We start from the raw sequence: 115,343 nt of genomic DNA on the forward strand, positions 1-115,343 counted from the left end.
TCTTGCAGGGCCCACTGGAGGGCGGCGAAGGCGTCGAGGTTCCAGCCGTCGATGGTCAGGGCTGTCACGGCGCTGCGGTCGACGGCGCTGCTCGCTGCTTGCGCGGCGAGCTGGAGCTCCAGGCTCGGGTGCAGCTTGAGGGCGCTGCCGAGCTGGAGGGCGACGACGTCCCGGAAACCACGGTGCAGGATCAGGCGATCGGCAGTGAAGCGGTCGGCGAGCCGGAGCTGGACACCGCTGAAGCGCACATCGAGCCGCGTGTGGCGTCCCCACCGCGTCCAGCGGACGAGGGCCTCGAGCGCCACGCGGGTCGTTGCCCGCCAGCGCGCCCCGACGCTAAGGATGTCCGGCAGGCGGAAGTTGATCACGCTGCGCCCGCGCAGGATCGGGGTCGTCTCGGCGTTCAAGCCGAGGGCCTCGCGGACGCCGTCGCGGACGGCCGATGCCGGATAGAGGGTGGCGTCGCCGGTGGCGCGAAGATCGTTGCTCCCCGGATTTCCCACCGCGCTGACATAGGCGATGCCCGCGTCGAGATCGGCGCGCAGGCGTCCCACCAGCCCGATCGCCGCGCCGAGGGCGTCAGTGCTGCCGGAGACGTGGATCCCCTCGGCGGCGAGCGGCGCCTCAAAATCGCAGCGCGGCGCGTCGGCGCCCGCGCCGCAAGCGTCGAGGGCCAGCGGCTCGTCACCCTCGCGTTGGCCTCCGCCGATCAACGCGGCGTCGCGGACGAGACCGAGGTCGACGCTGCTGCGGATGTAGCTCACCGAGAGCCCGAGCCACCAGCCGCGGAAGAGGCGGACGGCTGCCGCCGGGGTGATGTGCAGCTGGGTGAGGGAGAGCGCCGCACCGTGGTAGCGGCTGGCGCTCTGGAGCGCGCCGTCGATCACTGCGGGGTCGGCGTCGGTGATGAGGAGCGAGGCCTGGTCGCGCTGCCAGCGGGTCGAGAGCCCGAAGACCACGGAGGACGAGCCCAGGGGGGAGCTGATCGCGGCGAAGAGCTGCGGCGTGAGCCGTCGCCAAGGCTCCGGCGCGAAGCGCAGCGCGCGGTCACCCGCCTGGTCCAGCGCGGCCGGTGTCGCCAGGGCTCGTCCGGAGCTGCGATCGATCGGTGTCCGTTGAGCGCTGCCGAGCTGCAGATCGCCGGTCGCCGAGAAGTAGACCGTGGAGTCGCGCAATAACCCGAGCGCCGCCGGGTTGAGGATCGTCGCCGCGAGGTGATCGGTGGCTGGACCGTCGAGCACCAGGCCGCCGGGACGACCGCCCGACAGCGGCGCGGCGTGGGCCATCGCGGAGGCCGTCAGGGCCAGCGCGAGGGCGAGCAACGCTGGGTGCCGGGTCGGGCGCGGCTTCCAGCGGGAGCTGCAGTGATTTGCACGACGCACCGGCGATCCCTACGACGTCAACCGCGGCGCTGTCCATCGAGGAGGGCGTCGTGGGGCCGCCTTGACTTGGTCAGGGGCGCTCCCTACCATCCCGACACCGTGCACGCTTCTCGCGCAATGTGCCACCGTAGGGCCTTGGCCGCCGGCGCTCTGGTTGCCCTGGGCTGGCTCGGTGTCGGTTGCCGCGTGACGAGCGAGAAGCTCCAGCGCTGGAAAGAGACGGAGCAGGGTCCGAGCAAGCTGGCCGCGGCCGTCGCGGACGTGTCCTTGGCGCTGCCGCTTCGCACCGAGGCGGCGCTGGCGCTGGTCGAGATCCAGGAGGTTCAGCGCCTCGTCGACGCGCTGCGCGCGACGGAGGCCGGGCCGCGCGCTGCCCTGACGACCCCGCTGGCGGAAACCCTGCTGAAGAAGCTCGACGGGGCCCGAGCCCGCGTCGCGCGGCCGACGGCGCTCGAGGCCAAGGACGCGCTCTTTTCGCTGCGCGCCTCGCTGACAGCGCTGACGCGGACGCGCGTGGACACCAAGCTGCTGGCGTGGCTGCTCGACGATTGGGCCGGGCGCGCGGGGGGCGAGCACAGTGGTCCCAAGATCGTGCGCGCGATCGGCGCTGACGCGGGCCCTGCGCTGGCCCGTGGGTTGCGTCGCGCCGACGCTGGCGCCGCGCTGGTGATCGCCGAGCTGCTGCGCGATCTCGGCGGTGAGGCGGACCGCGCGGCGGCGGCGGCGGTGGTGATTGAGCGGTTGCGTGAGCCGAAGGGGATCGCGCGGGAGCCAGCCTACCGGGCGCTCGCGCTGCTCGGCTGCCCCTTGAGCCGCACCTTCCTGCTCGCTGCCGCGCGGGCCGGTGCCGAGGACGGTCGCGTGCTCGCGCTGCTGGCGCTGGCCAAAGACCCGCAGCTTTCGTCCGCGCCCGCGCTGGCTGCGCTGGCGGGCAACGCGCGCGTGCCCGCGGCTGTGCGCGAGGCCGCGTTCACGGCGCTCGAGCCGATCGAGAGCCCCGTCGTCGCCGACCTGCTGGCTGCGATCATCGCGCGCGACGCCGCCGAGAAGGTTCGCTACCGGTCCGTCGAGGCCCTGGTTGCCTGCTGCAAGGTGGCCGGTGTCGCGCGGTTGCTCGGGGCCTTGCCCGCGGGCTATAGTTACCGCCGGCTTGATGTTTCCGACTTCATCGAGCGGGACGTCAGGGCGCTCGGTGCCGCGGTGGTGCCGGTGCTGCGTGGGGCTCTTTCGTCGCCGAGTTGGATCGCGCGGGTGATCGCGGTGCGGCTGCTCGGCGAGCTGGGGGGGCGGGGAGACGTGTTGGCGTTGCGCCCGCTCCTGACCGATGAGACGACCTTGCGCGGTTGGGACGGTGGGAGCGCTCGCGCGAGGCGCGCGACGGTCGCGGCCGAGGCAGAGATCGCGATTCAACGATTGAGCCGGAGCAGGTAGCTCCGGCGGGCGAGAGGCCGACGCGACGCTGGCTGCGGCGGCCTCGGTGAGTCATTGCTCGGTGACGAGAGCGTGCGCCGTGGCGGCGGCCGCGGCGGCGCGCAAGGCAGCACCGAACGCGGCGTGTTCCGCGGCAGGTTCGAGCGGTGCGCTGAGGCAAGGCGGCGTTGCCACGGAGGCGGTCGAGCGCTTCGATGGACCAAAACAAGAAAACGATGCGCCATTTCTACTGCCGGGATGTCCTGTGGGACACCTTCGAGCAGATGGCCAATGACTTCGACTGCTCGATTGACTACCTGGTCAACGAGGCGATGCGCCATTACGCCCGCAGCAAGAACTACGGCGCGTCGGCTCAGCCGCCCGGTGCACAGCCCGGTGCACAGCCCGGTGGACAGCATGGCGGACAGCATGGCGGACAGCATGGCGGACAGCACGCTGGACCGCCCATTGGCCAAGGCGGTGGACACGCCGGTGGACCGCCCGGCGGACCGGGGCTTGCGGGGCAGCCACCGCTGCGGCAGCCGACGATGGGCTCCCGTCGCCCGCCGCCGCCGCCCGCTGGGGGCGCTGCCGCGGTACCGCGGCGACCGACCCAGGCGCCACCGCCTCCCGAGCCGCGACGTCCGCCCTCGGGCGGCGCTCCGGTCGCCGCCGACCTCGGCGATCCGGGTGCCGGAGCCGGATCGATGCTCTACCTGGTCTTCAATGACCAGCGCATCCCGATCGACAAGGACCAGTTCGTGATCGGTCGCGGCTCCAAGACCAGCGACCTCGCCATCAAGGATGGCAATATTTCGCGCAAGCACGCGGCGATCATTCAGCGCAACGGCGCCTTCTATATCAAGGATCTGGGCAGCACCAACGGCATCGACTACAAGGGTATGCGCATCGACAACAAGCGCATCGACGAAGGTGATGTCTTCCACATCTGCGACTATGAGCTGCGCTTCACCTACCGCGGCTGAGTTCGCGAACGCCGCCGCGGCGCGCCGCGCGGCGGCGTAGCTCGCCGCCCACGGGTCGCCACCGCGCGCCGGTGTGCGGCGGTCAGCGCTCGGCAACCGGGCGCGTCGCTGTCGTTCGTGGCCGCCGACCCCCGTGAGAGACCCGGATGGTTGAACGGCGACATAGCCATCTGCGTCGGGCGCTCGCGGCGGGCGCGGTCTTGGGCGTGCTCGGCATGCTGCCGCTGCTGGCCACCGAGCTCGCCTACGTGCTGGTCGTGCGCCGACCGACCTTCGACGACGCGTGGCAGCTCGCGGCCTTCGTCGCCCTCCTGCTGACCCTGCCGCTCGGCTTCGCGGCCCTGACCGGGCCGATCGCCGGGATGCTCCTGCTGGCGATCGGCCAGCTCGCCGAGCGCCTGGCCCCGCGGCGCGTCGGCGTTGCTCGGGTGACCGCGCGCCTGGTCAGTGTGCTCGCCTTGCCCGGCATCGCGGTCATCGTCGCGCAGCTCTTTGCCGGCCGGCGCGCGCAGCAACTCCCGGCCAGGCAGCTCGTGGCGGCGGCGATCGGTCTGCTTGGCGTGGGCCTGACCTACGGCGTGGTCCGTGCGGTCCTCGAGGCCCGTGAGCGTCTCCGGCTCAGGCGCTGGCGCGAGGCGCACGCGCTGCTGCTCGCCAGCAGCCTCCTGCTCGTCGGCGCGGGCTGCTATGTGGCCGATCAGCGGGTGTTGGTCGGGCTCTATCGCTTCTTCCATGCCCTGCTGGCGCTTGCCGCGGTGCTTTGCAGCCAGCTCGCGGTGACCACGCTCTACGCGGCCTGGCGCCCGACCCACCGCCGGCTCGGACGCCTGTTGAAGCCGCGCAACGCGCTGCTGCTCGCGGCCGTGCTGGTGACCGTCAGCTGCTGGGGTCTCTCTCGGCTCCAGCGCTCGGCGCCCCTGCGCCTCCTGCTGCTGCGGCATGCCACGCTGCAGCAGCAGCTGCTGCGCCTGGCGCCCCTGACGCGCCAAGATCCGAGCGGTGCAGCGCGCCTGGTCCCGGCGGGGGTGGCCCAGCCCTCGGCGACGCCGCTGCGCGAAGGTCCGCATCGCGGCGACGCGAGCCTGCTGCTGATCTCAGTCGACGCGCTGCGGGCCGATCATCTCGGGACCTACGGCTATCATCGGCCGACGAGTCCGCACATCGACCAGTGGGCGCGCCAAGCGGTGGTCTTCGAGCGCGGCTACTGCCCTGTGCCGCATACCTCGTTCTCGCTGACCTCGCTCTTGACGGGCAAGCACATGTACAGCGCCACTGAGGCGCGGCAACGGACGCTGGCCGCCGTCCTGCGGCGCTACGGCTACAAGACGGGTGGCTTCTTTCCGCCGGCGGTCTTCTATATCGACGGCGCGCGCTTCAGCGCCTTTGCCGCGACCAAGTTCGATTTCGAGTACCTCAAGTACGAGTTCCTCGCCGCCGAGCCGCGGGTCGATCAGGTGATCGACTTCCTGGGCCGCGAGGGTCAGGGAAAGTTCTTCGTCTGGGTCCACTTCTTCGAGCCGCACGAGCCCTATCAGTCCTGGCCGGGCCTGAGCTTCGGCGCGCGCGCGATCGACCGCTACGACAGCGAGATCGCCTACACCGACCGCGCGATCGGCCGGCTGATCGCGTACGTGAGGCGCGCGCATCCGCGGACCATCGTCGCCCTGACGGGGGATCATGGCGAGGCCTTCGGCGAGCACGGCGCCTACTATCACGGCAACGCGATCTATGAGGAGCAGGTGCGCGTGCCCATGATCATCAGCGTGCCGGAGCTGCCCGCGCGGCGGGTGCCTGGCAGCGTGCAGAGCATCGATCTGGCGCCGACGATGCTGAGTCTGATCGACGTCCCGGTGCCGGCGGCGATGCAGGGCCACGACCTCGGCCCGTGGCTGGTCGGTGAGCCGCCAGCGCACTTGCCGCCGGCTTACTTCACCATCGAGGATAAGAAGGCGGTCGTGGATGGGCAGCGCAAGCTGATTTGGGACAGCGCGTGGGGGGTGACCGAGGTCTACGATCTGCTGGCCGATCCGGCCGAGCGCAGCAACCTCAGCAGCCGCCAGCCCGCTGTCACCGGCGCCTTGCGGGCCCAGCTCGATCGAGCGCTCGGTGAGCAGAGCGCGCGGCGCGCGCGAAGCGACGGCGAAGGCGACGCGCAGCGGCTGCTGGCCCGAGCGCGGCTGCGCGACCTGGCTACCGTGCCCGGCCTGTTGCGGCTCTTCCGGCGCCGCGACTCCGAGCTGCGGCGGCAGGTCGTCACCGCCCTGACCGCGCTCCGCTCGCGCGACGCCTTGCCCGCGCTCCGCGAGGCGCGCAGCGATCCCGATCCAGGTGTCGCCATCCCCGCGCTGATCGGCGCTGCGCTGCTCGGTGATCGAGGGAGCGCCGGGCAGGTCGCCGCCCTGGTTCAAGCGCGCGGGGATCTGCCGCCGGTGCTGCGCCGCGCCGCCCTGCTCGCGCTGGCCGGCAGCGCGGACCGGCGTCACCGCGGCCCGGGCCTGACGCTCGAGCTCGCGCACTTGCTGCAGGGCAGTCGCGACATCTACGACCGCCTCGAGCTGATCGATGCGCTCGGTGCCCTGGGCGACGCGCGCGCCGTCCCCGCGCTGCTGCAGCAGCTTGAAACCGTGCGCACGCACCTCGCCGCGATCGACGCGCTGGGCGCCCTGCGCTCGCCCGCGGCGCTGCCGGAGCTGGTGGCCCTGCTGCGTGCCGATCGCTACACCAACGCGCGGCAGCATGCCGCCTTGGCGCTCGGCCGCATCGGCGACAGCCGGGCGATTGCGCCGCTGCAGGAGGCGGTGCGGCGCGAGCTCGAGGGGCCCGCCGTCGCTGGCGCGTTGGTGGCGCTGCAGACGCTGGGGGCGCTGCCGGTGGCGGGGCTGCGGCCCCTGTCCGGGCGCGACGCATGGGACTGCGGAACGGCGCGCTGTCGGCTGGTCGCTGAGGCGCACTGCGGCCGCCGCGAAGAGCTGCTGCTGCTCGTGGCGCCGACGGCGGCGTCGGCCGGGACGACGGGCTGGGGCGAGGCGGGCGGGGCACTCAGGGTGCTCTGCGGCGATCAGGCGATCGGCCGGATCGAGCTCGGGCGTGTCGCGGAACGCGGGCATGACCGGGCGCTCGAGCTGCCGGCCTTGGTGGCGGCGCTCGGCGGGCAGCGCGGGCGGTTGGTGCTCGAGGCGCCGCGCGGCAGCGGCGGCGCCCCAACCGTAGCCGTGCAGGTATTGGCGCTGCGCCCGACGCCCAAGGCCGCGGTGGCCGTGGCTCCAGCGCAGCGGTAGCTGGCCAGGCCCTCGCCGCAGGGGGCGGGGCCGTTCGCGGGGCGCCGCGCCCTCAGGCCTGGGAAGCCTCAGCGCGGCGGATCGTCGGCCGGGGGCGCATCGGCCAGCCGGAAGCCGTCGTGGAGCACGCGCACGGCCAGCTCGCCGAAACGTCGAGCGACGAGGCAGGAGACTTTGATCTCGCTCGTGCTGATCATCATGATCTCGATCGCTTCCTGGGCCAGCAGCTCGAACATGCGCTGGGCGACGCCGGAGTGGCTGCGCATGCCGACCCCCACGATCGACACCTTGGCGACGTCATCGTCGCTGAGCACGGCTCCGGCGTTGAGGCGCAGAGCCGCGGCATCGACGCGCTCACGCGCGGCGCGCAGGTCGGTCAGCGGCACGGTGAACGACACGCTCGCGCGCCCCTCGACCGGCGGGATCTGGACGATCATGTCGACCACGACGCCTGCCTCACCCAAGGGCCGGAACAACTCGGCCTGAATCCCCGGCCGCGCCGGCAGCCCGGAGACGGTGATGCGGGCCTGATTACTGTCGAGACTGACGCCGGTGACGACGACCTTCTCCATCGCGGAGTCTTCGCTGACGACCATGGTTCCTGCTTCCTCGCTAAAGGTGCTGCAGACGCGGATGGGGACGCGATAGGCGCTCGCTACTTCCACCGACCGGATCTGCAGCACCTTGGCGCCGAGCGAGGCCAGCTCGAGCATCTCCTGGTAGGCCACGCGCGGGATCAGGCGGGCGTTGGGGCAGATGCGCGGGTCCGCGGTATAGACGCCGCTGACGTCGGTGCAGATCTCGCAGAGGTCGGCGTTGATCGCGGCTGCCACCGCGACGCCGGTGGTGTCGGAGCCGCCGCGGCCGAGCGTCGTGATGTTGCCCTCGGCGTCGGTGCCCTGAAAGCCGGCGATCACCGGGATCTGATCGCGTTCTAACGCTCGCGTCAGCGCTGAAGCATCGATTTGCCGGATGCGCGCGCGAGAGAACGCCGAGTCGGTGTGAATGCGGATCTGGTGGCCGAGGAAGGAGAGCGCCTGACCGCCAGCCGCGTTGATCGCCATCGCCAGCAGGGCGGCAGTGGCCTGCTCGCCGGTGGCCAGCAGCACGTCGAGCTCGCGCGGTTGCTCGCCATCGCTGATCGCCCGGGCCAGCTTGATCAAGCGGTCCGTCTCCCCTGCCATCGCCGAAACGGTGACCACGACTTGATTGCCGGCCGCGCGCGCCCGAAGCACGCGCTCGGCGACGTGACGGATGCGCTCGACGCTCCCCATCGAGGTCCCGCCGTACTTCTGAACGATCAGCATGGCTCTCTCACTACCGCTTGCTTGCCGCACGATCGCCCGGCTGGGGCCGCTTCGGCGGAGAACGCTGTGCTACGCTGCAGGGCCGCGCCACGGCCGTGCCAGCGGCTGATGCCACGGGTCATGCCACGGGTCATGCAGCGTTTGCGAGGTGATCGATGCGAGCGCACGAGTACGCAGTCGTCCTGGTAACGGCACCGGCCGCTGAGGCTCAGCGCCTGGCTCGGTGGGTGATTGAGCGCGAATTGGCTGCCTGTGTCAACCTCGTCTCGGGTGTCTGCTCCGTCTATCGTTGGGAGGGCCGTATCTGCGAGGAGCCAGAGGTGCTGCTCGTGATCAAGACGCGGGCGGCGCTGGTGGCGATGCTCTGCGAGCAGCTCGTCGAGACGCACCCCTACGACCTGCCCGAGGTGATCGCGCTGCCAATCGTCGGCGGCCACGCGCCCTATCTCCAGTGGCTTGGCGCGGCTACCGAGGCGAGCGTGGGGCGGCCCTAACAGCCCCCTGATCGGCCCGCCGATGTCGGCAACCGAACACTCCGAACCGCCGATAAGCGCGCCCAGCTCCGAATGAGCGCCGTGGGCCGCAGGTGCTGGTCCGCAGTCGCCGGGCCGCCGGTGCCGGGGACCCGTGCCGGCGACCCGTGCCGGTGACCCGTGCGGAGCTGGAGGTGCGATGGCGCAGCAGGGGTCGACGCTGCAGGTCCTCGTCCTGGGGCTGGTGGTGGCGGCCGTGGCGGCGCCGACCCTGCTTCCGCGCCCCGCCAGGACGCTGGCTCCGCCGCCGGAGCTCGCCGTGGTCTTGCGTGCCGGCGGTGCCGAGGCTGTGGCCGCGCGGGCCACGTTGGTGCTAAGCGCGCGCCAGCGCCTCGCCCTCGGCCTGCCGATTGCGCTCAACGCGGCCTCCAAGGAGGTGCTCGAGTTGTTGCCCGGCGTCGGTCGGACGCTGGCGCGGCGGCTCGCCGCTGCGCGCCTTTCTCGGGGCGGCTGGCGGCGCCTCATAGAGGTGGCCGCGGTGCGCGGGATCAGCGCCCGCCAGCTCCAGCGCTGGCGCGGAATGGTCACCCTTGCCGCCTCAGCGGATCCGCCTGCGAGCCGCCGCGACCTCGTGCCGTAGCGTTATGCCCCGCGGTGGGCTCCAGGGCGCGGTCGGCTGCCGGCTGCCGGCGCTGGATCGTTGACCGGCGTTCTCGGGGCTGGCAGGTTGACGTGGTGGCCCTGGGAAGAGGGGCTCGGCGTGATAGGGCTCGGCGTGATGAAGCTTCCGTGGCGGGGTTTGCGTGGGTGCGGGTCGGCGAGTGCCGAGGGGGGAGGGCGGATGAAGCGTTGGTCTTGCTGCCGGGGCATGCTCGGGATGGGGCTCTTGGCGTCGATCTTGGGGCTGCCGGCGCGGGCGGTCGGCTACAGGGGCCAGGTGCCGACGCCCTCGCTTCGGGGGTCCACAAGCGCAGTAATGGAGCGGTTCAGCCTCCCCTACAGCGGCGCTCGCGGCGCCTTCCGCGCCGACGCGCGGCGGCCAGGCGGCGAGGTCCCCGGTGGCGAGCCGCGCACGGAGGTTGGCCAGCTGCCGGTAGCGCGGGTGCGCGGCGGAGGCGAGCCGCTGACTGTCGATTGGACGCACTTTCGGCGCGCGGGGCGCGGCAGCGGTAGCTCGACGCTGCTGGTCATTTCCTCGGGGGTGCATGGCGTCGAGGGTCCTGCCGGGAGCGCGGTTCAGGCGCAAAAGACGGCGCTTTGGCTTGAGCGACTGCTAGCCGCCGGCATCGACTCGCTCGACCTCCACGCCCTCAACCCCTTCGGTTATGCGACGGGCCGGCGTGTCACCGAGCGCAATGTCGACCTCAATCGCAACTGCGCCGCGCCCGGTGCGGAGCTCTTTCGCGCGAGTAACCCTGGCTATGAGGCCTTGAGGCACGTCCTCGAGCCGAGCGGGCGCGTCCACCATCCGAGCCTCGAGGCCGCGAAGATCGTCGGGGGACTGCTGCTCGAGCTGGCCCGCAGTCGGGACCTGCCTGCCCTGGCCCAGGCGATCGCGGGGGGGCAGCGCGCGTCGCCGGGAGGGGTGTTCCACGGAGGCATCGCACCCGAGCCTCAGGTCGGGCCCCTGGCTGAGCTCTTCGCTGCGCGTACACGGGCGTATGATGGCGTGATCCACCTCGACGTCCATACCGGCTACGGTCCGCAGCAAACGCTCCAGCTGATCACCGAGGATCCGGTCTCGACGGCGGGGGCGGCGGGGCTCCTCGGGGGCGAGCAGGCGCCGCCAGGCCTCGTCTTGGCGCCTGTTGCTGCCCGAGGAGGGGATGTCTACGCTGCTCAGGGCACGCTGACGAGCCTTCTGCGGGCGCAGCTCAGCGAGGCTCAGCAGGCGAAATCAGTCTTCATCGGCGCGGAGCATGGGACCTTGGGCGCGACCATCGCCGCGAAGCTGCGGACGGTCGCCTATATGGTGCTCGAGAACCAAGGGTCGCAGTTTGGCTACGCTAACGGGGACGCCCAGAAGGACGTCGCCCGCTGGTTTCGGCAGCTCTTCAATCCGCAGGATCGTGCCTGGCAGGCGAGCGTGCTCGAGCAAGAAGAGACCCTGCTGGCGGCGATCATCGCGCGCTACGGCGTCTCTGAGGGAGCGCCGGCTGCGCGCTAATCGACCTCGACCAGCGAGAGGTCCGTAAAGCTCAGGCGCGCGGCGTCGCCCTGCCGGTAGTTGAGCAGGATCGCGAGGCGCACATAGGCGGTCGTGGGGCGGAAGACGTTCGGACCGCCGTTGAAGGCCGCGCCCGTCAGCTCGCCCTGATAGAGAGTCCAGGTGTTCGGGACCGTCACGAGCGCCGCGGCCGCGTAGAGGTAGGTGCCGCCGCCGGAGTGATTCATCACGCGCGTGGTGCCGTTGACGACGCGCCCGCTGATCGTCGCGGGCAGCGCGGCGTTGAGGGCGACGGTCTGGTTCTCGGCCGTGCTGAAGGCGCCAAGGGCGGGATCCGTGGAGTAGGGCTCGGTGAGTCCAGCGGGCTGGTTGCCCCAGATCGCGTCCGGGAGGTGATCGATCTCCCCGTCGAAATAGAACCCGAGCTGTCGCGCGTACGCGGGCCCGCCCTTGCTCCAGCCCGTGAGGGTCGCGGCGGTGCTGAGCTCAGTCGCGGTGATGCCTGTCAGCGTGGCCGCTGCGCCGACGCGCTCCGCTTGCTCAACGCGAATGAAGCGCGGCTCCGCGCTGTAGGGGGCGACGCCGAGGTAGAGCTTCGAGGGCTCGCTGCCGCTTGAGCGGAAGCGACCGGAGAGGCGGTAGCGCTTGGCCGGATCCACGGCGACCAACACGCTCGAGAGCAGGTTGGTCTCGCCTGCGGCGGTGAAGACCGCGCTCTTGAGGTCGTCGTCCTGCGCGGTCTGGGCGAAGCCGAGCAGCGAGATGCCTCGGGCGTCCGCGCTCAGCACGATCGGCACCGCGTCTCGCAGGTTCGTGGGGCGTCCCAGGCTATCCACCGGCTCCGGGGGTGCGGCGTCGGCGTGCGTGGCGTCGCGAGGGGCCGTGGCATCGCCCGAGAGGTTCGAGTCGCGGCGGGCCTTCGCCGCGGCGTCGCGCGGGGCGGCGCTACTGCCGTCGCGAAAGTGCAGCAGCGCGCCATCGCTGACCTGCGCATCGGCGGCCCTCTGCTTCGAGCACCCGCTGCCGATGAGCGCCAGGACCACGACGGCCCATGCCGTGCCGCCCCCGAGGCGTGCGAAGCGGGAAGACCTTGGCGTTGCGCACTGGCGCTTCGAGCTGGGCATCGCTCACTCCTGTATTCGAGCCTCGCGACGGCAGCCACGTCCGGCCGCGCGCGCCTCCTCGTCGCCGAAGCTCTAGCCAAGCTGAGAGCGTGGCATAGACGGTGCTCCGCGACTAGGTGCCGCTCGCGGTGGGGAGGTGGGGCGCTCGGCTGTGCCTGCGTTTCGCCTTCGTCCACCGCGGCCCTTTGCGTCGTTCTGCGTTGTGCAGGGGGCAGCGCCGTTCGCTGCGGCGCGTCCCATCGCTGCGTGGCGCTGCGCGTGCGCCCGTGGTGAGGGCGTTTGCCCTGCTTCAGCGCGGCATGACGCGCTCAGCGTCAAGCTGCACGGCGACCAAGAGAAGGGGGGGCGGGGATGCGGCGAAGCAGGCTTCGGGTCGTGGGGCGAGCGATGGTGGTGGTGGCGCTGAGCTTGGCCACCGGCGGGGGCCTGGGTCTAGCAAGGGCGCAGCCGAGCGCCTTCGTCGAGTACGCGGCGCTGGTCGATGAGCACGACACGCCCTTGCCGGCGCCGCTGCCCGAGGGCTGGTACTTCAATGCGATGGGCGGCGATCGCGGCGTGCTCAACGCCGGCGATCTCCGCTACAGCCGGGACGGCGCCTCGGCCTACCGCGCGGACGTGGTCGGCAAGGCCGCGGGCGCGCAGTGGACCTGGGGCGGCATGTGGTACAGCCTGATACGGCAAAACGACGACGACGTTCCGCTCGACTTCCGCGCGATCTTCGGCCCGCACGTGGCGCCTGCCTACCAGGGGCAGGTGGTCGGGCTGAAGGTCGTCGTCAAGGACGTCGCCTCGATCACGGGCAATACGCGGCTGACGCTGCGCCTCGAGGCCAAGAACGCCGCCGGCGCCGTGCGCGCCAGCTGGTCGTTTCCCCTCGCCGGCCAGACCTATCCGCGGGCGCTCAGCGTGACGATCGACCCGGCAGCGGTCGGTCAGGTCGAGCAGCTGCTCTGGGTCGTCGATGGCGCCCAGGTGGGCGACTCCGTCAGCGTCGACGGCGTGCAGCTCCAGCTGCGTGTCCCCGCGCTGCCTCCAGAGGAGCAGGCCTTCCTCTGGAGCTACAGCTGGCTGATGACCAACTACAACGCCAGCACCGGGATGGTGAAGGATAAGAGCCGCGACGGACGCCTGCCCGCCCAGTATGGCGGCGGCGACAGCATGGAGAGCGTGCCGGCGACCGCCAAGGCGGCGAAGATCGTCTACTACGCCTATCGCAAGGGTTACCTCGCGCGCGACCAGGCGCTGGCGATCATCACCAAGATCGCCGACACGCTGATCCGCGTGGTGCCGCGCGGGCCGGCCGGCGCGAACACCATCTGGCCGCATTTCACCGAGAACGGCGGGGCCAACCCCGTGCCGCCGCGCTTCGGCTTCAACGGCACCGAGTGGTCGACCGGCGACACGGCCTACGCCGCCCTCGACCTGATCACGGCGCTGCAGCTGATCGGCGATCCGCAGGGCCAGCTCCCCGCCCTCGAGTCGATGCTGGCGAGCATCGACTGGAGCGTGCTGCTGATCGACGGCGCCGTCTCGCACGGCTATGACGATCGCGGCGTGCGCATCCCCTACACCTGGCGCGGCTTCGGCATGGAGACCCTCGGTGTGAATTGGGTCTATGCCTCGGTCAGCGGCCAGCTCGCCGCGATGCTGCCCACGCCGAGCGATAACGGCTCGGGCTTCATCGACAATGCGCAGTACCCGATGGCCTTCGTCGGCGTCGATCGCTGGGGCAATGACTGGGACGCCTACCGCAATACGATGGCCCAGCGACAGATCGGCTGGTACTGCCAGCCGGAGCACAGCAACGCCTTCCTCTGCGGGGCGCAGCTCTTCGGCCTCTCGGCCGCCGAGACCCCCGAGCCGGCGGGCCTCTATGAGGCCTACGGCATCGGCGGGGCGTTCTCCGGGCCCGTCGACGGCAATGGCGAGGTGGTCGCGCTGCACTACTCGGGGATGATCGCTGACCTGCGCCCGGCGGCCGCGAAGCAGATGTGGAGCACGCTGGTCGAGCGCCCGCAGGCGTTCTGGGGCGGGCGCATCGTGGTTTCGCCGCTGAACAACCTCGAGAGCCTGCGCGTCGACAAGACCACCGGCCAGGTCACCGTCAACCACCTCAAGGGGTCTTGGAACCTCGTGCTCCAGACGGAGGGCTGGGCACTGATCGACCGCGCGCTGCGGGACGAGGTCTTCGCGGCGACGCAGACCAACGCCTTCCTCAAGCGCGGCTTCGATCGCCTCTCTGCCGGCTACACGCTGCACCTTGGGGTCGACAGTGGCAGGGATCGTTTCCCGCGCGAGACGGCCGCCGCGGCGCACCTGAGCGGGGCCGCCGCCGCGCGGATGAACCTGCGCTTTCTCGATCCGAGCTACACGGGCTCGCAGGAGCAGCTCTACGCCACCTACCACCGCGGCGTCGCCGGCGAGGAGCTGAGCGCGCTCGAGCTAGCCGAGGCCCTCAACGCCGAGACGCGGGCGCTGGGGGGCTACCATTTCGAGGCCTCGGGCGATGTCGACCAGCTCGAGGCGATCCGGCGCGTCGTGCATTGGATGGACTACCTGCCGCCGGGCGGCCAGCACGTGCCTGCGCTGGTGCCGACCGGTGGGGGCCTCGCGTGGAAGGTGGTGCGCGGCTTCGTGGTCGACGCCAAGCCCTTCGATGCGAGCGATCCCTTCCGCATTCCGCCGGTGGAGCTGCGCGGTGTTTGGCTCAACGACCCGCGCGTGACCGGGCTCGGCTACAACGTCTTCCAGACCGCGGCGTTCTTCCGCGACGAGTACCGACCGGTCAGTGGCCTCCACTACAGCGTCAACGAGCCGCCGCAGAGTGGCACCGTGTCGGCCAGTACACGCTTCGCGCGGCAGTGGCGGCGCGATCGCCTGCGGATCGCTCACGCCGAGGCGCGTGAGGAGCTGAGCCTGCTGGCCGAGGGTGGCGTCGTCGACGCCGAGCCCGAGGCGCCGGCAAGGTGGGCCGCGCGGGTGGTCTCTCGTGCGCGGCGCTTCCAGGGATTGTTCCACCGGTCGTTGGCGGGGCGCTGGGGTGGCGAGCGCCCCGAGGCGCGGCCTGAGCGCTTCGTGTTGGCGCTGCTGCGCGAGGCGCTGCCGAGCGCGCTGAGCGCGGATCCGGCCTTCATGCAGCGCTTCGATCGCGCGGCGCAGGTGCGCGGCTTCGAGGTCGCGGATGAGGACCAGGGCAGCACCTACGTGCTGCTCGCGCTGGGCGGGCGCGACCGCGCCGGAGAGCCGAGCCGAGCGGAGCTGGTGCTGCAGGCCGACCCGGTCAGCCGCACGCTGTTGCAGGCCACCTGGGCCGATGAGGCGCTCGTCTATCCTGGCGTCACCGCGAACGAAGCCGTGCTTCGCGCCCGCGCTGCGCTGCAGGACCTGGCACCGCGGGGCTTCCGCGGCCTGCTTTGGCGCTGGCGCCTGCGCTTGGCGCACGCGAGCGTCAGTCGCTTCTGGGCTGCACGCCACGGGCAGTCGCGCTTCCACCCCAGCTACCGCGTAGCGCTGGCCGGCCACACCGCCCTCGTGCACGCCGATGGCCACACGGAGCTCGATCCCTGAACGCGGCGCCGGCAGGTCGCCGGCGGCGGCCTCGACTCCTTCGCCTTGGACGCGGCCGGGTCCTCGAAGCAACGCCGGCCAACGCCGACATGACGTAACTCTCTAGGCGGCTCTCTAGGCGGCTCTCTACGTGGGTCTCTACGTGCCTCGTGCTCAGGGCTGGGCCCGCACGACGCCTGCATTGCCGACTGTCGAGTTTGCCCCCCGTGAGCACGTGCTGTAGACACGAGCGCGATGCCGCCCGCCGTGCTCCTCACCTGCCAGGGCCTCACCAAGTCCTTCGGTGATCGGCCGCTCTTCGCGGGGCTCTCCTTCGCGCTACACGAGGGTGAGCACGTCGGTCTGGTGGGCCCCAATGGCGCGGGCAAGTCGACGCTGCTGCGCATCCTCGCTGGGGTCGAGACGCCCGACGAGGGTGCCCGCAGCGCGCGCAAACAGCTGCTCGTGGGCTACGTTCCGCAGCACCCGGTCTTCGCCGCGGGCCTCGAGGTCCAAGAGGCCTTGCGCGGCGCCCTTCCAGCGGCGGCAAGACGCGATCCCGCGGCGAGCGAGCGCAGCATCGCCGCGACGCTGGCGCGCCTGGGCTTCAGCAGCGGAGCGACGCCCGTCGACACGCTCTCGGGCGGGTGGCGCACGCGGCTCGCCATCGCTTGCGCGGTGGCGGCCGAGCCCGAGCTGCTGCTCCTCGACGAGCCCACCAACCACCTCGACGTCGCGTCGCGGCTCTGGCTCGAGGCGTTCCTCAACGAAGAGCGCACGGCCTTCGTGGTCGTGAGCCACGACCGCGTCTTCCTCGAGCGCGTCGGCCGGCGCATGATCGATCTCGATCGCGTCTACGCCGACGGCCTGCTGGTCGTGCAGGGTTCCTACGCCGACCTGCTCGAACGGCGGCAGGCCGTGCTCTCGGCCCAGGCGAGCTACGGCGAAGCGCTCGCCAACCGGGTGCGACAGGAGGTCGCCTGGCTCCGCCGCGGCGCCAAGGCGCGGACGCGCAAGGCCAAGGCCCGCATCGACTCGGCGCAGGAGAGCATCCTCGAGCTCGAGGCGGTCCGTCGGCGCAGCGGGCAGGCGGTCGCGGGCATCGCGCTCACGGGCTCGAACAGGCGAACGAAGCGCCTCTGGAGCGCTGAAGGCCTCTGCAAGCGCTTCGGCGCGACCGTGATCGCGGCGGAGCTCGAGCTGCTGCTCACCCCGGGGATGCGCTTGGGGGTGGTGGGGCCCAATGGCTCGGGAAAGACCACGCTGCTGCGGCTGATCGTCGGCGAGTTGGCCCCGGACGCCGGAACCATCCGCCGAGCCGAGGGCCTGCGCGTGGTGTACTTCGACCAGCAGCGCGCGTCGCTCGAGCCCGGCGCCACCCTGCGGCGTGCCCTGGCGCCCGACGGTGACGCGGTGATCTATCGCGATCAAGAGGTGCACGTGGCGTCCTGGGCCAGCCGCTTTCTCTTTCGCAGCGAACAGCTCGAGACGCCCGTGGCGCGGCTCTCGGGCGGCGAGCGCGCGCGGATCGTGCTCGCCAGGCTGATGCTCCAGCCCGCCGATCTACTGGTCCTGGACGAGCCGACCAACGATCTCGATATCCCGACGCTCGACGTGCTCGAGGAGGCGCTGCAGACCTTCTCGGGGGCGCTGGTCCTCGTCACGCACGACCGCCATCTGATCGACTGTGTCTCGACCGAGGTGCTGGCGCTCGACGGTCGCGGCGGCCATACGCGCCTCGCCAGCTACGACCAATGGGACGAGCGCGGCGCAGCGCCACCCGAGGTCGTGAGGGCAGCGCTGGTGGAGCAGAGCCCCGGCGCGACGGCCGCTCCCGCAGCGACCAGAGCCAAGAAGCTCGGTTACCTCGAGCAGCGCGAGTGGGACGGGATGGAGGCGCGCGTGCTCGAGCACGAAGCGCGGCTGGCACGCGCAGAGGCGGCTGCGCAGGCCCCGGCTGTCGCCAGCGACGCCAAGGCGCTCGAGGAGCGGCTCAGAGCGGTGGCCGCGCTCCAGGGCGAGCTCGATGCGCTCTACAGTCGCTGGGCCGAGCTCGAGGCCAAGCAGCAGCTGCTGCGCGGGGAGGGTTGAGGCGCAGCTCAGAGCCTCGACGACGGGCGTCCTCGGCACCGTGCGGGTCGAGGGCTGTTAGGCCTTGCGGGGACCGATGTACTCCTTGGCGATGACCACGGAGTTCATCTGAAAGTGCATCGTCTTCTGGGTCGGCGAGGTACCCCCGTGGTACCAGTTGAGCCAGAAGCCCTGGATGCCCAGCTCTGGATGCCGCGACCAGCGCAGATCCGTATGCTCCACTGCCAAGACGCCGTCGACCCAAGCGCGGTAAATGCCGTCCTTGTTGGCGCTGCCGTTGCCGTTGGCGTCATAGGGACCGCTGATGCTGTTGACCTTGACGTATTGCTCGATGCAAGCCCAGCGCTCTTTGCCAATCACCGTCCCGGACCAGGTCAGGCCGGAGCCGAAGGCTCCCTCCTGATCGAGGTGGTAGATATAACCGCCGAGCCAGAAGAGCTCGGCGTAGGGATTGGCGTCCGCGGGCGCTTCGCCGCCGTGGCCGCGCAGTGAGTGTCCCTGGTATTCCCAGCGGCTCTGTGCGGCGTTGTAGACCTTCAGCCCAGTGCCGCGAGCGCCACCGTTACCGGTCGTGGATTGCCAGTAGCCCCCCTGGGCCGGGTTCCACCAACCGAGGCGCAGATCGAAGCCCGGCATCTTGTTGGCATCGACCGTAGAGCCCCAGTCCTTATCGAGATAGACATAGTAGCGCGCATAGAGTTCGGTCTCGACGCCCAGCACCGATCCGCTGCTGGCAGGATCGCCTCGCACCACGTTATGCCACATGTGGCACCCGCCCGTTGCGCCCTGGGGAATGGCGCCGCGGATATAGGTCGACTGCGTCTGCGGATCGGCGATCAGCTCTTGTTGCTCGCAGGTGCCAGACCAGATCGGAGCCCCCACGGAGGAGAAGTCGGCGGCGAAGAGCACGCTGGGGTGCGCGTCCAGACCCTTATCCAAGGGGTAGGCGTCCGCGAGGCCGAGCCGCGGCGACTGCACCTTCCCGCCCGCCACCCTGAAGGTCGGCGGGTCCACCTCGAAGACCTTCAGCTTCCCGGGGTACTTCAGCTCGGTGCACACGAGCTTGAGCGTCGCGGCAGTGACGGGGCCCGCGATACCCTTGAGGTCGAACTGGAGGATGGCTCGCGTCAGGCCGCTGTCGCAGGAAAACGCCGCGCGGGTATCGAAGCCCCGGTAGGCGCTGCCCGAGTAGATGGCGTTGCAGAGGCACGGGGCTACCACGGTGCCCGCGGCGGTCTCGACCTCCAGGATGGGTCGCTCTGAGCTGTTGGCGGCGGTGCGGCCGGCGAAGTGGAAGGCGAAGGCCTGGTCGGAGACGAGGTGTGCGCCGCGGTTCTCGCCCGACTGAACCCAGGCGGCAACCAGGGCGCTGAGGTCGAGGCTCACCTCGCCCACCGCCTTGACCTCGGCGACCGCGAAGGCCTTGCTGCCCTGAGCTACTCCATCGGCGTCGCGCCAGTCGCCGGTGTTTGCGTGCTTCCAGGCCAGCTTCAGGTGTTGGCTCCATTGGACGTTGTTGGGTCCCGAGCCGCCGTCCCAGCTGAGAAACTGCTGCGGACCGTCCGGGTCGATCACGATACGTGGGACCCCCCCGCCGTCCGCGGCGGTGGTTGCGTCGGAGCTCGCGTCGCTCGCGGCGTCGCGCGATCCCCGGCCGCCGCCGTCCGCGGCGATCGATCCATCGGAATTGGCGACGTGAGCCTCGCGGCATCCGGTCAGGGCGGCAACGACAATCCCAGAAGTGCATCCCTTGAGGAAATCTCTGCGATCCAAGACCTGCTCCTTCTCCGCGTGGCCTCCACGTGGCCTCCACGTGGCCTCCACGTGGCCTCCACGTGGCCTCCACGTGGCCTCCACGTGGCGTGGTCAACGCATCGCAAGAGCATGCCTGAGATGGTGAGGAAACCGAATAAAGCCACCAGCCGAAAAGCCACCAGCCGCCGGGCCGCTGCACGCCGCGACCAACCCCTCAGGGCGTCGGGGCAGGCCTGGACGCTCCGGGGGCTGGGGGCGGGGGCCCACCTCCTGTCGAGTCCTCCCCCAGATTGATGTGGCACCGAACTTCGCTACCATGCGTGCTGCGGGAAGGCGCGGAGCCCGCGGGGGCGCGGCACTGCGACCCGAGGTCGGCGTCGCGAAAACTACCCATAGCAGCGCGATGGCCACGTTTCCGCTCCTTGCCCTCGGCCCGCGGCTCCATACCTCGCTCGGTCCGCAATAGATCAACGGACTGCCAGGGCACGCGCCGAGGAAGGCGCAGGAGGGGCCCCCGCGAGAGGTCGGGACTCCGGTGGGTGGATTGGAGCCACCACTGGTAGATCTGGTTGATCCTGCTAGTCGTATTGGTGCGGGTGGTGCGCCACCTGGGAGGTGACCATGCTGCCGCTCTTACCGGCCACGATCATTGGTGAGTATCTTCTCGTGAGTCGCCCGCCATGGCTGGTCGGTGGTCCCCCGCCTGTGACGCTGCCCGGTGTTACGCCCCACCGGCTGCCGATTCTCTTTCAGCAGGCCATCGCAGGATGCGGGTCTGCGGTTGGTTCCCGGGTTGAGTGGGTGGCCCGCAGACCTGGGACCTGCGCTGTTCCGACTCAGCATCAGGCTGCGTCCATGGTGGCGGCCGGGGGCGCCCTTGAGGGCTACGCACTGACGGCAACCGCCGCCGTCGCTGCCGACGGATGGCTGCCTTTCGACTGGCGTCCGATCTGGGGCCCGACAACGGAAGCCGCGATCAGCTTTCTTCGGGGCATTGGGACTCGTCTGGTTGCGGGAGCGCCCGCAGCCGGCGCCGTGGCCCTGGCGATATGGCCGTCGTCGATGGGTCGTTCGACCAGCTGGACCGAAGGTGCCTACCGTTATAGCTACACTTCCGATGCCGTAGCCCTTGAGGTCGATGGTCCGAATGGGGAGAGGTGGAACCTCCGCATGGATTCATCGGGGGCGATTCGTGATCGATCGGGATACTTGCTCGCCTACATTGCGGCTGATGGTGTTGTGAGCACAACGCCGCCATTTCCCGCCCAGGCACCGCCACCGGGACTCCCGGGAACCGAGACCAGGCGTCCCGACTACGGCCACGCGACGAGCTTCCCGAGCACGGCACCCTTGCCTTCACACGTTCCCGGCTTCGAGGTCTACCGCGGGGTCACGCTTGCCTTGCCGCATTACGAGGGCGAGGCGCACCGCCAAACCTTGATCTTCGACGACGCCCGAGCGACGGAGGAGATCAGGGATATCGCCGTTAATAAGGCTAAGGCCTATGTGTTCGACCCTAGCAGGGGAGGCATCGCGGTTGGGCACAAGATTCATGTGCAATTGGCGGGGGAAATTGGTGCCTCGAGCGGCGCAGCGGGTTTCCTCGTCAGGAGCCCGACCCAGGAGATACTGGTAATTCCATACAACTCCCCGGTTGATCGGAGCACGCCTGAGATGTTGCAGGCGGTAGTGGCGAAGTTGAGGAACATGGGCCATCGTGCAGCTCTTGGGCCTCGAAGCCTCCTCAACGCCCGGCGTTGACAGCGTCAGGTCCTCAGCGTTGCCCGGGGGGCGGGGGGCGCTTTCGTTGGGCCACGGCGACGACGGTTTGGCTCGGGCATTGGCAGATCGTGTACTCGGCGGGCGGGATCGAGAACCACTTGACCGGCTCGAAGGCGTCGAGTAGGCCGCTGGCGGCGTAGTGGGCCGGGAAGACCGCGAGCCAATCGAGCTGCTCGGCGACCGCCGCGAGGGTGGTGTGGCGCATCGCCAAGGGGGCGTAGTTGAGACCGCCGAGGTCGAGGGTGCGGCGCTGGCCGAAGTAGCGCATCGCCCCGGCGTCATTGACCCCGACGACGGCCTCGGCCGGCACATGGGCCGCGATCCACTGGGCTGGCTCGACGTTGATCTTGCGAATCGCCCGGCTGTCGCTGGCCAGGCGATCGCGGCGTTCGCGGAGGCTTTCGGCCAGGCGCGGCGCGCTGGCGAGCACCAGGACGATGGGCGCGGCCAGGGCCACCAGCGCTGGCCAGCGCGCTGCCGACGTGGGCGCGGCGGCGCGGAGCTGGGTCAGGCCCCAGCGCGCGAGGGCCGCGAGGCCGAGGCCAGCGGCGGCCACCACCACGAGCAGCGGCGGATCGACCCAGCGCGTCCAGTAGTAGCCGTCGAGGCGCAGGTCGCGCGAGCCGACGACGCCTAGCAGGTACGCGCCTGGGGCGGCGCCCAGCGTTGCGGCGATCCAGCCGCGCTCGTGGTGGCGCCTGAGGCCGCGCGCGATCCAGATCGCCAGCGTGCCCAGCCCCGCCGCGCCCGCGATGGTGCCGAGCCAGCCGTGCTGAACCACCAACGCCCAGAGGGTGCGCAAGCTGGAGGCGCCGAGGCTGAAGCTGTGGGCCTTGAGATAGTAGGTATTGGGCAGCCAGCCACCGTTGACGGCGTGGCAGAAGAGCGACCACCCGAGGGTTGGGCCCGCCAGCAGCGCCAGCGCGCCGGCCGTCGCCGCGCGCCGACCGCCGCGCGGGAGCGACCGCCACCAAGGCCGGCGGCCTTGCAGCAGCGCCCAGGCGGGTAGGGCGAGGCCGAGCAGCACGAGGGCCTCTGGGCGGGCCAGCGGCGCGAGGCCGAAGAGCGTGAGGGCCAGCCACCGCCGCTGGCGCAAGACGGCGGCCACCGCGCCGAGCCAGAGCGCGAGCAGCAGCGCCGTCTCCATCCCGGAGAGGGCCGAGAAGATCAGGCGCGGCTCGAGGGCCAGCAGCGAGGCGGCTGCCGCTGCGGCCCAAGCGGCCTGCAGGGCGGTGCCCGCGACGAGAAAGAGGGCGACGATGGCCGCGGCACCGAGGCCGACGCCGAGGAGCTTGGCGCCCCAGGGCACGGCGGCGGGCCCCAGCAGCGCCGCCACGCCATGCACCGGGGCGTTGGCGATTGCCCAGAGCGGGCTGGTCGCGCCGGCCTCCTGCGCGCCCTCGTTGTAGGCGAGGCCCTGGCCTTGCGCGAAGGCGCGCGCGTAGACCTGGTGAATCCAGGCGTCATCGAGCGGGAAGTCGCTGCGCGCAGCGTCGGAGGCCACGAGGAAGGCCGCGCAGGCCGCGGCGTAAAGCAGCAGCGGCACGATCAACCATCCGCGCCTCAGCGGCGGGGGCCGGCGGTCATCAGGCGCCGCGGGCGCGACGGAAGCTGCGGGCGCGCCTTTGCGCTGGCGTTTGCGCTTGGCCACGGTCACCTCTCGGAGAGCGGTCAGCAGGCTCGCATGCCGCGCGGCGCAGCAGCAAGTTGGCGGCTAACCCGTGCAGCGGGTCAGCGTCGCGAGAGGGTCGCGAGAGGGTCGCGAGCGAGCCACGGGTCGCTGGCTGCGAGGCCGTGGGGCGGCGTGGACGCGGCCGGGGAGCTCGGGCTAGGGTGGTACGCTGCGGGCGCATACAGCGGGGGGGCCAGCGTGGTGGCAGGCGGGGCGGACGACGACGACAGGAGAAGCGAGGCGACGGTGGTGCGCCTCGCGGCGGGCGCGGAGGGCGAGCGGACCTCCACCCGTGCGCCCGCGGGCGCTGCCGCGTCGAGGCGCGGAGCGGTGTCCGCGGCGGCGTCGACGGTCGAGCGCGGCTGGGGCGCCATCGAGGCCGAATGGCAGCAGTCGCTGGCGACCACGCCGGCCGAGGCCGTCGAACACCCGGCGCCGCCCTCGCTGCCGCGAACCCTCCCGGTCGACCTCGAGCTGCCGCCGCTCAGCGATCCCTTGGCGGACGGCATGCCGCCGCTGCCGCCCGCGCTGACGACGGTCGTGGTTGCCGACGCGCCTGATTGGAGCGAAGAGCCGACGCCGGGCCCGCCCTTTTTCGCGACGACCACCGCGCGGCTGGCTGCCCTGACCGAGGCCGAGCACGAGCGGGTCGATAGGGCGGTCGGCGACGCGCCAAGCGAAGCGAGCCCGATCCCTTCGCCGGCGGCGCGCGGCGACGCGATGGCCGGGGCGAGGGCGCGCGCGGGGGCCTCGGTGCTCGCCCAGACGGCCGCGCTGTCGCCGAGCGTCCAGGCCGCTGCGCCCTGGGCGCTCGGGGTTCCGGCCGCGTCCCGGCGGCGCTCAGCTTCCGCGCGGGGTTGGGGCTGGTTGATCGCGTCGCTCGCGCTGCTGCTGCTGGCGCTGGTGGGGGCCTGGTGGATCCTCCGGCGCGCGCCGACCGGCTGACGGGGCTGGTCGAGGGAGTGCGGCGCGTGTGGATGGGTTTACATCCCCGCTCGCCGGCGTTATAGCCCTGCGCTGATGGGTCGCGCGCAGACATTGGTGCTCGACGAGCGCCACCCCAATCCTCGCAAGATTCGGCAGGCGGCCGAGCTGCTGGGGCGTGGCGGCGTCATCGCCTACCCGACCGACACCGTCTACGGCATCGGCTGCGACCTGCACGATCGCAAGGCCATCGACCGCGTCTACCTGGTCAAGCGGCTGGACCGCGGCCATCGCCTGAGCTTCATCTGTCAGGATCTCTCCACCGTCGCGACCTACGCCCATGTCAGCGACTTCGCCCACCGCTGGCTGCGGCGGCTCTTGCCGGGTCCCTACACCGTGGTGTTGCCGGCGAGCCGCGAGGTACCGAAGGTGCTGCGCGAGCGGCGGCCCGAGGTCGGCATTCGCGTGCCCGATAACGCGACCTGCATCGAGTTGACGCGGGCGTTGGGGCGCCCCGTGATCTCCACCAGCGCGACCGACCCAGAGAGCGGGGAGATTATGATCGACCCGGAGATCGTGCTGAAGCGCCTCGGACATCAGCTCGATTTGGTCTTGGACGGCGGGCTGCTGACCAACGAACCGTCGACGATCGTCAGCCTGATCCACGATGAGGTCGAGGTCTTGCGGGTGGGCAAGGGTCCGACCGAGCTGCTGACCGGGGGCTAGCGCGCTGCTGGCCGGCTAGCTGCTGGCCGGCTAGGGCTCGGCGGCGGGCCTGCTTGGCGCGGCGGGGCCATCGGCGGCCGGCTGCCGGCGCTCGAGCGCCACGACATAGACCTCGCTCGACTGGCGCCGCGTGGCCTCGGGGCGGACGACCTTGGTGCGCCGATAGGCGCGCTTGACCCCCGCCAGCGCGGCGTCGAAGCCCTCGCCCATCAGGATCTTGGCGACGAAGGCGGTCTGCGCGCAGCCGAGGATCAGCGAGAGGTCGAGCGCGCGCGTGAAGAGCTCGGCGCTGCGGAGCTGGTCGCTCGAGGCGATGCCGCTCGTGTCTGGGGCCAGATCGGAGAGCACGAGCTCGAAGCAGGGCCGCTCCCCGCGCAGCAGGTCGGGGCTGATGGTCAGCACGTCGCCGACGATCAGGCGGACGTGGCTGGGCAGCTCGATTGGCAGCGTTTGGCGGTCCAGACCGACGATGCGACCGCGTGGGCCGACCCGCGTGCTGGCGTACTGGAGCCAGGATCCCGGGCGGCAGCCGAGGTCGAGCACCCGCTGCCCTGTGCGCAGCAGCCCGAAGCGCTTATCGAGTTCTTGCAGCTTGTAGACCGAGCGCGCCGCGTAGCGCTCGCTCTTGGCGCGCCGGTAGTAGGGATCGTGGCGTTCGCGCCGGTCGTCGAGCTTTCCGGTCATCGGGGTGCGCTGGTGCTCCACGCGGCGCGCCGCGCGGCGGCTGCCGAGAGGGTCTGCGTGTCGCGCGCGAGGGCGGGGCGGTAAGCGCGCCGGCTCAGGCGCTCGCGCCCTCGGCGCCTGCAGCGCTGGCTGCCGGCGGCGCCGCCGTCTCGACCGTCCGCAGCTCGAAGGGCATCAGCGGGCGCTTGGTCGCGTGCTTGATCGTGACGTAGCCCCCGGGGGCTCCCGGGACGGCGCCCTTGAGCAGCAGGAGATTTTTATCGGCCACCACCTCTTGGATCCGCACGTTCTGGACGCTGACGCGGCGGTTACCCATCTGGCCGGGCATCTTCATGCCCTTGAACACGCGGCCGGGGGTCAGGCGGCAGCCGATCGATCCGCCGTGGCGGAAGTACTCGTGCGTGCCGTGCGTGGCGCGAAAGCCGGAGAAGTGATGGCGCTTGATGACCCCCTGGAAGCCCTTGCCCTTGGAGGTGCCGATCACGTCGACGGCGTCGCCAGCGCGGAAGACCTCGGCCACCGACAGGGTCTGGCCGATCTTGAACTGGCCCAGCTCCTCCGCCGAGAGGCGCACTTCGCGCACGACGTGCTGCGGGGCGCTCCCGGCCTTGGCGAACATGCCGGCTGCGGGCCGCGAGGTGCGCTGCGGCTTCTGCTCCTCGAAGCCGATCTTGATCGAGGCATAGCCGTTGCGCTCGGGCGTGTTGATGTCGAGGACCACGCAGGGGCCGACCTGGACCACCGCCAACGCCTGCCAGGTGCCAGCGGCGTCGAAGGCCTGGGTCATCCCGACCTTCTTGCCGAGCAAGGCCATGCGGAACCTCAACCGCTGGACCGCCGGCTTGCCGTTCGCTGTCGGGTTGTTCACTTTCCGATCATTGCCTGTCGGAGTGGCCATGTCTTGACTCCTTGGCCTGGAAGCTTGGCCTGGAAGCACGGGGCTCGAAGGGCGCGCGCCGGGACGCGCCTGGATTTGCACGCGCCTAAAGGCGCAAAAACGCGCGCCTTGGGCGCACGGCCGCTGTTGTATAGGAGGCAACGTTCTTGGTGTCAAGGACGCGTTCTTGGCGCCGCTGCCGTCCCGCCTGGCGCTCAGCTCACCTTGGCGCCGGAGGGTAGCGCGCGGTCCACGGTGCAGAGCGCCAGGTCAACGCCGTCGCCGGCCGCCAGAATCATGCCTTCGCTGCGGACGCCACGAATCGTGGTCGCCTTGAGGTTGGCCAGCAGGATCACCCGCTTGCCCACGAGCTGATCGGGTCCATAGGCCCGCGCGATGCCGGAGACCACCTGACGCTCGATGCCGCCCACGTCGAGCGTCAGGCGCAGCAGCCGGTCGGCGCCGTCGATGCGTGCGGCCGCGCGCACCTCGGCGACGCGAAGCTCGCAGCGGGCGAAGTCCTCGATGCCGATAGCCATGCCCTCGGTGGCATCGGTGGCCGGAGCGCCCGTCGCGGCGGCCGGCTTCGGCTGCTTCGGCGGCTTCGGCGGCTTCGGCGGCACGGCGGCGGTCGGCGACGCCGCCGAAGCCGAAGCCGACGGTGCCACCGGGCCGGTGGGCGCGAGCGCCGCACCCGCCGCCGCGCGCGCCGTCCAGCGGGCGACCAGCGCCTCGCGGCGCTCGTCGTCGATGCGCGGAAAGAGCGGCTCGCCGCGTTGCAGAGCCGCCGCCGGCGGGCCATCACCCCAGCGCGTCGGCCACTGGTCGCGCCCGAGCTGCGCTTCCAGCGTGGGTAGGCCGAGATAGCGTCGCATCGTCGCCGCGCTGTCCGGCAGCGCCGGGGCGAGCAAGATCGAGATCCACCGCAGCGCCTCGAGAAAGTGCGCCACGACCTGATCGAGGCGGGGCTGCTGCTCGGCATTGCGGGCCAGTTTGTAGGGCGCCGTGGTGTCGATGTACTTGTTCGTCCCCCGCACCAGCTCCCAGAGGGCCTCGAGCGCGCGGCTCGGCTCCAGCCGCTCGAAGTGCATCGCCACCGCGTCGCGCACGCGCTCGGCCAAGGCGACCAGCGCCTGGTCGGTCGGGTCCATTTCAGCGGCCGCCAGCAGCGCGGGCGTCTTGCCCGCGCAATACTTCCCCGCCATCGCTAGAGAGCGATTGAGCAGGTTGCCCAGGTCGTTGGCCAGGTCGGCGTTGAGCCGCTGGATCAACGCCGGGTGGGCGAAGTCGCCGTCGTTGCCGAGCGGGGTCTCGCGCAGCAGGAAGTAGCGCAGCGCGTCGCGCCCGAGGTCCCCCGCCAGCATCGTGGGGTCGACCGCGTTCATCAACGACTTGGACATCTTCTGGCCGTTGACCGTCCACCAGCCGTGGGCGAAGACCGTGCGGGGCAGGGGCAGTCCGGCCGCCAGCAGCATGCAGGGCCAGTAGACCGCGTGAAAGCGCAGGATGTCCTTGCCGATCAGATGAATCGCCTGAGGCCAGAACTGGCGATAGGCCGGCGCCTCATCGAAGCCGCCGAGCGCGGAGATGTAGTTGGTCAGCGCGTCGATCCAGACGTAGATGACGTGCGAATCATCGCCCGGTACGCGAATGCCCCAGCGCAGCGTGCTGCGCGAGACGCTGAGGTCGCGCAGACCGCCGCGAATGAAGTTGACGATCTCGTTGCGCCGCATCTCCGGCTGCACGAAGTCGGGGTGCCGCTCGAAGTGCTCGAGGAGCGCGTCCTGGTAGCGCGACATGCGGAAGAAGTAGCTCGTCTGCTTGAGGCGGCTGACCTCGCGCGCATGCACGGGGCAGCGCCCATTCACCAGCTGCGTATCGGTGTAGTACTCCTCACAGGCCACGCAATAGGGGCCGTCGTACTCGCCGAGGTAGAGGTCGCCGTGATCGGCGAGCCGCTGCCAGAGGCGCTGCACGACAGCGGCGTGCCGGGGCTCCGTGGTGCGGAGAAAGTCGTCGTGCTCGATTCCGAGCGCCTGCCAGGTCGAGCGGAAGCGCGAGACCACCTCGTCGGCCAGCTCGAGGGGCGTCAGGTTGCGGGCCGCGGCGGCCGCCTCGATCTTCTGCCCGTGCTCGTCGGTGCCGGTCTGGAAGCGCACGGCCTCGCCGCGCGAGCGGTGGTAGCGCGCGAGCGTGTCGCCGACGACCGTGGTGTAGGCGTGCCCCAGATGCGGCACGTCGTTGACGTAGTAGATCGGCGTGGTGAGGTAGAAGGGTGGCGTCACGTCGCGTCCTTAGCTGTCCTGGCGCTCGCCGCTGGCCTCGGGGCCCTCAGGGCCGCGGCCGCTGCGGCTGAGCTCGTGTGCGGCATAGGTCTGCGCCGAGCCGTCGGCGAGCGTCGCGCGCACGCGCAGGCGCGGGAGGTCGAGCTCGTTGACGCGCGCGAGCCCGTCGGGCGTCTGCACCGTCTCGCCGACGCGCGGTAGCCGCCGCCGCGCGTCGCGGTACATGCTCTGCTCGTAGGCGAGGCAGCACTTGAGGCGCCCACACATGCCCGAGATCTTGGCCGGGTTGAGCACCAGGTTCTGATCCTTGGCCATGCGGATGCTGACCGGGGCGAAGTCGTTGATCCAGCTCGAGCAGCAGAGCTCCCGGCCGCAGGGACCGAGACCGCCGGTCAACTTCGACTCATCGCGCACGCCGACCTGGCGCAGCTCGACGCGCAGGTGCAGGTCACGCGAGAGATCGCGCACGAGGTCGCGGAAGTCGATCCGACTCTCGGCGGCGAAGTGGAAGATCGCCTTGCTCCCGTTTTGCAGCACCTCGACGCGCGCGACCTTCATCGGCAGGCCGTATTGCTTGATCCGCTCACGGCAGCAGCGCACGGCCTCGTGCTCGAGCGCGGCCTTGCGGGTCGCCGCGGCGGCGCCTTCGTCGCCGACGACGCGCAGCACGCGCAGCGGCAGGGTCCCGACGAGCGCCCGCCTTGGGGCCCGCACGACCGTCCCGTGCAGCGTGCTCCGATCACCCTCGATCATCACGCGCTGGCCTGGTTCGAGCGTCAGCTCGCCAGCGTCGAGCTCGGAGACGACGCGCGTCACGCCGACCTGCACCGCGACGAGCCGGCAGAGGCGGCCGGGCAAGAGCTCGGCCGTGTCGCCACCGGCCGCCGCGAGCAGGTCGGCGCCCTCATGCTCGCGCGGCGACGCGTAGGCGAAACGACCGCTCTCCTTGACGGCGCTGAGCGGAGTGTCGTCGTCCCCGAGGTCCTGCCTGCGTCCGCTGCCGGCGCCGCTCGCGGCCCCGCGCGGGCTCGCGGCGCCGTCCGTGTCCTCGAGATCCCAGCTTTCGTCGGCTGGAAAGGCCGGCGCCGCGGCCGTCCGTCCCGAGCGTGAGCGCCGTCTCCCAGGGGTGCCACCGGGGCCACCTGGCCCCCGGTCGCGCCCGGGCGTCGGGCGTTGATCGGGCGCCGGTCGGCCCTCGGTGCCGCGCGAGACGGGCGCCGGTCGCTGTCCCTCGCGCTCGGGCGCTGAATCGCGGCGCGCGGGCTGCGGGCGCGCCTGGCGGTTTGCCGCGCGAGGCGCGCCGCGGCGTGCCTCGGGGCGTCCGTCCTGACGCGCCTCCGGACGGGCCTCTCGACGGGGGGCTGGGCGAGGGCCGCGCGGGGCCGTCGGCGGGGGTCTGGCGCCGACCGGCACAGCGCCCGCGGCCTCTGGCTTGTCGTCGCTGGCGCCGCCTGTGGCGGTGCTCAGCTCAGCGGAGCCCGGGACCGCGCCGGCGCGTGAACGGTTTTGGTCGCGCCGATGTCGGCGGCCGTTAGCGCCTCTGCTGCCACCCTCGCCGCCGCCACCGCCGCCACCGCCGCCGCCACCGCTGTCGCCACCACTGCCACCACCACTGCCACCACCACCGCCGCCACCGCTGCCGCTCGCTGAGGCGGGCGGGATCGCGGAACTCGGGCCGCCGCCGGCCTGCCCATCGTGCGCGTCAGCGTTGCTCATCGGAGGGGCTCTGCCTTTCGGCTGCGCAGCGCCACGACCAGCGCCTCGAGGGTGAGGGCCGCGTTGGCGTTGCCCGCCAGCGCGGCCTGCGCCTGGTGGACCGCGCGAAGTTGATGCAGCAGCGTGCGGCAGCCGAGGGCCTTGGCGCGCTCGGCCAGCGTGGCTTCGAGGTTGCCGGCGAGCAGCCGTGACCCGCTAATGCCAGTCGCGAGCAGCAGCAGGTCACGCAGGCGAAGCGCCAGCAGCTCGAGGGCTTGTGGCAGCACGGCGCGCTCGCCGCTGAACTCGGCGACGGTCTGGAAGACCGCGAGCATGCCCTCTGTCTCGGCGACGCGGAGCAGGCTGTCGGCCACCTCCTGTGCCTGGGTCAGGGCGGCGCTGTCGAGCAGCTCGAGCGCGTGGCCGACGCTGCCCTCGGCCAGCCTCGCCACCCGCTGCAAGGCCTCATGGTCGTGTGGCGCGCCGCGCTCGCTCGCGCGTACCGCCGCGACGAGCGCCGCCGCGGCGAGCGGCGTGAAGCGCAGCCGCTGGCTGCGCGAGACGAGGGTCGGTGTCACTCGATGGGCGGCCGCGGTGACGAGGACGAAGACGTTGCGGGGACGTGGCTCCTCTACCGACTTGAGCAGCGCATTGGCGGCGCTCCCATGCAGCGCGTCGGCGCCGTCGACGACGATCACGCGCCAGCGCCCTTCATGCGGCGCGTAGGGCAGCTGCTCCTGCAGCTGTCGCACCTGGTCGACCTTGATGAAGGCCCCGTCGGGGCTGAGGGTGACGACGTCCGGATGGTGGCCTCCGGCGATCTTGCTGCACGCCGCGCAGCCGCCGCAGGCCTCGAGCTCGCGCGGCGCCTCGCAGTTGAGGCGGAGCGCGAGGGCCTTGGCCGTCGTGGCCTTGCCCACACCGCGCGGGCCGCTAAAGAGCAGCGCGTGCGGGAGGCGATCGGCCGCGAGGGCACGGCGCAGCGCTTCGATCGGGCGCTGCTGTCCGACGATCTGGGAAAACGTCAGCGTGCTCACGGCGTCGTGGGTGCTAGCACCGCAACTCCGGGCTGTCAAAAGCGCTGGCCGGTGTGGCGCTGCTCGCCGCCCTCTGCTGGTTGGTTCCGTGCCATCGACCGCTCGAGCAGGCTCGCCCGCGTCGCTTCACCGACCGCGCTGTGCTCGGCCGTCACCTGCTGCGCGCGCGCGAGGGTCGTGACGAAGCCGCGCTGGCGGCGCAGCAGCACGAGGGCCAGCAGTCCGCTGGCCACGATCAGCACAATCGCCACGACGAGCGTGGCGATCAGCGCGCCGCGGGACTCGAGGCCGACGCGAAAGGGCCCGACGGAAGCGAGGGTGCTGCCGGCTGCGGCAGCGCGCGGCGTCGCCGGCGCCCGGTGCAGCACGACACTGACGCGCGCCGGATCGAGCCCATCGATGGCGCCCGCCACCAGGCGCTGGGCCTCGGCCTCATGCAGCGGGCAAGCGGCGGCGACCCGCAGCAGCACCGCGGCTCGGGGTTGCGGTCGCGGCGCATCGGGGAGCGCGAAGGGCGAGGCCTCGGGCAGCACGACATGGACCCGCGCCTGGTGTACGCCCTCGATGCTCTGCAGCGTCCGCGTCAGGTCGCCCGCCAGCGCGTGATGCAGCAGGGCGCGCTCTTGGGTGCTCGTCGGCACCAGGCCGACGTGGCCGAAGACCTCCCCGAGGCCCTGGAGCTTCGGCGCCGGCAGGCTCTGGGTGCGCAGCACGCGCCAGGCGCGGGGAGCGTCGTCGCGCGCGACCGCCACGGTGTAGCTGCTGCTCGTGCCCCGCGTCTCGCGCAGCTTGGTCGCCGCCAGACCCTCGCGCTCCAGCGCGCTGAGCACGGTGTTGGCCTCGCCGTCGTCAAGATCGTGCAGGAGCTCGACGCTGCAGCCGCCGGAGAGCAGCAGCAGGCAGCCGCCGAGGACGAGCGCGCCGAGCCTGCCCCGCAGTCGATCGTGGCGGAATCGCAGCATGCTGACCTCCGTAGCGTGCGCGCCAGGCTGGCGTCAAGGCCCTGTCCACCGCCAGCTGCCGCCGGTGCCGGGGTGGTGGCGGGGGCGCCGGTATGGACGCGCGCAGGTTGGCCCGACGGGCCGGTCGCCCAGCGCCCCTGCCAGGACGCTGCAGCGCGCCCAATGCGGCGATCGAGCTTGGCCGGGCCCTCAGGGGCCGTAGGCGGGGCCGAGCGCCTCCGTGAGCTGGGCGATCGCGCGGGCGTGCAGTCGCGACGCCCAGGACTTGCTGAGCCCGAGCTGTTGCCCGACGGCCTCGAGCGTCAGCCCGCGATAGTAGTGCCCCTCGATCAGGGTGCGCTCACGCTCGGGCAGCCCGGCGATGGCGGCGCGCACGGCGCGGCCGACCTGGGCCTGCTCGCTCGCGAGCGCGGGGTCCGCAGCCCGCGTGTCGGCGAGATCCCCGACCCCGGCATCGCCGAGGGACATGACAAAGATCGTGGCCACCTGGTCGAGCGTTTTAACGACGTCGCCCAGCGCCTGCTCGGTGTCGACCTCCGGTTGGCCAGCGGTCGGTCGCTCGGCCGTGTTCGCCAGCAGCTCGTTGCTCGCGGCCAGGAAGCGCGCGTACTCGCTGCGGCTCAGCCAACCGAGCTGGCGCAGGCCGTCAAAGATCGCGCCGCGAATGCGGTAGTAGCTGAAGGTCGTGAAGGCGATGCCGCGCGTAGCATCGAAGCGGTCGGCCGCCTCGACCAGTCCGCGCATGCCGAAGGCCACGAGCTCGTCATGGTCGAGCGACCCGCCGAGCTCGCGCCGGACCTTCCCGGCGAGGCTGCGGACGTAACCCAGATGCTCGTGGATCAGACGATCGCGTTCAGGCGATCGCTCGCCCGAGGGTGCTGTGGGCCCGTCCGCCGCTGCTGCGCTGCGCTTAGAGGATTCCACCGCAGCTCACTTGCGTGAGGCGCCGGAGGCGAGGCTCGCAGCGCGGCTCAAGGCGAGGGGCCGAGAGGCGAGAGCATCGGCCGCGCGATGATCGCGCGCCGTGCCCGGCCTGTGCGGGGCGCCCAATCCGACGCCCAATCAGAGCGGGCCGCCCTTCTTCGTCGACTGGATGAACCGGCGCAGCACGTCCTTGCGCTCTTCGTCCAGCTCGAGGAAGCGAATGCCCATGTCCATCGGCTCCTCGCGGTTGACCCAGCTGACCTCGCCGCGCGCCGCGATCGTGGTGTTGAGCTCCGGGAAGCTGATCACCACCTCGACGATCGTTCCGAGCTCCTCGACGCTGGCCGTCTGGATCGACATGCCACCGAGACTGATATTCTCGATCCGGTGGTAGAGCAGGACCTCGCTGGTCCCCGTGTAGTCGACGTAGGCCGTAATCTCGTAGCGCGGGTAAGCGCGCCGATTTCGCGGGTCCGTGCCGGCGGCGCCCTGTTCCTCGGCCATGTACGCTCCTCCCGTGGCGGCATGATAGACGGGGCCCCGAGCGATCACAACAGTCCCCGCGAGCCCTGCGCGCCGCGCGGACCGGCGGCGTGCCTGCCCGCGGCGTCCGTCCCCGCGGAGCGGCCTGGACGAGGTGCGGAGCGGCCTGGACGAGGTGCGGAGCGGCCTGGACGAGGTGCGGAGCGGCCTGAGGTGCGGAGCGGCCTGAGGTGCGGAGCGGCCTGAGGTGCGGAGCGGCCTGGACGAGGTAGGGTGGCGCGGGTAGGATGGCGCGCATGAAACGCAAGGTTCAGCCCATCCTCGTGCTCACGACAGGTTTCCTGCGCCGTGCGCTCCCGCTGGCCGCCGTGCTCGTGGTGGTCGGCGCCGGGAGCGGCTGCCGGCATACGCAGTTCATCGCTGAGACCAAGGTCGTCGACACGCCGATCAACCGCGAGATCATCGAGGTCGTGGAGCAATACCGCCGGGCGATGGAGCAGCGGGACCAGGCGCGCGTCTTGACGCTCGTCGACCCGACCTACAGCGACCGCAGCGGTACGCCAGAGGCCGGGGATGACCTCGACTTCGAGGGCCTCAAGCGGGCGCTCCGCGAGCGGCTGGGGCGCTGTGACCGAGTGCGCTATCGCCTCGAGTACCGGGGCGTCGAGGTGCGTGGCCGCGCGGCGACGGTCGACGTGTGGATCGACGCCACCTTCGTCTACCAGCAGCCCAACTCGCCTCCGCTCTTTCGCCGCTTCGCCGACTACCAGCGCTATGAGCTGCTGCACACGGACCGACGCTGGCGCTTCGTCAGCGGGCTCTGAGCGCGGCAGCCGAGCGAGCAGGCTTGCGTCGTCGACTGGCGCTCGGCGCGGCGCTCGCCTTGAGGCCGACGACGTAGGCGACCCACGCCGGGTCGCTGGCCGCCTCTTCGCAGCGGCGATAAATGCCGTTTCCCTGGCCGGTCGCGCGAGCGGTGCCCTCCCAGTAGACCTCGCTGCGCGTGAAGCCGGCCTCGGCGAGCAGCTCGCGTACCTCGGGGACCGTCCACAGACGCCAGTCGTAGCGGAAGGCGTGGCGCAGCCAGCGGCCGTCACGCAAGCGAAAGTGGATCGAGAAGCGGCAGCGATGCGTGATCGGATTGAAGCAATGCTGCTCCCAAACATAGTGAAAGCCCGCCACGCGCCGCGTCTCGCAGTGCCCCTCGCGCAGGAGCTGCGGGCCGCCCATCAGGTCCAGCACCAGCAGCCCCTCCCGGTCGAGCTGCGCATGTGCCCGCGCGAAATAGGCACGGAGCTGGTCGCGCCGGTGAAAGGTGAAGAAGGAGAAGTTCTGCGCGGCGATCACGTCGACGCGCGGGCGGCTGGCGTCGAGGACGTCCTGCTGCAGCAGCACCACGCGGGCCTGCTGCGCGGGGCTCAACGCCGCGACGTTATGCTCTCGACCCCACTGCAGGGGCTCCGGATCGAGGTCGACGCCCCAGGCCCTGCGGTCGCTCCGTGAACGCGCCCAGGCGCAGCAGACCGCGGCTGTTCCGCAGAAATCCTCGCGCAGGCGCAGCGCCGGCCTGGCGAAGGCTCGGCGGAAGGTTCGATCGCAAAAAGCGACCTCATGCTCCGGTTGCTGCACCGCGCGTTGATAGAGCGCGTACTTGTCGGCAGGGCGTAGCTCGGCGCGCGGGCGCGCGCGCTGCGCCATTGGCGCGCTTGGCGCGCTCGGCGCGCTCGATCCCTTCGAAGAGGCCGTCGCCGTGGGCGCGGCAGAGGACTTGGGCGGCGGCTTGCCGCGGGGCGATCGTGGAGTGCTCATGGCGCACCATTTTGGCGCAGATGCGCGCTGCAGCCAACCCATGGGGCCCCGCGCAACGTCCACGGCGCCGCCGAGTCGCTGGCCGTGAGCGCCAGGGGCCTAGGGCCTAGGTGCAGGGGCGGGGTCCTGCAGTCGCGCTGCGGGCCGAGCTGTCGCCAGCCGCGTCCCCCACGCACGGTGCAGCGGGAGGGTCGTCGGCCGCCCAGCGCTGCAGCGCGCGCGTCGGATCGCCGCCGTCGAAGACGATCCGGCCATGGTCGATCACGAGGAAGCGGGTGCAGAGGCTGTCGGCGAGCGGCAGATCGTGGGTCGCTACGAGCATCGCGGCCTCGAGCGCCGCGAGCACCCGGATCAGCGCGCGCTGACTGGGTGGGTCGAGACCGGCCGATGGCTCGTCGAGCAGCAAGAGGGGCGGAGCGCCGACGAGCGCCCCGGCGAGGGCCACGCGTTGCTTCTGGCCGTGCGAGAGCCGATGCACCCCCGCGTCGGCGAGGTCGGCGACGCCGAGCGCGCCGAGCACCGCGAGGGCCCGCGCGCGGGCCGCCCGTGGCTCGACGCCGCTGCGCAGCAGCGCGAAGGCCGTATCCTCGAGCACGGTAGGCCAGAGGAGCTGGTCCTCTGGTACGTTGCCGACGAAACCGAGGCGCTCGCGGATCGGGCCGTGCGTGCGCCGCGTCAGGGTCAAGCCGCCAACGACGATTTCACCTGCGTGCGGGACGAGCCCGACCGCGGCCAGCAGCACGGTGGTCTTGCCCGAGCCGTTGAGTCCCAGCAGGGCCACGCGCTCTCCGGACGCGACACTGAAGCTGACCTCACTCACGCTCGGCGCCTGGTCGGGCGCGTAGCGGACGCTGACCTGTCGGAAGCTCAGCGCGGGCTCGCTCACGTCATGCCCCAAGCGCGCAGGCGCAGCGCCGCGGCGACGACCAAGAGGCTGAGCGCGAGGATCAGGGCTGCGACCTCGCGCGCGACGAACGGCGTCGACCGCGCCGGTTGCAGCGCGGTCCAGCCATAGCTCCGCAGCTCCATCGCATCCGCGATCCGGTCGGCCCGGACGATGACGCGCGGTAACCAGACCTGCGGCAGCGCTCGTAGCAGGCGCCAGCCGCTCTGCGCGCCGCTAAAGGCGCCCCGCAGCGCGAGCGCGGCCCTGACGCGCTGCGTTTCTGCCAGCAGCGAGCCGGTGTGCTGCACGATCTGCAGCAGAATCGCGACCACCAAGCGCGGCAGCGGCAGGCGCAGGAGGGCCTCGCGCAGCCCGCTCGGCGGCAGGCTCGCAACCGCGCCGGTGGCGATCAGGAGCGCGCCGAGGCCGCGCAGGAGCAGGCCGCCGAGGCCCAGCAGGAGCTCCAGCGGCGCGCGGCCTTTCAGCCCCGCCGCGCCCGGCGGGAGCAGCGGTAGCAGGAGCGCGACGGGAAGCCAGAGCAGCAGCGTGAGCGTCACGGCGCGCTGAACAAGCGCCAGCGGCGGTTTACAGGCCAGGAGCCAGCCTGTGGTGGCGAGGGCGATCAGCAGCACGCCGCCAGCGTTGGTGGTGGGCGCGACCATGCAGGCGGCAAAGGTGGCGCCGCTGGCGAGCAGCCGCACCGGCGGCGTCAGGCCCATGATCGGGCCGCGCGCGCAACCCCACAGCTCATGCCAGGGCGTTCGCATCGGCGGTCATGCGGCGGGAGGCTTGACGGCCGTGACCAGATACCCGTCCGCGCTGTCGACGACGGCCGTGGCCGCCAGCCCCGCTGTGCTCAGCAGCGCGGCGGTGTCGCTGGCCGCCAGCAGGACGTCCTGCTGCACGGCAGGGTCGGCCTCAGCGTGGATGGCATTGACGCGCTCGCGCGCCAGCAGATGCCAGACATGCAGAAAGCCCGCCGGTCGCAGCACGCGGGCCAGCTCCGCCGCGACCGCTCGCGGGTCGTCGAAATGCGGCCAGACCGAGCAGCAGATCGCCCGATCGGCGCTTGCGTCCGGCAGCGGAAGCCGCAGGGCGTCGACCGCATGCCAGCTCACCCGCGCATCCGTGATCTTCTTGCGCGCGACCGCGAGCATGCCCGCCGAGCAATCGATCGCATGGACGCGGCCGTCGGCAGAAAGGCGCGCCAGCAGCGCCTGCGTCAGGTTGCCGGTCCCGCAGCCGACGTCGAGTACGCGCTCCGCGGCGCCGACGTCGAGCGCCGCGAGGCCCGCCGCCAGCCGTTGCGCCAGAGCAGCGCGATCGTCCCAGCTATCCCATTGTTCGGCGATGCCGTCGAAGAAGGCGGCGCGGGCAGCGGTAGCCGTGTTCATGTGCCACTCCTCATGTGCCACTCCTCATGTGCGACTCCGAGCGCAGGCGGTGGTGGGCCGCGCGGCCGAGCGCGCGATGCGCGCTACGCCTGGCACCACAAGGGCCATCAAGATAACGCCCGGCCAGCCGCTGAGCCAGGAGAGGCCCGTGAGAAAGCCGGCCGGCAGCGCGATGATGCGCGCGCAGCCGACGGCCAACGCGAACGCCAGCGCCCGTCCCAGCACGAGCACGGGGAGTAAGAGCAGGGCGGCGTGGGCGCGCGGCCAGCGCCCTGCGAGCCGCGCCAGCAGCAGCGCCATCGCGGCCAGCTCGAGGGCCATCAGCAGGGCGATCGGCGGGTACCACGGCGGCATCCCCGTGACGGCCGCCGAGATCAGGGGGGTCAGCCCTGCCGTAGTGGCTGCCGGCAGCGGCCGCACGAAGAAGGGCAGCGTCATCAGCGGGAGATACATCGGCAGGAAGACCCGGCCGAGGGGCAGCAGGTGAAAGAGGGTCGGCAGCAGCAGGGCGGCGGCGCCAAAGAGGCCGCAGTAGGCCAGCTCGCGCGGGTCGAGCGGCGCTGTGGGCTTGATCAAATCCCCACCTTGAGCCCAGCCAGGACGTGGAAGCCGGGCAGCGGATAGTTCTCGACGTAGGCGTAGCGGCGGTCGAGGAAGTTGCGCAGCAGCGCGTAGGGCTCGAGGGTCAGGCGACGCGCCGGTGACGTATAGCGGAAGCGTAGCGCCAAGTCAGCGACGAAGACGTTGGCCAGCGCTTGGCGGCCGTAGTTGCCCATGTAGAGCCCATGAACCCATTCGGCGCTCGCCGTTGCCCCGAGGGTCTGGCGGGCGCTGAGCGGTTGCAGGGCCTCCACCGTGAGGTTGAGCTTGGCGTCGGGGTTTTGCCGCGTGTAGCGGCCGACGTCCTGCCAGCTGCCGCTGGCCGCTAGCGAGAGCGGTCCGAGCCGCTTGAGCGCGACGTGACCCTCGACGCCCCAGGCGACGACGCGGCCGAGGTTGATCACCTCGGCGCTGGGCCAGACGCCGAAGTAGCGGATCATGTCTTTCGCTGCCGTGCGGTAGGTGGTGCAGCCGAGCTCGAGGTGCTCGCTGGCGTAGCCGGCGCCGAGGTCGGCGGTCAGCGCATATTCCGGGCGCAGGGCAGGGTTGGCGACGGGGAAGGGCAGATAGAGCTCGCGCAGGGTCGGTTGCCGGAAGCTGCGGGCGACGCGGCTACGCAGGAAGAAGCCCTCGGGGAGGTCCCAGCGAGCGCCGACCTTGGCGAGCCCGATGGCGCCGTAGCGGCTGCTGAAGAGTCCGCGCGCGCCGACGACGGTGGTCAGCCGCGGGAGCGGGCGCAGGGTCAACTGACCAAAGAACGATCCGTCCTGCAGCCCCGCGATCCGCGGCCGCTCGTTCGTGATCCTGTTTTCGACGGCGCCGCCGACGCGCTGCGCGGCGAAGCCGAGCTCGAGATCTGCCGCTCGGTGCGGGCGCAGATCGACCGTGGCGTTGACGCCGCTGAGGTAGTCGAGCGAGCGAAACCCGTCGTAGAGCCTGTGCAGGCCGACGTTGAGATAGGGTGTGATGCTCCAGCGTAGCTGGTCGCGGCCGCCGCCGAGTTGCACGGAAAGCGTGTCGCGCCAGACCTCGTAGCCGTGGTCGAGCTGCGGGTGCGTGACGGGTCCTGGATCGTTGCCGATCAGGTGGACGACCTTGTTTCGCGCGGTCAAGCGCAGGCCCGAGCCCCAGCGGTAGCGCAGCGCCGTGGTGGCGACCAGGGTGTCACCCCCCGCGCCAGCGCGGTGGCCGGCGGTAGAGAGGGCCTGTACTCCGGTGGCGACATCCCAGGCACCAAGGCGCGCGAGGAGCGCTGCCCGCGCCTGCAGCGTGGCGTAGCTGCCGCCGCCGGCGTCTTGCTCGACCTCATAGCCCGGGCGGTCGCGCCAGCGGCTGCGGATCAGCAGCGCGCCGCCGAGGGCGTTGCTACCCAAGAGGACGGAGTCGCCACCCTTGGCGACGATCACCTCCTCGATCAGCAAGGGGACATAGGCCTCCGGGATCGGATGACCGAAGATGCCCTGATAGTCGGGCACGCCATCCTCGACGACGAGCACCTGCGTATTGGGGCTGCCGCCGAGCCCGCGCAGCACGAGTCCCCCCGTCGCTCCGTTGCCGACGCCATGCGTCAGCCCGCGGGCGGTGACGTAGAGCCCGGCCGTCTCCTGGGCCAGCGCTTCAAAGGTGCTGGTCCGCGCGCTCCTCCGCAGCCGGTCGCCGCCGACGGCTGTCGTGTCCTGACTGGCGTCGCTCGCGCCCGAGCGCTCACTGACGACGACGGTCTCGTAGCGAGGTGCTGGCGCTGGCGTGCGGCCGAGCGTCTGCGCCTGGGCCGGCGAGCCGCTGAGGAGCGCGGCTCCGAGCAGGGCGGCTGCAAGGTGATGCGTCGCCAAGGTTCGTCGCCAATCGTGAAGGACAGGCGTCAATGGCCGTTGGACTCCGGCGCGGCGAAGTCCTGCTCCAGGTCGTCGAGCGTCACCTCGAGCAGTCGGTAGTCCCCGTAGTCGAGCTGGTGCGTAGCACTCGTCTGGTAGCGGAACCAGCGCGGGATCCCGGGCGCGGAGAGGTCGAGCTTCTCGAAGTGAAGGTGATCCCGCCCCGGTAGGCAGCGCCCGACGGTGGTGCTCTGGCCGTAAACCAGCACGGCAGACCAGGCGCAGCCGCTGAGCGTTGGATCGCGTAGCTGCACGGCTTCGCTCGTGCGGTTGACGACCACCACCTCCGGATAGGCGAGGTCGCAGGCGCTGCCCAGCCCGAGGGCCAGCAGCAGCCCGGGCACCCGGTGCACGCAGCGGCCAAGCGCGCCGCCGCGCCGCTGCCCCTCGCGCGCCAGCGAGCGCCTGCCCTTCAGGGGAGGCACTGCGAGTTCTGCGCGCGCTGGGCGTAGGGCTTGAACTCGAACGCGGGCCAGCGCTCGAGGACCCGCTCGTACTGGGCCTCGGCGAGAGGCGCGATGCCCTCGGGCGGACAGGGTCCCTGATGGTTGGCTAGGTTGATGGCGATCGTGCGGCGCTGGCCGTCCACCACCTCCTCCTCGCGCTTGCTGACCAGCGGCAGGCTGTGCGCCTTGCTGCAGCTCGGGTCATTCCAGGCCGCGACCATCAGCACGTAGTCGAGGCCGGGGACCACCTCGCGCTCCGTGCTGGTCTCGCCGCGGCCGATGCGTCCGAAGTCGACGCCGAGGAAGGAGGCCTCACAGATCGTCCACGGCGGTTGCGCAGCCAAGGCCACGTTGTCGAAGTCGTTATCGAGGGCGACGAAGGCCGAGTACGGGCCCTCGGCCCCGCAGCTCGGCAGCAAGGCGGCCGCCAGCGCGAGTGCCAGCGCCGCCGCGTAGGCGGGCGTGGTCTTGTCCCCGTCTGAGCCTCTGCTGCGCATGGGCCGAGCCCCCCTGCGCTCGGCCAATGCGCGCCGTGCGCGACGTTACGAGACGAAAAACGGTAACACCTAGCCGCAGGCGGGTACGCCTGTCAAACGGGGACCTGTCAAACGGGCAACCTGTCAAACGGGTGCGCCTGCTGCAGCGGCGGGTTGCCAGCGGCTCTTGGTCCGATGGACGTAGCATCGGGCGCGACCGACGAGCAGCGCGAGAAAGACGAGCAGCGCGAGGAAGGAGCGCCACCGAGCCGGCCGCCCGGTGGGCCCTCAGCGATCAGCTAGCGCAGCGATCAGATAACGTCGCAGAACTCGATGCGCCGCGGCACCTTGTAGGGGGAGAGATTGCGCGCGCAGTGGTCGATGATCGTCTCGGCCTCGACGGGGCCGCTGCGATCCTTGAGCACGACGCGCGCAACCACCATCGGTCCACCCAGCGGATCGTGAATCAGCTGCGCCTGCGCCTGATTGATCACGGGGAGCGCCTCGATGCAGGCCTCGACCTCGCCCAGCGCCACGCGCTTGCCGTCGATGCGTACGAGGTCGTCCTCACGCGCGAAGAGGGTCATGCGCTTGCTGCGGTCGACCGCCACGAGATCGCCCGTGCGGAGCCAGCCGTCGCCGTCGCGCGTGCCGACGGGGACGTTATCACCCGGTAGCGCGGGCGCGGCGAGGGCCAGCGGCGAGACCGCGGGTCCGCGAACCCACAGGGCACCCTGTCGGCCGGCTGCCATGGCCTTGCCGGTGGTGGGGTCGACGACGCGCACCTGGACGCCCTTGAGCACCTTGCCGACGCTCTCGCCCGCCTGTCCCTTGCCGTCGATCGCCACCGTGCCGGTCTCTGCCGTATGCATGCAGCCCAGCGGGCGCGCCCCGTAGCGCTGCACGAAGCCCTCTACCGTCGAGCCGGTCAGCCCGCCGCCGAGTGACAAGAAGCGCACCGCGCTCTTCCCGTTCGTCGGCCGCGTCGCGGGCAGGCGTGCGAGGTCGGAAAAGAGCGTCTGGTTACCCGGCAAGAGCGTGACGCTGTGGTCGCGCAGCACCTTCGCGATGCGCGCCGGCCCGACCTCATCCTCGAGGCAGAGCGTGGCGCCGGCCTGCAGGCAAGCCACCATGCCGATGTCGAAGCCGAAGGAGCTGAAGAGCGGAACGCTAAGCAGGGCGCGATCGTCTTCGGTCACGCCGAGCGCGGCCGTCAGATGGGCAGCCTCGGCGCGCAGGTTCGCCACCGTCCGCTCGACCGGCTTCGGATCGCCGGCGGAGTCGGCGGTCACCAGCACCGCCGCGATCTGTTCGTCGGCGGTTCGCGCAGGTGCGCGCGGCTCGGTCGGGTAGATCGAGCAGCTGAGCAGCGTGCCCTGGAGGCGCTTGCGGCTCTCGGGCGTCGGCTTAGGACGCGCCGGGCGCGCGGCTGCGGCCGTGCCTGCGTTCGCCGCCGCCAGCGCCACGTCGCCGCCGCGAGGTCGAGTGATCAGCCCGCGCAGGGGGACCAGCGCCTGCAGCATCTCGAGCTCACGCGTGCTGGTCGTCGGATCGAGGGGCAGCGGCGCGCAATCGAGCTTGCTCAGCGCCAAGGAGAGGATGACGAAGTCGGGCACGTTACCGAGCATCAGGCCGGCGAGATCGCCCGCGCGCAGGCCCAGCGCCGCCAACTCGCTTGCGCGGCGGTCAACCCGGTGGAGGAGGCCCCGCCAGCTCAGATAGGTGTCCCGATAGATGAGCGCCCGGGCAGTGCCCTTGGCCTTGACCGCGCGCTCCAACCAACTGTAAAGCAACATTTAGCATACCCAGGTGGGTCAAAGGCCCGCGGGACTGTAGCGCGCAACACTCGGCGCGGCAACCTGCCCACGTCCCAGCGTCCCAGCGTCCCAGCGTCCCAGCGCTTGCGATGCAGCGATTGGGCCGCGCCCGTCAGGGCGTCGCTGGCCGACGCGGTGGATCGAGCTTGCGGGGCGGATCGAGGTAGCGGTCGATCTGGCGTACGGAGTCGTAGTCGGCGTCGCTGGCGGCGATGAACCCGAGGATCGGCCCGCTGCCGCGCAGCACGCGCTCCGCCAGCGGGGTCTTGGCCTTCAGCGCCAGCAGGGCTCGGCGCAGGCGTTGCTTCAGCGCGGCCGGCTCCTTGGCGCCCGTGCAGTAGGCGTCGTAGGGAATGCGGTCGGTGCTCGCCAGGATGCGGATCTGTTGCGCCGGGATGCCGTGGCGGTCGGCGTCGAAGACGATGCTGGCGTAGACGGCCGCGCCGTCGCAGACCTCGTGATAGAGAGCCTGCAAGGTCGCTCGGTGGTCGCCCATGAAGCGCGTCGCCTTGAAGGCCGCATCGGGGTCGATGCCGGCGCGTCGTAGCACCGCGCGCGGGTAGAGGTAGCCGGAGGTCGAGGCCGGATTCGTGTAGCAGAAGACGCGGCCGCGCAGGTCCTCGAGCCGCTGAATCGGCGAATCCGCGCGGGCGATGATGTATCCCTCGTAGGAGGCGCCGCCGGAGGTGACGTGCGTCGCGAGCAGGTCGAGCCCGCCGCCTTCGCGCGCCGCGCGCACGTAGGCGTAGGCCGAAAGCGCGGCGAGCTCCAACTGCCCTTCACGCAGCTTGGCGGCGAGGTCGACGTAGTCCTCGAAGACGCGCAGCTCGACGGGACGGTCGAGCTGGCGCACGAGATGCTGCAGCAAGGGCCGGTGTTCTGCCAGCAGCTCAGCCGCCGGCAGATACTGCGTGACGCCCATCCGCAAGGGCGCGCCGGGTCGGCGCAGCCCGACGATCAGCCGCGCATCCCCGATCAGGCGGCTGTCGGCCGGCCGCGCCGCATACCAGAGCGCCGCGGCGATCGAGGCCACGACGAGCGCGGCGGTCACGGCGCGCAGAGCCCGGCGTCGGCTCTCGATTCGTCGCCGCTGCTCCCGCGCCATCGGCGTCTCGCTGGCGGTGACCAGAGAGGGCTCGACGCCGATCAGCGCGGGGATCGAGGGGTTGCGGGCCCCAGGCTCATGAGCGTCGCCCGAGCTCGGGAGCGTGATCTCGACCGGATCTCCGGCGCTGACCTCGGGCATCGCGCGCTGCAGCTCAGCGAGAAACTCGCCGGCCGTCTGATAGCGCTGCGCGCGATCGCCGGCCAGGGCCTTCAGGATCACATGCTCCAAGGCCTCAGGAATGCTGGGTCGAAGCTGTCGCGGCGCCACGAGGTTGCCGTTGACGATCGCCGCCAGCACCTCCGGTTGGGTGGCTCCGCCGAAGGGCAAGCGTCCGGTCACCATGCGGTAGAGCAGCACGCCAACGGCATAGAGGTCGGCGCGTGCATCGATGTCGGCCTCGCCACGGGCCTGCTCGGGGGACATGAAGCGGGGCGTACCGACGACGGCGCCCTGCGCCGTGAGGTCCGTGGCCAGCGCGTCGGTGTGGAACTTCGAGATCCCGAAGTCCAGGATCTTGACCACGCGCAGGCCGTTGGGCATGCGCGCGAGGAGAATATTGCCGGGCTTGAGGTCGCGGTGAATCACCCCACTCGCATGGGCCGCCGCCAGCCCCGCGAGGAGCTGGCAGGTCACCGCTGCGGCGACGGTCGGTTGGGTGGCGCGTTCGCGTCGCAGGAAGGCGCTCAGGCTCTCGCCGTCGAGCAGCTCCATCACGAGGAAGGGCACGCCCTGGCTGGTCGTGCCCGTGTCATAGACAGCGACGATGTTCTCGTGGCGAATCGCCGCCGCGGCGCGGGCCTCGCGACGAAAGCGCAGGATCGCGCGCGGATCAGCGACGAAGTTCTCGTTCAGTAGCTTGACGGCGACGCGCGTGCCCAGCCCGGTGTGCTCGGCCTCGTAGACCGCGCCCATTCCGCCCTCGCCGAGCAACCGACCGAGGCGGTACTTCTCGTCGAGCAGCGCGCTGAGCGGCACCTCCTGGGTCTGCTCGTCGAGCCGCTTCGCAGCGTGCTCGATACCCGGGATCGGGGTCTCGTCGGATTGCTCTGCCATGCCATGCCGCCGCACATCTGCCCGGGCCGCTACCCACGAGGTCGGATCGCTGCCCGCCCGGGCGCCGGGCGGAACCCGGGCGCCATCAAGCCAGAGCCGTTTGCTGCCTCTCGGATCGTAGCGGCCAAGTGATCACGGGACCCTAACAGAGCTGTCATGGAAGGCAAGTCAGGCGCGGCGGCCTGTCAGGCGCGGCGGCGACGAGCGCCGACCGGCCCCGGGGCCGAGGTACAGGTGTGGGCCCTTCAGCCGCGCGGGCGGCGCCGCGTGAGGTAACGCTGAAGCAGCAGCCGCGCCGTCGTGCTGGCCTTGATGCGCCAGCGGGGCGGGTTGGCGAGCAGCACGGCGAAGGCGACCTCGGGGTGGTCTGCCGGGGCGAAGCCGACGAACCAGCTGTAATCCAGCTGGGGGTCCCGGCGAGCCAGCGAGCCGGTCTTGCCGGCAACCGGCAGGTCCGGCAGGTAGAGTCGTCCGGCGCGGCCAACGAAGCCCCGACGGGCGCTGCCCTGGGTCGTGGTGCGCTTCATCATCGCGGTCAGGCGGGCCGCTACAGTGCGGTTGAGCACGCGCACCTCGCGGGCGCTCGAGCCGCGCTTGGTGGCGCTCGCGTCGGCGTCGTCTCGCAGCAGGTGGGGCCAGCGCAGCAGGCCACCGCTGGCGGCGACGCCGGCGATCACTGCGCCGTGCAGCGGGCTGAGCGCGGTGTGCCAGAAGCCGGCGGCGGTGCGCGCCAGCTCGAGCTCGCTCGTCGGGAGGTCCGCTTGGCTCGGCGTCACCGCGAGCTCGAAGGGGATCGGTTGGTTGAAGCCGAAGCGCGTCGACCAGTCGAGGAGCGCCGCGCGGTCGAGGTGGCGCGCAGCGAGCTTGGCGATCACCGGGTTGATCGAATGAGCCACGGCGTCGGCCAGCGTGTGGCAGGTGCGGTCGATCCGCGGCTGGTCACGCAGGTGTTCGGCCTCGAGCCCGCGCAGTCCGCCGTGATAGCAGACGGGCGTCGTCGCCGAGACCCCCCGGGAGAGCAGCGCGCTGGCGGTGACGAGCTTGTAGACCGAGGCCGCGGGGGCCCACGGCGTGAGGCAGAGCTCGCGTGCCCCGAGCCGGGAATCGCGCTCGGCGCGGCCCGCCATGACCAGCATGGCGCCGCTATGCAGCTCGTACATCACGATGGCGCCATAGGGGATCGCGTACTCGCGCAAGAGCGACTCGGCGTGCTGCTGAAGGTTGGGGTCGAGCGTGAAGGCCAGGCGGCGACCGTCCGGCAGGCGCTGGACGAGCTGGTCGCCTTGGAGCTTGGCAGCTTGCGGGTCGAGGCCAACCAGGTCAGGCGCGGGGCGCGGGGGCAAGACCGGCGCGGCGCTGAGCACGAGGGTCGGCAGCGGCTGCGCGCGGCCGTGCCCACGATGCGCGGCGAGCGCGCCGCCCAGCAGCAGAGCCAGCAGGGAGACCAGACTGATCGCGGGTCGCCGGTTCAAATAGGCCATCGTCGAGGTCGCAAGAAGTACTGCGACCACTCTAGGGAGCGCTCCGCGCTCTGTCAAAAAACGCTGGCTGGGGCAGGGGATCGCGCGTGGGCGCGAGGCTTTTGCGCGGGGCGCTGAGGAGGCGATCCGTCGCTGGTGGTCAGGCGGGCGGGGGCCTTTCCGCGTTGTCCTTGCCGCCCGCTGAGCGCTCGTCTAACGTTACGGGCTCGTGTCTTACGACGAGCGCATCGACAAGACCGTCGTCACCGTGATCAGTCGGACGACGCAGCGGCCGGCGGCCCGGGAGGCTTGCCTGGTCGCGATCTATGGGCACGAGCTCGGCAAGAAATACAATCTGGATGCGCCCGTGGTGATCGTCGGTCGCTCGTCGAAGAGCGACATCCAGATCGATCAGGATGCCGTCAGTCGCAGCCACTGCAAGATCGTCAATGATGGCGAGCGCGTGACCGTCTACGACCTCGGCAGCACCAATGGCACCTACGTCAACGACCGGGCGATTCAGGAGCACGTGCTGACCGACGGGGAGCACGTCAAGATCGGCCGCGCGATCCTCAAGTTCCTTTCGGGCGGCAATGTCGAGCATGCCTATCACGAGGAGATCTATCGGCTGACGACCGTCGACGGGCTGACCCAGGTCTACAATCGGCGCTACTTCATGGAGACGCTCGAGCGCGAGCTCAGTCGCAGTCAGCGCTATGCGCGCGACCTCTCGTTGATCATGTTCGACATCGACCACTTCAAGAGCGTCAACGATTCCTTCGGCCACCTTGCCGGCGATCACGTGCTGAAGCACCTCGCGCTGGCAGTCAAGGCGCAGATTCGCCGCGAGGACGTGATGGCGCGTTATGGCGGCGAGGAGTTCGCCGTGCTGCTGCCGGAGATCGATGCGGAGAGCGCGCACCGCTTCGCGGAGAAGATCCGGGCGCTGGTCGAGCAGACCACCTTCATGTTCGAGGCGACCGCAATTCAGGTCACCGTCAGCGTCGGTGTAGCCTCGCTCACCGCCGCGATCGTCTCTGCCGATGCGCTGGTAAAGCTATCTGACGAGCGGCTCTACGAGGCCAAGCGGCGCGGGCGAAACTTCGTCTGCAGCGCGACCGACTGATTTTGAGCGCAGCGCGACCGACCGACCTGCTTGCCGCACGCCAGACGGGAGCCGCAGCGACCGGCGCGGCGACCGACGCGGCGACCGGCGCGGCGACCGTGGCGTCGTCGCTGCTCGCCGGCGGAACAACGCGTCAGCGGGTGCGCCAGATCTTGGCGTTGGCGCTGCCGATCATCGGCGGCATGGCCAGCCAGAACCTGCTGAACCTGATCGACACGGTGATGGTCGGACGGCTCGGATCGCCCGCGCTGGCCGCCGTTGGCCTCGGCAGCATGGTCAACTGGCTTGCCTCGGCGTTCTTCATGGCGATGGGGAGCGGCGTCCAGGCGCTGGCGTCCAGGCGCACGGGTCAGGACGACGCGCGCGGCGCGGTCGACCCGCTGCATGCGGCGCTGCTCTTGGCGCTCGTCGTGGTCGTCCCCGTCTCGCTCTTGTTGGCGCGGCAGTCAGCGTGGATCTTCGCCAGGCTGTCGCATGACCCCGCGGTGCAGTCCCTCGGCGCCGACTACCTGGCGATTCGGCTCTCGGGCGCGGGCTTGCTCGTCGCCAACTTCGCCTTCCGCGGCTACTGGAACGGCGTCGGCCGCAGCACGGTCTACCTACGCACGGTGCTCGTGATTCACGCCGTGAACATTGGGCTCAACGGCCTGTTGATCTACGGCACGCTCGGCTTCCCGCGGCTCGGCGTCCGTGGTGCGGCCTACGCCTCGGTGCTCGGCGCGGCGGTCGGCACAGCGTCGTATTGCTTGCGCGCCTGGCGCCTGGCCCGCGCCCATGGGTTCTTGCAGGCCGTCGGCGGCAGCGCCCGTCGCGCGCTGCGGGGGGTGCTACGGCTCTCGGTCCCGACGGGCGTCCAGAACACCTTCCTGTCCGCCGGCTTCGTCCTCTTCTATCGCCTGGCGGGACAGCTCGGCACGCGCGAGCTGGCGATCTCGAATGTGCTGCTCCAGCTGGCGATGGTCTGCCTGCTGCCGAGCGTCGGCTTTGGCCTCGCGGCGGCGACGATGGTGGGTGTATCGCTCGGCGGCGGGCAGCGTGGCCAGGCGACGCAGTGGGTGCGGACCGCGGTCGCGGTGGCGATGGTCGCGATAGTCCTGCCCGCGGGCGCCTTGGTGCTGCTGCCGCGGCTCTGGCTCGCTACGCTGCTCAACGACCCTGCGGCGGCCGCGCTCGGGGTCTTGCCCTTGGTGATGCTCGGGCTGGTCCAGCCCTTCGACGCCGTCGGGTCCGTGCTGTCGCAGTCGCTGCTGGGGGCGGGCGCGGTGCGCGCGGTGATGCTGCTGAGCGTCACGCTCCAGTGGGGCTTGTTCCTCCCCGGAGCCTATCTCTGGTCGGTGGTCGCCGGTCGCGGCCTGGCCGGGCTGTGGTTGGCCTTCGTCCTCTGGCGCTCGTGCTACGCGCTGGCGATGGTGGCGCTCTTCCGGCGCGGTCGGTGGGCTGAGATCGCCCTCTGAGATCGCCCTCTGAGGTCCTTCGCTGCGCTCGCTTGCTGGCTGGGGTCGAGCGCTGGCTCCGGGCGGATGGTGGCCCGCCGAGGGCCCATGCTAACTTGCGCCCGTGACCGTCCATGCGCCCGTCGCCGCAGAGGCGCCCGCTTCGCGCCAGCCGATCGCCGTGCTCGATCCGGCGGTGGTCGAGCAGATCGCGGCCGGCGAGGTGATCGACCGGCCGGCCTCCGTGGTCAAGGAGCTGGTCGAGAACGCGATCGATGCCGGTGCGACGCGCATCACGATCGAGCTCGAGCAGGGAGGTCTGCGGCTGATCCGAGTCGTCGACGACGGCTGCGGGATGACGGCCGAGCAGGCCCGGTTGAGCTTGCAGCGCTACGCCACGAGCAAGCTTTGCGAGGTCGCCGATCTCGACCGAATCGCCACGCTCGGATTTCGCGGCGAGGGGTTGCCGAGCGTCGCCGCGGTGTCGCGCCTGACCTTGACGACACGGCCCTCGCGGGCGCTTGCCGGGGTCGAGATCGCGGTCGAGGCGGGTCGCGTGATCAGTCAGCAGCCGGCGGGTTGCGCCGCGGGCACCGCCGTGGCGATGCGTGAGCTCTTCTTCAACACGCCCGCGCGGCGCAAGTTCATGCGCAGCACGGCGACCGAGACCGGCCACGTTCAGGAGCTCATCGCCTGGCTGGCTTGCGCGTTTCCGGCGGTGGCCTTTGCCCTGCTGCACGAGGGTCGGCGCCTGCTCGAGCTGCCGCCGGTCGCCGGTCGCGCGCAGCGCGCGCAGGGCCTCGCGGCCGCGCGGGGCCAGCCGCCGCTGGTGGGCCGGGCCGAGCGCGGCGGCGTCGTCGTCGAGGCCCTGCTGCAGCCCCTCGAAGCCGCGCGATCGACGGGGCGCGCGCTCGTGCTGCTCGTCAACCAGCGCGTGGTTCGCGACCGGACGCTGCTGCAGGCGGCGCTCGGGGGCTGCGGTTCCGCTCTGGCCCACGGGCGCTTCCCGGCCGGGGTCATCCACCTCGAGGTCGATCCGCAGCGGGTCGACGTCAACGTGCATCCGCAGAAGCGCGAGGTGCGCTTCGCCGAGCCGCAAGCGGTGCGCGCTGCCGTGGTCGCCGCGGTCGCTCAGGCCGTGGGTGGCGCCGCCGCGCGAGGGTCGGTCGCAGCCTCGGAGGGTGCGGCCGCCGATCGCGCCCCGCCCGCTGCCGTGCGTGTCTATGGCCTCCGCGCCACCGAGCCGCTCCCGGGCGATGGCGCCGCGTGCAGCGCTGCGGCCTTTGGATCGTCGCGCGCGGCGGAGGCGCAGCGCCGCTTCTGGGGCGCGAGCGAGGCGGGGGCGGCGCACGAGGGAGACTATGGGCTCGGGGCAGCGCTGGCGCGGGTCGTGCCGACGGGTCCTGCGCCGATGGGCCCCGCACTGATGGGCCCCGCACCGGCGGGCCCCGCACCGACAGCGTGCCGGGCCATCGGCTGGACGGCCGACGGGTTGCTGGTGGCGCAGTGGGATGGACGCTTGGTGCTGGTCGACGAGCAGGCGGGATGGTGCGCGGTCGTGCTCTCCGCCCTGCGGCAGGCGCTCGCGGCTGGTGACCTCGCGGGGGCGGCACTCAGTCCGCCGCCGGTGATCAGGCTCGACGCGCGTGGCGCGGCGGCGCTCGCGGCCCGCCGTCAGAGGCTGCGGCAGCTCGGCTTCGAGCTCGAGCCTCTGGACCATTCGGCCTGGCTCCTGCGCACGCGCCCGGCCGCCGTCGCGCTCGCCGACGCGTCGTGGGAGGCGATCTTGCTGGCGCTGGCCGGAGGCTGGGTCGCGCGGCCGACGGTGCAGCTGGGCAGCGCCGGCGCCGACGCGGCGCTCGTGGACGAGGTGGCCCTGGCGCTGGCGTGGGCCGTCGCCCGCACGCGCGCTGCGCCGGGCTGGCGCCCGCGCTTGGCCGAGGCTCTCGGCCGCGCTGGCGCCGAGAGCCTGCAGTGGTCGACCGCGCCGCCCTGGCCGACGGCTCGCGGGCGTGCGGCGCGCCCGATGGCCCTGGCGCTCGAGCTCGACGCGCTGCGCGCGCTGCTGAGCGCTGACCCGTGACCTCGGCTGCGGCGAGCGGCCGTGGCGCCGATCCGCTCCTGGTGATCGTCGGTCCGACCGCGGTGGGCAAGAGCACGCTGGCCGTTGCCTTGGCGTCGGCGCTCGATGGTGAGGTGGTCAGCGCTGATTCGATGCAGGTCTACCGCGGCTTCGACATCGGCACGGCGAAACCGACCGCGGCCGAGCGCGCCGGTGTGCCGCACCATCTGATCGACGTCGTGGCGCCGGACCAAGGCTTTTCGGCGGCGGATTTCGTCGCGCAGGCCGAGGTGGCCGTCGCGGCGATCCGCGCGCGCGGCCGACTGCCGATCGTCGTCGGCGGCAGCGGGCTCTATGTGCGTGCGCTGCTCTACGGCCTCTTCGCCGCGCCCGCCGTCGACCCGGCCTTGCGCGCGGCGCTCCGCCGTGTGGCGCAGGAGCAGGGGAGCCCAGCGCTCCACGAGCGTTTGCGACACGTCGACCCGGCGGCGGCCGCGCAGATCCACGCTCACGACTTCGTCCGCATTTCGCGGGCGCTCGAGGTCTTCGAGCAGACCGGTCAGCGCATCTCCGCGCTGCGGCGCGCCCATGGCTTCGCTACGCCGCGTCATGCTGCGCGGCTCGTCGGCCTCGACCTGGAGCCGGCGCAGCTCCGGGAGCGGATCGCCACGCGCGCGGACCAGATGCTCGCGCGCGGCTGGCTCGAGGAGGTGCGCGCCCTCTGCGCCGCGGGCTATGCCGAGAGCCATCCGCTCGGCGGTCTGGGCTACCGGCGGCTGCGGGAACACCTCGAAGGCCGGCTTGACTTGGAAGAGGCCATGCGCCAGACCAGGCGCGAGACCTGGCGCTTCGCCCGGCGTCAGCGCAACTGGTTCGCGCACGAGTCGGCGCTGCGCTGGTTCGACGCTGCGGCCCCACCGGGGGCGGCGCAAGTGAGTGAGCTCTTGCGCGGATGACACTGCACACGAGGTGACGATGAATGCCGCAGTGCTGGACTTCGAGCGCGACGTGGTCGAGCTCGAGCAGAAGATCGAGGGGCTGAAGCGCTTGGCGCCCGTGGGCCAGGACGTCGCCGCCGAGATCGTGCGGCTGGAGGCGCGCGCCCAGCAGCTGCTGCGCCAGACCTTCGCTGAGCTGAGTGCTTGGCAGGTGGTGCAGCTCAGTCGGCATCCGGCGCGGCCCTATACGCTGGACTACGCCGAGCTGTTGCTGACGGACTTCTTCGAGCTGCGCGGCGACAGGCTCTACGGCGACGATCCCGCGATCGTCGGTGGGCTGGGTCGCCTCGACGGCCGGCCGGTGACGCTCCTTGGTCACCAGAAGGGGCGCAGCACGCGTGACAACGTGCGACGCAACTTTGGCATGCCGCGGCCGGAGGGCTATCGCAAGGCCAAGCGGCTGATGGAGCTGGCGGGCCGCTTTCGGCGGCCGGTCATTACCCTGATCGACACGCCGGGCGCCTTTCCCGGGATCGACGCCGAGGAGCGCGGCCAGGCCGAGGCGATCGCCCGCAACCTCGAGCTGATGATCGAGCTGCCGGTGCCGATCGTCGCGGTGGTGATCGGTGAGGGCGGCTCCGGAGGGGCGCTCGCGCTCGGCGTCGCCGACCGCATCTTGATGCTCGAGCACTCGGTCTACTCGGTGATCTCGCCGGAAGGGTGCGCCTCGATTCTCTGGAAGGATAGCGCTGCCGTGCCGCGGGCGGCCGAGGTGCTGCGCTTGCGCGCCGAGGACGTCCTCGGGCTGGGAGTCGCCGATGAGGTGATCCCTGAGCCGCTCGGCGGCGCTCATCGCGCGCCGCGTGCGATGGCCGAGGCCTTGGGCGCGGCGCTGCGGCGCCAGCTCGGCGAGCTGATCGCCTTGCCGCTGGCCGAGTTGCTGGAGCGGCGCTACGCGAAGTATCGCCGCATGGGAGCGTTCCTCGAGCGTTGAGGAGTTGCAGGTGCCAGGCCGAGGCTGCGCGCGCTCGGTTTGGAGGGTACGCCGCGCGTGGAGTGCTGAGGCTTGGGGTCCATCTGCGCCGTTCTGCTCTGGAGTATCGTGGCCGTCCTCGGCCTCAGCATCGTGGTGCTCTGGCGCCGCCGTGGTGGTGGTGCCCTCGGCTTCCTCGCCATGCTGGGCGCCAACCTGCTGCTGGCGCTGCTGGCGCTGCGTAGCGAGTCCCCGGGTGGGCCGCTCTGCGTGCTGGCGATCGGCGTCTTCTGCGCGATCGTCGTCGCGCCATCGATGCTGGTCGCACTCGTCCGTGTCGCCTGTCGTCAGGAGCGTTTCGTGCTGGCGCACGCCCTGGTGGGGGTGCGCCAGCTCCTGCAGCCCGGACTCGGCCTGGAGCGCGAGCGGCAGCTCGTCGAAGGCCTAGCCCTGGCGAGTCGCGGGCGCGGGACTTTGGCGCTGCAGCGGGCGCGGGCGCGCTTGGCGCGCTGCGCACCGGAGCAGCCCGAGCGCTTGGCGCAGATCGAGCAGCTGATGGCGCTCTTCTTCTTTGATCGGCAACCGGCGCAGGCTGTGGCGCTCTTCGAGGCGGAGGGCGGCCCGGCGCTGGCCCGACGCTCGCCCTCGCTCTGTATCAGCGCCGTTCGCGCCTACGGGGAAGTGGGAAACTTCGAGGCGGCCGCGCGCTACCTCTGGCTGCTCGAGATGGGCGCCACCGTCGCCGGCGAGGTCGATGCGGCGGGGGGGCTGCTCAACGCCTCGCGCTTGCAGTTCCTCGCGCACCTCGGGCGCGTGGACGAGGTCGAGCGCCTGGTCGAGGTGCCGGGGTTCGCCCTGACGCTCGGTGCGGCGCGGCGGCAGCTCTGGCGGGCCCTGGCTCTCGGGCGGGCGGGCCGCGGCGAGGAAGCGCGGCAGCTCTGGGGCGTGCTGGCGCGACAGCGCAGGGATCGCGTCGCGCGCGCGGTCGCGCTGCGGCGCCTGGATCAGCCGGATCCCGTGCTGGCGCCAGCGACGTTGGAGGAGGGGTTGGGGCGGCTGGTGGCGCTGGTGATGCAGCGCGCGCTCGCGCATCGCGTGTTGCCGCAGACCGACGGGCCGATCTGGCAGGTGGCGCCGGCGGCGGTGGTCATGCTGCTGGCGCTGGTCGGCGTCTACGCCGCGCAGCGTGGCCTCGCGGCGCTGCCGCGCTGGGCCGACGAAGGCTGGTTGTTGCTGCGCTGCGGCGCCAACTTCCCTCCCTTGTCGCTCGGGGCTCAGCCCTGGCGCCTGCTGGCCAACGCCTTTCTCCATGGCGGCCCCTACCACCTGCACCTGCTCTTCAACGCCTATGCGCTCTATCTGCTCGGTCGCATGACCGAGCCGATGTACGGCTGGCGCCGCTGGCTGCCGATCTACGTGCTCTCGGCGTTTGGGGGCTCCCTGGCCAGCGCGGCGCTCGGTCGCGCGGTGCTCTCGGTGGGCGCGTCGGGTGCCATCTCCGGGCTCTTGGGCGCCGCCGTGGCGGCGCTCCTTAGGCTGCGCGGTCACGTCCCCGAGCGCTGGCGCTCGCGGCTCTTTGTCAACCTGCTGGTGGTAATCGGTATGCAGCTCGTGATCGGGCTCCAGGTCGAGCTGATCGACAACGCCGCGCACCTCGGCGGGCTGGCGACGGGCGCGCTGGCGGGCTGGTTCGCGGCGCCCCAGGTCGTGCGACCGGATAGCGGCTGGCGGCGGCACGTCGCTAGCGTCGCCAGCGCGCTCGCGCTGGCTGCCTGTGTCCTGGCCGGGACGATGGCGCTGCTCCAGGGCGAGCGCGATTGTCCACGACCTGCGCGGCACGATCTCTCGGCGGCGGGGATCACGCTGCGCCTCCCGACCCATTGGGAGATCAGCCGCGAGGAGGGCCGGTTGGCCTTGCAGGATCCGCTGCTGACGGCCGCGCCGACCTTGCAGCAGGTCGTCTCCCCACAATGGCTCGGTGCGAAGGGCGGCGCGGCGGCCACGCGCGAGGCCCTGGTGACGGTTTACCGCCAGCTCAACGAGCGTACGCGCGAGCAGCGCCAGGTTCGCGCCCTGACGCTCGTCGATGCGGTACCGCGACGCGTCGGGCCGGGGCTTTGGCGTGGGGTCGTGCGGGTCTTGGCGGGACCGCATGAGCTGGCGCAGTCGACGTATTTTCGGCTCGAGGGCGGGCGGCTCCACGTCCTGCTGGCCCGGCTGCCCGTGGAGCGCGAGGCGATCTACCAACCGCTGATCGACGAGGTCGTGGCCAGCGTCCACCTCTCGGGTGGCTAGCAGCCGCGTGAGGGCTGGACGCCGGCGCGCGGCGAGCAGCAGCGCAGGCCTGCGCCGCTCGAGCCCACCTCGGGCCGCAGTGCCGCGCCTGGCGACGGGAGCAATCGATCGACGGACGGCTAAATCCCGCAGCCGGCCGTGTGCTTGTAGAACACCACGTCCCCCCGCGCGTCGTTGATCAGCAGGAAGACGTTGTACTTGGCGAGGTAGCGCCAGCGGCCGAAGGTGCCCGTGGCGACCTGAGCCAGCGGAGCGTTCGCAGCGGAGGTGCGCACCCAGGCCCTGGGGGTCGCCTTCAGTTCGAGGACGTAGGGCGCGCCGCCGATCCACGCCACGAGGGCGTCCGCCTGCGGATCGTAGTCAGCGCCAGGCGCTGGGGCCGCTTCCAATGCAGCGCCTCCCGTGACCGTCCACGCCGCATCGAGCGAGGCGACCTTGCCCTGCGCAAGGTCGTAGACGAGCATCTGGCTGCCGCCGCCGAGCGTGACGAAGAGACCACGCTTCGTATCCACCAACCCCCGGCGGCTCCCCCAGCCATCGTATTTCCCCGTATAGGGCGGGAAGCCGAAGTTGATCAGTTGGGTCCAGGTGTTGGTGGCGAAGTCGTAGCTGTTGAGGCCGGCCTGGGCGTGGAGGAAGAGCAAGCGAGTGGTCGGATCGTAGGCGGTTGCCCACGAGTACGGGCTGCTGGCGAGGAAGGAACCGCTAGGCTCCTGGTTGGTCCAGATCTTGGTGGCGAGCTCGAAGGTCCAGGTCAGGCGGGTGCCAGCGCCGTCGGTGGAGCGTGAGCCCCCGGCGGCGAAAAATCGGTTGGCGTGGGTGAGGTACTGCAGGCCGTCGTAGGTGTGGCGCGAGACGGGCTGGCCGTCGGCCAGGGGATCCTCGTTGAAGGGCGGCCGCGACGGCTCGGTCAGCTGCTCCCAGGTCCAGGAGGGGAGGTCGAAGGCGTAGAGCTCATTGCCGCCGTAGTCGTTATGCCCGCCACCCCAGAGCAGCATCTTGCGGTGAATCGGGTCGTAGGCCCCGCCGCCCCAGGCGCCGACGACGTTTGCGCAGCCGCCGACCAGATACACGCCGTCCCCATAGGTCGCGGCCGCGCGGCAGAGGTCGAAGAGCGCGGTGTTTGGCGCCGTGGCCCAGCTGTCAGCAGGGAGCTGGATCATCGCGCGCTCGTGCGCCGTGAGCGTCGGATCGGCGTCGAGGCAGGTGAGGTCCACGGTCGCGCTCGCGTCAGCGCCGGCGCCCGCTGCGTCCTGCGCCGCCCTCGCGTCGGACCCGCGGGGTGCATCGGCGCTGGTTCCGTCGCGCGCTGCCTCGGAACCGGCGTCCGGGCGGGCGCGTACCGCCCCGTCGTGCCAACAGGCGCCGAGGCCACCGAGGGCCAGCACGAGCAGCGCTCGCCGGCTGTAGGCCAGGTGCAGCATCGAAACCTCCTCTCGCGCCGGCGCGCTGGGCCGCTAGCCAGCGCTCGGTACGTGCTTCTCCAGGGTCCAGGTTCCCGGCAGATAGAGGTCCTGGGGCCCCCAGCTTCGCGCGCCCGTCGGTGCCACCGCGAAGACGCGGTAATAACCCGGCCGCAGGCCGGCGAAGGTGAAGGTCTCGCCTCCTGCCACCCAACCCAGTAACACGCCGTCGACATAGATCAGTGCCGCGCCGGCGCTCTGGTTGTCGATGCGCAGCGCCTTGGCGTCGTCGCCCGCGCTGGGCCGTGCCGAGGGCGGGCGGGGAGCCGTCGCGCGGCCGCGAGCCGAGGTCGACGACGGCCCGGGCGCGCGCAACGCCGCGAGCGCGGCCGGCGCGACGACCTGGAGCCCCGCGAGGGTCGGTGCGGGGAGCTGGTGGCTGATCCGAAGGTGGTCGCTGTCGCGACCCGAGAGCCCCGAGAAGCCAAGGCGCCGCTCCGGCATTGACGCCGCGCCAAGCACGGTCACCTCGGTACGCCAGATGGGGGCGCGCCCGGCCGGAAGGCTCTCGTTGACCACCTTCAGGCGCCAGCCGATGGGCGTGCCGCCGACCTGCTCCGCGAGGGCGTCGAGCGCCATCAGACCATCGTGCCCGGCACAGAGCGGCAGTGCCAACGCCAAGAGGATCTGCGCGGTGGGGCCACCCTCGAGGCCGAGCAGCGAGGTCCAGAGGTCGAGCCTGAGCCGCAGGGCCCAGGGCGCCGCCTGCTGCGCCAGGGGCCGGTAGTGGGCGCGCGCCCGCAGCCGCCACGCTCCCCGGCGGAGCGGCGATCGGGTCGGCGCCCGCGTTGCATCGGTCGAGGCGAGGGCCTCCAGCCGTGGTGGCTCGAGGGTGTGCTCCGCTGAGGCCGCGCGGTCCAGCACCTCGGGCAGCAGTTCGCGTCGCAGCGAATGCAGCCAGCCGTCCGGGGCCCGCACCATCAGCCGATCGCGATCACCACGCCAGAGCAGCACCAGCTCACCGGCCGGGTGCGCGCGCGGCAAGACGATCAGCGCGCGCTCGCTCAGCGCGTAGACGTGCAGCTCGAGCGCGGAGGCCACCTGCAGGGCCTCGAGGGCGGTCCTTTGGCTCGGCTCCAGGCGGGCGAAGCTGTCGATCCCCGGTAGCTCGAGCCGCTGTCGCAGCAGGAAGTGCGCGGCCGGCATGGCCGCCACCTCGCTCGGTTTGGCGCGGGCGCCGTGGGCGCCGAAGGTCATGGCGCCGGCAAGGGCGGCCAGCAGCAGGCAGCGGCGGCCGGCTCGCCTCCTCGGTTGGTGGGCGATTACGCCAGCCGACCGACAGGTCACGGTGGCGCCCGGTCGGCGCGCGCGCTGCGCTGCCCGCATCTTGGCCGCCGACCCGCTGCTGACTCGCCGCTGAACCATGACTCGCCGCTGAACCACGGTCACTCCGCTGCTGCCCCGTCGGGCGTTGCCATCACTCGCCGCGTCCGCGGAGCCAGCCGCTGTGCTGCGAGGCGTGGCCCTCCAGGCTGAGGTCGGCCTCGCACCGCCGCGCACCACCACGTCGCGCACGTTGCGTCGAGAAGCGGGAGCGGCGCAAGTGGATTGCGCGCGCGCTGCGTCTCGTCGTGGCTCGCGTCGGCCGCTGCTGCTATCGTCGGGCCCGCAGAACCTGGAATAGTCGCCGTGGGGAGCGCGGAGCGCGGTCCGCTGGTGGGAGGGGGGAGTCGGTCGATGGTGGATGAGATCGCAGCGCCGCCCGAGTCGAGGTGCCCGCGCTGCGGAGCGCCAGCCGCGCTCGGCGCGGCGCCGGGGTCCGGCGCCGCCAGCCGGCGGAGCTGTGTCGCCTGCGGCGAGGTCTTCGAGGGCGCGCCCTGCGAGCCGTCCCCCTCGTGGCTGGGCCGGCGCGGCGCGCGCCAGTGGTTCGTCGCGCAGGGCGAGCGGCGCGTCGGACCGCTGACAGCCCAGGAGGTGCGCGAGGCCCTCGCGCAGGGCGAGCTGACGCCCGGTTGTTGGCTCTGGCGCCCCGGTCTGACGAGCTGGGAGAGCGCGCGCCAGCTCGACGAGTTCGCGGATCTAGGCGGGGCGCGGCCCGCCGGCGCGCCGGCGGAGATCGAAGGGGAGAAAACCCGCGTCTGGCACGAGGGGGAGCAGCAGCATCTCCTCGGCCTGGTGGCAGAGGCCGAGGTGCCGGGCGACTTCCTGGAGCGGCCGACGGACGCGCACTCGCTGGCCGGGATCTTCGGCGAGGTCGATGCCGCGACGCGGCCCTGGCCCACCGCCTGTGCTTCCCTGCTCCCTGAAGGTTCCCTGCTCTCTGAGGGTTCCCTGCTCTCTGAGGCCGCCGAGTTCTCGTCGAGCCCGCGAGCCTCGGACAATCCGTCCGAGGCGGCGGCAGTCGCGCTGACAGCGGCGCGGCGCGACAGCTCGGTGCTCTTCTCACTCGACGAGCAGGGGCAGAGCCTCGCGGCCGCCGTTAATGCCGGGCCGTGGCCGCCGGGCCTCCCCGAGGCGCCGCCGGTCGATCGCGCGGCACGCGCGGGCTCCCGACTCGGCGCTGATCAGGGGCCACTCGCCGCAGCTAGCTCGTGGGCGTCCTTTTCGCCCCGCGAGGACGCCGCGCGGCCACCGTCGCGGACCGCAGCGCGGCGAGCGCTCGCGCTCGCGCCGCTCATGTTGGTGCTGGGTCTCGCGGCGGGGCTGCTCTATTACGCGCTCAGGCGCGCCCCGAGCGAGGGGTTGGAACCGCCTCCGCTGGTGCAAGAGCCCGCACCGCGCACGTCGCCGCTGGTGGGCGTGGAGCGACTGGCGCGGCCGCTCCCGCCGGAGGCTGCCGCTGCGCCGCTGGCCCAGGCCGCGCCGCGCGCCGAGGACCCCTCTCCGCCATCGGCAGCGCCCGTCGCACCGGCACTCCAGGTGCGGCCACGCGCGCCGATCGCGCGGCCGAGGATGAAGATCAAGGCGTCAGCGCCGCGCCATGGGCGGCCCTGGCCGGCGGCGCCGACTCGGCATGTCGGGGTGAGCCGCAGGCCGCGGGCGTCACGGGCCAGCGTGCGCCCGCCACGCTCGAGCCCACAGCGCGTCCGGCCGGTGGCCGCGCGCGCCGAGCTCCGACCGCTGTCGACGCGGCAGGTGGCCCGCGGCATCGACCAAGCGCGCGCGGCGGTCCAGCGCTGCGCAGGTCGTCACCTTCAGCCGACCGTCGTCACCCTGGCGCTGCGGGTCGACGGGAGCAGCGGGCGCGTCGCGCAGGGGCGCGTGCTCTCGATCCTCGCGGGGACGGCGCTTGGCCAGTGCGCCCTCGCTGCCGTGCGCGCGGGCGCCCGGTTTCCGACCTTCAGCGGCCCACCGCTCGAGCTGACCTGGCCGATCGTGCTGCGCTGATTCACCCGTGCACGATTACGTTGACAGTGCCCGAAACAGACTGCTATTCGGGCGGGCATACGTCGGAGAGGATCAGCCCATGCTGTTGCAGACAGTGGAACCTCGCTTTGTCGCCGGCGTGCGCCCCTTCGCCCGCGGCCTGATCGGGCGAGGACTCGCGGCGCTGGCCCTGGCGTTCGGCCTGATTTTCGCGGCGCCACCGGCGACTGCGGCGGTGCCCCCGGAGCTACGCCCGGCGACGCGTGCGTTCTTCGCGAACTTCGCCATCGGTGCGGCGATCCGCGTCGACGATTTTCCCACGCAGCTGAAGCTACTGGAGGAGGTCGGCTTCCATCTGCGAGGTGGGATGGAGGGGCCGGCCATCGGGCTGTCGCTTTCGCAGTCATTTGGCGATAGTGCGTTCGGCCTGCAGGTGGGGCCTAAGTTCTGGTGGGACGTGCAGCCCATCGAGGGGCTCGGGCTCTACATTGCGCCGATGGCGCAGGTGGGCTATGCGCTGCTTAGCTTCGGTGATCGCCGACATGTCCGCGACGAGACGGCGAGCTATTTTGATCTGCAGCTGGGCTTTGAAGTGCGCCTGGCAATCAACGACCGCGCCATCGTGACCTATCGCCCGTTCACGATCGACATCCTTGCCGGAGAGCACGTGGGTGTGCGCTACGACATGCTGATCGGCGGTGGGGTCGTTTTCTGATCCGTCGTGGGCCGGCCCGACCGCCTTCCCCGCGATCGGGGAAGCGTCTGCGCGCCGTGTACGGCTCGATCGCCTGGAGAGGGCTCGTTTGCCACTGAAGGAAGTCGCCAAGTTCAGCGTGTCACAGCTGCAGGTGCTCGACGAGCACGGTCAGCTCGACGAGAAGCTCGATCCGCGCCTCTCCGCCGCTGATGCCGTGCGCCTCTATGAGGCGATGTCGCTGGGACGCGAGGTCGATCAGCGCTTGGTGCGCCTGCAGCGCCAGGGCCGGATGGGGACCTGCCCGCCCTGCACCGGCCACGAGGCGGCCGTCTGCGCGCCGGCCTTGGCGATGACGGATCGCGACTGGTTCGTCGGCTATTACCGGGAGCTCGGTGCGCGGCTGATGCGCGGCGACTCGTTGGAGCAGAGCCTCCACTTCTGGCACGGCCACGAGGAGGGCAACGTCCAGCAGCAGCCGGGGCGAACCCTGCCCGTGACGGCGATCGTCGGTGCTCAGGTGCCGCACGCCGTGGGGATCGCCTACGCGATGAAGTACCGCCGCGAGCAGGACTCCGCAGTCGTCAGCTTCTTTGGTGACGGTGCCACCTCGCAGGGGGATGTCCACGAGGCGATGAACTTCGCCGCCGTTTGGCAGGTCCCGGTGGTGTTCATCTGCGTCAATAACCAATGGGCCATCTCGCATCCGCGCGAGCAGCAGACCCGCTCGGAGACGATCGCGCAGAAGGCGATCGCCTACGGCTTCGAGGGGCTGCAGGTCGACGGCAATGATCCCTTGGGGATGTATCTGGCGACCGACCGGGCGCTGCAGCGGGCGCGCGAGGGTGGAGGACCGACGCTGATCGAGGCGCTGACCTACCGCCTGCTGATGCACACCACCGCCGACGACCCGCGCCGCTATCGCAGTGACGCCGAGGTCGAGCGCTGGTGGAAGCGCGACCCCTTGCCCCGGATGCGCCGCTACCTCGAGGGCCGAGCCCTCTGGGGCGAGGCGCAACAGGAGGCGCTGCAGGAGCGGATGCGGCAGCAGATCGACGCGGCGGTGAACGCGGCGGAGCAGGCCGGGGGCTGGCGCCCCGACGTGCTCTTTGACCATGTCTACGGCACGCCCGATCCCGAGATCGAAGCGCAGCGCCGGAGCTTCCTTGGCTCCTTGCCCCGCGCGGGAGCGGTGGATGGCCATGGCGCCTAAGCTGACGATGGTCGAGGCGATCAACCTGGCGCTGCGCCAGGAGATGGAGCGCGACGATCGCGTCGTGCTGCTCGGTGAGGACATCGGGATCAATGAGGGCGTCTTCCGCGTGACCGCCGGGCTGCACACGGCCTTTGGCGCCGAGCGCGTGATTGACACGCCGCTCGCGGAGTCGGGCATCGTTGGCACGGCGATCGGGATGGCGCTGGCTGGGCTCCGTCCAGTGATCGAGATCCAGTTCGCGGGCTTCGTCTTTCTCGGCTTTGGCCAGCTCGAGGGGCATGCCGCGCGCTATCGCTCGCGCACGCTGGGTCAGTGGACCGTGCCGCTGGTGCTGCGGATGCCCTACGGCGCCGGCATTCGCGCCCACGAGCACCACTCGGAGAGTCGCGAGGCCACGTTGGCCGGCGTTCCCGGGTTGAAGGTGGTGATCCCTTCGGGCCCGCGCAGCGCACGCGCCCTGCTCGCGGCGGCGATACGCGACCCCGACCCAGTGATCTTCATGGAGCCGGCGCAGCTCTACCGTGCCTTCCGCGAGGAGGTGCCCGAGGAACCCGAGGTCGGGGTGCTCGGGCGGGCCCACGTCGAGCGCACCGGCAGCGATGTCACGCTGGTGTCGTGGGGCGCGATGATGCTCCCCAGCCGCCGCGCCGCCGATCTGCTGGCGCGCGAGGATGGTGTGCAGGTCGAGTTGATCGACGTGCAGAGCATCGCGCCGCTCGACACCGCGACGATCGTCGAGTCGGTCGCGCGCACCGGCCGCTGCGTGATCGTGCAGGAGTCGCCGCGCTCCTTCTCGCTGGCGTCCGAAATCGTTGCGCGCATCAACGATCAAGTCTTGCTACAGCTCGAGGCGCCCGTGCAGCGCGTGAGCGGCTACGATGTCGTGACGCCCTTCTTTCAGCGCGAGCGGCTCTACATGCCCAACGAGGCGCGGATCATCGCGGCGGTTGGGCAAGCCTTGGCCGACTGATTCGCGCGCGCCTCGCTTCCGCGCAGCGGCCTCAAGGAGGATGTCTTGTACGAGTTCAAGCTGCCCGATCTGGGCGAGGGTGTAAAAGAGGGCGAGATCCTGCACTGGCACGTCAAGGCCGGTGATCGCGTCAAGGAAGACGACCCGCTCGTCGAGGTCGAAACCGATAAGGCCGCCGTCACGATCCCGTCGCCGCGCGCAGGCACGGTGACGCGCACCGAGGGAGCCGTCGGCGATCGCTTGGCGGTTGGCAGTGTGCTGGTCGTGATCGACGATGGTGGCGCGCCCGCTGCAACGCCCGCTGCAACGCCCGCTGCAACGCCCGCTGCAAGCGCCAAGTTGCCGGCAGCGCCGGTAGCCCCCGCTGCCCCGGCTGCGGCTGCAGGCGCCGGTGCGGCGGAGCGCGGACTGGTCGCCGCGGCACCGGCGACCCGACGGCTCGCGCGTGAGCTCGGGATCGACCTCTATGCCGTGCAGGGCTCGGGGCCCGGCGGCAGGGTGACCACCGAGGACGTGCGGCGCCACGCCAGCGGGTCGGGTGCGGGCCTGGCGGTTGCGGCAGGCGGTGCCTCGGTCCCGGCCCTCGCCGCCACGTCGAGCAGCACCGTTGGCTTCGTCGCGCCCGCGGGCGGGTCGCCGATTCCCTTCTTCGAGGTCGAGCCGCTGCCCGATTTCGGCCAGTGGGGGCCAGTCGAGGTCGAGGCCTTGCGCTCGATCCGCCGCAAGGTCGCGATGAAGATGGTGGCCTCGATGACCATCGTGCCGCACGTCACGCATATGGACGAGGCCGATGTCACCGAGCTCGACGCCTTTCGCCGCGAACAGAATGCCAAGCGCTCGGCGTCGCAAGCCAAGCTGACCTTGCTGCCCTTCGTCGCCAAGGCCCTGCTCGCCCAGCTGCGCAAGGCGCCCCAGTTCAACGCCAGCATCGATCCCTTCAAGCAGGAGATCGTCTACAAGCGCTACTTCAACCTCGGCTTCGCCGCCGATACGCCGCGCGGGTTGGTCGTCCCGGTGATTCACCACGCCGACCGCCTGAGCATCGACGAGCTGGCCGAGGCGCTGCAGCGGCTCGCCGACAAGGCGCGAGCCGGGACGATCGACGTCGCGGAGCTGCGCGGCGGAAGCTTCACGATTACCAATGTAGGGAGTCTGGGCGGGACCGCGGTGATCCCGACGATCAACTACCCCGAGGCAGCCATCCTCGGACTCGGTCGAGCCGCCGATCGCGCTGTCGTCCGCGACGGTGCCATCGTCGTGCGCAAGATCATGCCGATGAGCCTCGTCTTCGATCACCGCCTGATCGACGGTGCGGATGCCGCGCGCTTCCTCAGCGCGGTGGTGGCCCGATTGTCCGATCCGGGGCGGCTGCTACTCGAAGGCTAGGCAGTTACCCAGGCGGCGCCGAGGCGGTGGGCGGCGCGGGCGAGGGCCCGCCCCGGTCGCCAGCTTCGGCAGCGCTTGGGTGCCCCGCGGGGGTGGGCAAGCAGCGTTAGTGGGCGAGCGATGAGCAACGCGGCCGGGCGGAAGCGTGCGGGATGGCTCGCTCGTCCCCAGGCCGGCGAGAGGGGGATTGCCGATGGTGATGGGAAGCATTCAGCAGGAGACCGAGGTCGTCGTCGTCGGTGGTGGGCCGGGTGGCTACGTCGCGGCGATCCGCGCCGCCGATCTCGGGCATGAGGTGTTGCTGGTCGACGAGCGCGAGCGACTGGGTGGCGTCTGTCTGCTCGAGGGCTGCATTCCCTCGAAGACCCTGATCGCCGCGGTCGAGGTGATCGAAGGCGCGCGGCGCGGCAAGGAGATGGGGATCACCTTCGAGGGGCTGAAGCTCGACGTCCCGGCGCTGCGGCAGTTCACCGAGGGGGTCGTCAATCAGCTCTCCGGCGGCATCCAGACGCTGCTGAAGAAGCGCGGCATCGCCGTGCTGCGAGGCACCGCCGAGCTGGCCGGGCCGCAGGAGCTGCGCCTCAACGGCTCCGAGGTCGCCAGCATCCGCTTCAAGCACTGCATCCTCGCCACTGGATCACGTCCGACGCTGCTGCCGCAGCTCGAGGGGATCGCGCTCTGGACCTCGCGCGAGGCGCTGGCCGTGCCGCGCGTGCCGGAGCGCCTGCTGGTGCTGGGGGGCGGCTACATTGGCCTCGAGCTCGGCTTTGTCTATGCCGGCCTCGGCTCGCGCGTGACGCTGGTCGAGCTGCTGCCGCAGCTGCTCGCCGGGGCGGACGCTGACCTCGTCGACCCGGTCCGGCGGAGCGCCTCCAAGCACTTCGCCTCGCTCCAGCTCGAGACGAGGATGGTCGGCCTCGAGCGTCGCGGCGACCTTTGCATCGTCGAGACCGAGAGCGCCGCCGGGCGCACCAAGCTCGAGGTCGACGAGGTGCTCGTCGCGGTCGGGCGCAAGCCCAATACCGAGAGCCTCGGCCTCGATCGTGTCGGGATCGCGCTCGATGCGCGTGGGTTGATTCCCGTCGATGCGCAGCTGCGGACCCGCGTGCCGCACATCCACGCGATTGGCGACATCGTCGCCGGGCCCGGCCTGGCGCATAAGGCCAGCCGCGAGGGCAAGGTGGCGGCCGAGGTCATCGCTGGCCGCCCGGCGGCCTTCGATAACGTGGCCATCCCCGCCGTCGTCTTCACCGACCCCGAGGTTGCCTGGGCCGGCCTCAGCGAGTCCGAGGCGCGACAGCGTGGCTTGGCCGTGACCGTCGGCAAGTTCCCGCTCAGCGCGCTCGGCCGGGCGCGGACGGTTGGCCGTACGGAGGGGCTGGTCAAGGTGATCGCTGACGCCGAGGGTGGCGCCGTGCGCGGGGTCGGGATCGTCGGTCCACATGCCTCGGAGCTGATCGCGGAGGCTGCGCTGGCGCTGGAGATGGGCGCCGTGCTCGAGGATCTGACCGCGACGATTCACCCTCATCCGACCTTCTCCGAGGCGCTGATGGAGGCGGCCGAGGTGGCTGAGGGGCTGCCGGTGCATATCCCGCCGCTGAAGCGCTCGACGACGCCCCATTGATGGCCACGCCGGTCGTCGCCAGCTTCAGCGAGGACGACGCGCTGATCGCCGCGGCCGAGCAGGGAGAGCGGGCCGGGTGGCGGGTCTATCGACTCGACCGCACAGTGATCGTGCTGGGGCGCGGCAGCCGAGCGGAACGCGAGGTCGATCTGGCGGCCTGCGAGCGCGACGGTGTCCCGCTGCTCCGTCGCCGCGGCGGCGGCTGCACCGTGGTCCTCGACCCGGGCAACGTGATCGTCTCGGTTTGCCTGCCGCTGGAGGGCATCAGCGGCAACCTCTGCCAGCTCCATCGGCTCTCCGACTGGCTGGGCGAGGGGCTGAAGCGGCTGGGAGCAGAGGGGGTCGAGCGCCAGGGGATCTGCGACCTGGCACAGGCCGGGAGGAAGATCTCGGGCGCTTGCCTTTATCGCGCGCGCGGACTGCTCTACTACTCCGCCACCGTCTTGGTCGAGGCCCGGCTCGAGCTCTTGGGGCGTTACCTGCTGCACCCGCCGCGCGAGCCGGACTACCGCGCCGGCCGGCCCCACGAGGAGTTCGTCGGCGCGCTGCGGCTGCCCAGACCGCTGCCGGCGGCTGAGGTCGCCGCGGCCCTGTCGGCGGGCCTCGCGCCGCTCTCGTCGCTGGGCTGCGCCGAGGCGGGGCGCTGAGGCTCCGCGCATCACGACAGGGGACGGAGGCCCCGAGGGGGCGCTCCGCGGCCGGAGCACGCGGCACTTGGCCGAGGGGATGGCCGAGCAGCGGGCCGAGCAGCTGGCCGAGCAGCTGGCCGAGCAGTTGGTCGACCAACTGGTCGAGGGGATGGCGGCCTCGTTGCCGCGACGGTAGACTGACCGAACGAGTGGCGTGCGGTCGTAACGACGGCGCCGATGGAGATAGGTCGCGATGCAGGCGGACGACGTAACGGGGCGGATGGTCGAGCGCAAAGAGCTCTCACGCGTGACGATCCGCTTCTCCGGTGATTCGGGCGACGGCATGCAGCTCGCCGGCACGCATTTCACCAACACCTCGGCGCTGATCGGAAACGACGTCAGCAGCCTCCCGGCGTTCCCGGCGGAGATCCGCGCACCCGCGGGCTCGGTCCCCGGGGTCAGCTCCTTTCAGATCAGCTTCGCCAACGAGGATATCTTCACCCCGGGCGATCAGCCAGACGTGCTGGTGGCGATGAACCCCGCGGCGCTCGCGGCCAACCTGCAGGACCTGCCGCGCGGCGCGACGATCATCGTCAACAGCGATGAGTTTCACGCGGCGAGCCTGAAGAAGGCGAGCTACGCCGTGAGCCCCCTCGAGGACGGCAGCCTCGCTGGCTTTCGCGTGTTCGAGGTGCCGATCACCAGCATGAACGAGCGCACGCTGGCGGAGACCGGGCTGACCAGTCAAGAGGTGGTGCGCTGCAAGAACTTCTTCGCGCTCGGGCTGATGTATTGGCTCTTCAACCGGCCGACCGAGCCGACGCTGCGGCTGATCGCCGAGAAGTTCGGTCGTCGTCAGGATCTGGCCAACGCCAACCAACTGGCGCTCAAGGCCGGGCACGCCTTCGGCGAGACCGCGGAGATGTTCTCCGAGCACTACGTCGTCCGTCCGGCCAATCTGGAGCCGGGCACCTACCGCAACATCACGGGCAATAGCGCTATCGCGCTCGGCTGCCTGGCGGTCTCGCAGATCACGGGTCTGCCCTTGTTCTACGGCAGCTATCCGATCACCCCGGCGAGCGAGATCTTGCACGAGCTGTCGCGCTTCAAGCAGTTCGGCGTCAAGACCTTCCAGGCGGAGGACGAGATCGCCGCGATCGGCTCGACCATCGGCGCGGCCTTCGGGGGCGCCCTCGGGCTGACCGGCACGAGTGGCCCTGGCTTCGCGCTCAAGGGCGAGGCGCTCGGGATGGCGGTGATGACGGAGCTGCCGCTCGTCGTGGTCAATGTTCAACGCGCGGGGCCGAGCACGGGCATGCCCACGCGCACCGAACAGGCTGATTTGCTCCAGGCGATGTTCGGTCGCAACGGCGAGTCCCCCGTCGCCGTGGTGGCGCCAGCGACGCCCGCTGATTGCTTCAACATGGCCGTCGAGGCCTTCCGCATCGCGCTGCGGCATATGACGCCGGTGGTGCTGCTCTCCGACGGCTATCTGGCCAACGGTTCCGAGCCGTGGCGCATACCGAACGCCGCCGACCTGCCGCGCATCGACGTGCAGCACGCCGAGGCCCGTCCTGGGGAGGTCTTTCGTCCCTACGCGCGGGATCCCGAGTCGCTCGCGCGTCCCTGGGCCGTGCCTGGCACGCCTGGCCTCGAGCACCGCCTCGGGACGCTGGAGAAGGAGGATGGCAGCGGCAAGGTGAGCTACGACGGCGAGAACCACCATCGGATGGTGCTGCTGCGGGCCGAGAAGATCGCGCGAATCGCGCAGGATGTGCCACCTCAGGAGGTTTGGGGGGCTGAGGAGGGACGCGTGCTCGTGCTCGGCTGGGGCAGCACCTTTGGCGCGCTGCGCAGCGCCGTGCAGCGCCACCGCCGCGAGGGGCGCTCGGTCTCACATGCGCATCTGCGCTACCTCAATCCCTTCCCGGCGAACCTCGGTCAGATCCTCGGTCGTTTCGAGCGCGTCTGGCTGCCCGAGATCAATCTTGGGCAGCTCGCGCTGCTGCTGCGCGCGCGCTTCCTGGTTGATGTGCGCGGCTACAACCGCGTGGCGGGTCGTCCCTTCGGCATCAACGAAATCTACGAGCAGATTGGTCAACTGTATGATGCGGCGCCGTCGCCGCAGGTGAGGTGACGCCGATGTCCACGACAGCGGTCAAGCTCACGCGCAAGGACATGGTCTCCGACCAGGAGGTGCGCTGGTGCCCAGGATGCGGCGACTACGCCATCCTGTCGCAGATTCAGCGCGCGCTGCCCGAGCTCGGGATCCCGCGCGAGAACATCGTCTTCGTCTCGGGCATCGGTTGTTCGAGCCGGCTGCCCTACTACATGAGCACCTACGGCTTTCACAGCATTCACGGGCGAGCGCCGACGCTCGCCAGTGGCCTAAAAATGGCGCGGCCCGACCTCCACGTCTGGGTCATCACCGGCGACGGCGACGGGCTCAGCATCGGTGCAAACCACCTCTTGCACGCGATGCGGCGCAACGTCGACCTGAAGATCATCCTCTTCAACAACCAGATCTACGGCCTGACGAAGGGGCAGTACTCGCCGACCTCCGAGTTCGGCAAGAAGACCAAGTCCTCGCCCTACGGCAACATCGATCACCCGATTCGACCGCTGAGCGTGGCGCTGGCGGCCGAGGCCACCTTCGTGGCGCGCACGATCGACCGCGACACCAAGCACATGCAGCAGGTGCTGCTGCGCGCCGCGCGACATCACGGCACCGCCTTCGTCGAGGTCTACCAGAACTGCGTCATCTTCAACGACGGCGCCTTCGACGAGTTCGCGGACAAGGCCTGGCGCACCGAGCGGACGGTGCTGCTCGAACATGGGCAGCCGCTGGTCTTCGGCGCGCAACGCGACAAGGCGATTCGCGCGAGCGGTGTCCGACCCGAGGTCGTCCGGCTCGATGACCCAGCGCTGCGCCGAGAGGAGCTGCTGGTCCATGACGAGCAGCGCGAGGATCCGACGCTGGCGATGATGCTCGATCGGATGACGAGCCCAGAGTTTCCGGTGCCGCTGGGGGTCTTTCGCTCCGTTCAGCGCCCGGTCTACGACGAGCTGATGGAGCAGCAGATTCGTCAGGCGCGGCTGCGCCAGCCGCCCGATCTCGACGCCATCTTCCGCGAGGGAGACAGCTGGGAGATCAAGCGCGAGGGGTGATCGGCGCCGCGCGCGGGGCCCGTCCGGGGCTTTTCCCAGCGCGGCAAAAGCGCTATATACGAGCGCGCTTGCGCGTCCCGCGCCATCGGTGGCGGGGACGCCCGGCGACCAGCGCCAGCGCGCGCAGCAACGACGCGCAGCAACGACGCGCGCAGCAACGACGCGCGCAGCAACGACGCGCGCAGCAACGACGCGCAGCAAAGAGGAGATGAGCAGCATGGCCTATGTAATCGGTGAACCGTGTGTCGACGTGATGGACACGGCCTGCGTCGAGGTTTGCCCCGTCGACTGCATTCACTATGAGGAGGGCGTCGACCGCAAGCTCTACATCGATCCGGATGAGTGTATCGACTGTGGCGCCTGCGAGCCGGCCTGCCCCGTCTCGGCGATCTTCGCCGAGGAGGACGTACCGGACGCGCAGTCGGCCTATAAGGAGGTCGACGTCCAGTGGTTCAAGGATAAGGACGCTGCACGCAAGCGCGTCGCCGAGCTCAAGCCGGCGGATTGAACCACCCCGGCGATCGATAGCCCCCGCGATGCCTTGGGTTGGGTCGAGGGCGCTCGCAGCGCGCTAACCACGCCCTTCGGCTGGAGCGCGTCACGCCGGCGTCACGCTGGTCGCGTGTCGCGAGCGGCGCCTTCATTCGCTCGTCCGCTCAGCCGCTCAGCCGCTCAGCCGCTCAGCCGCTCAGCCGCAGCGCTCGCCGTAGACGCAGATGCGGTCCCGCCCGCTTGTCTTGGCGGCGTAGAGCGCCTCGTCGGCGGCAGCGAGGAGCTCCTCCGCGCTGCTCACGCTTGGATGGGGGATGCTGGCGACGCCACCGCTGACAGTGACGATCAACTCACTGATCGCGGGAACCAGGGGCTGGGCCTGCGTCTGCTCACGGATGCGATTGGCGACCACCCGAGCGATGTCGCTGTTGAGCCCGCGACAGATCAAGACGAACTCCTCGCCACCGAAGCGCACGACCAGGTCCTCGTCGCGCACGGCGGCGGCGAGGCGCGTGGCGAAGGCGACGAGCACGGCGTCGCCCGTGCCGTGGCCGTGGGTGTCGTTGACGCGCTTGAAGTGGTCGAGGTCGAAGACCGTCAGCGCGAGCGGTGAGCCGTGGCGCGCCGAGTAACGCACCTCGCCCGCGAGGCGCTCGAGCATGAAGCGGCGGTTGTGGACCCGCGTCAGCGGGTCGCGGACCGCCGCCTCGTACATCTTTTGTTGGAAGGTCTCGTCGAGATGGTCGGCATAGGAGAACTTGAGAATGGTGGTTGACCCGATCTGAATCCGGTCGCCGTCCGCGAGCAGCCTCGACTGCACGCGATCACCGTTGACGATCGTGCCGTTGCGGCTGCCGAGGTCCGTAATGCTCACCTCGCCGTTGGCGCCTTCGGTTAGGCGCAGGTGCTGGCGGGAGATGCCCTCATCGGTGATCGGCACCGTGCATTCCGCGCCGCGGCCGATCACCATCTCGCCCTCGATCTTGAACATCTGGCCGACCTGACTGCCCGCCAGCATGATCACGTAAGCCCGATCCCGCACCTGTAGCAGGTGGCTGGTGTCCTCGTCGCCGAGCAAGGCCACCGTGGTGTCGGCGAAGTCGTCGGGGGGCGGTCTGGTGCTCATGGCAACCAGTCTATGCCATCCGAGGCGATCATCAAGCCGCGACGGCCGGTCAGCGGTCCGGACTGGCCGTCAAGCTTGGCGGCCAGTCCTCGAGCGGTCAGGGGGCTAGGGTAGGTAGGTCGCGGCGTCGGGCTGGGTGGCGTCGATTCCCAGCTTGGCGACGGCCTCCGCCACTCGCTGGTTGTCGATTGTGCCGCCTTCGGCCAGGCGCTTGAGCGCGGCGAGCGCCGTGTATTCGGCATCGATGCCGAAGTAGCGCCGCAAGGCGGGACGCGTGTCCGAGCGGCCAAAGCCGTCGGTGCCGAGCGTGAACAAGCCACCGGGAATCCAGCGGCTGACCAGGTCCGGCAGCGCGCGCACGTAGTCGCTGACCGCGATCACCGGGCCCTCACTGCCTTGCAGCGTCCGCGTGATCAGCGGCACGCGCGGTGCCTCGAGCGGGTGGAGCAGGTTATGACGCTCGCAGGCCAGCGCCTCGCGCTGCAGGTTGACGTAGCTCGTGACGCTCCAGACATCGGCGACGACGCCGAACTGCTCGGACAAGAGCTCTTGGGCGCGCAGCGCCTCGCAGAGGATTGATCCGCTGCCGAGCAGCTGCACGCGCGGCCCCTCGCCGCTGCCGCGCCGGTAGCAATAGATGCCGTCGATGATGCCCTGCGTCACCCCTTCGGGCATCGGCGGCATCGGGTAGCCTTCGTTCTGCAGCGTCAGGTAGAAGATCACCCGCTCTTCTTGCTCGAGCATGCGCTTGAGCCCGTGTTGCAGCAGCACGGCGACCTCGTAGGCCCAGGCCGGGTCGTAGTGCACGACGTGCGGGTAGGCGGCAGCCATCAGCGGGCTATGGCCGTCACAATGCTGCAGACCCTCGCCGCGCAGCGTCGTGCGGCCGGCGGTGGCGCCGAGCAGAAAGCCGCGGCAGCGCTGGTCCCCGGCGGCCCAAATCTGGTCGCCGACGCGTTGAAAGCCGAACATGCTGTAATAGATGTAGAAGGGTAGCAGCGGCTTGTCGAAGGTGGCGTAGGCGCTGCCCGCGGCGATGAAGCTCGCCATCGAGCCGGCCTCGCAGATGCCCTCCTCGAGCATCTGACCATCCTTGGCCTCGCGGTAGCTCATCAGCATATGCGCGTCTACAGGCTCGTAGAGCTGGCCGACGGAGGAGTAGATGCCGTACTGGCGGAAGAGCGCGTCCATGCCAAAGGTGCGCGCCTCGTCGGGGACGATCGGCACGATCCACGGTCCGAGCTCGCGATGGGCGAGGAGCTGGCCCAGCATCCGAGCGAAGGCCGCCGTCGTCGAGACGTCCTGGTCGCCGCTGCCCTTGAGGTAGCGCTCGAAGAAGCCGACCTCCGGCACGCTGCGCCGCAGGGCGACCTGCTTGCGCGCGGGAAGAAAGCCGCCCAGCGCCTGGCGCCGCTCCATCAGGTACTCGAACTCCTCGCTCTTCTTGGGGAAGCGGATGAAGGGCGGGTCGAGGAGCTGGCTGTCGCTGATGTCGAGGTTGAGCAGGTCGCGGAAGACGGCGAGCTCCTTGATCGTCATCTTCTTCTGCTGGTGGGTGACGTTGCGACCCTCGATCCCTTGGCCGAGGGTCCAGCCCTTGACGGTCTTGGCGAGGATCACAGTCGGCCGCTCGGTCTCGCCGGCCGCTGCATGGTAGGCGGCGTAGACCTTGCGGAGATCCTGGCCGCCGCGGCGCAGGCGCGCCAGCTCCGCATCGGTGCGGTCGGCGACGAGCGCCTGCAAACGTGGATCGGGGCCGAAGAATTGCTCGCGGATGTAGGCGCCGCTCTCGACCGAGTACTTCTGGTACTGGCCGTCCACGGTCTGGCCCATCCGGTCGGCGAGCACGCCCTCATGGTCGGCGGCGAGCAGCTTGTCCCACTCGCGGCCCCAGATCGCCTTGATCACGCGCCAGCCAGAGCCGTTGAAGACGGCCTCGAGCTCTTGAATGATCTTGCCGTTGCCGCGCACGGGTCCGTCGAGCCGCTGCAGGTTGCAGTTGATCACGAAGACCAGGTTGCTCAGCTTTTCACGCGACGCCAGGTGCAGCGCGCCGAGCGTCTCCGGCTCGTCGCATTCACCATCGCCGACGAAGCACCAAACCCGGGACTTGCTGCTGTCGGCCAACCCGCGGTGGTGCAGGTAGCGGTTGAAGCGTGCCTGGTAAATCGCCGACAGGGGTCCGAGGCCCATCGAGACGGTGGGAAACTGCCAGAAGTCCGGCATCAGCGTCGGGTGGGGGTAGCTCGAGAGCCCGCCGCCAGCGACCTCGCGCCGGAACTTGCGCAGGTGGTCCTCGGTCAGCCGGCGCTCGAGGAAGGCTCGGGCGTAGATGCCGGGCGAGGCATGACCCTGGAAATACACCATGTCGCCGGGGCCATCGTCGGCGCCGCGGAAGAAGTGATTGAAGCCGACCTCGTAGAGCGTCGCCGCCGAGGCGTAGGTCGAGAGGTGCCCGCCGAGGCCGTCGCGCTCGTTGGCGTGCAGCACCATCGCCACCGCATTCCAGCGGATGTAGCGGCGAATGCGCCGCTCGATCGCCTCATCGCCGGGGTAGGCCGGCTCCGCCGCCGCCGGGATCGTGTTGAGGTAGGGGGTCTGGACCAACGCCGGCAGCGGAATCTCGCCGTCCTGCGCCTGGCGCAAGAGCCGCGTGAGGATGAAGCGCGCGCGCTCGTGGCCATGCTGCTGCACCATCGCATCGAACGAGGTCAGCCACTCCTGGGTCTCGATCGGATCGACATCGAGCGTCGCGTTGGTCGTCGCCAGCTCGTCCTTGATCATCAAGCTATCCTCCCGCCCTTCGGCGCTCCGCCCGCGCGAAGGGTACCCGTCGCCTAAGTTGGGGCTCGGTATATACCCCGAGCGCGGGTGGCGACAAGTCGGCGTCCGTGCCGCGTCCGTGCCGTCCGTGCTGCCCATGCTGTCCATGCCGGCGCGCGCGCTGCCTGCCCACGCGCCCGACACCCCGGGACCGCCTGGCCTCAGCGCGCGAGGGCGTGCAGGGCACGGGGCGCCAGCCGCGTGGCCTGCTCGGCGAGGATCTGGCTCAAGAGCGCGACGACGCGCCGCGGGTCGCGGGCCGCGCAGCGGCGCACCTCGTCGAACTCATGGCGCAGCAGCAGCGAGCCATCTGGGGCCTGAAGCGTCAGCGTTGCGGCGAGGTGGGCGTAGGTCTGATCCCCGCGGTCCAGCTCCTCGATCGCCTCGATCGTGCCGCCGAGCAGCGCGCTCGCCTGGGGCAGGTGCGCCTCGTCGTCGACGCGGGCGAAGCGGCCGGAGGCGCGCAGGTGGCGGATCAGCGCGCGCGTCGCGAGCTCAGCTGGATCGGCGGCCCAGCGGCGGTAGCCGTAGTAGCGCAGCTCGTGCTCCGATCCGCGGTAGACCAGTCGCTGCGACTCGTAGCCGGGAGCGACCTGCAGCGGCGCCACCGCCAGCGTTGGCCCCTTCCTCTGCGTCCGCTGCGAGCCGCTGAGCGTGGGGGCCGCGAGCACGTAATAGTATTCGTTGGCTGGGGGCGTGCCCCAGCAGCCCGTCAGGCTCGCCGCGCCGAGGAGCAAGGCGAGCCGCGCGAGGCCGCGCGCGCCGGTTGCCCGCGCGCGGCGCGCGCCGGGGGTCGTTGCAGCGACGATCATGGCAGTGATCTCTCCTTGACCGCCTCGCCGCGCAGCAGCAGCGAGGGTCGGTCCCGGATCGCCTGCGCGAAGGCGCGGAGGTTGCCGGCGGCCCCCTGCAGCACGCTCAGCAGGCGCGCGAGCTGCGGATCGCTGCGGCGCAGCGTGCCCGTGAGTTGAATCCCCAGCTGCTGCAGGGTCAGCGCGGCATCGCGCAGCGCGTTGAGCGCCTGGCCCGTGCCCGGCTGCTCGATCCGCAGGCGCAGCGCCCGCGCGGCCAGGGCCACCTCGTCGAGCGCTGCTTGGGGTCGCGTGCGCTGCAGCGTCCGTTGCAGCGTCGCCATCGCCGCCGCGCCGTCCGCGACCATCGCTCGCAGGCCAGGTCGGAGCTCGCTCGCGAGCTGGTCGACGGCGCTGGCGGCGCGCGCCATCGCCGTCGCGCTGCGATCGAGGTTCGTCATTAGCCGTCCGACGCGCTCGCGCTCGAGCAAGGCGGCGAGGCCCTCCGCTGCCTGGTCGGCATGCCTCAGCAACGAGCCCAGACGCTCGCGGTTCGTGTCATCGGTGATGCGAATCAGGTTGTTGGCGACCTGCTCGATCTTCTGCGACACGTCGATCGCCCGGCCAGTGATCGTCTCGGTCAGTGAGCTGCCGGCGCGGATCTCCGAGCGCGGCCCGTTGGGATGCAGTCGCGGGGCCCGTCGCGAGCTGCCGCTCAGCTCGACGAAGCGCAGGCCCGTCAGCCCGATCGAGGCGACCACGGCGCGCGTGTCGGCCTTGATCGGGGTCCCCGGATCGAGCGCGAGCCGCACGCGCACGGTCTCGACGTCGTCGACCAGCACCCGCTCGACAGTGCCGACGCGCACCCCCTGCATGTTGACGGCGGCGCCGCTGGCCAGCCCACTGACCGACTCGTGGTAGCGCACGAAGTAGCGGTCGCGAGGATTCCAGAGCCGGAGCCCCGCCAGTGCGCCGACGGCGACGACGAAGAGCAGGGTGGCGAGCACGATGAACACGCCGAGCCGCACCTGCTGTGCGCGAGTAGCCATCAGCGCTGGCCGCCGTGCTGCAGGGGGAGCGCTTCCCGCTCGGTATCCGCTTCCAGCGCGGCCAGCAAGCTCGGCCCGGTCGTCCGCTCGGCGGCGGTCGGGGCGCTGCGCTGGAAGAACTCGCGCACGCCCGGTTGAGCGCTCTGCTGCAGCTCGGCGACGCTGCCCTGCGCCAGCAGGTGGCCATCGCGCGCCAACATCACGACGTGGTCGGCGATCACGCCGATGCTGGCGAGCTCGTGCGTGACCACGACCATCGTCATGCCGAGCTGCCGCTGTAACCCGCGCAGGGTCGCGTCGAGCCCCGCCGCGACGACGGGGTCGAGGCCGGCCGAGGGCTCGTCGCAGACGAGCAGCGTCGGGTCCAGCGCCAATGCGCGACTGATCGCGGCGCGCTTCCGCATGCCGCCCAGAGCTGTGCCGGTAGCAAGTCTGCCGTCCCCTCAAGCCGACCAGGGCCAACTTCTGCTCGACGATGCGGCGAATCACGCCATCAGGCAAGTCCGTGTGCTCGCGCAGCGCCAGCGCGACGTTGTCGCCGACGCTCAGCGATCCCAGCAGCGCGCCGCCCTGGAAGAGCATGCCGACGCGACGGAGCAGCGCAATGCGCTCGCGCTCGCCCAGGTGCAGCGGGTCGCGCCCCAGCACGCGCACCGTGCCGGCCATCGGCTTGAGGAGCCCGACCAGCGTCCGAATCACGGTGGACTTGCCGCAGCCGCTGCCGCCGACGAGGCAGACGATGCGCCCGCGTGGCACCGTGAACGAGAGGTCGTGCACGACGAGCCGGTCGTCGTAGCCGGCGCTGAGGCCGCGCACCTCGACGGCAGGCGCGGCCTGGTCGAGAGCCGGCTCCGCCGGGCCTTCCTCCGCGCGTGGCAGAATGCCGGAGCGAGCCGCGATCATTTGAGCACGGTGGCGACGACAGCGAAGGCGCTGTCGACCATGATCACTGCGAAGATGCTGGAGACCACCGAGGCGATCGTGGCGCGCCCGACATCGGCCGGACCGCCGCGGATGCGCAGCCCATAGTGGCAGGCCGCCATCACGATGACCCAGGCGAAGACGAGGCTCTTCGAGAGCCCGTGCCAGAGGTCGTTGAGTGAGAGCGCCTGGACCGTCTGCTTGAGGTAGATCGTCGCGTTGAGGTCGAGGAAGAGAATGCCGATCAACAGCCCGCCGCCGACGCCGAGCGCCATGGAGAAGAGCGTCAGCGCGGGCTGCGTCAACGAGATCGCGTAGACCCGCGGCACCACGAGGTAGCGAATCGGATCGATCGCCATCGTGCGCAGGGCGTCGATCTCCTCGTTGACGGTCATCGTGCCCAGCTCGGCGGCGATGGCGGATCCGCTGCGGCCAGCGACGAGGATCGCCGTCATCACCGGGCCAAGCTCGCGCACCATCGTCAGCGCGACCAGGTTGGCGACGTAGATCGTCGCCCCGAACTGCCGCAGTTGATAGGCCGCCAGGAAGGCCAGAATCAGCCCGAGCAGAAAGCCCGTCAAGCCGACGATCGGCACGCTGTCGACGCCGATGCGCGTCGCCTGCTCGGTGGTCGCCCCGGGCGGCGGTAGACGGCGGCGCAGCGGGGCGACCACCGCCCAATAGCCCGTATCGGCCAGCAGGTGCGCGAAGGCCAGGGCGGCGCGCGCGAGCCGCTGGCCGGCGCTGCCGACGCGCTCGAGGTAGGGCGCGCTCGCTCGCGGAGGCTCGGGCGCCGGGGCGCTTGCGGCGGCCAGCGCCTGCCTCAGGCTCGGGCTCGCGCCGCGTGCGCGAAGCGAGGTCCCGCGCCGCCGAGCCAGCGCCAGACACTCGGTCAGGGTCGCGAGGCCAATCGAGTCGATCGCCGGCACCCCCGCCAGATCGAGCAGCACGTTGCGTCGCTGGCGCACCAGCCGCGCGACCAGCCCGACCAGCGGCTCGGCCGCCTCGGCGTCGAGCGGCCCGCGCAGGATCAGCGTGAGCAGCCCGTCATCGCCCTGCTCGGAGGTCAGCTCGAATGCCATCGGGGCACGGTAGGGGTGCTGCCGACGGGTGTCAACGCAGGCGCCTCCGCGCGCCCTGGACAGCCTCCGCGCGGCCTGAGCAGCCTCTCCCTGCGCCCTGAGCAATGCGAGGCCGCGTCTTTCTTGCCGACTGCGGCCCTCGCACGGTATCCTCTCGCCACTTATTAGGTGTGGCGATTAGGGCGCGGTCGCTGTGGGCGGGGCTTGCAGGCGCTTCGCTCTGCGTTCCCCCACGCGGCGTCGACGGGCCGAGATGGTCGAGCCGAGATGATCGGGGAGGGCCCGCGCGGATGACCGAGGTCTATGGACAGTCGCAGCACGAAAGTGGGCCACCTCGCATGTTAGGCGCCAAGAGCGCGGGGGAAGCCGTCCGGCTGACGCAGACCCTCACCATCGCAAAACGTATCGGCCGGGGTCGCTTGGGCACCGTCTACGCGGCTGTCCATGAGGTGCTCGCGCGGCGCTTCGCGATCAAGGTGCTGCGACCCGCGCTGACCGCCAGCGAGACGGTACGCCTGCGCCTGCGGCACGCCGTGCGGGAGGCGAGCCAGATCGACCATCCCCAGGTTGCCAGCATCGTCGACTTCGGTCGCCTCAGCGACGGCCGCTATTACCTGACCACCGACTATGTGCGGGGGCTACCGCTGGCGCGGGTGCTGGAGCGCGACGGGCGGCTTTCGCCGAGCCGCGCCGTCGAGACCCTGCTGCAGCTCGCCGAGGCCTTGGACGCGGCCCATCGACAGCACGTCGTCCACGGAGAGCTCAAGCCAAACAACATCACGGTCTTCGACGCCGCGGACGGGGGACTGCGTCTGCGGCTGCGCGACTTCGCCGTGGCCACGGCGCTGGCGGTCCAGCCCCTTTCTGGCTCCAGCCGGCTGGCCGACCGCGCCGAGACGCTGCTCGCCAACTACGGTACGGTGGACTATCTCGCGCCCGAGCTCCTCGGGGGCAGCGCGGCGTCGCCCACGCCGAGCGCCGACATCTACGCGCTGGGAGCGCTCGGCTATCACCTGTTGACGGGGCAACCGCCCTTCGTCGGCGAGCCCGAGCGGGTGGTCGCGGCCCATCTGGGCAGCGAGGTGGTCGCACCGTCGCGCCGCAGCGGCTGCGAGGAGCTGCCGACGACCCTCGAGGCGTTGCTCCTTCGCTGCCTGCAGAAGGATCCAGCCGAGCGTTTCCGCGCGCTGGAACCGGTGGTCCGCGCGCTACGCGCGCTCGCCGCGGAGGCTGTTTCGGTCGGCGCCACGTCGCATGCGGAGGAGGAGCTGACGGCGCCTTGGGCGATTACGCCGCCGCCGGGCGCCGAGGGTGAGGCTGAGCTGCTCCCCGCTTCGCCGGGGCGCCTGCGCCAGCTGCTCTACGAGACGACGCTCGAGCTGGCGCAGCACGCCGCGACCGAGGGGCTTGCCGGGCCCTCGCTGCTGGTCGAGCTCGAAGCGCTGAAGCTCGCCCGCGACGAGGCCGAGCAGTTGGTCGTCGAGGGCGGGCTGCTGGAGAATCGCTTCGAGGACATCCGTCGCGAGCTGCGCGAGAGCGAAGCGGCTCTGCGCTACACGGTGATCGACCTCAATCTGGCGCGGGGTGAGAGTGAGCACGGCGGACCGATCGATGCCGAGGCCGCGGCCGACCTCGAGCATCGTGTGCACGAGCTCGAGTGGAACCTGGCCGAGCTCGATCGGCAGCGTGAGCAGCGCTTCGCCACGCTCAATGCCGAGCTGCGTCAGCGCATCGACCGCTTGCGGGCTGTCGAGCGGACGATGGCCGCCCACTATCGACGCCTGCATGACGATCTCGAGGGTCTGCGCGGCGCCCTGCAGACCGATCGCGCGCGCCTGCTCTACCGCCGCGTGGGGCACTGCCGCGCGGCGCTCGCGGCTCATTCGCCGACGAGCGCCTTGCCCTGAGTGCCCGCGATCGAGCCTTCGGCGGCCTCTCCCCGCGGCAGCGTGAACCAGAAGACCGAGCCGCGCGGTTGCGCCGCCGACACGCCGACCTCGCCCCCCAGCGCGTTTACCAGGTGCTTGACGATCGCCAGGCCGAGTCCGGTGCCGCCCATCTCACGCGAGCGTCCGGGGTCGACGCGGTAGAAGCGCTCGAAGATGCGGTCGCGATGTTGCGGCTCGACCCCCGGTCCGTCGTCGTGGACCTCGACGCGGACGTGGCCGCTGTGGACCGCGCTGCGTGCGCTGACCTTGCCGCCCGGCTGCGTGTACTTCACGGCGTTGTCGAGCAGGTTCAGCAGGACATGTTCGAGCGCGGACTCGTCGACCACCACGGTGGTGCCCGCCCCGATCTCGTTGGCGAGCGTGATCGCCTTTTCGCCCGCGGAATCCTCCACGGCTTCGATCGCCCGCTGCACCAGCGGGCCGAGCGCCGTAACCCCGCGCTCGAAGTGCTGCTGTTCAGCCTCCATCCGGGAGAGGTCGAGCAGGTCGCTGATGATGCGGGCGAGCCGCTCCGCGTGGCGCAGGATCGCCGCCAGAAAGCGCTGCGCATGCTCCGGGTCGGCTAACGCGCCATCGAGCAGCGCCTCGGCGTTGGCGCGAATGACGCTGATCGGCGTGCGCAGCTCGTGCGAGACGTTGGCGACGAAGTCGCGGCGGACGGTCTCCAGGCGTCGCACCTCGGTGACGTCGTGCAGCACGACGACGCAGCCTGGGCTCGCCCGAAGGCGTGCCGCGCGGGCCAAGATGTGGCGAGCGGCGCCGCTCGGCCCAAGCGCGAACTCCGCTGTGCTGGCCTCCGTGGTTTCAGTGGCCCGGTCGACGAGCTCGCGCAAGGGGGGCAGGCCTAGCGCCGCCAAGGCGATGACCTCGCCCGACGCTGTCCCGTCGAGGTCGAGCAGGCTCGTCGCGGCACGGTTGGCCAAGGTCACCCGCTGCTCAGCGTCGAGCGCGAGCACCGCCTCGCTCATACCCTCGAGGATCGTCGCCAGGCGGTCGCGCTCACTGGCGAGCGCCGCCACCGAGCGCTGGAGCTCGGCCGCGAGCTGATTGAAGGAGCCAGCGAGCACCGCCAGCTCGCTGGTCGCCGGCAAGGGCAGGCGGTGGGCATGGTTGCCGGCGATCGTGCGGGCTTGCAGCACGAGGCTGCGCAGCGTGCGCGAGATCAGCGTCGAGGCCAGTGTGCCGAGCGCGATCGCGAGGGCCAGGCCGACCATCCCGCCGAGCGCAAGCGTGACGCGCAGATGGTGAATCGCGACGGCGACAGCGGAGAGCGGGGTGGCGATGCGTACGACGCCCTGCTCGTGGGCGCGCGCGAAACGCACGGCGACGTAGACCATCGAGGTATGAAGGGTGTTGCTGGCGCGGCGCGCCACCCCCCGACCGCGACGCAGCGCGGCTTGGACCTCGGGCCGACCAGCGTGGTTCTCGAGCGCGCCGAGGGCGCTGAGCTCACAGGCGGAGTCCCCAAGCACGCGGCCGTCCGCGGCGATGATCGTCACCCGCGCCGCGGTCGTGCGACCGAGGCGATCGGCCAAGGCGTCGGCCATCGGGCGGTCAAGCGCGCCGTCGGGCGCCGTCGCTTTCAGCAACTCGACGGCCGTGCGCGCCAGGCGCTCGAGGTCGGCCTCGATCTGGGTTTCAAGCCGATGGCGCAGGGTGCGCTCGAGATAGGCGCCGGTGCCCAAGCCGACGCCGGCGAAGAGCAGCAGCGAGGCGGCGAAGATCGTCGAGCGGACGCCCAGTCGCATGGCGCCGCTAGGCCTCCGTCGCTTCCGGGGTGGCGCGCAGGCGGTAGCCGACGCCGCGCAGCGTCTCGATGTACTGGCCCGCGGCGCCGAGCTTCTGGCGCAGGCGCTTGACGTGAGTGTCGACGGTGCGGGTCGTGATGTCGGCCTGGATGCCCCAGACATCGGAGAGCAGCACCTCGCGGGTCTGGACCCGGCCGCGGCGGGCCAGCAACAAGGTCAAGAGGCGAAACTCAAGCGCCGTCAGCGTCACCTCGTCGTCGGCGACCCAGCAGCGATGCGCCTCGTCGTCGAGTCGCAGGCTGCCGAAGGTCAGCGGGGTGGCTTGCTCGTCGCCGGGGCTGAGCGCGTGGCGCCGCAGCACAGCGCGGACGCGGAGCAGCAGCTCGCGCACGCTGTAGGGCTTGACGACGTAGTCGTCTGCGCCGAGCTCGAAGCCGACCACGCGATCGATCTCCTCGCCCTTCGCGCTGGCGATGACGATCGGGATGCCGCGCGTGCGCTCGTCTCGGCGGAGCTGGCGGCAGACCTCGAGACCCGAGCAGTCGGGCAGCATCAGATCGAGCAGCACGAGATCGGGCAGCGGCTCCTGCTGCGCGAGCTCGAGCGCCGCGCGGCCCGTCAGGGCGGCGCGCGTGCGATAACCCTCGCGCTGGAGCGTGTACTCGAGCGTGCTGACCAGGTCGAGCTCGTCCTCGACGATCAAGATCACTGCTGACATCTGGGCTCCCGGGTGCGAACGCGTCGCTCGAACTAGAGCACGTTGGCCGCCAGCTCGGCCAGCGGCGAGCGCTCGCCTTTGATCAGCGTAATGTGACCACCGAGCGCCTTGCCTTTGAAGCGCTCGACGACCGTGGCGAGCCCGTTATTCGATGAGTCCACGTAGGGGTTGTCGATCTGGTAGGGATCGCCGGTGAGCACGATCTTCGTGTTCTCGCCGACCCGGGTGATGATCGTCTTCACCTCATGTGGCGTCAGGTTCTGCGCCTCGTCGACGATGATGAACTGGTTGGGAATCGAGCGGCCGCGGATGTAGGTCAGCGGCTCGACCTCGACGTAGCCCAGCGCCACGAACTCCTGCACGCCGCGCTCGCCGCGGTCACCCCGCTCGGGGCGCGCGTCGCGGGCCGAGCGTTCGCCGCGGTGCCCCCGGGCGGCCCGCTCTTCGCCGTGTTCCCCGCGCGCCTCGTCTGCAGCTTCGCCGTGCCCGAGCCCGAGCAGCAGGTCGAGGTTGTCGTAGATCGGCTGCATCCACGGATTGAGCTTGGCCTCGACGTCGCCGGGCAGAAAGCCGAGGTCACGCCCGAGGGGAAAGATCGGGCGGCTCACCAGCAGCTTGCGGTACTTGCGCTCCTCGACGACCTTCTGCAGGCCCGCTGCGATCGCCAGCAGCGTCTTTCCGGTGCCCGCCTTGCCGACGAGCGTCACCAGCTTGACGTCATCGCGCAGCAGCAGGTCGAGGGCAAAGCGCTGCTCCTTGTTGCGGGCGCGCAGGCCCCAGGCCGTGGCTGGAGTGCGGCGACGATCCAGCGCCTCGAGCTGCTCGTGCTCACAGTCATAGCGCGCGAGCAGGCTCTGCTGACCGTCGCCGCGGGCGCGCAGGATCGCATATTGGTTGGCGAAGAGCCCCGTCTGCGGAATGGTGCCGTCGGCCGCCAGACGGTCGATCAGCTCCCCGTCGAGCTCGAGCTCAGCGACCCCGCTGTAGAGCTCGGAGATATCGACGCTCTCATCGAGGTAGTCTTCAGCCTGTAGGCCCATCGCATCGGCGCGGATGCGCAGGTTGACGTCGCGGGTGACGAAGATGACGGGGGTATGGGGATCGCGGCGCCGCTCCTGCAGGGCCAGCGCGAGGATCAGGTCGTCGGAGCCACCCGCCGGACGATTGAGTAGGGTCCGGTCGTCGCCGTGGCCGTCGATGAAGGCGACCCGCAGCCGTCCGCCGCCTGCGGTGCTGACGCCTTGCGAGAGGGGGCCGCTGCGCCGCAGGTCGTCGAGCCGGCGGGCGACGACCCGCGCGTGACGCCCGCGCTCGCTCAGCTCGCGCTTGAAGCGATCGATCTCCTCGATCGCGTAGATCGGAACGACCACCTCCTCGTCGCCGAAGCGCTCCAGGGCGCTGGGATCATGCAACAGGACGTTCGTGTCGAGGATGAAGCGCTTGTTCATCGGTGGCCGTCCTTGGCTGTTTCCTTCAATGTATCACAGGCGGGCCTGTCCTCTTGCTCGGCTGCCGCGCGCTGCCGATGCCTTTTGTCCTGAGGTGCAATCGGAGTATCGTCGCGCCCGGACGATGCGCGCCCCGCGCGCTGCTCGAACGATCCAATGAGACGATCGCAAGATTTCGCCAGTGGCGTCTTGGCCGCGCTCGCCCCCTTACCCGTGGTGGCCGGCGCGGTGCTGTACGGCGCGGAGCGTTGGACCCTCTCGGTCGTGGCGGTCCTGGCTGCCGTGACGAGCTCGCTCGCGCTGGCGGCAGCGAGCCTGCTCGTGACGCGCGTTCCGGCGATTGGGCGTGCCCTGGTCGTGACCGGTCTCGTCGCGGCCTTCGGGCTCGCCTTCGAGATGATCGTGCAGTCGCCCCTGTTGGCCTTGTTGGCCGTGGTGGCGGCGTGGTGGGCGCTCTTCGCTGTCTTCAGCGCCTCGGGCGTGCGCCGCGCGGAGCGTCAAGCGCGTGGTTCGCGCGCCTCCCCGACGCGCCGCGCGCGCGGCGCCGCCGTCGGGGCCGTGGTCGTCTGGTGCGTGGCCCTCGTCGGCGGCGGGGCTGCGGACGCCGGCAGCGTGCGGGCGATGGGTGCTTCGGCGCTGGTGGCGGCCTTGCTGGCGTCGCGCTGGCTGGTCCTCGAGGGCGGGCGCCATCCGCGCCGCGCGGCTGCCTTGGCGCTGGGCTGCGTGGCCTTCATCCTCGGGCTCGCCTTTGGCCCCGGTCCGTGGCTGCTACGCGCGCACTTCGCCGTGATCTTGCCGGTGGTGACGCTGCTGGCGCTGCCGCGCGCGCGGCGCCAGGGCAGTGATCGCGTCGATTGGTGGCAGCCGGTCGTCGACCATCCGGCGCGGCTGCTGGTGGTGACCTTCCTCGCGCTCGGGCTGGGTGGGGCCTGTTGCTCGCCCTGCCGGTCTGCGCGCGGAGCGGCCTCAGCGTCGGTCTGCTCGACGCGACCTTCACCGCCTTCAGCGCCGTCTGCGTCACTGGGTTGACCGTCCTCGACACGCCCCAGGCCTTCAGCGTCTTGGGGCAGCTCGCGATCCTGCTGTTGATTCAGGCCGGTGGCCTCGGCATCATGACCTTCTCCACCGCCGCGATGCGCCTCCTCGGCCGGCGCATGAGCCTGCGCCACGAGGGCGTCGTCGCCGGGCTGATGAGCGTCGAGGACCGCAGCCAGCTCTTCGCCGTCACGCGCCGGCTCCTGCGCTTCACGCTGCTCTCTGAGGCCGCCGGCGCCGTCCTGCTCACGTGGCGCTTTTGGACCCACGACGAAGGGCTGGGCGCCGCGCTGTGGCGGGGCGTGTTTACGGCGGTCTCGGCCTTCTGCAACGCGGGCTTTGCGCTGCAGAGCGACAACCTGATCGCCTACCAACGCGATCCCGCCGTGTTGCACGTCGTGGCAGCGCTCGTCGTGCTCGGCGGGCTATCGCCGGCGGTCTGCTTCAGCGGCCTGCGGCTCGCGCGGGGTCGGGCCGTCGCCGCAGCGGCACAGGTCAAGGTCGTTCTGACCACGACGCTGGTGCTGCTCGTCGGCGGGACGATCGCCTTAGCCGTCGTCGAGTGGCATGGCGCCTTCGGCGGGCTGCCGCCCTGGGATCGCCTGCACAATGCCTGGTTGCACTCCGTGTCGACCCGCACCGCCGGGTTCAATGCGGTCGACCTGATGGCCTTCCGGCCGGCCAGCGTCACCGTGATGATGGTGCTGATGTTCATTGGTGGGAGTCCGGGTGGGACGGCCGGCGGGATCAAGACGACGACGGCGGCCCTCTTGTTGATGGCCGTCGTGGCGGCCATTCGGGGCCACGGCGCCGTCGAGGTCGGTGGTCGACGGGTACCGCACCGCTCGATTTATCGCGCGGCGGCGGTGGCCACGCTCGGCTTGCTGGCGGTCTTCGGCGGTCTGCTGATGCTGCAGCTGACCCAGACGCTGGATCCGGTCGCCGCGCTCTTCGAGGTGATCTCGGCGCTCGGGACGGTCGGACTCACGATCGGCGGGACGGCGGGGCTCGATGCCGTCGGCAAGCTGGCGATCGTGGCCTGCATGTTTGTCGGACGCGTTGGCCCGCTGACCCTCTTCATGTTCTTGAGCCACCATCGCACGCCCGTGCTATGGCGGCGGCCCGTCGAGGAGATCGACGTCGGCTAGCGCGGCGTCGCGGGGGGAGTAGGGATGATCAAACAGGCAATCGTGATCGGGCTCGGGCAATTCGGGATGTCGGTGGCGCGGGCGCTCGCCGAGCGCGGTCTCGAGGTGTTGGCCGTCGATCGGCGCGAGGATCGCGTGCGCGTGGCGGCGGGCTTCGGGGCCGAGGCCGTCGACTTCGACGCCACGGACACGAGCGCCGTGGCTCGCACCTCGCCCGAGCGGCGCGACGTCTGTGTCTGCGCGATTGGCGACGAGTCGCGCGAGTCGTCGATCATCTGCACCGCCCTGCTGCGACAGATGGGCGCGCGGCGGGTGATCGCGCGGGCCAATGACGATCTCCACGCGCGCATCCTGTCGCTCGTCGGCGCGCACGAGGTCGTCAATCCGGAGCGCGACTTCGGTGAGCGCTTCGCCAACAGGATCATGCACGATCGCGTGATGGGTGAGCTGCCCCTCGGGGAGGATCTGCTGATCACAGAGCTGCGCCCGCCGCCCTCCTTCGTCGGCCATACCCTCGCGCAGCTGCGACTGCCGAGCCGCTATGCGATTACGGTCGTGGCCGTGCGGCGCGCCGGGCGCGGCGCCGTGCTGATGCCCGATCCCAACGACCCGTTGCGCGACGACGATGTCTTGGTCGTGGTCTCGAAGCAGAAGGCGGTCAGCCGCCTGCTGGAGCGCGGCTAGGGCTAGGCGTTGATGGGTCGGCTGCTGACCCGTCGGATACCGGGCCGCTGCGAGGGAGCTGCTGATGGAACTGCGTCGGGATCTGTGGCTCGGGCTGGCCGCGCTGGTGGCCTTCAACCTGGTGATGGCCTTTGGGACGGTTGGGCTGATGACGCGCATCGGGCCGGCCTTTGACCGCGCGCTGCACGACAACGTGAGCTCGATCGAGGCGGCGGAGCAGATGCTGACGCTGCTGGCGCAGGTCGGCGCCCGGCCGGCCTCGACGCGGGAGCGGCAGCACTTCGTGGCCGCGATGCTTCGCGCCCAGGGCAATGTCACCGAGCGTCACGAGGCGGACCCGCTGAGCGAGATCGAGCGCGGCCAGGTGGCGGCGCTGGGCGGCGACAGCGCAAGCCGAGACCGCGTGATTCGCGCCCTGCGGCGCCTGGTCCGCGTCAACCGCGAGGCGCTGTGGTCGGTCAAGTCGAAGGTGCGGCGCCTGGGGACCGGCGGCGCCTGGGCGGCGGTGATCCTGGCGGCGATCGGCCTGACGCTCAGCCTACTGGCGGGAGCGCGGCTTTCACGGCGGATCCTGATGCCCCTCGGCATGCTCTACGCGACGCTGGAGGCGCGCCGCGCGGGCGACCGCTTCCGCCGTTGCGGCCTGGGCGACGCTCCTCACGAGCTGCGACGGATCGTCGAGGGCGTCAATCGACTGCTCGACGGATCGGGGGACGAGGCGGCCGCGACGGGACGGGTAGCAGAGGGGACGGATGGCGTGGTGCGCGCGGCGCTGGTGCAGGTGCTCGAGCGCAGCGCGGCGGGCTGCCTGCTCGTCGACCACCGCGGCGAGGTGCTGGCGGCCAATCGCCAGGGGTTGACGATGCTCAATGGGCTCGTCGGCAGCGAGTTGAGGCAGCTCCTGAGCGAGCTGCCGAGCGGCAAACGCGCCAGCGAGACGCTGATCGTGGAGGTGACGGCGGTAGGCAGCAAGGCCGGAGAAGGCGCGGGATCACTCTGCACGGTGCGGCGGGCGGTCGATCAGCCCGTGCGTGGCGTCGGCTGAGTCGCGCCGATCCGGGCGGGTGCTATCCTTGACCGCGTGGGCGGCCCGATGCTACAGGCGGCCCGCGAGCTGAGCGCCGTCAGTCGGTGCCGAGAAATCAGGCCGCCAGTTGGTGGCGAAGGCGAACCCGTTGGAACGCAGCACGAGCAGCAGCCAGGGCACGAAGGCTCAAGTCATTGAGATCATCCGTTGCGCGATCGAGCAGGCCATCCCGCTCTCGCGGGCCGAGGTCACCCCGGGCGCCGGTCCCGGTCATTTCAACGTCACCGTCCGTTCGCGCAGCTTCGCCGGGCAGGCGATGGTGCAGGCGCATCGCCTGGTCTATTCGGCCATCGCGCACCTGATGCGGGGCGAGCGCCCGCCCGTGCACGCAATCGATCTCCTGCGCGCGCTCTCCTGCTGAGCTGGCTGTGCCGGCGGGCTGGCGCCTCGTCGAGGGCGCCGGTCGTGTTGTCAGCGGGGCGCCCCCAGAACTCGGGACGCCCCCCGCGGCTTTGCCCCCGGGACGGTAGGGCGGATTAGGCGCGCGCGGCGCGGTAGTTGGCCTCGACGGCCTCCCAGTCGACGACGCTCCACCAGGCCTCGACGTACTCGGGACGGCGATTTTGGTACTTCAGGTAGTACGCGTGCTCCCAAACATCCAGGCCGAGGATCGGGGTCTTTCCCTCGCTCAGCGGGCTGTCTTGATTGGGCAGCGACTGGACGAGCAAGCGCCCGCCCTGATCGACGGACAACCAGGCCCAGCCGGAGCCGAACTGGGTGGTGGCAGCGGCGTGGAATTTTTCGCGCAGCGCGGCGAAGCCACCGAGCTCCTGCTTGATCGCCGAGGCGAGCTGGCCCACAGGCTCGCCCCCTTTGCCCTGGCCCATGACGGACCAGAAGAGGCTGTGGTTGGCGTGACCGCCGCCGTGGTTGCGCACGGCGCCGCGGATCGCCTCGGGCACGCTTGCGAGTTGCTTCAGCAGCGCGGAGACCGCGCGGCCCTTGAGCTCGGGCGCCTTCTCGAGCGCCTCGTTGAGCTTGGCGACATAGGCGGCGTGGTGCTTTCCGTGATGGATCTCCATCGTCCGCGCGTCGATATAGGGCTCCAGCGCGTCGAGCGCGTAGGGCAGCGAAGGAAGGGTATGAACGCTCATGTCTGTTCTCCTCTTTGCGAGCGCGCCCGCGACTGCTCGGCTCTGCATGCCTGCGCCGATCGCTTCATGCCTACGCCGATCGGGGCACGCGTTCGAGATGAAAAAGTACACGATTAGTACTAGATTCGCGGCCGATGCGCAAGGCGAAGCCTGAGCCGCTTTCGCGGCGTCGCCCCCCTTCTCCGCCGCTCGCGCCAGCGACGCAGGCGATCGAGCAGGCAAGGCCCGCGCTCCACCGCTGGTACCGGGCGCATGCGCGCGACCTCCCCTGGCGCCGCACGCGCGATCCCTACGCTATCTGGATCTCGGAGGTGATGCTCCAGCAGACGCAGGTGGCGACGGTCGTGCCCTACTACGAGCGCTGGCTCTCGCGCTTCCCCGAGGTCGCCGCGCTGGCGGCCGCCGCCGAGGACGAGGTGCTGCGCCTCTGGCAGGGCCTGGGGTACTACCGGCGCGCCCGCTTCCTCCATCGAGCGGCGCGCGTCGTCGTCGCTGAGCATGGCGGGAAGGTGCCGCTCCAACGCGAGGCCCTGGCGGCGCTCCCGGGGGTCGGCGACTACACGCTCGCGGCGATCCTCAGCATCGCCGACGGGCAGGCCTTCGCGGTCGTCGACGGCAACGTGCGGCGCGTCCTCGCGCGCGTCATGGCGCTCGACGCGCCTGCCGATCGCGGCGCTGGCGCGGCTGCGCTGACGAAGCTCGCCGACACGCTGCTCTGGCCTGCCGATCCGGGTCTGCACAACCAAGCCCTGATGGAGCTCGGTGCGCGCGTCTGCTCACCGCGGGCACCGGGCTGCGAGGCCTGCCCGCTCAGCGCCGCGTGCGCGGCTCGTCGCGAGGGCCATCCCGAGCGTTATCCGCTGCGCGCGCCGCGGCGCGTCGTGCCCCACCGCTGGCTGATCGCCGCGGTGCTCGTCTGCGCGGGCCGCGTGCTGCTGCACCGGCGCCCCTACGAGGGGCTGCTGGGGGGCCTCTGGGATCTGCCGACCCTGCCGCTGGCGGAGGGGCAGGTGGTCGAGCCAAGCGCCCAGCGGCGGGCGCTGCGCAGCCACTTGCGCCTGGCGTTCGGGCTGAGCGCGCGCATCGACCGCGCGCTCGAGCCCGTGCCCCATGCCTTCACGCACCTGCGGGTGACCATCGCGCCCTACCGCTGCAGCCTGCGCCCTCCGGGCCGGGCGGCGCCCGGTGCATGCGCCGAGTCGGCGGCGGGTACGTCGGGCTGGCGCTGGGTCGCGTGGCCTGAGCTCGACGCGCACGCCCTGCCGCGCGCGACCCAGAAGGTGCTGGCGCAGCTCGGCGCCGAGCGGGGTCGAGATAGCAGGGCGCTAGGGAAACCCGAAACATGATCGTTTGACGGCCGACCGTGCATGCGCCGACCGTGCCCGCGCCGACCCTGCCCGCTTGACGTCTTCGCAATAGCGTATCAGCGCATCAGCGTAGCTTTATGCTCACGACGGTGACTTTGGCTGACGACGTCTACGCCTCGGCTCGAACCCTCGCCGAGGTCTCGCGAAAGACGCTGGGGGCCCCGTCAGTTCCGAGCGGGTTCGACGCGCCCTTCGACCCCAGGGTGCCCCTCGCGGCACGGCGCCCGACTTGCCCGCCTTCGACGTGCCGGCCGATGCTCCGATCATCGCCGGCAGGCGGGCCCACGCGCTGCTTGACGAGGAGGACCTAGCCCCGTGAGGGCCAGCCTACCGGCTACGGACGTCCTGCTGCCCTGGCCTAGCCAAACTACCAGTTACACGATCATGCTCGCGCCTGGTATCGCGGCGCGCAGGCCCACGGCTGGGTTACCTGTGCGATCACGCAGCTCGGCTTTATCCGACGGTCCTCGAATCCTGCCCTTCGGCGGGGCGGCGGGCTGCGGGTGCCCACGGGACCCGCTGGCCGGCTCCGCAGGTGGCCCGCCGCGACGGGAGAGGGAGCGATGGACTGACCGAGATTCGAAGCGTGGCCGCTGCAGGCGAGGAGCGCCGACGAGACCTCCTTTTGGGGATCTTGTGGAGCACTGCGCAAGATACCGGCCCGAATGGGGTGACTTGCTCAGCGGTCGCTGCCGCCAGAGCAACGGTACAAGTCTTGCTGCGCCTGCCACGGTGCCTTTGTATGATGTCTTGGAGCTTGCCGCCCCGAGGCGCGTTGAGGGGGTCTGGTCCTGCGGCAGCGTCAGGCCTTTGGCGCGTCGGTCGCGAGGAGTCGCCGAAGGAAGAGGATTGGACGATGGTGGGGACTCCTGCCCGCCGTGATGATTTGTCTTTCTCTCGCGCCGACGCTAGCGGCGGCGTCGAAGGAGTCACCGACCAGGCGGTCGGCGCCGATGCGACCGCGCGGCGGGAGCGGCTGGCGTCGACTGTCGCCGGCGTCAGGCAAGCCAAGCAAGTCGTGGCGACCTGGTGGGGCGTCCTCGCGGCGAGCGCGGGCAACGAATCCGGAGAGGGGAGGGCGCGAATTGACCGACTCGACGACCAAGCCGCGCGGCCAGGAGGGTGTTGGCGCAGCCGAACGAGCCGGGTCAAGCCAGCGGAACTCCCTGGTACCCCTTTCGGAGGCCGCGAATGACGCCGAGCGCGAGTTTGTCGTGTCGCAGGCCTTCGAATGGTTGAGGGCTGCGCTCGGTGGCGATGCGTTCGGCGGCGCGACCTTCGTGCTCGTCCCGGATCCACCGAACGCTGCGACTGGCAGGGAGCTCGCCGCTGCGTCCGGCGAAGGCGCGCGACGCTTCACCTACGGAGGTTCGGGGCGAGGAGATGGTTTTTCAACTGTCGACCGCGACGTTGCGATGGGCTTGATGGCGGCCCTCTTCCAGGCGCGACCTACGTTTCTATCGATCCTCGCGCTCACGGGCGGAGGTGCGGGCACCGCTGGGCCGAGGGGAGACCTCTTGCCGCAACTCGTCGCTCACCTGCTGGGTGCCTCCGAGGCTGAACCGCCGAGCAAGGCTGAGTGGCCGGTTCTTGCAGCGTTGACCTACGACTGGGGCGTGCCCGTAACCTGGGCTGGGCCCCGAGAGAAGCGGTCGCTTCTAGTCGGACTACGCGGTCCTCGGAGAGGCAATGTCGAGCGCGCCGATGGCTGGTCAGGTTCTCGACCACTTCGTCGATCATTACTCCGAGTTGGCTTCACTCATGCTCCTCAAGGCCCTGGCCTACCCCTCGCAGGGGGGGCTTGGGTACCGTGTCGAGCTGACGAACCGGCCGCTCGGCCTCTGCGGCTACTCCGTCGACCACCGGCTCAAGGTGTTGGCCCTCAGTTCGGCGGGCGTCTTTTCGACGCCTCGTCCGCCAGAGCTGGCTGATGCCCTAAGGGACGCTGTCGAGGTCGAGGTCTTCGCGTCGCGCCGTGACTGGTTGTATCGACTGGGCTGGGGTTCGACGAAGGTTGTGCTGGGGCTGGTGGAGACGGCCGTCGGCCTCGTCGGAGTGATCGTGCTCGAAGCTTCAACGACAGCCGGTGGAGTTGCGCTCGTAATCCTCGGCGTAAACAGCGTCGGCGATGGTGTGAGTCAGATCGCCGGGGCGGAGCGCGGCGAGGGCGTGAACGTTCTAGCGTCCATTTGCGGAGCGGTTGGGTCGGGCTTGGCCGAGGCAACAGGTGGCGACGCGGAGGTCGGCCGTTTGGCTGGTCGGGTAGGGTTTCACATCGGTCCGCAGTCGGGTCGCTCGCCGCCATCCGCGTGCTCCAGGTTCCGGGCAGCGCGCTCCTGCGGTCCGGCGTAGGGGGGCTTCGCGGCGGCGTTGGCGTGGGCCGCGTCGATCTCTGGTACCGCGTGCCCTTGCACTGGGCCCTGCGCGGCGAGCACGGCGCACTTACGGTTCTGAGCATCAATAACAATGCGGGCCAAAGCATCTTGCGCTTCGTGGTGCAATTCGGCCGGCTCTACGTCAACGGCCGGATTATCGGCGTCGAGAGGGTACTCTTTCACGAATCTAACTGGCGCACGGTAGTGAAGGGGCTGCTGAGGCTCTTGTGGCACGGCGCCAAGTTGGGCATGTGACGATCCGGTGCTCGTGGTCGGCGCTGGGCGCTGCGACCTCGCGACGCGATCGGGGCGCATGAAGCCGTGAGCTACTAAACCTTTGGGGCGAGCGGACGATGGTTCTCTCCGTGCCGGCCTTCGCCGGCCGGCTGCGGACGGAGAGACCCGTGAGAAATTCGACTGTCGGCGGCGTTGCGTTGCTCGCCCTGGTGTTCTCGCTGGGCCTCGCCGCGCCGGCCCAGGCTCGGCTTGGCCCTTCGGCTCCAACCTACGCCGCCAGCGCGTCGCCCCGCCGCGCTCCGACGCGCGACGCGATCACGCGCCGCCTGTCGACGCGATCCGGTCGGCTCTTGCGCGCGAGCTCCCTCTGCCTGATGGTGGCGCTCGCTGGTCCGGCGGCGGCCGACGAGGACGTGATGACCTATCGTCCTTGCTCGCCGGCACAGTTTCGCGACGCCGTCGCCGTGCTCGCCAAGGAGGCGCCGGAGGCGGGTGTGGCGGTCGGCGCGGCGACCGTGGTCAAGGGCAGCGACGGGCGTCCCGTGCTGACGGTCCCTCTGACCAAACAAGGCTTCTTCAGCCCCTACACCTTTCGGGTCGCGGTCCCCACGCGCCAGCCACCCGATGAGGGTGCCCTGGCGCAGCTCACGCGAGCCCTGCGCGGCAAGCAGGACCCCGCCACCGTGCGCGCGCTCGAGGCCCTCTCCCAGCTCGTGGTGACCACGCCCGCCCACGGATCGCCCTGGGATGTGCCCAATAACCTCCAGAGCGCGGCGCAGCGCCTCAACCTCCCAAGCCACTGCCCCCTCGTGGCGGCGGCCCCGAGCTCGTCCTCCCGGCTCGCGCAGCAGGGAGCCGGGTCGGCGGCGCTCGCTCGTTTGGACTGATGCGGCCGCGGGCCGCGCTAGCCGCGCGACCGCCGGCGCGACCGAGCAAGCGCGCGCACGCGGGTTTCGGCGCCAAGTTTGCGGCGCGGAGGCGCCACGCCGATAATATCGCCATGTGTCGGCTCTATGGCTTTCGTTCGGCGATCGAGAGCAGTGTCCACCAATCGCTGGTCGCCGCTGACAACGCCCTGGCGCGCCAGAGTGAGCGGCATCGCGACGGCTGGGGCCTGGGCTTCTACGTCGGTCCCTTTCCGCACGTGATTCGCAACGACGAGCAGGCGCTCGGCGATGTGCTCTTTCGTGAGGTCAGCGGCATCGTCGCGACGCGCACCTTCGTCGCGCATATCCGGCAGGCCACCGTCGGCGCGCCGCGCGTCCTCAACTGCCACCCCTTTCAGTATGGGCGCTGGTTGCTGGCGCATAATGGCGAGATCGCGGGCTTCGCGCGCCCCGAGGTGCAGCGCCGCGTGCGCGACTGCGTCGACGATCGCTTTCGTCGCTTCGTGCTCGGCGACACCGACAGCGAGGTGTTGTTCTTCATCTTCCTCTCCCAGCTCGCGCGCCGCGTCGAGAACCTCCACGACGAGGGCGTGCGGATCGCGCACGTGCTGCCCGCGCTGCGCGCCGCGATCGCTCAGGTCTTGGCCGTCGCGCCCGAGGTCGATCAGGAGCGGCCCAATCGGCTCACCATCTTGCTGACCAACGGCAATCTGATGCTCGCCTATCGGCGCGGGCGAGAGTGCTACTACTCGACCTACAAGACGCGCTGCCCGGAGCGCGCGAGTTGCTACGCCTTCGACGCCTCCCGCTGTGAGGGCGAGGCGGCTGATGGCATCGTCAAGCACCTGGTGGTGGCCAGCGAGCCGGTCTCGAGCGGGCCGAATGTCTGGCGCGAGCTCGAGGACAACTACTGCCTTTGCCTCGACCACGGCATGAATCTCCATGCCGAGCCGCTGCTGGTCTGAACGCGGCGGCTGCCGCGATCAGCCGCCGCCGCGCTTGCGCCGCCGGGCGCAGGGCGGCATCATCGCGCCGCTCCGCGAGCGCCGCCGATGAAGCTGATCACCTGGAACGTCAATTCGCTGCGCACGCGCCTCGAGCGCGTCCTCGCGCTGCTCGAGCAGCAGCAGCCGGATGTCCTCTGCCTACAAGAAACAAAGGTCACCGACGCGCTCTTCCCGCACGATGCCTTCGCGCCGCTCGGCTATCGCGCGCAGGTCTTTGGCCAACCCACCTATAACGGCGTGGCGCTGCTCTCGCGCTGCCCGCTCGAGCGCGTGCAGCACGGCTTCCCCGGCGATCCACTGCCGGCCGAGGCGCGCCTGATCGCCGCCGAGCTGAAGGGTGTGCGGGTGATCAACGCCTATGTCGTCAACGGCCAGACGACGGGCAGCGAGAAGTACCAGCGCAAGCTGGCCTGGTTGGACGCGCTACTGGCCTGGCTGCGCAGCACGCACGATCCGACGCAGCAGATCGCCCTGCTGGGCGACTTCAACATCGCCCCCGACGATCGCGACGTCCACGATCCGAGCGTCTGGCAGGGAGAGGTGCTGTGCAGCGAGCCGGAGCGCGCGCGCCTGCGCGCGCTGCTGCAGTGGGGCTTCGTCGATCTGCTGCGCCAGCTCGACCCGCGCGAGGGCGTCTATTCGTGGTGGGATTATCGGGCGGGGGCCTTTCCGCGCAACGCGGGCCTGCGCATCGATTTGATCCTCGGCACCGCGGCGCTCGCCGCACGCTGCAGGGCGGTCGTCATCGAGCGAGAGGCGCGCAAGCTGACGAGCGGAGCGGGGAAGCCGAGCGACCATGCGCCCGTCGTGGCGGTCTTCGATGAAGCCTGAGCTCGATGCCGGGCGTGGAGCCGAGGGCCTCATGCTGCGCTTCGTGCTGGCTGTGATCCTGAGCGGCTGCGCGCGCGGCGGCGGTGACGGGCGAGGGGCCTCCGCGGCGCCAGCGAGCGATGACACCTGCGCGGAGGTCGCGCGGGAAGCGGCCGCAGTCCTGGCGGGCGCGTCGGGGCGCTGCGAGCACGACGGCGATTGCGCCTGTCTCCCGCGCCAGCTTGCCTGCGCCGGCGTCAGTGATCGGCGCAGTGTCGAGCGGCTGCGTACCCTGGCGCGCCTGCAGCGCCTCGGGCGCTGTAGGGCGGCGACGCCGCGGCGCTGCGACGATGCGCGGGTCTGCACGCCGCGCTGTGTGCATCGGTATTGCGTCAACAGCGCTGCCGCGAGCGTTCGCGGGCGTGGCCAGCGGCTCGCCGCTTCGACGCGGGTTCGGGAGCCGGGGCGGGCGCTGCCCGCTGCAGTCGGGTTTCTTCCCTCCGCCGAGGCGCGCGTGTTCTTTATCAACTGATCAATTGGGAGTGACGGGGGAGCTAAGCATGGCGGCACGACGGGCGATCGGAATCGATTTGGGCGGCACGAACCTGCGTGGCGCTGTGGTCGAGATGGGGACGGACGAGGCGACGATCGTGCGCCAGGAGCGGCGCACGGTGGGTGCCGATCGCAGCCCGGAGGCCGTCGTGCGCGCCTTGGTCGAGCTGGCGGGTGCGCTGAGCGCTGGCGAGTCTCTGCCGGTCGGCATCGGTATTGCGGCGATGTTGCGGGGGACGACCGGGGTGGTGGCCAACGCGCCCAACCTCGGCTGGCGTGACGTGCCCTTCGGGCGCCTGGCGGAGCGCGCGCTCGGGCGGCCCGTTTGGCTCGAGAACGACGTCAACGTCATTGTTTGGGGCGAGCAGTGCTTTGGTGCGGCGCGCGGCCGCGCCGACGTGCTCTGCGTCTTCGCGGGCACCGGGGTGGGGGCCGGGGCCGTCTGTGACGGACGCCTCTATCGCGGGGCGGGCAACGCTTCGCTCGAGCTGGGCCACGTCAAGGTGGTTGAGCAAGGGCGTGCCTGCGGCTGCGGCGCGAGCGGCTGCGTAGAGGCCTACGCCGGGGGGCGACACCTCGTCGAGCAGGCGCTCGAGCGGCCGTCTTCCCTGCTGCTGGAGCTGGTGCAGGGGCGGCTCGACGCGATGCACGCGGGACATGTCGATCAAGCGGCCCAGCGCGGTGACGAGACCGCGCGGCGCATCGTCGATCAGGCGGCCCGCTGGCTGGGGCTGACCCTGGCCAACGCGGTGACGCTCTTCAATCCTGCCTGCTTGCTGATGGGTGGCACGGTATGGGTGGGTTGCAAGCGCCTGCGTGAGGGCACGCTCGCCAATTTCCAGCGCTTGGTGAACGTGCCCGCGCTAGAGGGGCTGAGCATTGTGGACACGGTGCTCGGCGACGATGCCGGCGTGCTTGGCGCCGCTGAGCTCGGGTTGCGCCAGAGCGCCCAGCCGGGCTGAGGGCGCGCTTGGCCCGAGCTAGGGCGCGAGGTTGAAGCGGAAGAGGGTGCCGGTGCTGGTGCCGACGTAGAGCATCAGGGCGCGGGTGTCGTAGGTGGGGCTGCCGACTGAGGCGCTGCCGCTGCCGACGGTCTGGCTGGCGAGGACGGCGCCGGTACTGAGGCTGAGCTCGCGGAGCTGGCCGTCGGAGCCGCCGACGAAGAGGCTGTCGCGCTCGGGGATGGCCAGCGGTAGGCTCGCCCCCGGGATCGGGTCGGCGGTCTTCCAGACCAGCGAGCCGTCGGCGTTGAGCAGGCGCAGGTGGCCGTCTGCCGTGGCGAAGAGCAGGCGGCCGAGGTGGCTGCCGCTCCAGAGCACGACCACGCCCGAGGCGATGGCGCTGCCCACCGCGCAGCTGGTGCCGAGCGCGTCGGTGGCGGTGCAGAAGGCCTGCTCGCTGCCGCCGAAGGCCGTGCAGCCGCTGCCGGTGGTGCTCCAGCAGCTCACGCCGTCTGCTGCGCGGACGCGATGCAGGCGGCCGTTGTTGGTGCCGACGTAGAGGCTGGTGCGCGTGGCCTCGGCGAAGCTGGGCGAGGCGTCGCTGTCGCCGAGGTTACGGCTCCAGCTCAGCGTCCCCGGCGTCGCGTCTCCCGCATCCACCGCCCAGAGCGTGTCGCCGCCGCTGAGGCTCGTGCTCGTGATGAAGAGCATGCGCGCGACAGCATCGTGAACCGGGCTGCCGCTGATCTGACCGACGTTCAGCGCGCCCGTGCTGCCGACGCAGGTCCCGTTGAGCACCCAGCGACAGGCGCCCGTCTTGGCGTCGAAGGCGAAGACGCGGTTCTGCGCGCCGCTGAGGTTGCGCGTGGCGAAGAACGCCAGGTTGCGCGAGGGCGAGACTACGGGAGCGGCGACGAGTGCTGCGCCCAAGGGCTGGTCGCCGGCGAGGCCGCTGTCGCCGTCGGTCGTCCAGCGCAGCGCGCCCGTGTCGGCGTTGAGGGCGTAGCCGAGGCCCGAGGCCGTTGCGGCGTAGAGCGTGTTGAAGCTGTCGCCCGGTAGCTTGCCCACCGGGCTGCGGCCCTGCATCGCATCTGCCAGCCGCGCCGGGCTGTAGCGCGGCACGCGCTCGGTGGGGCTGAGCGCGTAGAGCCAGCCGCTGTTATTGCCGGCGAAGGCCACGCGCTTGCTCATCACCGTGTTCGGCAGCACCGTCGGCGGCGCCAGGCTCGCGACCTCGGTGTCGTAGAGGATCGACGGCGCCCAGGGCGGGATGCGCCGTACGACCCTGCCGCTGGCGCCCACCGCGACGCCCATCGTCCAGTCGGCCGGCATGGTCACGGCCAGCAGCGTATCGCTGCTGCCCGAGCTCTCCTGCGTCCACGTAGTGCCGCCGTCGGTCGTGCGCAGCACCAGGCCGCCTTCGCCGACGGCCGTGCCCTGCAGCGCGCCGAGCGGGAAGGAGAGCGCGTGCAGCGCGCCGTGCACGCCGCTGGTCAGCGTGCTCCAGCTTGTGCCGCCGTTGGTGGTTTTGACGATGGTGCCGTTATCACCGGCGGCGAAGCCCGTCTGCGGGCCGATGAAGGCCAGCGCGCGCAGCGTCGCCGGTGTGCCCGAGGTGAGCATGCTCCAGCTCGTGCCGCCGTTGGTAGTCTTGAGGATGACGCCGCCGTCCCCTGCGGCGAAGCCCGTTTGCGCGTCGACGAAGCGCAGGGCGTGCAGCGCGGCGGCCGTGCCCGAGGTGAGGGCCGTCCAGCTCGTGCCCCCGTTGGAGGTCTTGAGCAGCACGCCGCCGTCGCCGGCCGCGAAGCCCGTCTGCGCGTCGAGCAGCGCGATCGCCCGCAGGCTAGCCGTCGTGCCGGAGCTGAGGGTGCTCCAGCTCAGCCCGCCGTCGGTCGTCTTCAGCAGCACGCCGCCATCACCGGCCGCGAGACCGGTCTGCGCGTCGAGGAAGGCCAGCGCCCGCAGTGTGGCCGCGGTGCCGGAGGGTAGCGCCGTCCAGCTCGCGCCGCTGTCGCTGCTCTTGAGCAGCGTCCCGTTGGTCCCGGCCGCGAACCCGACGGTCGTCGCCAATGGGAAGGTCACCGTCTGCAGGCTCGCGCTGATCGCGGCAGACGGTGCGCCCCAGGCCGTGCCGCTGCAGGCCCCGCAATCGCTCGGACACGAGCCGCAGGTCTCACCCGCGTCGCAGCTCGCGTTGCCGCAGGCCGGCGCCGCGCAGGCACCACAATCCTCCGCGCAGCTCGAGCAGGTCTCGCCCGGCTCGCAGCCATACTTGCCACAGGTTGTGACGCAGGTGCCGCAGTCGCCGGGGCAGAGCGAGCAGGTTTCGTCGGCCTCGCAGCGCGCGTTGCCGCATTGGCTCGGCGTACAGAGTCCTCCAGGTGCGCAGTCCGCCGGGCAGCTCGTGGCGTCCTCGAGCACGCCATCGCAGACGCAGTCGCCGCAGGTGGTCGTGCAATCGGCCGGGCAGGCGCCGCCCTGGGCCTCGTTTAGGCCACAGACGCCGTCGCCGCAGGCGCTGATGGCGACGGGCGACCAGGCTCCTCGGACGCCGAAGGCACCGAGTTGGCCCGCGCCGTTCGATCCCCAACACCAGATGGTGCCGTCGCTGCGCCGCGCGCAGCTATGGAGATCGCTGCAGGCGACCTCGGCCACCGTTGTGCCCATCGAGGTGATCGGGACGGGGCTGTAACGGTTCGTCGTCGTGCCGTCGCCCACTCTGCCCTCGCTGTTCGACCCCCAACACCATTGGCTGCCATCGTTGAGCAGGGCACAGGTGATCAGGTCACCGGTCGTCACGCTGACGACCGCGGTGCCGAGCGCGTCCACGCGCACGGGGAGGAGCTGATTGCTGCCCGTGCCGTCGCCGAGCTGCCCGGTCCAATTCGATCCCCAGCACCAGAGGCTGCCGTCGTTGCGCAGCGCACAGCTATGCCTCCCGCGCGTCGAGATCTGGGTGGCGGTGGTGCCGAGCGCCGTGACCTCGACGGGCCAGAGCCGCTGCATGGTCGTGCCGTCCCCGAGCTGGCCGGCGGAGTTATCGCCCCAGCAGGCCACGCTGCCGTCGTTGCGTCGGGCGCAGGTGTGACCGCTGTCGTAGACGTTGTAGTAATGCCCCACAGCGACCTCGGCGACGCTGTTGCCGACCGCCGTGATGCGCAGCGGGGTCAGGCGTCGGACGGTCGTGCCGTTGCCGAGCTGGCCATTGGCGTTGCTGCCCCAGCAAAAAAGCCGCCCGTTGGTCAGCCGGGCGCAGGTATGGGCATAGGCGGTCCTGAATTGGCCAATATTCGTGCCCAGCGTGGCGACGCGGACGGGGCCGTTGTAGCGGGTCGAGGTTGAGTTGTCGCCGAGCTGGCCGTAGTAGTTGTCGCCCCAACACCAGAGCGTGCCGTCGCTGAGGCGCGCGCAGCTATGCCCGCCGCCGAGCGCGATGCTCGTCGTGCTGGTTCCGAGCGCCGTGACCACCAGGGGGCTCATGCTCTGCCAGGGCGCCGGGCCTCCGAGCTGGCCGTAGGCGTTTTCGCCCCAACAGCGAAGCGTCCCATCGGGGCTCCGCGCGCAGGCGTGGCGATCGCCCGTTGCCACCTCGGCAAAGAGCGGGCGGTCGCAGTCTAGGGCGCAGCTCGTCTCGTCCTCGGCGCCGGTGCAGCGCCCGTCGCCGCAGCTCTCCTGCCGACAGTCTGCGGGGCAGCCCTCGCGCATCTCGGTCCGGCTGCAGACGCCGTCGCCGCAGTCGCAGCTCAGCCCCACCGAGCGCACGGGGGTGGATCGCAGCGCCACGGTCCCGTCGCCGAGCTCGGCCAGCTGGTTGACGCCCCAGCACCAGAGGCTGCCGTCGAGGCGTCTCACGCAGGCGTGACTGGAGAGCGAGACCTCCGCGACCGTGGTGCCGAGGGCGGTCACAGGCGCGGGCGTCGGCTGATCGCTCCACGCGCCGTTGCCCATCTGGTAGCCGCCACCGTAGCCCCAGCACCAGAGGCTCTGGTCGCCGAGCAGGGCGCAGTTGGCGTGGCTGCCCACTGCCAGCTCCGCGACGGCATTGCCTAGGGTCGGCACCGCTATAGGGCCAAGGCTGTCGGTGGTTGTGCCGTCGCCGAGCTGGCCGTAGTTGTTTCGACCCCAACAGGCAACGCTCCCGTCGATTTTCCGTGCGCAGGTGTGGTAGCTGCCCGCGCGGACCTCGGAGACGGCGCTGCCGAGCGCCGTCACCGGCACGGGGCTCCAACGGTCGAGGGTGGTGCCATCGCCGAGCTGGCCGTAGGTGTTGGCGCCCCAGCACCAGAGGCTGCCGTCCTGGCGCCGCGCGCAGGTATGAGCGTAGTTCGCCGCGACGTCGGCGACGGTCGTGCCCAGCGCCGTGACCAGCACGGGAAGCGTTCGCCTGACCGTCGTGCCGTCGCCGAGCTGGCCCGTCGCGTTGTAGCCCCAGCAGTAAAGGCTGCCATCGGTGCGCCGCGCGCAGGTGTGGTAAACGGTCGCCACCACCTGCTCTACGGCCGAGCTCGTCCCGAGCCCCGTTACCTGCACAGGGTACGCTTTTTCGACATAGGTGCCGTCGCCGAGCTGGCCGTAGAAGTTGGTGCCCCAGCACCAGAGGCTGCCGTCCTTGCGCCGGGCGCAGGTGTGGACCGAGCCCGTGGCCACGTCCAGGACGCCCGTTAGCGGTGGACCGTCGGCGCTTTCGAGCGCGGGTTGAGCGATCGAGCTGCCGGCTCCAACCTGGCCGAGCTGGCCGTAGCCGTTATAGCCCCAGCACTGCAGAGTGGTGTCGCTCTTGACCGCGCAGGTATAGCCACTCCCCGCGGCGAAGCGCCCGACGCAGCAGCTCGTGCCCGGCGCGCAGGTGGCGAAGCTGGGGCAGCGGCGGGCCGTCGCGTCGCCCAGGTTGAGGCCCATGCGCGTCTGCAGCGGGCCGGCGCCGATGTCGAAGACCTGGCAGCCTCCGACCTGCTGCGTCGGCAGCACCGGCAGCGCCCAGTCGTGGGCCCAGCCGCAGGCGTCCTGATACCAGCCGGCCACACTGAGATTGAGCAGCATTCCCTGCTCCAGGGCACCCGTCGAGGCCAGGTCCGGATAGGTATGGTAGCCGGGCTCGCATTGGTTGAGCTCGCTGCTCTCGAAGCTCAGACCGCCGGTGGCGTTGGCGCGGTTGTAGGGACTGACGACGACGCCCGTGCGGTTGGTCGCCGTCTTCAGCGCCAGCGCGGCCAGGTAGTCCGGCTCCTTGCTGCCCCCGCCTCCGTGCGTCTCGCGCGGGTTCAGGCCCCAGGCGGCGTCCAGGGCGTAGCCGATCTGCTGGCCCGCGGCGATCGGCTCGGGGATCGAGCCGATGTGATGCTCGCGAAACTGCCAGTGACGGTTCCAGACGTTGCCGCCCCAGCTCAGCTCGGAGAGGTAGATCGGTCGCGCCGAGAGCGTGCCGTCGCGGACGGCGTAGCCGGAGACGCCAGCGGCCAGCATACCCTTGCCGCAGCGGTAGACCGTCTTGCCCTGGGTGTCGTCCCAGCTCTGTAGACAGAGGTAGCGAAAGTACGTGCTGAAGGTCTCAGGGTTGGCGGTCGCCTCCGGGCCGGTGACCGGGTGCAGGAGAAAGGGGCGATAGCCTCGGTCAGCGCAGGCCAAGCCGATGGCCGAGAGCACCTCGTAGGTCACGTTCTGGTCGACGCCGCCGCCCGGGTTGAACTCGCCGTCGCCGTCGAAATCTTCATCCATCGCGACCGTCACGGCCGGGCAGGCCCCCGGCTCTCCGAGCGGGATGCCGGTGTCGCAGTCCTCGCCGCCATCCACCACGCCGTTGCCGCAGCTCTCCGGCACCGGGTTCGCGCAGGACTCGCGCACCAGCTCGACCTCGTCCTTCAGCACGAGCCAGCGCGGCACCGTCAGATGGGCGGCGATGTCGTCCTCGGTCTCAGGCGTGCCCTGGTCGAAGACATGGGGCAGGCGCGTCGACGGGCAGAGCAGCTCCGTCTGCGCCAGCGTGTAGCGGCTCAGGTCCGTCAGCGTGGTCGACGGGATGCGCAGCTCGCCGGCGTCGAGCGCCAGGCCCGTGGTGATGCTGTTCATCGAATTCATCGAATTCATCGAATTCATCGAATTCATCGAATTCATGGCGTTCAGGGCGTTCATGGAATTCATCGAATTCATGGCGTTCAGGGCGTTCATGGAATTCATCGAATTCATGGCGTTCATGGCGTTCATGGCGTTCATGGCGTTCATGGCGTTCATGGCGTTCATCGCGTTGGCCGCGTTGGTCGCCGCCCGCGCCGCCACGCCCACCTTCGGCCGCGCCTCATCGAATTGGCCGCTGCAGGCGGCTGCCAGCGTCAGCGCCGAGAGAGGCAGCCAGCGGAGCGCGCGGAAAGAGCGTCGGTGAGAAAACGTGAGCATGGTTGCACCTCGGTTAATAGACTGTAAGCGTCAGGCTTTGCCGGTGGCAAGAATAAATTGACAGCCGGATTACAGTATAAGAAATGATAGCGGATTTCTTCCGCCGTGGTCGCGCGGGAGGGCGCCGAGGAAGTCAGCCGATCAGCGGAAGGCCCTCGGTCGAGAATCCAGCGCTGCGCAGGGGCATATCAGGCGCGTCACAGTCAAACTGTCGTGGGTCGCAGGTCCGGCAGCGCGGGCCCGTCGGGGCGATCCTGACCGCCCTCAGAAGCTGGGTTCGGCGGCGTAGCTCCGGTCGAGGTGGTTGGGGACGACGACGCCGGCCGCGCCGCAGTAGGTGCGGCGATAGGCGGCGAGCAGGACCACGAGCTTCTTGGCGTAGCCGCGCGATTCGCGGAAGGGGATCTCCTCGACGAACTGGTCCATCGCGGCCAACGAGCCGCGCCAGTCGAGCCAGGCCGCGACGTTGCTGGGCCCGCCATTGTAGGCGGCGGCGACCAGCGGCAGCTGGCCGTGGAACTTGTCGATCAGCGCGCGCAGGTAGCGCGTGCCGAGCGCGATGTTGAGCTGTGGCTCGAAGACCGCGCGCGCATCGTCGAGCGCGATCTTGTGGGCGCTGGCTAGGCGTGCGGCGGTGCGCGGCATCAGCTGCATCAGACCCGCGGCGCCGACGGGCGACAGCGCATCCGGCCGAAAGGCGCTCTCCTTGTGGATGATCGCCCAGATCAGCAGCGGATCGACCCCCTCCGCCGCGGCGGCCCGCTGCACGAGCGCCTCGTAGCGCCGCGGAAAGCGAAGCTGCGCGGAGGCGCCGTCCGGGCCGGGGGGGGCGAGGCGAGCGGCGAGGAAATCGAGGTTGCCGATGGCGGCGAGCAGGGTGCCGAGCTCCGCGCCGAGGGTGTTGGCGGCGCGACGGAGCTCGAGGCCTCGTGCTCCCCAAAGGGGTGAGACGGGCTGCCCTGCGCCGCGCCAATAGCGCAGGGCCGGTCTGCGGACGGCGTAGGCCCGGCTCCCGCGGCCCTGGAGGGTCAGGCCGTACTGGAGCGCCGTCAGCAGCAGCTCGTGGCGCGCGTCCCCTTCGAGGCCCGCGCGCCACAGCAGGCGCGCGCGTTCGAGGCGCGGGAGCTGGGTGCCCCAGCGCGCAGCAGCCGCGTCGAGCAGCTCCGCGCGCGCGGTGCGTGTCCGCGTTGGGGCCGCCACGAGAACCTTGCAGTCCGGGGGCCTGAGCGGGAACTGAGCGAGCTCGCTGAGCCGCGAGAGCGCGAGCTGACCGTAATAGCTGCCGGGCAGCTCCGCCCATAGCTCGCGATAGATCGCGGTCGCCTGCTCGTGCTGGTCGAGCGCGGCATGCGCTCGAGCCTGCCAGTAGCGAGCGAAGGGTCGCTCGTCGTCGGCGGCCTCGAGGGTCTGCAAGCGCGCAATCGCCTGGCTCAGCGCGCCAGCGCGATAGGTCAGCCACGCCAGCCGGCGTTGGTGATCGCGGAGCGCGCGCCGTGCCGGCGCACGTCGCTCCCAGGCGCGTTCATAGTAGTCCAGGGCCTCCTGGTAGCGGCCATGGCGCGCGAAAAGCGCAGAGAGCTCGCGCTGCCCCGCGCGGCCGGCCTGTGTGCTGGCCAGGCGCGGCTGGCTGGCCAGGTCGCCGTAGAGGGCGAGGGCCTCGTCGAGGCGCCCGAGGCGCGCGAGGCAATCGGCGAGCAAGCGCCGCAGCCGGGGACGCCCGAGCGCCGGGGCTTGACCCAGCAGGCCCGTGAAGAGCGCGGCCGCCTCGAGCAAACGCCCGGCCTGCCGCAGCGTGCTCGCGATGGCATCGTCGATCCGCGCGGCCGCCTGGGGCCAGCTCGCCCGCGCCGACTCCAGCTCGCGCAGGGCGTCGTCGTAGCGCTTGTGTCGTCGCAAACGCTGGCTGCGGAGCAGGTGCTCGTGCAGGCTGGGCGTCGGCACGAGCGCGGGTTGGACGCGCTGCAGCGCGTCGAGCTCAGCCTCGCTTTCGGCGGCCGCGGCGCTCTCGGGCCAGTCCCGCCAGACCTGGCGCAGCCGCGTCGCCGCCGCGCGGCGCTGGCCGGTCGCGAGCTCGTTGCGCGCCATCGCCAGCTCGAGCGCGGCGCGCTGCGGATGTTGGGGATCGCTGCGCAGCAGCAGCGCGCGGAGCAGCAAGGCCGCGCGTTGACGGCCGAGCTGGGTCAGCAGCTCCGCCCGACGGAGCAGCGCCCGGTCGACCATGCGGCTCCCGGGCAAGGCGCTCGCGCGCGCAAAGGCCTGCTGGGCGGCCTCGAGCTCAGCGCTCGCCGCGAAGGCCTCGCCCTGCCAGAAGGCGACCACGTCGGCCACGGCAGGCAGCGCGGCCTCGAGGCCGGCGAGCGCCGTGCTGGCCTCGGCAGCGCGACCGAGCTGCAGCAGGGCCTGGGCGCGCAAGAGGCGGGCCTCGGGGCTCTCGACCTCGTGGGGCAGCAGCTCGAGCACCCGCTGATAGGCGCGCTGGAGCAGGGCCTGGGCGGCAGCATCGAGCGGCGACGCGCGGCCGGAACCCGGCGCCAGCGTGAGGGCGCAGGCGCAGAGGACGCAGGTCACGGCCCGATGGCGTGCACGTCGGCCTTCAGCAGTGCGGGTGCGACTCACGTTTCACGCGGCCGCGGCGGGCGAGGGACCTGCAGTCGCTGGCGCAAGGGGGCCGTGGGCGCCTGGCTCGGCCTTAGGTCCGGCCGACGGAGCGACGGGACAGCACCTGCGGCTTGACCTCGTCGCCGCAGCCGCTCAGGCGCTGCTTCTCGTCGTATTTGGAAGGGCACTTGGCCGTGACCGTGTCGGCGGCGAAGCGCCCACTCGGCAGCAGCTGCCCCTTGACGACGACCTCGGCGCAGTCCTTGAACGTATCGGGAACGAGCCCGCGATAGGAGACCTCGAGCCACTGCCCGCGGCTGTGCACGGCGAAGCGGTGGTCGAGCGTGCCCGGCTTCTTCTGAATCGTGCCGGCGACGACGTTGCCATGGACTCGCAGGCGGCGGCCCAGCCAGCGCTGCGGTTGGACAGTGACCTCGTCGACGTTCTTGAAGTACTCGAGCGCGCTGCCACCGCTGACCGAGCTGAAGACCAAGAAGAGGACGGCGGCGCTGATGACCCCGCCCGACACCAACATCAGCACGAGCGTGCGGCGACGAGAACCGTTGATGGACATCATGCCGGCAATCTAGCCGCACTCTGGCCTTCCGGCAACCATCGCCAAGCGATCCTCCAGCGCCGCGCTCAGCCGAGCGGGAGCGAGATGCGAACGCAGCGTCCGGCGCCGCGCGCCGGCAGACCGAGCTCAACCGTGGCGGCCAGCGGCAGGAGCGCGTACCGCGCGGCCAGCAGGCTCAAGGCCAGCGGCTGCCAGTCGGCCTCCAGGGTCGCGGTGGGGTCCGCGAGCGCGCGCCGAACGTCGGGCGGCACGGGCGCGGCGACGTCGCTGATCATCAGCACGACCTCGCCTCCGTCGAGGCGCGCCTCGACGGTAATCGTGGCGCCCGGCGGGCTGGAAAGGACCGCGTTCGCCAGCAAGGTCGTCAGCGCCCCGCGCAGCTGGCCCGGGTGCGCGCGGACCTGCAGCGCCAGCGGGATCCCCAGCTCGAACTGCACATGGTGGCGCGCCGCCTCGCCCGCCAGCTCGTTGACCGCGGCGCGCACCGTATCCAGCAGGGCCAGGGGCTGCCCCGCGACCCCTCGCAGCGCGCTGCATGCCACGACGGCCCGCAGCCGTTCCTGCGCGCCCAGCAGCTCGCGCTGCAGCTCGGCCTGCAGGTGCTGGGGCGGCGGCCGCTGGTCGAGGGTCGCGAGCGCCGCTTCCAGGCTGCGCTCCAGCGCTGGCAGGGCCTCGGTGCAGGCGGCGCCGAGCGACGCGAGCTGGTGCAGGGCCGGACCGAACCAGCGGATCCGCGAGCGGGGAGAGAGCGTCCCGGCGGCGTCCACTCGCGGGCGCAGCTCGTGGTGGGCCGAGGTCGTGCGTCGCCGTGTATTGCGGGCGTCGCCGAGCGTGACCCCGTCCTCGCCCGGCGCCACCTGCGTCGGCGTGGCGGCGAGGGCTCGCGAGGATTGTTCGAGCCTCAGCGCGAGGCTCAGGCCGAAGACCACCAGATCGCCCGTCTTGAGCTGCGCGGTCGTGATCCGCCGCGAGTTGACGAAGGTGCCGTGCCGGCTGCCGAGATCCTGCAGGTGTACGACGCCCTGCTCGCAGTGAATGGCGGCGTGCTCGCGCGAGACCGTGGGCTCGGCCAGGACGATCTCCGCCTCCTGGGCGCGGCCGATCACCTGCCGATGAACTGCGATCGGGAAATGGGGTCCGCTCGGGCCACCGAGCACGGGCGTGAGGTAGTAGTAGAGGCCCACGCTCGCCTAGCCGTCCCGCTGCGACAGTCCGGCGTTCGCTTCGTCCATCCGGCGCGCGCCTTCCATCAGCAGCTCGGTCGTTGCCAGACCGACCGCGTCCTCCATTTCGACCTCGAGCGCGGTGTACTCGAAGGTCCCGTCGTTCCAGCCGAGCATCGCGAAGACCGCCTCGCCGCCGACCTCGGTCGCGGGGGCGGCGAGCTGCGCGCCGATGACCTTGCCACCGCGGAGAAAGATACGCCCGACCGTGCCGTCGTCTGCCGTCAGCACGAGCACCCCAGACTTGCGCTCCAGATCGAGGATCGTCAGCAGCGCGCTGGTCCCGAGCTGCGCGAGCTTGCCGTGCAGCGCGACGTTCGGCGCGCTGTGTTGCCCAAGATCGTGGGCGATGCGTCCCATGCGCTCGACGCCGCGCAGGGTGCGCTCGATGCGCAGGTTGAGCTCCTCGAAGCGAAAGGGCTTAGCGAGGTAGTCGTCGGCGCCGAGCTGAAAGCCGCGAATGCGGTCGTCGGCGCTATCCAAAGCGGTCAGAAAGATCACGGGAATCAGCGCCGTCTTGGGCTGGCTGCGGAGCTGCCGTACGAAGGTCCAGCCGTCCATGCCCTCCATCATCACGTCAGTGACGATCAGCTCCGGTTCGAAGCGCCCGGCGGCGACGAGCCCCTTGGCGCCATTCTCGGCCAGCTCGACCGCGTGGCCGCCCTGGCGCAGCATCGTCGCCACCATCGTCCGGATCCAGGGGTCGTCGTCGACGACCAGAACGCGTGAAGCCATGGCGCTACTCGTCTGACGCGTCGCCGGCGTCGATGTCGTACTTGCGCATCAGCTTGCGGAAGTACTTGCGATCGATGTCGGCCTCACGCGCGGCATGGGAGATGTTGCCGTTGCTCTTCTTCAGCAGGCTGAGGATGTAGTCGCGCTCGAAGCCCGAGACCCAGCGCTCCTTGGCATCCTTGAAGGTTCCGTCGGCGCCGCGCGCTTCGGCGGAATGCGGCGCGTCGGGATGGCGCACGGAGTCGGGCAGATCCTGCACGCGGACGACGCCGCCCTCGGCGAAGGATACGGCGCGCTCGAGGACGTTGAAGAGCTCGCGGACATTGCCGGGCCACTCGTGCTCGAGCAAGAGATCGAGCGCGTCGCGGTCGACGTGGTCGGCGCGCAGCGAGCCATCGTGCCGGCGGTTGGCGCCGAGCTGCTTGAGCATGTGGTCGATCAGCAGCGGAATATCGTCGCGCCGCTCGCGCAGCGGGGGCAGCAGCATGCGCACGACCGAGAGCCGATAGAAGAGATCCTCGCGGAAGCGACCGGCCTTGACCTCCTGCTCGAGGTTGCGGTTGGTCGCGGCGATCACGCGCACGTCGACCTTGAGCGCCTTGCCGGAGCCGACGCGCCGCACCTCGCGCTGCTCGAGCGCACGGAGCAGCTTCGGTTGCAGGTCGAGCGAGAGCTCGCCGAGCTCATCGAGGAAGAGCGTGCCGCCGCTGGCGAGCTCGAAGAGCCCCTGGCGCGTCATGATCGCGCCGGTGAACGACCCCTTCTCGTGGCCGAAGAGCTCGCTCTCGATCAGGTTGGCGGGCACGGCGCCGCAGTCGAGCACCATCATCGGGCCGCTGGCCCGCTCGCTCAGCTGATGGATCGTCTGCGCCACGACCTCCTTGCCGGTGCCGGTCTCCCCCTCCAGCACGACCGTGGTGCCGGTGCGCGCGATCTTCTCGATGATGCCGTAGATCTGCCGCATCTTCAGGCTGCGCCCGACCAGCCGGCCGAGGTGATCCTTGTCGCTGGGGACGATGGGCACCTTCTCGTCGGCGAAGAAGAACTGCAGCTCCGCCTTGCCCAGCTGCACGGTGCAGCCGGGACGGAGGAAGGCCTCGCGGACGCGGACGCCGTTGATGAAGGTGCCGTTGGTCGACCCCTGGTCGATCAGGATGTAGCCGTCCGGCTCCTGAATCACGGTGCAGTGACGGCGTGAGACGGTGTCCTCGTTGATCACGAAGTCGTTCTCGTCGATCGCGCCCAGACTGACGCTGGACTGCTCGAAGGCCTTCTCGCGCACGATCCCGTTCGGGCCGCGATAGACCAGCTTGCAGCGGCGCAGGTGCAGCTCGGTCGGCTTGCCACCGACGTAGGCGATCTTGGTCGGTTCGGCGTAGTCGGCGAAGCTCGTGCTCTTCTCGGCCATGGCGCTTCCTGCGCGGCGTGAGCCGCCCCGCGCCCCCTCGGGCGGCGAGCGGCCACCGCGCGCGACGGTGGGGTCAACGGGCCGCATTGTAGCGGGGAGGCCGGCGCGAAGTCACGGGCCAAGCGCGACCAAGGGCCGCGATCGCGGTACCCGGGGGGCCTGGGTCGCGAGGCCCAAGGCTCGGCAAGGTGCCTGCTCGCCCCGAGGCCGACGCGCTCAGCTCAATAGGGGACCCGAACGATCAGGTGGCTGTCCCTGGTGCCTCGGTTATGCCGCAAAATCGGATCCGGCCGGCAAAGCGTGATCAGCTGCTCAGCGCCGACGGCGAGGTCCCAGACGTCCGCGCAGGCGAGCTCCTGCCAACTCGTTCCGCCCGTCATTGCCCAGTCCCGGCCGCCGTTTCTAGAGTAGTAGAGGGCCGTATGGTGGGAGGAACACCAGCTCGCGAGCACGTTCCGGTCGCTGGCCAACGAGGCGATGCGGCGATCAGGACAAGGGCCGAGTCCGCCTTTGGCACCGGCAATGCCGTGAAAGGTGGCGCCCCCGTCTGTCGATTCCGCGAGCCGTCCCCCCACGCCGATGAGGCGGAAGATGACGGAGGCGCCGCGTTTGAAGGCCTCCAGGCCCGCGGGATGCTCATCGCCCAGGGCCGCGCTCAGGGCGGCTGTGTCGTCGACGTAGTCTTGGGTCGAGGCGTCGTAGCGTAGCGCGCCGATGTACCGGCCAGCCCACTGTGTCGCGGTGACCAGCACTTGGGTCGACGCCTGGCCGGGAAGCACCCAGGCGTCGACGGGCGGCGGCAGGGGTGTGCCGTCGGTGAGCTCGGTCCAGGGCGGTCCGGCGGATGGGGGAATTCGGACCGGGTAGTCGTAGGCGCGGAAGAGGAAGGCGCTGGCGGGATCTTCGACGCTCAGCGCCAGCAGAGAGCCGGCATAGGAAGTCGCGCCCTCCTGAGTGAGGGCTGCCGACTGGAAGGCGTCGCTGGTTCGGATGACCGACGGGTCGTTGCCGGAGCCACGCCCTGCCCAGACGATCGCAATATCCGGCTGGGCCGGATAGACGCGCAGGCGCGCGACGTCACGCTGATGGGTGCCCAGGGTGGTGCTGTTGGTGAAGACCCGAGAGAAGCGAGCCCCCTGGTCGGTCGAGCGCAGCACATGCCACTCGGGGGAGGTCGCATAGAACGTCTGGCCGTCGACGCTGTCGAGCGCGCTGAAGCCGAAGGTGACGGGAAGACCACCACCGAGGGGGCCGGTGAAGCTCTGGCCTCCATCGCGGCTGACCCAGAGGCGCAGCCCCACGACCGCCAGCACCCTTTGTCCGGCGGCGTCGATTCGCGCGAAGCGGTCGAGACCGGAGGGAAAGCTGGCGACGGTCGTCCAGGCGGGATTGGGCACGCTCAGGCTGGGCGCCCGCTCGATCACCATGCCGCCGTTATTGGCCGCCTCGCGGAAGCGGAAGGCCGCGCCGTTCGTGGGGTTGATCACCGACTCACCCAGCGGTGCCGCGTGCCCGGCGCTGACCTGCCAGGTGGCGCCGCCATCGGTGGAGTGGAACCCATCGCCGTAGGGGCCGTAGCGGTCTGAGCTCCCGCCGCGGTCGACATAGGCGTGGCCCGTCGCTACCGGGTCGAAGTGGATCGCGGGCGGGAGGTCCTCGGCGTAAAGCGTCAGCGCCGAGCGCTTGGTCCAGGCGCCTCCAGCGCTCGTTTCGTAGATCCCAGATCGGTCGCCGTCGGTGGTGAGCGCCAAGAGGTGCTCGGGGCTGGCGGGGTCGACGGCCAGCGATCGGACGTGGGTCGTCATCGCGAGGGGGTCCGCGGCGACGGGGGTCCAGCTGCGGCCACCATCGGAGGACTTGCGCAGTTGGCCGAAGTCCTCCCTCGGGTTCATCCAGTCCGATCCATCCATCGCGCGCGTCCAGATGAAGAGCTCCCCGCTGCTCGCGGAAAGCGCGCAGGGGCCGCCTGAAAACCCGTCGGACGGTGAATATGTGCCCGGCTCGCTCACCGTCGGGCAGTCGACAGAGGGGCCGAGCGGGTCGATGCGCAGCACGAGGTCGTCGAGCGCCAGGTAGGCGGTGTGGTCGGAGGCGGGCGAGATTAGCAGCCGTGCCTCGTTTCGCAGCGCCCAGATCTCGGATCGTCGCTCACCCCCGCGGAATGCTGGTACGCGGCAGAGCACCGTGAACGAGGCGCCGTCGTCGAGGGTGCGCGCCACCGCGCCCCTATGATCGAGTACGTACCAGGTCGAAGGCGAGGCCGGGTCGATCGCCGCCTCGACGTAGGTGTTCGCCGCGCCGACGTCACAGACGTCGGCGAAGGTAACCGGAGGGCAGCCTTCGTCGGCGGTGCCATCGCAGTCGTTGTCGATCGCATCGCCGCAGGTGTCGCTGGCGGCCGGGCTCACAGCGTCGGCGCAGTCGCTCCAGCGGCTGCCGAGGCCGCCGGGCCCCGAGGTGCAGGTGCGCGTGCCGCGCTCGCAGGCGCCGACGCCCGCATGCTCGGCCAGTCCCGGGTAGCACGCCTCGCTCTCGCCCAGGCGGCAGTCGCAGTCGTCGCCGACGCCGGCCTGTCCGCTGCACGACTCCCCTCCGTCGTTCGCGCGGCTCCCCGCGTCGTCGGCCGCGGCGCTGTCGGCGTCTGGGGTCGAGCGGGCGCTGATCAGTTGTTGATCACCGCAGCCACCGAGCAGCATCCCGACAACGAGCAAGCTGCCCCAGCCAGCGGTGAAGGTCGTCGCAAGGCGCTTCGCCGGTTCCGTCGCGCTCCTCGGCTGGCGTGCAGCGTTCTCGCGGGTGGGGCTGGACATCGACTGCTGCTCCTTGAGGCGATGCGCTCCCGGTTGCGGCGGCCAGGTTGGCCGGCGTGGTCCCGCCTTGCGCCGGGCTTTGTGTCGCCTGCCTGTCTGGTCGTTGGGTGTAGCAGCGGAGGAGGCGATTGGAAGCCCCACGGCCGGTCCCCCGCGCCCAGCCTGGGTCTCCCAGGCCCAATCCGGGCGCTCAGAGCGGAGGGCGGGGTGAAAGCGCACGAGGCTTGGTCGTCGGGTAGCCATCTCTTCCCGGCTCGTTTGACGCTGCGCGGCCGCTGGTGGAAACTGACTCCCGGGGCGGAAGGTTCGTGCAGGAGACCTTTGGCAAGTACAAGCTGATCGAGCGGCTGGCCTCCGGTGGCATGGCCGAGGTCTTTGTTGCGACCGTCCACGGCGAGGCTGGCTTCAGCAAGCCGGTGGTGATCAAGCGCCTGCATCCGCGACTCGGCGAGGATAGCGAGTTCGCGCGGATGCTGATCGACGAGGCGCGGATCACCGCCCAGCTCACGCACTCGAACATCTGCCAGGTGCTGGACCTCGGCCAGGTCGACGGCTCGTACTTCATCGCGATGGAATACGTGGCCGGTGAGGACCTGCGCGCGGTGCTCGAGGCCCACCGCCGGCAGCAGAGCTTCATGCCCGTCGAGGCGGCGGTCCATGTCGTCAGTGAGCTGCTCGCCGGGTTGGACTATGCCCACCGCAAGGAGGACATGGAGGGGCATTCGCTCGGCGTCGTGCATCGGGACATCAGCCCGCAGAACGTGCTGATCAGCTATGAGGGCGAGGTCAAGGTCATCGACTTCGGCATCGCCAAGGCCCGCCAGCGCATGGTCGAGACGCAGGTCGGCGTGATCAAGGGCAAGTTCCGCTATATGTCGCCCGAGCAGGCCTCTGGACAGCCGCTCGACTCGCGCACGGATATCTTCGCCGCCGGCGTCGTGCTTTATGAGCTGCTCCGCGGTGAGCCGCACTCGCTGACCCTTCCCGACACCGAGGTGATTCGGCGGATGCAGGAGGCCGAGTTCGAGCCGATCCGACGCAGCGCCGCCGAGGTGCCGGACGCGCTGCTGCAGATTGTCTCGAGCGCGATGCATCGCAAGCCGCGCAAGCGCTTTCAGACCGCTGCCGACTTCAGGCGCGAGCTGCTCGTTTTTCTGGCCGAGCGCGGCGACGTCGAGGCGACCGGACGCCGACGCGGTGGGACGCTCTTCGGGCGCAGTGAGCTGGCGGCGCTGATGCGCAGCGTCTTCCCCGAGGAGCGGCGCGTGCAGCGCACGCGTCTGGGGGGCGGCGCCGGCGTCCTGAGGCCGGAGCTGCTCGTCGGCGCGGCGGCGGCCTCCGGTCGGGGGCTGGCGAGCGCGCCCAAGGTACCAGGGCCCGAGGCACCGCTGGTCGAGGCTGCGGCGGCCCCCGCGGCGGCGCCGGCGCGGCGCATCGACGAGGCCACCGGTGCGGTGCGCGCGGCCTCGAGCCCGGTGGTCAGCGCGGGCGGGAGCCCACCGCCGGCGACGGCGGCGCCCCTGGCGTCCAGCGCCCGAGCGCCGGCCGCGTCGACGGCGAGCGGCTGGCCGAGCGCAGGGTCGGATCGGATCGGCACGGTTCCCCTGGTGCTGGCTGGCGAGCAGGTCGTGCGGCGTCTACCGACGGGGGAGATGACGATCTCCCCCTTGCCCGGGAGCGGCCCTCCGGCGTCCGGGAACGCCGTCCTGGCGCCGGCCGAACGCGAGGCGATGAGCGCGGGCCGCGCCGCGCCGATGCGCGTGCTGACGTACGGTGGTGGGGGCGAGGAGGTGTCGGTAACAGACGCGACGGCCGCCGTGGTCTTGCCGCCACGGGCGGTGCGGCCAGCCACGCGGCCGGCCGATCGCCCGAGCGCACCCTTCGATGCGCCCTTCGATGCGCCCTTCGATGCGCCCTTCGATGCGCCCTTCGATGCGCCCTCCCAGCGCGAGCTGGAGGCGGCGAATCCGCGCGCTGGGGTCTTCTCGCGCCAGGATCCGCGGCGCGGGTTAACGACCTTCGATGCTCACGCCTCCGAGCAGCGGCGCAGCCGTTGGCCCGCCCCGGCGGTGGAGCGCAGCGCGGCGCCATCGCGAAGCGGTCAGCACCAGGCGTCCTCGCGCGGCGCCAGTTGGCTTGGCGGGTTCAGCCTGCTGGTCTTCCTCGCGGCGGTGCTGGGGACGGCCGGTTTTTTCGGCTACCGCATGCTCGTGCTCGACGAGGCTGCCTATCGCCGCCGCGCGCCGGCGGGCGTCGCCGACGCCGCGGCCGCCGCGCCCGCCGCGGAGGACCTGCCGGCCGACCTGCCGTCGACGGCCAGGCCGCGTGCCGTGCGCGGGGTCGGACGCCTGCGCGTGCAGAGCCGTCCGGCGGGCGCGGCGATCGCGCTTTGCGAGCGCGACACGGGTCAGCGGACGCCCGCGACCTTGGCGCTCGAGGCCGGGCGTAGCTGCAC

At 70.9% G+C, this 115,343-nt stretch carries 86 protein-coding genes (2 of these 86 cut by a window edge); 44 read left to right on the forward strand and 42 right to left on the reverse strand.

Annotated features, from left to right (window positions below; all coding sequences use genetic code 11):
* A protein-coding gene (locus IPL40_02375) for an outer membrane protein transport protein (protein ID MBK8480010.1) crosses the window boundary here: on the reverse strand, nucleotides 1–1,382 show its 5' portion. It extends 229 nt beyond the left edge of the window; only the first 1,382 of its 1,611 coding nucleotides appear in the window; it begins with the start codon at nucleotides 1,380–1,382; its stop codon lies off the left edge, out of view.
* A gap of 186 nt (nucleotides 1,383–1,568) precedes the next feature.
* Here IPL40_02375 and IPL40_02380 point away from each other — a divergent pair, with 186 nt between their 5' ends.
* The 3 genes from IPL40_02380 to IPL40_02390 all read left to right on the forward strand — a co-directional run bounded on the left by IPL40_02380 (nucleotide 1,569) and on the right by IPL40_02390 (nucleotide 7,056).
* Entirely contained in the window at nucleotides 1,569–2,813 is a 1,245-nt protein-coding gene (locus tag IPL40_02380) for a hypothetical protein (protein MBK8480011.1), read from the forward strand.
* A gap of 215 nt (nucleotides 2,814–3,028) precedes the next feature.
* Nucleotides 3,029–3,778, forward strand: a complete 750-nt coding sequence (locus IPL40_02385) for an FHA domain-containing protein (protein ID MBK8480012.1) — start codon at nucleotides 3,029–3,031, stop codon at nucleotides 3,776–3,778.
* Between the two features lie 146 nt (nucleotides 3,779–3,924).
* The gene (locus IPL40_02390) at nucleotides 3,925–7,056 is read left to right on the forward strand and encodes a sulfatase-like hydrolase/transferase (protein ID MBK8480013.1); all 3,132 of its coding nucleotides are present in this window, start codon (nucleotides 3,925–3,927) and stop codon (nucleotides 7,054–7,056) included.
* Nucleotides 7,057–7,124: 68 nt separating this feature from the next.
* Here the strand turns inward: IPL40_02390 and IPL40_02395 are convergent, their stop codons facing one another.
* Nucleotides 7,125–8,363, reverse strand: a complete 1,239-nt coding sequence (locus IPL40_02395; protein MBK8480014.1) for an aspartate kinase — start codon at nucleotides 8,361–8,363, stop codon at nucleotides 7,125–7,127.
* A 155-nt stretch (nucleotides 8,364–8,518) separates the two neighbouring features.
* Here IPL40_02395 and IPL40_02400 point away from each other — a divergent pair, with 155 nt between their 5' ends.
* From IPL40_02400 to IPL40_02410, 3 genes are all read left to right on the forward strand, one after another.
* Entirely contained in the window at nucleotides 8,519–8,857 is a 339-nt protein-coding gene (locus tag IPL40_02400; protein MBK8480015.1) for a divalent-cation tolerance protein CutA, read from the forward strand.
* Nucleotides 8,858–9,035: 178 nt separating this feature from the next.
* Entirely contained in the window at nucleotides 9,036–9,476 is a 441-nt protein-coding gene (locus IPL40_02405; GenBank protein ID MBK8480016.1) for a helix-hairpin-helix domain-containing protein, read from the forward strand.
* 336 nt (nucleotides 9,477–9,812) lie between these two features.
* Nucleotides 9,813–11,003 (forward strand): DUF2817 domain-containing protein, encoded by a 1,191-nt coding sequence (locus IPL40_02410; GenBank protein MBK8480017.1) that lies wholly within the window; start codon nucleotides 9,813–9,815, stop codon nucleotides 11,001–11,003.
* Here the strand turns inward: IPL40_02410 and IPL40_02415 are convergent.
* Nucleotides 11,000–12,127, reverse strand: a complete 1,128-nt coding sequence (locus tag IPL40_02415) for a hypothetical protein (GenBank protein ID MBK8480018.1) — start codon at nucleotides 12,125–12,127, stop codon at nucleotides 11,000–11,002. The genes IPL40_02410 and IPL40_02415 overlap by 4 nt on opposite strands.
* A 375-nt stretch (nucleotides 12,128–12,502) precedes the next feature.
* Here IPL40_02415 and IPL40_02420 point away from each other — a divergent pair, with 375 nt between their 5' ends.
* Together IPL40_02420 and IPL40_02425 are read left to right on the forward strand one after the other, a co-directional pair.
* A complete protein-coding gene (locus tag IPL40_02420) occupies nucleotides 12,503–15,694 on the forward strand; it encodes a hypothetical protein (GenBank protein ID MBK8480019.1) in 3,192 nt (1,063 codons plus the stop codon).
* Nucleotides 15,695–15,928: 234 nt separating this feature from the next.
* Nucleotides 15,929–17,764, forward strand: a complete 1,836-nt coding sequence (locus IPL40_02425) for an ABC-F family ATP-binding cassette domain-containing protein (protein MBK8480020.1) — start codon at nucleotides 15,929–15,931, stop codon at nucleotides 17,762–17,764.
* A 57-nt stretch (nucleotides 17,765–17,821) separates the two neighbouring features.
* On the opposite strand, the gene IPL40_02430 is transcribed toward IPL40_02425, so the two are convergent.
* On the reverse strand, nucleotides 17,822–19,537 hold the full coding sequence (locus IPL40_02430; GenBank protein ID MBK8480021.1) for a twin-arginine translocation signal domain-containing protein: 1,716 nt from the start codon (nucleotides 19,535–19,537) through the stop codon (nucleotides 17,822–17,824).
* 1,419 nt (nucleotides 19,538–20,956) lie between these two features.
* Between IPL40_02430 and IPL40_02435 the strand changes: the two genes are divergently transcribed.
* Nucleotides 20,957–21,280, forward strand: coding sequence for a hypothetical protein (locus IPL40_02435; GenBank protein ID MBK8480022.1), 324 nt, complete (start codon nucleotides 20,957–20,959; stop codon nucleotides 21,278–21,280).
* A gap of 13 nt (nucleotides 21,281–21,293) precedes the next feature.
* Here IPL40_02435 and IPL40_02440 read toward each other — a convergent pair whose 3' ends face one another.
* On the reverse strand, nucleotides 21,294–22,853 hold the full coding sequence (locus IPL40_02440) for a hypothetical protein (protein ID MBK8480023.1): 1,560 nt from the start codon (nucleotides 22,851–22,853) through the stop codon (nucleotides 21,294–21,296).
* Between the two features lie 450 nt (nucleotides 22,854–23,303).
* Here IPL40_02440 and IPL40_02445 point away from each other — a divergent pair, with 450 nt between their 5' ends.
* Complete coding sequence (locus IPL40_02445; GenBank protein MBK8480024.1) at nucleotides 23,304–23,918, forward strand: hypothetical protein; 615 nt, start codon at nucleotides 23,304–23,306, stop codon at nucleotides 23,916–23,918.
* Nucleotides 23,919–23,993: 75 nt separating this feature from the next.
* Nucleotides 23,994–24,623 carry a threonylcarbamoyl-AMP synthase gene (locus tag IPL40_02450; protein MBK8480025.1) on the forward strand — a complete coding sequence of 210 codons (630 nt, stop codon included), beginning with the start codon at nucleotides 23,994–23,996 and terminating at the stop codon, nucleotides 24,621–24,623.
* Between the two features lie 30 nt (nucleotides 24,624–24,653).
* Here IPL40_02450 and IPL40_02455 read toward each other — a convergent pair whose 3' ends face one another.
* The 8 genes from IPL40_02455 to IPL40_02490 form a co-directional block, all read right to left on the reverse strand.
* A complete protein-coding gene (locus tag IPL40_02455; protein MBK8480026.1) occupies nucleotides 24,654–25,307 on the reverse strand; it encodes an RlmE family RNA methyltransferase in 654 nt (217 codons plus the stop codon).
* Nucleotides 25,308–25,401: 94 nt separating this feature from the next.
* Nucleotides 25,402–26,121, reverse strand: coding sequence for a 50S ribosomal protein L3 (rplC, locus tag IPL40_02460; protein MBK8480027.1), 720 nt, complete (start codon nucleotides 26,119–26,121; stop codon nucleotides 25,402–25,404).
* A gap of 278 nt (nucleotides 26,122–26,399) precedes the next feature.
* Nucleotides 26,400–28,469, reverse strand: a complete 2,070-nt coding sequence (gene metG, locus IPL40_02465) for a methionine--tRNA ligase (protein ID MBK8480028.1) — start codon at nucleotides 28,467–28,469, stop codon at nucleotides 26,400–26,402.
* A gap of 9 nt (nucleotides 28,470–28,478) precedes the next feature.
* Nucleotides 28,479–30,185 carry a hypothetical protein gene (locus IPL40_02470; protein ID MBK8480029.1) on the reverse strand — a complete coding sequence of 569 codons (1,707 nt, stop codon included), beginning with the start codon at nucleotides 30,183–30,185 and terminating at the stop codon, nucleotides 28,479–28,481.
* On the reverse strand, nucleotides 30,182–31,201 hold the full coding sequence (holB, locus tag IPL40_02475; GenBank protein ID MBK8480030.1) for a DNA polymerase III subunit delta': 1,020 nt from the start codon (nucleotides 31,199–31,201) through the stop codon (nucleotides 30,182–30,184). Before holB ends, IPL40_02470 begins: the two co-directional genes overlap by 4 nt.
* Nucleotides 31,202–31,236: 35 nt before the next feature.
* Nucleotides 31,237–32,163, reverse strand: a complete 927-nt coding sequence (locus IPL40_02480) for a secretion protein (GenBank protein MBK8480031.1) — start codon at nucleotides 32,161–32,163, stop codon at nucleotides 31,237–31,239.
* Nucleotides 32,164–32,352: 189 nt separating this feature from the next.
* Complete coding sequence (locus tag IPL40_02485) at nucleotides 32,353–33,087, reverse strand: sigma-70 family RNA polymerase sigma factor (protein MBK8480032.1); 735 nt, start codon at nucleotides 33,085–33,087, stop codon at nucleotides 32,353–32,355.
* Nucleotides 33,088–33,225: 138 nt separating this feature from the next.
* Nucleotides 33,226–33,591, reverse strand: coding sequence for a PilZ domain-containing protein (locus IPL40_02490; protein ID MBK8480033.1), 366 nt, complete (start codon nucleotides 33,589–33,591; stop codon nucleotides 33,226–33,228).
* Between the two features lie 275 nt (nucleotides 33,592–33,866).
* Here IPL40_02490 and IPL40_02495 point away from each other — a divergent pair, with 275 nt between their 5' ends.
* Nucleotides 33,867–34,394, forward strand: coding sequence for a hypothetical protein (locus IPL40_02495; protein ID MBK8480034.1), 528 nt, complete (start codon nucleotides 33,867–33,869; stop codon nucleotides 34,392–34,394).
* Here the strand turns inward: IPL40_02495 and IPL40_02500 are convergent.
* From IPL40_02500 to IPL40_02550, 11 genes are all read right to left on the reverse strand, one after another.
* Nucleotides 34,381–35,268: a class I SAM-dependent methyltransferase gene (locus tag IPL40_02500; protein ID MBK8480035.1), complete on the reverse strand. Its 888-nt coding sequence runs from the start codon at nucleotides 35,266–35,268 to the stop codon at nucleotides 34,381–34,383. The two genes, IPL40_02495 and IPL40_02500, sit on opposite strands and share 14 nt — an antisense overlap.
* A 217-nt stretch (nucleotides 35,269–35,485) precedes the next feature.
* A complete protein-coding gene (locus IPL40_02505; GenBank protein MBK8480036.1) occupies nucleotides 35,486–36,265 on the reverse strand; it encodes an ABC transporter ATP-binding protein in 780 nt (259 codons plus the stop codon).
* Entirely contained in the window at nucleotides 36,262–37,032 is a 771-nt protein-coding gene (locus IPL40_02510) for a hypothetical protein (GenBank protein MBK8480037.1), read from the reverse strand. Before IPL40_02510 ends, IPL40_02505 begins: the two co-directional genes overlap by 4 nt.
* Before the next feature lie 6 nt (nucleotides 37,033–37,038).
* The gene (locus tag IPL40_02515) at nucleotides 37,039–37,659 is read right to left on the reverse strand and encodes a methyltransferase domain-containing protein (GenBank protein ID MBK8480038.1); all 621 of its coding nucleotides are present in this window, start codon (nucleotides 37,657–37,659) and stop codon (nucleotides 37,039–37,041) included.
* A 24-nt stretch (nucleotides 37,660–37,683) separates the two neighbouring features.
* Nucleotides 37,684–38,235, reverse strand: a complete 552-nt coding sequence (locus tag IPL40_02520) for a hypothetical protein (protein MBK8480039.1) — start codon at nucleotides 38,233–38,235, stop codon at nucleotides 37,684–37,686.
* The gene (locus IPL40_02525; protein ID MBK8480040.1) at nucleotides 38,232–40,091 is read right to left on the reverse strand and encodes a TonB-dependent receptor; all 1,860 of its coding nucleotides are present in this window, start codon (nucleotides 40,089–40,091) and stop codon (nucleotides 38,232–38,234) included. The genes IPL40_02520 and IPL40_02525 overlap by 4 nt, the downstream gene beginning before the upstream one ends.
* A gap of 29 nt (nucleotides 40,092–40,120) precedes the next feature.
* Entirely contained in the window at nucleotides 40,121–40,558 is a 438-nt protein-coding gene (locus IPL40_02530) for a hypothetical protein (protein ID MBK8480041.1), read from the reverse strand.
* Complete coding sequence (locus IPL40_02535) at nucleotides 40,546–41,076, reverse strand: hypothetical protein (protein MBK8480042.1); 531 nt, start codon at nucleotides 41,074–41,076, stop codon at nucleotides 40,546–40,548. The genes IPL40_02530 and IPL40_02535 overlap by 13 nt, the downstream gene beginning before the upstream one ends.
* Before the next feature lie 290 nt (nucleotides 41,077–41,366).
* Nucleotides 41,367–42,851 (reverse strand): acyl--CoA ligase, encoded by a 1,485-nt coding sequence (locus IPL40_02540; GenBank protein MBK8480043.1) that lies wholly within the window; start codon nucleotides 42,849–42,851, stop codon nucleotides 41,367–41,369.
* Nucleotides 42,852–42,984: 133 nt separating this feature from the next.
* Nucleotides 42,985–45,033, reverse strand: a complete 2,049-nt coding sequence (phnD, locus tag IPL40_02545; GenBank protein MBK8480044.1) for a phosphate/phosphite/phosphonate ABC transporter substrate-binding protein — start codon at nucleotides 45,031–45,033, stop codon at nucleotides 42,985–42,987.
* A 245-nt stretch (nucleotides 45,034–45,278) separates the two neighbouring features.
* Complete coding sequence (locus tag IPL40_02550) at nucleotides 45,279–46,514, reverse strand: penicillin-binding protein (GenBank protein MBK8480045.1); 1,236 nt, start codon at nucleotides 46,512–46,514, stop codon at nucleotides 45,279–45,281.
* 226 nt (nucleotides 46,515–46,740) lie between these two features.
* Here IPL40_02550 and IPL40_02555 point away from each other — a divergent pair, with 226 nt between their 5' ends.
* The 6 genes from IPL40_02555 (at nucleotide 46,741) to IPL40_02580 (ending at nucleotide 55,320) form a co-directional block, all read left to right on the forward strand.
* On the forward strand, nucleotides 46,741–47,619 hold the full coding sequence (locus tag IPL40_02555) for a GGDEF domain-containing protein (GenBank protein ID MBK8480046.1): 879 nt from the start codon (nucleotides 46,741–46,743) through the stop codon (nucleotides 47,617–47,619).
* 2 nt (nucleotides 47,620–47,621) lie between these two features.
* The gene (locus IPL40_02560; GenBank protein ID MBK8480047.1) at nucleotides 47,622–49,073 is read left to right on the forward strand and encodes an MATE family efflux transporter; all 1,452 of its coding nucleotides are present in this window, start codon (nucleotides 47,622–47,624) and stop codon (nucleotides 49,071–49,073) included.
* A 103-nt stretch (nucleotides 49,074–49,176) separates the two neighbouring features.
* Nucleotides 49,177–51,135, forward strand: coding sequence for a DNA mismatch repair endonuclease MutL (gene mutL / locus IPL40_02565; GenBank protein MBK8480048.1), 1,959 nt, complete (start codon nucleotides 49,177–49,179; stop codon nucleotides 51,133–51,135).
* The gene (gene miaA / locus IPL40_02570; GenBank protein MBK8480049.1) at nucleotides 51,132–52,070 is read left to right on the forward strand and encodes a tRNA (adenosine(37)-N6)-dimethylallyltransferase MiaA; all 939 of its coding nucleotides are present in this window, start codon (nucleotides 51,132–51,134) and stop codon (nucleotides 52,068–52,070) included. Before mutL ends, miaA begins: the two co-directional genes overlap by 4 nt.
* 19 nt (nucleotides 52,071–52,089) lie before the next feature.
* A complete protein-coding gene (locus IPL40_02575; GenBank protein ID MBK8480050.1) occupies nucleotides 52,090–53,046 on the forward strand; it encodes an acetyl-CoA carboxylase carboxyltransferase subunit alpha in 957 nt (318 codons plus the stop codon).
* 72 nt (nucleotides 53,047–53,118) lie between these two features.
* On the forward strand, nucleotides 53,119–55,320 hold the full coding sequence (locus IPL40_02580) for a rhomboid family intramembrane serine protease (protein ID MBK8480051.1): 2,202 nt from the start codon (nucleotides 53,119–53,121) through the stop codon (nucleotides 55,318–55,320).
* 119 nt (nucleotides 55,321–55,439) lie between these two features.
* Here IPL40_02580 and IPL40_02585 read toward each other — a convergent pair whose 3' ends face one another.
* Nucleotides 55,440–56,744, reverse strand: a complete 1,305-nt coding sequence (locus IPL40_02585) for a hypothetical protein (protein ID MBK8480052.1) — start codon at nucleotides 56,742–56,744, stop codon at nucleotides 55,440–55,442.
* A 33-nt stretch (nucleotides 56,745–56,777) separates the two neighbouring features.
* Complete coding sequence (locus tag IPL40_02590; GenBank protein MBK8480053.1) at nucleotides 56,778–58,148, reverse strand: hypothetical protein; 1,371 nt, start codon at nucleotides 58,146–58,148, stop codon at nucleotides 56,778–56,780.
* 312 nt (nucleotides 58,149–58,460) lie between these two features.
* On the opposite strand from IPL40_02590, the gene IPL40_02595 reads away from it, so the two are divergent.
* From IPL40_02595 to IPL40_02640, 10 genes are all read left to right on the forward strand, one after another.
* Nucleotides 58,461–60,110, forward strand: a complete 1,650-nt coding sequence (locus IPL40_02595) for a DUF4339 domain-containing protein (GenBank protein MBK8480054.1) — start codon at nucleotides 58,461–58,463, stop codon at nucleotides 60,108–60,110.
* 79 nt (nucleotides 60,111–60,189) lie between these two features.
* Nucleotides 60,190–60,804: a hypothetical protein gene (locus IPL40_02600; GenBank protein ID MBK8480055.1), complete on the forward strand. Its 615-nt coding sequence runs from the start codon at nucleotides 60,190–60,192 to the stop codon at nucleotides 60,802–60,804.
* Nucleotides 60,805–60,892: 88 nt separating this feature from the next.
* On the forward strand, nucleotides 60,893–61,996 hold the full coding sequence (gene pdhA / locus IPL40_02605) for a pyruvate dehydrogenase (acetyl-transferring) E1 component subunit alpha (protein MBK8480056.1): 1,104 nt from the start codon (nucleotides 60,893–60,895) through the stop codon (nucleotides 61,994–61,996).
* On the forward strand, nucleotides 61,986–62,969 hold the full coding sequence (locus tag IPL40_02610; GenBank protein ID MBK8480057.1) for an alpha-ketoacid dehydrogenase subunit beta: 984 nt from the start codon (nucleotides 61,986–61,988) through the stop codon (nucleotides 62,967–62,969). Before pdhA ends, IPL40_02610 begins: the two co-directional genes overlap by 11 nt.
* Nucleotides 62,970–63,014: 45 nt before the next feature.
* Nucleotides 63,015–64,355, forward strand: a complete 1,341-nt coding sequence (locus tag IPL40_02615; protein MBK8480058.1) for a 2-oxo acid dehydrogenase subunit E2 — start codon at nucleotides 63,015–63,017, stop codon at nucleotides 64,353–64,355.
* A 193-nt stretch (nucleotides 64,356–64,548) separates the two neighbouring features.
* Nucleotides 64,549–65,979, forward strand: a complete 1,431-nt coding sequence (lpdA, locus tag IPL40_02620; protein MBK8480059.1) for a dihydrolipoyl dehydrogenase — start codon at nucleotides 64,549–64,551, stop codon at nucleotides 65,977–65,979.
* A complete protein-coding gene (locus tag IPL40_02625) occupies nucleotides 65,979–66,626 on the forward strand; it encodes a hypothetical protein (protein MBK8480060.1) in 648 nt (215 codons plus the stop codon). The genes lpdA and IPL40_02625 overlap by 1 nt, the downstream gene beginning before the upstream one ends.
* A 262-nt stretch (nucleotides 66,627–66,888) precedes the next feature.
* Nucleotides 66,889–68,745, forward strand: coding sequence for a 2-oxoacid:acceptor oxidoreductase subunit alpha (locus IPL40_02630; GenBank protein MBK8480061.1), 1,857 nt, complete (start codon nucleotides 66,889–66,891; stop codon nucleotides 68,743–68,745).
* Nucleotides 68,746–68,750: 5 nt separating this feature from the next.
* The gene (locus IPL40_02635) at nucleotides 68,751–69,776 is read left to right on the forward strand and encodes a 2-oxoacid:ferredoxin oxidoreductase subunit beta (GenBank protein MBK8480062.1); all 1,026 of its coding nucleotides are present in this window, start codon (nucleotides 68,751–68,753) and stop codon (nucleotides 69,774–69,776) included.
* A gap of 217 nt (nucleotides 69,777–69,993) precedes the next feature.
* The gene (locus IPL40_02640; protein ID MBK8480063.1) at nucleotides 69,994–70,284 is read left to right on the forward strand and encodes a 4Fe-4S binding protein; all 291 of its coding nucleotides are present in this window, start codon (nucleotides 69,994–69,996) and stop codon (nucleotides 70,282–70,284) included.
* Nucleotides 70,285–70,464: 180 nt separating this feature from the next.
* Here IPL40_02640 and IPL40_02645 read toward each other — a convergent pair whose 3' ends face one another.
* The 5 genes from IPL40_02645 to IPL40_02665 form a co-directional block, all read right to left on the reverse strand.
* Nucleotides 70,465–71,394, reverse strand: coding sequence for a GGDEF domain-containing protein (locus IPL40_02645; GenBank protein MBK8480064.1), 930 nt, complete (start codon nucleotides 71,392–71,394; stop codon nucleotides 70,465–70,467).
* Between the two features lie 105 nt (nucleotides 71,395–71,499).
* On the reverse strand, nucleotides 71,500–74,178 hold the full coding sequence (gene aceE / locus IPL40_02650; GenBank protein ID MBK8480065.1) for a pyruvate dehydrogenase (acetyl-transferring), homodimeric type: 2,679 nt from the start codon (nucleotides 74,176–74,178) through the stop codon (nucleotides 71,500–71,502).
* A 200-nt stretch (nucleotides 74,179–74,378) separates the two neighbouring features.
* Complete coding sequence (locus IPL40_02655) at nucleotides 74,379–75,029, reverse strand: membrane integrity-associated transporter subunit PqiC (protein MBK8480066.1); 651 nt, start codon at nucleotides 75,027–75,029, stop codon at nucleotides 74,379–74,381.
* Nucleotides 75,026–76,960: an ATP-binding cassette domain-containing protein gene (locus IPL40_02660; protein ID MBK8480067.1), complete on the reverse strand. Its 1,935-nt coding sequence runs from the start codon at nucleotides 76,958–76,960 to the stop codon at nucleotides 75,026–75,028. Before IPL40_02660 ends, IPL40_02655 begins: the two co-directional genes overlap by 4 nt.
* Nucleotides 76,957–78,060 carry an MlaE family lipid ABC transporter permease subunit gene (locus tag IPL40_02665; protein ID MBK8480068.1) on the reverse strand — a complete coding sequence of 368 codons (1,104 nt, stop codon included), beginning with the start codon at nucleotides 78,058–78,060 and terminating at the stop codon, nucleotides 76,957–76,959. Before IPL40_02665 ends, IPL40_02660 begins: the two co-directional genes overlap by 4 nt.
* Nucleotides 78,061–78,398: 338 nt before the next feature.
* On the opposite strand from IPL40_02665, the gene IPL40_02670 reads away from it, so the two are divergent.
* The gene (locus IPL40_02670; GenBank protein MBK8480069.1) at nucleotides 78,399–79,967 is read left to right on the forward strand and encodes a serine/threonine protein kinase; all 1,569 of its coding nucleotides are present in this window, start codon (nucleotides 78,399–78,401) and stop codon (nucleotides 79,965–79,967) included.
* Here the strand turns inward: IPL40_02670 and IPL40_02675 are convergent.
* Genes IPL40_02675 through IPL40_02685 form a run of 3 tightly spaced genes read right to left on the reverse strand, consistent with a single transcriptional unit; the run spans nucleotide 79,940 to nucleotide 83,923 of the window.
* Entirely contained in the window at nucleotides 79,940–81,757 is a 1,818-nt protein-coding gene (locus tag IPL40_02675) for a PAS domain-containing protein (protein ID MBK8480070.1), read from the reverse strand. The two genes, IPL40_02670 and IPL40_02675, sit on opposite strands and share 28 nt — an antisense overlap.
* Before the next feature lie 7 nt (nucleotides 81,758–81,764).
* Nucleotides 81,765–82,475, reverse strand: a complete 711-nt coding sequence (locus tag IPL40_02680) for a response regulator transcription factor (protein ID MBK8480071.1) — start codon at nucleotides 82,473–82,475, stop codon at nucleotides 81,765–81,767.
* A gap of 32 nt (nucleotides 82,476–82,507) precedes the next feature.
* Nucleotides 82,508–83,923: a PhoH family protein gene (locus IPL40_02685; GenBank protein ID MBK8480072.1), complete on the reverse strand. Its 1,416-nt coding sequence runs from the start codon at nucleotides 83,921–83,923 to the stop codon at nucleotides 82,508–82,510.
* Between the two features lie 156 nt (nucleotides 83,924–84,079).
* Here IPL40_02685 and IPL40_02690 point away from each other — a divergent pair, with 156 nt between their 5' ends.
* From IPL40_02690 to IPL40_02710, 5 genes are all read left to right on the forward strand, one after another.
* The gene (locus IPL40_02690) at nucleotides 84,080–84,952 is read left to right on the forward strand and encodes a hypothetical protein (GenBank protein ID MBK8480073.1); all 873 of its coding nucleotides are present in this window, start codon (nucleotides 84,080–84,082) and stop codon (nucleotides 84,950–84,952) included.
* Nucleotides 84,856–86,106, forward strand: coding sequence for a TrkH family potassium uptake protein (locus tag IPL40_02695; GenBank protein MBK8480074.1), 1,251 nt, complete (start codon nucleotides 84,856–84,858; stop codon nucleotides 86,104–86,106). The genes IPL40_02690 and IPL40_02695 overlap by 97 nt, the downstream gene beginning before the upstream one ends.
* 24 nt (nucleotides 86,107–86,130) lie before the next feature.
* Entirely contained in the window at nucleotides 86,131–86,790 is a 660-nt protein-coding gene (locus tag IPL40_02700; GenBank protein MBK8480075.1) for a TrkA family potassium uptake protein, read from the forward strand.
* Between the two features lie 64 nt (nucleotides 86,791–86,854).
* Nucleotides 86,855–87,835, forward strand: coding sequence for a hypothetical protein (locus tag IPL40_02705; protein ID MBK8480076.1), 981 nt, complete (start codon nucleotides 86,855–86,857; stop codon nucleotides 87,833–87,835).
* 130 nt (nucleotides 87,836–87,965) lie between these two features.
* A complete protein-coding gene (locus IPL40_02710; GenBank protein ID MBK8480077.1) occupies nucleotides 87,966–88,238 on the forward strand; it encodes a BolA/IbaG family iron-sulfur metabolism protein in 273 nt (90 codons plus the stop codon).
* A 115-nt stretch (nucleotides 88,239–88,353) separates the two neighbouring features.
* Here the strand turns inward: IPL40_02710 and IPL40_02715 are convergent, their stop codons facing one another.
* A complete protein-coding gene (locus tag IPL40_02715) occupies nucleotides 88,354–88,971 on the reverse strand; it encodes a superoxide dismutase (GenBank protein ID MBK8480078.1) in 618 nt (205 codons plus the stop codon).
* A gap of 134 nt (nucleotides 88,972–89,105) precedes the next feature.
* Between IPL40_02715 and mutY the strand changes: the two genes are divergently transcribed.
* The 8 genes from mutY to IPL40_02755 all read left to right on the forward strand — a co-directional run bounded on the left by mutY (nucleotide 89,106) and on the right by IPL40_02755 (nucleotide 97,168).
* On the forward strand, nucleotides 89,106–90,317 hold the full coding sequence (gene mutY / locus IPL40_02720; protein ID MBK8480079.1) for an A/G-specific adenine glycosylase: 1,212 nt from the start codon (nucleotides 89,106–89,108) through the stop codon (nucleotides 90,315–90,317).
* 1,725 nt (nucleotides 90,318–92,042) lie between these two features.
* On the forward strand, nucleotides 92,043–92,690 hold the full coding sequence (locus tag IPL40_02725) for a hypothetical protein (GenBank protein ID MBK8480080.1): 648 nt from the start codon (nucleotides 92,043–92,045) through the stop codon (nucleotides 92,688–92,690).
* Nucleotides 92,691–92,713: 23 nt separating this feature from the next.
* Nucleotides 92,714–92,968, forward strand: a complete 255-nt coding sequence (locus IPL40_02730; GenBank protein ID MBK8480081.1) for a hypothetical protein — start codon at nucleotides 92,714–92,716, stop codon at nucleotides 92,966–92,968.
* 149 nt (nucleotides 92,969–93,117) lie between these two features.
* Nucleotides 93,118–93,837: a hypothetical protein gene (locus IPL40_02735; GenBank protein ID MBK8480082.1), complete on the forward strand. Its 720-nt coding sequence runs from the start codon at nucleotides 93,118–93,120 to the stop codon at nucleotides 93,835–93,837.
* 113 nt (nucleotides 93,838–93,950) lie between these two features.
* Nucleotides 93,951–94,802, forward strand: coding sequence for a class II glutamine amidotransferase (locus tag IPL40_02740; protein MBK8480083.1), 852 nt, complete (start codon nucleotides 93,951–93,953; stop codon nucleotides 94,800–94,802).
* 87 nt (nucleotides 94,803–94,889) lie between these two features.
* Nucleotides 94,890–95,675 carry an exodeoxyribonuclease III gene (gene xth, locus IPL40_02745; GenBank protein MBK8480084.1) on the forward strand — a complete coding sequence of 262 codons (786 nt, stop codon included), beginning with the start codon at nucleotides 94,890–94,892 and terminating at the stop codon, nucleotides 95,673–95,675.
* Nucleotides 95,665–96,186: a hypothetical protein gene (locus IPL40_02750; GenBank protein ID MBK8480085.1), complete on the forward strand. Its 522-nt coding sequence runs from the start codon at nucleotides 95,665–95,667 to the stop codon at nucleotides 96,184–96,186. The genes xth and IPL40_02750 overlap by 11 nt, the downstream gene beginning before the upstream one ends.
* A gap of 28 nt (nucleotides 96,187–96,214) precedes the next feature.
* A complete protein-coding gene (locus tag IPL40_02755; GenBank protein MBK8480086.1) occupies nucleotides 96,215–97,168 on the forward strand; it encodes an ROK family protein in 954 nt (317 codons plus the stop codon).
* An 18-nt stretch (nucleotides 97,169–97,186) separates the two neighbouring features.
* On the opposite strand, the gene IPL40_02760 is transcribed toward IPL40_02755, so the two are convergent.
* Nucleotides 97,187–103,213, reverse strand: coding sequence for a PQQ-binding-like beta-propeller repeat protein (locus IPL40_02760; protein MBK8480087.1), 6,027 nt, complete (start codon nucleotides 103,211–103,213; stop codon nucleotides 97,187–97,189).
* Here IPL40_02760 and IPL40_02765 point away from each other — a divergent pair.
* Nucleotides 103,197–103,523 carry a hypothetical protein gene (locus IPL40_02765; protein MBK8480088.1) on the forward strand — a complete coding sequence of 109 codons (327 nt, stop codon included), beginning with the start codon at nucleotides 103,197–103,199 and terminating at the stop codon, nucleotides 103,521–103,523. The two genes, IPL40_02760 and IPL40_02765, sit on opposite strands and share 17 nt — an antisense overlap.
* A 278-nt stretch (nucleotides 103,524–103,801) precedes the next feature.
* Here the strand turns inward: IPL40_02765 and IPL40_02770 are convergent, their stop codons facing one another.
* From IPL40_02770 to IPL40_02795, 6 genes are all read right to left on the reverse strand, one after another.
* Complete coding sequence (locus IPL40_02770) at nucleotides 103,802–106,105, reverse strand: lytic transglycosylase domain-containing protein (protein MBK8480089.1); 2,304 nt, start codon at nucleotides 106,103–106,105, stop codon at nucleotides 103,802–103,804.
* A gap of 121 nt (nucleotides 106,106–106,226) precedes the next feature.
* Complete coding sequence (locus tag IPL40_02775; GenBank protein MBK8480090.1) at nucleotides 106,227–106,712, reverse strand: cytochrome c maturation protein CcmE; 486 nt, start codon at nucleotides 106,710–106,712, stop codon at nucleotides 106,227–106,229.
* A 65-nt stretch (nucleotides 106,713–106,777) separates the two neighbouring features.
* A complete protein-coding gene (locus IPL40_02780; GenBank protein ID MBK8480091.1) occupies nucleotides 106,778–107,896 on the reverse strand; it encodes an FHA domain-containing protein in 1,119 nt (372 codons plus the stop codon).
* A gap of 6 nt (nucleotides 107,897–107,902) precedes the next feature.
* Nucleotides 107,903–108,670, reverse strand: coding sequence for a response regulator (locus IPL40_02785; GenBank protein MBK8480092.1), 768 nt, complete (start codon nucleotides 108,668–108,670; stop codon nucleotides 107,903–107,905).
* A gap of 4 nt (nucleotides 108,671–108,674) precedes the next feature.
* Nucleotides 108,675–110,078 (reverse strand): sigma 54-interacting transcriptional regulator, encoded by a 1,404-nt coding sequence (locus tag IPL40_02790; GenBank protein ID MBK8480093.1) that lies wholly within the window; start codon nucleotides 110,076–110,078, stop codon nucleotides 108,675–108,677.
* Nucleotides 110,079–110,299: 221 nt separating this feature from the next.
* On the reverse strand, nucleotides 110,300–112,888 hold the full coding sequence (locus IPL40_02795) for a hypothetical protein (GenBank protein MBK8480094.1): 2,589 nt from the start codon (nucleotides 112,886–112,888) through the stop codon (nucleotides 110,300–110,302).
* A 308-nt stretch (nucleotides 112,889–113,196) separates the two neighbouring features.
* Between IPL40_02795 and IPL40_02800 the strand changes: the two genes are divergently transcribed.
* Nucleotides 113,197–115,343, forward strand: the 5' portion of a protein-coding gene (locus IPL40_02800) for a protein kinase (protein MBK8480095.1). The gene runs 337 nt beyond the window's last position; only the first 2,147 of its 2,484 coding nucleotides appear in the window; the start codon lies at nucleotides 113,197–113,199; its stop codon lies beyond the right edge, outside the window.

The organism is Pseudomonadota bacterium (genome assembly GCA_016711215.1).
Taxonomy (GTDB): Bacteria; Myxococcota_A; Polyangia.

Coding starts and splice junctions, on each gene's coding strand:
- IPL40_02490 (MBK8480033.1), bottom strand. CDS start 33,591: ATGGCCGAGGAACAGGGCGCCGCCGGCACGGACCCGCGAAATCGGCGC.
- IPL40_02390 (MBK8480013.1), top strand. CDS start 3,925: ATGGTTGAACGGCGACATAGCCATCTGCGTCGGGCGCTCGCGGCGGGC.
- IPL40_02755 (MBK8480086.1), top strand. CDS start 96,215: ATGGCGGCACGACGGGCGATCGGAATCGATTTGGGCGGCACGAACCTG.
- IPL40_02675 (MBK8480070.1), bottom strand. CDS start 81,757: ATGCGACTGGGCGTCCGCTCGACGATCTTCGCCGCCTCGCTGCTGCTC.
- IPL40_02685 (MBK8480072.1), bottom strand. CDS start 83,923: ATGAACAAGCGCTTCATCCTCGACACGAACGTCCTGTTGCATGATCCC.
- IPL40_02500 (MBK8480035.1), bottom strand. CDS start 35,268: ATGGCGCAGCGCGCGCGCCCGCGCGCCGAGCTACGCCCTGCCGACAAG.
- IPL40_02455 (MBK8480026.1), bottom strand. CDS start 25,307: ATGACCGGAAAGCTCGACGACCGGCGCGAACGCCACGATCCCTACTAC.
- IPL40_02775 (MBK8480090.1), bottom strand. CDS start 106,712: ATGATGTCCATCAACGGTTCTCGTCGCCGCACGCTCGTGCTGATGTTG.
- IPL40_02470 (MBK8480029.1), bottom strand. CDS start 30,185: ATGAGCAACGCTGACGCGCACGATGGGCAGGCCGGCGGCGGCCCGAGT.
- IPL40_02715 (MBK8480078.1), bottom strand. CDS start 88,971: ATGAGCGTTCATACCCTTCCTTCGCTGCCCTACGCGCTCGACGCGCTG.
- IPL40_02750 (MBK8480085.1), top strand. CDS start 95,665: ATGAAGCCTGAGCTCGATGCCGGGCGTGGAGCCGAGGGCCTCATGCTG.
- xth (MBK8480084.1), top strand. CDS start 94,890: ATGAAGCTGATCACCTGGAACGTCAATTCGCTGCGCACGCGCCTCGAG.
- aceE (MBK8480065.1), bottom strand. CDS start 74,178: ATGATCAAGGACGAGCTGGCGACGACCAACGCGACGCTCGATGTCGAT.
- IPL40_02700 (MBK8480075.1), top strand. CDS start 86,131: ATGATCAAACAGGCAATCGTGATCGGGCTCGGGCAATTCGGGATGTCG.
- IPL40_02610 (MBK8480057.1), top strand. CDS start 61,986: ATGGCGCCTAAGCTGACGATGGTCGAGGCGATCAACCTGGCGCTGCGC.
- IPL40_02640 (MBK8480063.1), top strand. CDS start 69,994: ATGGCCTATGTAATCGGTGAACCGTGTGTCGACGTGATGGACACGGCC.
- IPL40_02385 (MBK8480012.1), top strand. CDS start 3,029: ATGCGCCATTTCTACTGCCGGGATGTCCTGTGGGACACCTTCGAGCAG.
- IPL40_02690 (MBK8480073.1), top strand. CDS start 84,080: ATGAGACGATCGCAAGATTTCGCCAGTGGCGTCTTGGCCGCGCTCGCC.
- IPL40_02760 (MBK8480087.1), bottom strand. CDS start 103,213: ATGAACAGCATCACCACGGGCCTGGCGCTCGACGCCGGCGAGCTGCGC.
- IPL40_02705 (MBK8480076.1), top strand. CDS start 86,855: ATGGAACTGCGTCGGGATCTGTGGCTCGGGCTGGCCGCGCTGGTGGCC.
- IPL40_02425 (MBK8480020.1), top strand. CDS start 15,929: ATGCCGCCCGCCGTGCTCCTCACCTGCCAGGGCCTCACCAAGTCCTTC.
- IPL40_02645 (MBK8480064.1), bottom strand. CDS start 71,394: ATGAGCACCAGACCGCCCCCCGACGACTTCGCCGACACCACGGTGGCC.
- IPL40_02585 (MBK8480052.1), bottom strand. CDS start 56,744: ATGCTGCACCTGGCCTACAGCCGGCGAGCGCTGCTCGTGCTGGCCCTC.
- phnD (MBK8480044.1), bottom strand. CDS start 45,033: ATGGCAGAGCAATCCGACGAGACCCCGATCCCGGGTATCGAGCACGCT.
- IPL40_02550 (MBK8480045.1), bottom strand. CDS start 46,514: ATGGCCTATTTGAACCGGCGACCCGCGATCAGTCTGGTCTCCCTGCTG.
- IPL40_02395 (MBK8480014.1), bottom strand. CDS start 8,363: ATGCTGATCGTTCAGAAGTACGGCGGGACCTCGATGGGGAGCGTCGAG.
- IPL40_02635 (MBK8480062.1), top strand. CDS start 68,751: ATGTCCACGACAGCGGTCAAGCTCACGCGCAAGGACATGGTCTCCGAC.
- IPL40_02670 (MBK8480069.1), top strand. CDS start 78,399: ATGTTAGGCGCCAAGAGCGCGGGGGAAGCCGTCCGGCTGACGCAGACC.
- IPL40_02625 (MBK8480060.1), top strand. CDS start 65,979: ATGGCCACGCCGGTCGTCGCCAGCTTCAGCGAGGACGACGCGCTGATC.
- IPL40_02480 (MBK8480031.1), bottom strand. CDS start 32,163: ATGCTGCGATTCCGCCACGATCGACTGCGGGGCAGGCTCGGCGCGCTC.
- IPL40_02655 (MBK8480066.1), bottom strand. CDS start 75,029: ATGATCGTCGCTGCAACGACCCCCGGCGCGCGCCGCGCGCGGGCAACC.
- rplC (MBK8480027.1), bottom strand. CDS start 26,121: ATGGCCTTGCTCGGCAAGAAGGTCGGGATGACCCAGGCCTTCGACGCC.
- IPL40_02590 (MBK8480053.1), bottom strand. CDS start 58,148: ATGGTTCAGCGGCGAGTCAGCAGCGGGTCGGCGGCCAAGATGCGGGCA.
- IPL40_02400 (MBK8480015.1), top strand. CDS start 8,519: ATGCGAGCGCACGAGTACGCAGTCGTCCTGGTAACGGCACCGGCCGCT.
- IPL40_02785 (MBK8480092.1), bottom strand. CDS start 108,670: ATGGCTTCACGCGTTCTGGTCGTCGACGACGACCCCTGGATCCGGACG.
- IPL40_02450 (MBK8480025.1), top strand. CDS start 23,994: ATGGGTCGCGCGCAGACATTGGTGCTCGACGAGCGCCACCCCAATCCT.
- IPL40_02540 (MBK8480043.1), bottom strand. CDS start 42,851: ATGTTGCTTTACAGTTGGTTGGAGCGCGCGGTCAAGGCCAAGGGCACT.
- IPL40_02535 (MBK8480042.1), bottom strand. CDS start 41,076: ATGCGCAGCAGAGGCTCAGACGGGGACAAGACCACGCCCGCCTACGCG.
- IPL40_02795 (MBK8480094.1), bottom strand. CDS start 112,888: ATGTCCAGCCCCACCCGCGAGAACGCTGCACGCCAGCCGAGGAGCGCG.
- IPL40_02630 (MBK8480061.1), top strand. CDS start 66,889: ATGGTCGAGCGCAAAGAGCTCTCACGCGTGACGATCCGCTTCTCCGGT.
- mutY (MBK8480079.1), top strand. CDS start 89,106: ATGCGCAAGGCGAAGCCTGAGCCGCTTTCGCGGCGTCGCCCCCCTTCT.
- IPL40_02510 (MBK8480037.1), bottom strand. CDS start 37,032: ATGCGAACGCCCTGGCATGAGCTGTGGGGTTGCGCGCGCGGCCCGATC.
- IPL40_02410 (MBK8480017.1), top strand. CDS start 9,813: ATGGAGCGGTTCAGCCTCCCCTACAGCGGCGCTCGCGGCGCCTTCCGC.
- IPL40_02405 (MBK8480016.1), top strand. CDS start 9,036: ATGGCGCAGCAGGGGTCGACGCTGCAGGTCCTCGTCCTGGGGCTGGTG.
- IPL40_02740 (MBK8480083.1), top strand. CDS start 93,951: ATGTGTCGGCTCTATGGCTTTCGTTCGGCGATCGAGAGCAGTGTCCAC.
- IPL40_02790 (MBK8480093.1), bottom strand. CDS start 110,078: ATGGCCGAGAAGAGCACGAGCTTCGCCGACTACGCCGAACCGACCAAG.
- IPL40_02680 (MBK8480071.1), bottom strand. CDS start 82,475: ATGTCAGCAGTGATCTTGATCGTCGAGGACGAGCTCGACCTGGTCAGC.
- IPL40_02575 (MBK8480050.1), top strand. CDS start 52,090: ATGAATGCCGCAGTGCTGGACTTCGAGCGCGACGTGGTCGAGCTCGAG.
- IPL40_02660 (MBK8480067.1), bottom strand. CDS start 76,960: ATGATCGCGGCTCGCTCCGGCATTCTGCCACGCGCGGAGGAAGGCCCG.
- IPL40_02600 (MBK8480055.1), top strand. CDS start 60,190: ATGCTGTTGCAGACAGTGGAACCTCGCTTTGTCGCCGGCGTGCGCCCC.
- IPL40_02595 (MBK8480054.1), top strand. CDS start 58,461: ATGGTGGATGAGATCGCAGCGCCGCCCGAGTCGAGGTGCCCGCGCTGC.
- IPL40_02725 (MBK8480080.1), top strand. CDS start 92,043: ATGGCTGGTCAGGTTCTCGACCACTTCGTCGATCATTACTCCGAGTTG.
- IPL40_02515 (MBK8480038.1), bottom strand. CDS start 37,659: ATGAACACGGCTACCGCTGCCCGCGCCGCCTTCTTCGACGGCATCGCC.
- IPL40_02495 (MBK8480034.1), top strand. CDS start 33,867: ATGAAACGCAAGGTTCAGCCCATCCTCGTGCTCACGACAGGTTTCCTG.
- IPL40_02415 (MBK8480018.1), bottom strand. CDS start 12,127: ATGCCCAGCTCGAAGCGCCAGTGCGCAACGCCAAGGTCTTCCCGCTTC.
- lpdA (MBK8480059.1), top strand. CDS start 64,549: ATGGTGATGGGAAGCATTCAGCAGGAGACCGAGGTCGTCGTCGTCGGT.
- IPL40_02665 (MBK8480068.1), bottom strand. CDS start 78,060: ATGGCATTCGAGCTGACCTCCGAGCAGGGCGATGACGGGCTGCTCACG.